The sequence below is a fragment of the Allobosea sp. P2_A10 genome (assembly GCF_056405115.1).
This window is the reverse complement of record NZ_JBFUCS010000005.1, coordinates 52686-162938: the sequence shown is the minus strand read 5'-3', so window position 1 is coordinate 162938 and position 110253 is coordinate 52686. Positions and strand designations below refer to the sequence as shown.

Below are 110253 nucleotides of genomic sequence, written 5' to 3'. Positions count from 1 at the left end.
CGAGAACGCATTCGGGCGGAAATGCTGAAGCTGCTCGTTGCTCCAGGCGCCTCCGGGGCTGTCGAGGCGATGGCGGGCGGCGGCTTGCTGATGCCGGTGCTCGGCTGCGTGCCGCGTCTGGCGCGCTTCAGGTTGGTTGCCGGTGGTGAGGGCGGCGAAAGCGTCGATCCGGCGTTCCGGCTTGCGGCGCTGGCCGTCTGCGTGACCGAGGACGCGACGCGGCTTCAGGAGCTCCTGCGGCTGTCGAACGCCGAATTCGACCGGATATCGCGGATCGTCGCTGCGCAGGAAGCGCTGTCAGGGCGCTGGGGGCAGCCGCGGATCGCGGCCCTGCGGCATCTGGCGCATCGGCTTGGTTCGGATGCGGTTGCCGGCGCGCTGGAGCTGCTGAATGCGAGCGCCCCTGCCGAACGGCAGGCCGCGATGCGCGAGCAGATTGCCGATCTCGGCGCGACGCCACGCTTTCACCCGACCGGGCGTGACGTCATCTCGCTCGGCGTACCGGTCGGGCCTGCGGTCGGGCGTGTGCTGGAGGCGGCGCGGCGAGACTGGATAGAGGCGGCCTGTCCGGCCGGAGAGTCGGAGCAGGCCGGGTTCGTGGTTCAGGCGGTGGCAACCGAAAGAGCCAGCGCCTGAGACGCCTTACGGCCACCGCACCGTCGGCGGCAGCGAGGACAGGATCGAATCGACATTGCCGCCGGTCTTGAGACCGAAGATCGTGCCACGGTCGTGGAGCAGGTTGAACTCGACATAGCGGCCACGCCGGACCTGCTGCTCGAAACGGTCGGCCTCCGTCCACGGCGTGCCCATATTGGCGCGCATGATCTGCGGGTAGACGCCCAGAAAAGCCTCGCCGACCGCCTGGGTGAAGGCGAATTCGCCTTCCGGGTCGGCCGACCAGAGATAGTCGTAGAAGATGCCGCCGATGCCGCGCGGCTCGTTGCGGTGCTTCAGGAAGAAATACTCCTCGCACCACGCCTTGAAGCGGTCGTAGTCGGCGACGGGGGCGAAGCGCTCGCAGGGTGCGCGCATGGCGGCGTGGAAGGCGATCGAATCGGGATCGTCCTGGGTTCGCCTGCGTACCAGCACGGGGGTCAGGTCCGCGCCGCCGCCGAACCAGGGCTTCGTCGTCACGACGAAGCGCGTGTTCATGTGCACGGTCGGCGCATGCGGGTTCCAGGGATGGGCGATCAGCGAGATGCCAGTGGCGTGAAAGCGCGGATCGTCTGATGCGCCGGGGATCTGGCCGGCAAATTCGGGCTGGAAGGTGCCATAGACGGTCGAGACATGGACGCCGACCTTCTCGAAGACGCGGCCTGACATCACCGACATCACGCCGCCGCCGCCCTCGGCCCCGTCATGGTTGGTGCGGCTCCACGGCGTGCGCTTGAAGCGGCCTGCCGTCGCGGCGTCGGCTTCTGGCGCGAAGGGGCCGGTCGCCTCGTCCTCGATCGCTTCGAGCGCCGCGCAGATCCGGTCGCGCAGCGTCGCGAACCACGCCTTGGCGCGGGGCTTCATGGCTTCGGCGAGGGTCATCTGCGCCTGTTTCGTGCGGTCTTCCGCCGCCGCTGCCTCGGTCATCGCTCAATCCTGATTGGGGAGGAGATAGCCGCCCAGTTGGCGCAAGGCTTCGCCCAGAACCATGGCCGCCGCAACCGCGACGTTGAGCGAGCGCAGGCCCGACTGTATCGGGATATGGATGCTGGCGTCCGCCGCCGCGTAGATTTCGGGCTGCACGCCGGCCGATTCACGCCCGACCATGACGATGTCGCCGGGACGAAAGGCGAAATCGATGTGGGGCGTAGCGCCGTCGGTCTCGGCCAGGATCAGGCGATGGCCGGCGTCGCGCCGCCAGGCGTCGAAGGCTGTAAAGCCGTCATGGCGCGTGATCGCGGCGCGTTCGAGATAGTCCATGCCCGAGCGCCGGAAATGCCGGTCGGAGACGTCGAAGGCGGCGGGCTCGACGATGTCGACGGCTATGCCGAGGCAGGCCGCCATCCGGATCATCGTGCCGGCGTTCTGCGGAATGTCGGGTTGATAGAGGGCGAGGCGCAGCGTCAACGTCGTCATGGACTGCTGTTTCATGGGCTGCTGTCATGGGATGACGGCGCTGCATGCGTCAAGGACGCTGGCCTTTGTCGCTGCCGCGCCCCATATCGGCTCGGGGTTTCGACGCCGGAATCTCGCCACCACGCCGATCCAGGAGAGCGGCCAGCCATGTTCGCCGCCCTCTTCCGCTGGCTCGAAAGCCGGATCGACGTCTTCGCGCCCTTCGACGAGAGCGTGACGCCGCCGCGCGGCGTCTTCCGCTTCATGTGGCACCACATCAAGGACGTGAAGGGCTGGATGGCCCTGATCATGCTCACCGGATTGGCCTTCAGCGGCATCGAGGCGCTGATGTATCTGATGGTCGGCTGGTTCGTGGACCTGCTGGCGACGCAGTCGCCGGAGACGATCTGGCGCGACCATGGCTGGCTTTTGACGGGCGCGGCGTTCTTGCTCGTCGTCGTTCGGCCGCTGGTGTATTTCGCCAACCACGCCATCGTCGATCAGGTCGTGGCGCCGCCGATCACCAACCAGATCCGCTGGCGCAACCACGTCTACACGCTGGGTCACGCGCTCTCCTATTTCCAGAACGATTTCGCCGGGCGGCTGTCGGCGCGTGTGATTCAGGCCGGCCAGTCGATCCGCGGCGCGACGATCGAGATCATCGACGACCTCTGGTACGCGCTGATCTTCGTCGCTGTGGCGCTTGGTTTCTTCGGCAAGACCAGTTTGTGGCTCGCACTTCCGGTCGTGGTCTGGCTTGGTGCCTATGCGGCGCTGCTGAGCTATTTCGTGCCGCGCGCCAAGACGCGCTCGGAGGCGACCTCGCTTGGCCGGTCCTCGACGACGGGGCGCATCGTCGATGCCTACACCAACATCCTGACGGTCAAGCTTTTCGCGCGCGCCGACGCCGAGCGCTCCGCCGTGCGCGAATCGCTGACGCGCTGGAACGACGCCTATCTGAACCTGTCGCGGCTGATCACCGGGGTCAGCGTCATCCTGCAGGCGATGAACAGCCTGCTCGTCGTGGTCACGGCCGCTCTGAGCTTGTGGCTCTGGAGCCGTGGCGAGATGACGCCGGGCGCGGTCGCGGCCGCGATCGGGCTCGTGCTGCGGCTGGTGCAGATGTCGACCTGGCTGATTCATCTCGTGCGCGGCGTGTTCGAGAATGTCGGCGCGGTGCAGGAGAGCATGGAGACGATCGCCAAGCCGCATGACCTGACCGATTCGCAAGGCGCGCAGCCGCTGGTCGTCGACCGGGGCGGCATCCGTTTCGAGCAGGTCCGCTTCAACTACGGCAAGACCTCGGGGCTGTTCGAGGGGCTCGACCTCGCAATCCAGCCCGGGGAGAAGATCGGGCTCGTCGGCCCGTCCGGCGCGGGCAAATCGACGCTGGTGAACCTGCTGCTGCGGCTCTATCCGCTGGAGGGCGGGCGTATCCTGATCGACGGGCAGGACATCGCCCAGGTCACGCAGGATTCGCTGCGCACCCAGATCGGCATGGTGACGCAGGATAATTCGCTGCTGCATCGCTCGATCGGCGACAATATCGCCTATGGCCGCATCGGCTCGACCGAGGCCGAGATCGCGGCGGCGGCGCGGCAGGCCTCGGCGCATGAGTTCGTGCTGGGCCTGAGCGACCAGGACGGGCGCAAGGGCTTCGATTCCCGCGTCGGCGAACGCGGCGTCAAGCTCTCGGGCGGCCAGCGCCAGCGCATCGCCATCGCCCGCGTGCTGCTGAAGGACGCGCCGATCCTGATCCTCGACGAGGCGACGTCGGCGCTCGATTCGGAGGTCGAGGCGACGATCCAGGAGCAGTTGCAGCGCCTGATGCAGGGCAAGACTGTGATAGCCATCGCGCACCGGCTCTCGACCATCGCCGCGCTCGACCGTTTGATCGTGCTCGACCAGGGGCGCATCGTCGATAGCGGCAGCCATGCCGAGCTGGTCGCGCGGGGCGGGCTCTATGGCCGGCTCTGGTCGCGCCAGTCGGGCGGATTCCTTGCCGCCGTCGATCCCGAGACGGCCCTGTCCTGAAGCGACGGCCCGCCGTGCCCGCCATGCATGCGCGAGCGTGCGTGAACAGTAGACTTCATCAAAACTGCATGCCAAAGAGCCGGCAGTGACGCGCCGCCGCATTGCAGCAGCGCAAGGGCGCTTCTATGACGGGCGCAGGACTAGAATTCGTAGCCTTCCAGGCTTGCTGAAGCGCAGAGGTTAGACCGTGGCCCAGGCGACGCAGACGACACCGACCGAAACCACCCGCCGCGACTTCCTGATGCTGGCGACCGGCGCGGCCGGCGTCGTTGGTCTCGGCGCGGTCGTGATCCCGCTGGTCAGCCAGCTTGCCCCCGATGCGCAGACCATCGCGGCCGGCGCGCCGATCGATGTCGATCTGGCGCCCGTCGCCGAGGGGCAGGGCATCAAGCTGACCTGGCGCGGCCAGATCATCTTCATCCGAAATCGGACGAAGAAAGAGATCGACGAGGCGCGCGCGGTCAACATCGCCACCTTGCGCGATCCGCAGGCCGACCAGGCCCGCGTCAAGCAGGGCCACGACCAGTATCTGGTGCTGTACGGCAAGTGCACGCATCTCGGCTGCATCCCGTCGGGCACCGCGGCCGGCGAGCCGAAGGGCGATTTCGACGGCTGGGTCTGCCCCTGCCACGGTTCGCACTACGATTCCTCGGGACGTATCCGCAAGGGTCCCGCGCCGCTCAATCTCGGCCTGCCGCCCTACGCCTTCACCTCCGACACCAAGATCAAGATCGGCTAAGCCATGCCGTTTTGTCCCGCGATCCGCGCCTGCGCGATTTTCCGTGAACATGAGACAGCCCTGAGGCATCGGTCATGAGTGGTCACAGCTCCTACATCCCCAAGACCGGCATCGAGCGCTGGCTCGACGCCCGCCTGCCGATCGTGCGGCTGGTGCATGATTCGGCGGTGTCCTATCCGGTGCCGCGCAACCTGAACTACTTCTGGACCTTCGGCGGCATCCTCGTGTTCATGCTGGTGGCGCAGATCGTCACCGGCATCATCCTGGCGATGCACTACACGCCGCTGTCGACCATGGCGTTCAACTCCGTCGAGCACATCATGCGCGACGTGAACTATGGCTGGCTGCTGCGCTATCTGCACGCCAACGGCGCCTCGATGTTCTTCGTCGCCGTCTACGTCCACATGTTCCGCGGCCTCTATTACGGCTCCTACAAGGCCCCGCGCGAGGTGCTCTGGATCCTCGGCGTGATCATCTTCCTGCTGATGATGGCGACTGCCTTCATGGGCTACGTCCTGCCCTGGGGCCAGATGTCGTTCTGGGGCGCGACCGTCATCACCAACCTGTTCTCGGCGCTGCCGGTGATCGGCGAGACGATCGTGACCTTCCTGTGGGGCGGCTATTCGGTCGATAATCCGACGCTGAACCGCTTCTTCTCGCTGCACTACCTGCTGCCGTTCATGATCTTCGGCGTGGTGATCCTGCACGTCTGGGCGCTGCATCATGTCGGGCAGAACAACCCGACCGGCGTCGAGGTGAAAAACGTCGAGAAGGACACCGTGCCGTTCACGCCCTATGCGACGATCAAGGATCTGTTCGCGATGGTGTGCTTCACCTTCGTGTTCTCGTATTTCGTGTTCTATCAGCCCAATTTCATGGGCCATGCCGACAACTACATCCCGGCCAACCCGTCGGTGACGCCGCTGCACATCGTGCCGGAATGGTACTTCCTGCCCTTCTACGCGATCCTGCGCGCCATTCCCGACAAGCTCGGCGGCGTCGCCGCCATGGGCGCGGCCATCGTGGTGCTCGCCTTCCTGCCCTGGATCGACACCTCCAAGGTCAAGTCGATGGCCTATCGTCCGGTCGCCCGCGTGCTGTTCTGGGCCTTCGTCGTGGTCTGCATCGGGCTCGGCTATCTCGGCGGCCGTCCGGCCGAGGAGCCCTATGTCACGTATTCGCAGATCCTCACCGCGCTGTATTTCGGCTTCTTCGTCGCCCTGTTCGTGATCGGGCTGTTCGAGAAGCCCTCGGCGATGCCGAGTTCGATCGCCGACTCGGTGCTGGGCGCGATGAAGGGCGGATCGGGCGCGCGCATGGCGACCGTGACGACCAGCGAACCGAACGCGAAGGGCTGACGAGATCATGACCACCATCCCGTTTCGCCTCGTCCTGACCGGGCTCAGCCTCGGCCTTTCGCTGGCGCTCGCTGCTCCGTCCGCCCAGGCGGCCGAAGGCCGCGTCATCCCGCCGGCGCAGAAATGGACCTTCTCAGGCCCGTTCGGAAAGTTCGATCGCGCCCAGCTTCAGCGCGGCTTCAAGGTGATGAAGGAGGTCTGCGCCAACTGCCATTCGGCGCAACTGCTGCGCTTCCGCAACCTGTCGCAGCCGGGCGGGCCTGAATTCACCGCAGGGCAGATCGCGGCGCTGGCTGCGACCTACCAGGTCAAGGACGGCCCCAACGAGCAGGGCGAGATGTTTGACCGGCCCGGCCGGGCGGCCGATCCGCTGCCGGCGCCGTTCCCCAACGAGCAGGCGGCGCGCGCCGCCAATGGCGGGGCCTATCCGCCGGATTTCTCGGTGCTGGCCAAGGCGCGTACCTATGAGCGCGGTTTTCCGCAGTTCATCTTCGACATCTTCAACCAGTATCAGGAGCAGGGGCCCGACTACATCCACGCCGTGCTCGGCGGCTACAAGGATCCGGCTCCTGAGGGCGTCACGCTGCAGCCTGGCCAGTATTACAACGAGTATATGCCGGGCCATCTGATCGCGATGCCGATGCCGATCCAGGACGGACAGGTCGAGTATCCCAAGGGCCCGGACGGCAAGTCGCCGGTGCCCGAGACGATCGATCAATACGGCAAGGACGTCGCCGCCTTCATGGTCTGGATGGCGGAACCGCATCTGGAGGCGCGCAAGCGCACCGGCCTTCAGGTGATGCTGTTCCTGCTGATCTTCGGCAGCCTGCTCTACTACACCAAGAAGAAGGTCTGGGCCCGGATGCCCGACGGCTCGCCGGTTCACTGAACCGGACGCGATCTGGAAAGGCCCCGGCAACGGGGCCTTTTTCATGTGCGCCGATGGCGTGCGGCGATGCGCGCGGTTTTCTTGCAAGCGTCATCGAAGGCTGATCCTGTTGCGCGCCCCATCCTGTCGCGCGTCCCACGAAGGAAACACGCATGAGCGAAGCGGTTCTCGGAATCATCGGCGGATCGGGCATCTACGACCTGCCGGGCCTGACCGATTTGCGCGAGGAGGCCATCGCAAGCCCATGGGGAGAGCCGTCGGACACGCTTCGCATCGGCTATATGGGCAAGACCAAGATTGTCTTCCTGCCTCGCCATGGCCGCGGCCACGCGATCCCGCCCTCGGAGATCAACTATCGCGCCAATATCGACGTGCTGAAGCGGGCCGGCGTCACCGATCTCGTCTCGCTCTCGGCCTGCGGCTCCTACAAGTCCGAGCTCTATCCCGGCCTGTTCGTGCTGGTCGACCAGTTCGTCGACCGGACTTCGCGGCGCGAGAGTTCGTTCTTCGGCAAGGGCTGCGTCGCCCATGTCTCGTTCGGGCATCCGGTCGGGCCCGCTTTGCAGGCGCGCCTCGCCGCTGCCGCGACGGCCGAGGATCTGGCCTTCGTGCGCGGCGGCACGCTGGTGACGATGGAAGGGCCGCAATTCTCGACCTATGCGGAATCGCTGACCTATAAGGGCCTCGGCTACGATCTGATCGGCATGACCGCGATGCCGGAGGCCAAGCTCGCCCGCGAGGCGGAGATCACCTATGCCACCGTCGGCATGGTCACTGATTTCGACTGCTGGCATCCCGAGCATGGCGCGGTCGATGTTGCGGCGGTCGTGGCGGTGCTGCACGGCAATGCCGACAAGGCGCGCCGCCTCGTCGCAAGGCTCGCTGCGGATTTCCCGGCCGAGCGCGAACCCTGCCCGGTGGGCTCCCATAATGCGCTCGATTACGCCATCATCACCGCGCCCGATTTTCGCGATCCGGCGCTGCTCGCCAGGCTCGACGCGGTCGCCGGGCGGGTCTTGGGCCAGTGATACATGAACTCAGCCCAATACTTCGATATCGTTGTTTGCCCAACCATCGATAATTTTTTGGCGCGACCGCAGGATTTGAGATTAGCTTTGCTCTCTTGCGTCGCTCTCGTGCATATTTACGACTACCTGTGCGCCGATGGATTTACACGCATATCCAAGAATAAAGATTTCTTCAAATTAGAAGCAGCCGATTGCTCTGAGCTTTGGGACTTGTACGAAGTAGCGATCGCAGCAAAGCACGTTGCCGTCTCAGTCAGCGGCTTTTCGGTAGCGCAGGTAAAGCCTCGCGCTCCTGCGGTGTGGGATGAGGCGAAATGGGATGAAGCGGTATGGGACGATGAGGCAGGCGGTGTCGATGCTGCTCGATCGAGCGGTAGCCTGAGGCTAGAGTTGGCGCTCCCGAAGGCACGCGACTACCTTCTCAGTAAATATCCAAACTTACGTCAGTCATCAGCACCATGAACCTCGCCGACACCATCCGCGCGATCCCGGATTATCCCAAGCCCGGCATCATCTTCCGCGACATCACCACGCTGCTAGGCGATGCGCGCGCCTTCAGGCGGGCCGTCGACGAGTTGGTGCAGCCCTTCGCAGGGCTGAAGATCGCCAAGATCGCGGGCATCGAGGCGCGCGGCTTCATTCTCGGCGGCGCGGTGGCGCACCAGCTTTCGGCCGGGTTCGTCCCCGTGCGCAAGAAGGGCAAGCTGCCGCATGAGACGGTCAGCGTGACCTATAGCCTCGAATACGGCACCGACGAGATCGAGGTCCACAAGGACGCCGTGACGCGCGGCGAGCGCGTGCTGCTGGTCGACGACCTGATCGCGACGGGCGGCACCGCCGAGGGCGCGGTCAAGCTCCTGACGATGCTGGGCGCCGAAGTGGTCGCGGCCTGCTTCATCGTCGACCTGCCCGACCTCGGGGGGGCCGACAAGATCAGGCGGCTCGGCGTGCCCGTGCGGACGCTGGTCTCGTTTGGCGGCCATTGAAGGCGATGAAGATCGACGGCCAGCCCTATCGGACGATCTGGCTCGCGCAGGACGGCGCCAGCGTCTGCGTGATCGACCAGACCCGACTGCCCTTCCGCTTCGAGGTCGTGACGCTGGGCTCGGCCGAACAGGCTGCCGACGCGATCAGGTCGATGATCGTGCGCGGCGCACCGCTGATCGGCGCGACGGCCGCTTATGGCGTGGCCCTGGCGATGCGCAGCGATCCATCCGACGACGCTCTTGACGCAGCGCTGGCATTGCTTGGTGCGACGCGCCCGACCGCTGTGAACCTGCATTGGGCGCTCAACCGGATGCGCGGCAGGCTTGCCGGCCTCAAGGCCCGCGTGCGCGCCCAGGCGGCCTATGCCGAGGCTGCGCTGATCTGCGACGAGGACGTCGCGCTCTGCCGGGCGATCGGCGAGCACGGCCTGCCGCTGATCCGCAAGCTCGCCGCGCGCAAGCCTGCCGGCGAGCCGGTCAACATCCTGACCCATTGCAATGCAGGCTGGCTCGCCACCGTCGACTGGGGCACCGCGCTGGCGCCGATCTACCTCGCTCATGACGCCGGCATCCCCGTTCATGTCTGGGTCGATGAGACAAGGCCGCGCAATCAGGGGGCGGCGTTGACGGCCTATGAGCTCGGTGGTCATGGCGTGCCCCATACCGTCATCGTCGACAATGCCGGCGGACATCTGATGCAGCGCGGACAGGTCGACATGGTGATCGTCGGGACCGACCGGACGACGGCGACAGGCGATGTCGCCAACAAGATCGGGACCTATCTCAAGGCGCTGGCCGCCCATGACAATGGCGTGCCGTTCTATGTCGCGCTGCCCTCGCCGACGATCGACTGGGGCCTGACGGACGGCTTTGCGATCCCGATCGAGGAGCGCTCGGCCCGTGAGGTGACGCATTTGTCGGGTTTGGACGAGGATGGCGAGGTCGCGAGCTTCCGCGTCGCAGCGCCAGGCAGCCCCGCCGCCAATCCGGCCTTCGATGTCACGCCGGCGCGGCTCGTCACCGGGCTGATCACCGAGCGCGGCGTTGCGGCCGCTTCGCGCGAAGGGCTTGCCGCCCTGTTTCCCGATCTGGCTGAGGGAGCCGCGGCATGAGCGAAGACGCGTTGCGGGCAGAGATCGTCGCCGTCGCCCAGGCGATCGACAAGGCCGGCTTCTGTCCGTCGAAATCCGGCAATGTCTCGGCGCGCTTCGACGGGGGGATGCTGATCACGCCGTCGGGCTTGCCCTATGCGCAGACGACGCCGGCCGACCTGATCCATCTCTCGCTCGACGGCGCGGTGCTGGGCGGCGCGCGCAAGCCGTCCTCGGAATGGCCGTTCCATGTCGAGATCTACAAGGCGCGGCCTGATGCGCAGGCCATCGTCCACACCCATTCGCCGCGCGCCACGGCCCTGTCGTCGACCCGGCGCGGCATCCCGGCCTTCCACTACATGATCGCGCTCTGCGGCGGCGCCGATGTGCGCTGCGCCGGCTACGCCACCTTCGGCACGCCGGAGCTTGCCGCCAATGCCGTGCGCGCGCTTGAGGGGCGAAAGGCCGTTCTGCTCGCCAATCACGGCGTCATCGCGCTCGGCGGATCGCTCGCCGGCGCGCATCAGATCGCAGCCGAGGTCGAGAACCTCGCCGGGCAGTATCTCGACATCCTGGCGGCGGGGCTGGAGCCGGTCATCCTCGACGAGGCCGAGATGGCGCGGGTCAGCGCGAAGTTCGCGGGCTATGGCAAGGTCGGCTGACGAGAACCGGCGTCAGGGCCGGCGCTCCACGAACGCGCCGCCGTCGAAGCTGAAGACCTCTTCGCCATGCTGGTTCACGCCGGTGTTGTGGTGGAAGAACAGGCCCCATTGCGGGCGCGAGGCGCTGAGGCGCGCGTCGGCGATCAGCGAATGATACGTGATGCGGTCGCCCGCGAAGACGGGCTTCAACCAGCGCAGGTTCTTGAAGCCGGGCGAGGGGCCGAGCTTCGGCGCTGCGGTACCGGGAGCGAGAGCCGCGATCTGACGCTTGCGATGCTCGACCATCGTCGCCATCCACACCGACGCGGTATGCCAGCCCGAGGCGGCAAGGCGGCCAAACGAGCTGTTCCGCGCGGCTTCCTCGTCCATATGGAAGGGCTGCGGATCGAAAGAACGCGCGAAGGCCACGATCTCGTCCGCGGTAAAGACGAAGCTGCCGAGTTCGTGGCGCTTGCCGATCTCCATCTCCTCGAAGAACGGCGCGGGCTCGTCCGGGCCGGCCGGAGTCTCGATCGGGCTCATGATCGCCGGCGGCTCGTAGCGCGCCGCATGCGCCAGCCAGTCGCCCGGCTGCGGCGCGATGCCGGAGCCGCGCCGGCCGAACATGATCCAGTTGGTCTGTTCGAGGACCGGCTCGTCGCGCTGGTTCAAAAGTTCGAAGCGGAAGCGCACCAGACCCATCTCAGGCCGCGAGCGCGAGGCCTTGGTCTCCAGCACGGTGCGGCGGGCGGCAAGCGTGTCGCCGGGCTTGACCGGGCGCAGCCATTTGACCTCTTCGATGCCCGGCGCGCCCATGCCGGCGGAATCGAGGATGAAGGTCTCCGAGACCAGCCGCATCAGCAGCGAGCAGCTGTGCCAGCCCGATGCGATCAGCGTGCTGACGAAGCTCGCCTTGGCCGCCTCGGGGTCGACATGGAAATCCTGCGCGTCGAAGCGGCGGGCATAAGCCAGCACATCGTCCTGGCTGACCGCGAGGCTGCCGGCCAAAACCGTCTCTCCGGCAATGAAGTCCTCGAAATACAGCATCGGGTCGCTGTTCAGTTGGCGAAGCGGAAATGCAACACGTCGCCGTCGGCGACGACATACTCCTTGCCTTCGAGCCGGAACTTGCCGGCCTCGCGCGCGCCAGCCTCGCCCTTGTTGGCGATGTAGTCGGGATAGGCGATCGTCTCGGCCCGGATGTAGCCCTTCTCGAAATCCGAGTGGATCACACCGGCGGCGGCGGGGCCCTTGGTGCCGGTCTCGATCGTCCAGGCGCGGGCTTCCTTGGGACCGACGGTGAAATAGGTCACGAGCTTGAGCAGGGCGTAGCCGGCGCGGATGACACGGTTGAGGCCGGGCTCGGCAAGGCCGACGGCTTCGAGATAGTCCTTCTGGTCGGCTGCCGGCAGCACCGCGATCTCGCTCTCGATCTTGGCCGAGACGACGACGGCGACGGCATTTTCCTCGGCCGCGCGCGCCTTGACCAGCTCGGAGAAGGCGTTGCCCTTGTCGGCGCTGGCCTCCTCGACATTGCAGACATAGAGCACGGGCTTGGAGGAAAGCAGGCCGAGCGTCTCGAAGGTGCGGCGCTCGTCGGCCGCGACCTGCACGAGCCGGGCGGGCTTGCCCTCGCGCAGCAGCACGAGGCAGCGCATCATCAGGTCGGCCAGTTCCTTGGCGTCCTTGTCGCCGGTCTTGGCCTTCTTCTCCAGCGGCAGCACGCGCTTTTCGAGGCTTTCGAGATCGGCCAGCATCAGCTCGGTCTCGATGATCTCGATGTCGTTGATCGGCGCGACCTTGCCCTCGACATGGGTGATGTCGCCATCCTCGAAGCAGCGCACGACATGGGCGATGGCGTCGCATTCGCGAATGTTGGCGAGGAACTGGTTGCCGAGGCCTTCGCCCTTGGAGGCGCCGCGCACGAGACCGGCGATATCGACGAAGGTCAGCCGCGTCGGGATGATCTCCTTGGAGCCGGCGATGGCGGCGAGCAGCTCAAGCCTGTCATCGGGCACCGCGACGTCGCCGACATTGGGCTCGATCGTGCAGAACGGATAATTCGCCGCCTGCGCGGCGGCCGTCTGCGTCAGCGCGTTGAAGAGGGTCGACTTGCCGACATTCGGCAGGCCGACGATACCGCATTTGAAACCCATGATGGTCTTTCAGTCTCGCAGCTGGAAATCGCCCGGCAGGGCGATGAAGGGATTGATGATCGTCAGATTGTCGATCGCGCGGCCATGCTGCATATCCTCACTGACGAAGACGCTGCAACCCAGGCGCTGCGCGGCCGACAGGAGTGTGCAGTCGAACCAGGCATATCCTGTCGCTTCGCGATACCGCCAGGCGAGGGTCAAGGTTTCGAAATCGAGAGGGGTCTCTCCCCAGAGCCGCAGTTGCTCTGCATCCGAGCGGAGTTCCTGATCCGACAGGAAAGGCAGCTTACGAAGCGCGACGTGGCAGTATTCGTTGATCACCTGAAGGTTGATCTTCGGAAGACGCCTCTCCGCCAGAGCCGACAGCCACATCTGCGCCCGCTCCCTCTTCTCCGGGAAGCGCCGGTCGCGCGTGTAAAGAATCACGTTCGTGTCGATAAAGAAGGTGGTCATCGTAAATCTCAGCCCTCGATGGGAGTCTGCCGTTCTCGTCCGTCAGATCCCAGAGTGGGCCCGCCAGAAATCGCTCCATGGCCTCCTTGGGGGAAACGGTCCGCCCGACCCGGCGCTCGATCAGTTCAGCGGTGAAGCGGGACATGCTCTTGCCTTCTTTCGCCGCCGTGACGCGGAGCCGCAAGGCGACTTCGTCAGGCAGCGTTATTGTCACGTTCTTCATGACGGTCTCCCTGCGTCTTCGTGAACACGGATATCGTGTTTCCGTGTTTCCGTGTCAATGTGGCCAAGCCCATGCCGGTCACGCGAACGTGCTTGGTCGCCCGCACTCGACCGGAGCAGAACGGTTCTGCGACCTCTTTCAATCGAACGGACTCGACCCATGCGCCTGCTGACCGCTGCCGTGATCACTCTCGGTGTCACCTTTTCCGTATCGGCCCAAGCTCAGTCCCCCCAGACGCGCCTGCGCGKCGAGATCGAGAAGGCGGAGGGCGACACGCTGATGATCAGGACCACCGACGGCGTCGACGCCAGGGTCGTGCTTGCCAGCGGCTACTCGGTCGGCGGCGTGGTCAAGGCGACGACGGCGGATGTCAGGAAGGGCGGTTATATCGGCGTCGGCGCGAGGCCGCAGGCCGACGGCTCGCTGATGGCGATCCAGGTCTTCATCTTCCCCGAGTCGATGCGCGGCACCGGCGAAGGCCACAAGCCCTGGGGCGTGCTGCCGGAGACGACGATGACGAACGCGACGGTCGCCGACACCGTCTCCCGGGTCGACGGCGCCAATCTGGTGCTGAACTATCCCGGCGGCGAGCAGAAGGTCGTGATCAATCCCGACGCCAACATCATCATGGCCGCCCCGGCGCAGGCCAGCGAGTTGGTGAAGGGCGCGCAGGTGGCGATGTCGGCGACAAAGCAGGCCGACGGCAGCTATACCGCCAACCGCGTCACGATCGCCAAGGCCGGCGCGAAGCTGCCCTACTGAGCGCAGCGTCCGATCAGTCCGGCATCTCGCCCAGCCGCTTCACGGTGGCATGGCCGCGCGCATCCATGAAAAGGTGAACCTTGTTCTGGAAGGCTGCGTCGTCATGGGCCGCGATCAGGGCGGCATTGTCGGCACAGGCCGTGCAGAGGTCCTCGACCCAGGGCTGCTCGGCCTTGCCGAAATCGTTCAGCACATAGGCGTGAACGAGTTCCTTCAGGCCGGGATGGCCGATACCCATCCTGACCCGGCGATAGTCGTTGCCGATCGCGGCCGTGGTCGAGCGCAGGCCGTTATGGCCGGCATTGCCGCCGCCGAGTTTGACGCGCAGCTTGGCCGGGGCGAGGTCGAGTTCGTCATGGAAAACGACGACGTCCTCGGGCGCTACCTTGAAGAAGCGCGCGGCCTCGCCGATCGAACGGCCGGAGTCGTTCATGTAGGTCTGCGGCTTGAGCAGGACGACCTTCCCGGTCCCGATCGTCGCCTCGCAGGCCAGGCCCTGGAAGCGGGCGCGCCACGGCGAGGCGCGGTGGGCGCCGGCGATGGTGTCGAGCGCCATGAAGCCGATATTGTGGCGGTTATGGGCATAGCGGGAGCCCGGATTTCCCAGCCCTGCGAAGATCAGCATGATGGTTCGTTCCGCCTCACAGCAAAACGGCCGGGAAACCCCGGCCGTCCGCATTCTCTCATTCCAGCAACACCTTGCCAGCAATCTGGCCGGTGACCGTGTCGATCAAGCCTTCGGCTTGGCTTCCGGAGCCGGGGCGGCGGCGGCAGCCGCAGGCGCTGCCTCGACCTCTTCGGCCATCGGGGGAACGATGGTGACGATGGTGGCGTCCGCGCCGATGGTCAGCTTGGCGCCGGCAGGGAGCTTGATGGCGCTGGCTTCGACCGCATCGCCGATCTCGAGGCCGGCAACCGACACCTCGAAGAACTCCGGGATGTGCTCGGGCTCGACCGTAATCTCAAGCGCGTGCTCGACGAGCTGCACGCCGCCGCCGCTCTTGATGCCGGGGCAGGCGTCCTGGCCGACGACGTGGATCGGGATTTCGACCGTCACGGTCTGGCCCGCCGCGACGCGCAGGAAATCGACATGGATCGGGAAATCCTTGACCGGGTCGAGCTGGTAGTCGCGCGGGATGACGCGCGTCTTCTTGCCGCCGACGCTGACTTCGAACAGCGTGGTCAGGAAATGGCCACCATAGATCAGGAGGCGGGTCTTGTTGGCGTCGAGCGCGATGGCTTCGGGAGCAGCGCCTCCACCATAGATCACGGCGGGTGTCAGGCCTTGACGACGAACTGCACGGGCGGCCCCCTTGCCGACCTGTGCGCGCGCCGAAGCCTCGATTTGCTTCACGGCGGTCATGGATCTTATTCCTTGCTTCAAATGACAAGGCCGCCTGCAGGCGGCCGTTTCGGTTCGCGCCCTTGCCTCCAAGGGTGTCAGTCAGGCGCACGCAGGCTATTAGGCGAAGTCGCCCGCAATCTCAAGCCCGGATGAGCCCGATTGTCCCGTTCAGGCCGCGGTGGCGGTGATGTCCGCCTGCTCGCGGGGCAGGGCAGGCGGCTTCTGGCCGAAATGCTGCAGCAACTGGCCGGCGACCGGGGCCGAAACGGCGCGCGAATAGAGGTAGCCCTGGCCGAGATGGCAGCCCATCGCGCGCAGGCGCTCGGCCTGGCCGATCGTCTCGACGCCTTCGGCGATGATCTTCATGCCCAGGCGGCTGGCGATGCCGATCATCGCCTCGACGATGACGCTGCTCTTCGCGCCGCTCTCGAGGCCGCCGACGAAGGAGCGGTCGACCTTGATGATGTCGACGGGGAAATCGAGCAGATGCGTCAGCGATGCGAAGCCGGTGCCGAAATCATCCAGAGCCACCAGAATGCCGCGCTCGCGCAGCGTCTCCATCGTGCGGGCGACGCCGTCCCGACGCCCGCCCATGAAGACCCGCTCGGTGATCTCGACGACGAGATGGCGAAGCGGCACCTGCGTCCGCTCGAAGGCCCGGGCGATGCGCTGGACGAGATCGCCCTTCTGGAAGTCGGCGGAGGTGACGTTCAGCCCGACATGCTGGAAATGCAGCCCTTGCCGCTGCCACTCCGCCATGTCCTGGGCGACGGCCGACAGCATCTGCCCGGTGATCCGGTAGGCCAGTTTAGGATCGAGCAACGCCTCGTGGAACTCGCCGGCGACGACGATCCGGCCATCGTCGCGCTGCAGCCGCGCCAGCGCCTCGACGCCCACGATCGCGCCGGTGTCGATGCGGATCACCGGTTGATAGTGGGCGATGATGCGGCCTTCGCTCAGGGCGTTGTCGACATTGCGAACCGTCTGCATGCGCCGGATCATCGAGGTGCGCAGCCCGTCGCGGAAGCGGACATAGCCGCCGCGCCGCGTTTCCTTGGCGTGGTAGAGAGCAAAGTCGGCGTTCTGGCGCAGGGTCACGCTGTCGCCGCCATCCTCGCCCGCCAGCACGCCGCCGATCGTGACGCTGGGAATGATGGTGTGGCCGTCATGGTCGAAGGGCGCGATCATCGCGGCCAGAATCGCGCAGGCGACCGCGCGCAGCTGCGTCGCCTGGCTGCATCCGGGCAGCAGCACGGCGAATTCGTCGCCACCGATCCGGCAGGCCAGGCCGTCGCCCGCGACCTCGGCCAGCCGTTTCCCGACAGTCTCGATCAGCGCGTCGCCGACACCATGGCCCATGGTGTCGTTGATGGTCTTGAGCTGATCGATGTCGATCAGCATCAGGCCGAGATCGGGCGTCGCTTCCGCGGTCATCTTGGCGATGGCGTCGTTGAAGTGGACGCGGTTGGGCAGACCGGTCAGCGTATCGAAATAGGCGAGCCGATGGTTGCGCGTGCGGACCGCGTCCTGCTCGATGGCGATGGCGCAGAGATGGACGCAGGCCGCGACGATCATGTGCTCGAACGCGTCGGGACCGCGTTTTTCGGTGTAGTAGAAGGCAAAGGTGCCGATGACGCGTCCGTCGCGCGCCTTGATCGGGCTCGACCAGCAGGCGCGCAGGCCTAGCGGCAGGACGAGCTCGGCATAGCCGCGCCAGAGCGGATCGGTCTCGATGTCGGTGACCTCGACCGCCTCGCCACGATGGATCGCCGTGCCGCAAGAGCCGACGCGCGGGCCGATCGGGATGCCGTCGACCAGGCTTGCGTAGCGCGGAGGCAGGCTCGGCGCCGCCAGCGGCCGCAGCCGCTGCTCATCGTCCACCGTCACTACGGAGCAGATGACGCCGGGCGCGATCGCCTCGACCTGACGGCATAGCGCGTCCATGGTGGCGAGAAGCGGCTCTCCGCGCGCGACAGCCTCGAGCGTCTCGTTCTGCAGAGGTTGCAGCCGTTCGGCGTATCCTGTCATGCTCATTGCGACGCTCACCTCATAGACGCGAGCGATGATGGCACCGTGACGTGAAATCCGCGTTGAACGGTTGCGTCGAATTGTTCGTATCGGCGGAAAACTCAGGCCGGCATCAATCCCAGCCGCTCGTCGCGGCGGCGCAGCAGATGCATCAGGGGCAGCGCCAGCAGCACCATCCAGGCCTTGCCGATGATCTGGCCGGAGAGAAAATCGAGGCTGCCGAAGGCGAGCTGGAGGAAGACGATCGAATCGATCACCAGCCCGACCAGGCTCGAGGCGATCACGGCCGTGACGAAGCGGCGCTTCTGCAACGGGGTGTAGACAGCGAAATCGGCGAGCTCGGAGAGCAGAAAGGCCGCAACCGAAGCCATGACGATCGCAGGCAGGGCGAGAAAGCCCGAGATCACTGTGCCGATCGCGATCGCGCCAAGTCCGGCATAGGGGCCAAGCCGGCGCTGCACGATGTCGCGAAGCACGAGCGCGAGCCCGATCATCAGCACCCCGCTGGGGGCCTTGATGCCTGGCCAGACCGGCACGAGGCAGGGGCCGTTGGGCACGCAGACCGTGCCGGCATTGCCGATCAGCCAGTTCGCGGCGGGGATCGTCAGGGCGAAGAGGGCAAGCGCGACTAGGCCCTCGGTGCGGCGCTGCTGGTCGATCATCATAGGTCTGGTCCGGTGTCTTCTGGATTGACGAGAAAAGCGGCGTAGCCTGTCGCACGCAGCTCGCAGGCCGGGCAATGGCCGCAGCCATAGCCCCAGCCATGTCGTGTCGTGCGGTTGCCGAGATAGCAGCTGTGGCTGTCCTCGATCACAAGGTCGAGCAGCGCCTTGCCGCCGAGCGCTTCGGCCAGCGCGAAGGTCTGGGCCTTGTCGCGCCACATCAGGGGCGTATGCAACACGAGGCGACGGTCGAGCCCGAGGCTCAAGCTCACCTGCATCGCCTTGATCGTATCGTCGCGACAGTCGGGATAGCCGGAATAATCGGTTTCGCAGACGCCGAGCACGATGTGCCTGCAATCGCGACGATAGGCGATCGCCGCCGCGTAGGACAGGAAGATCAGGTTGCGTCCGGGCACGAAGGTCGTCGGCAGGCCGGTCTTGGCGAAGGTGATCTCGCTGTCGCGGGTCAGCGCGGTCTCCGAGATCGCGCCGAGCGTCGTCAGGTCGAGCAGGTGGTCGGGGCCGAGGCGGTTCGAGTAGGTCGGCGAAAGCGCCGGCAACCTGTCGCGGATCGTCAGCCGGCAATCGAGCTCGATGCGGTGTCGCTGGCCATAGTCGAAGCCGACGGTCTCGACAGCCTCGAAGCGCTCCAGCGCCCAGGCGAGGGCTACGGTCGAATCCTGGCCACCGGAGAAGAGCACGAGAGCGCGAGCGGTCATGGCGTCTCTAGTGCAACAACCGCGCCGTCATTCCGGACGCAGCGAAGCGCAGATCCGGAATCCATCGTAGGGCGCTGCGCTCTACGATGGATTCCGGATCTGCGCTTCGCTGCGTCCGGAATGACGGCGCGTATGTGACGACAGGCATCGTGCTGTTGGGTCTCGGAATCAGTCGAACAGGCTGGAGACGCTGGTCTCGGCGGCCGTGCGCTCGATCGCTTCGCCCATCAGCTGCGCGATCGAGATGACGCGGATGTTGCGTGCGACCTTCACGGCTTCCGTCGGCATGATCGAATCGGTGATCACCAGTTCCTTGAGCTTGGAGTTGGCGATGCGCGCGACCGCGCCGCCCGAGAGCACGCCATGGGTGATGTAGGCGTAGACCTCGAGCGCGCCCTGATCGAGCAGGGCTTCGGCTGCGTTGCAGAGCGTTCCGCCGGAATCGACGATGTCGTCGAGCAGGATGCAGGAGCGGCCCTCGACCGTGCCGATGATGTTCATCACCTCGGATTCGCCTGGCCGGTCGCGGCGCTTGTCGACGATGGCGAGCGGCGCATCGATGCGCTTGGCCAGAGCCCGCGCGCGGACGACGCCGCCGACGTCGGGCGAGACGACCATGGCGTTCTTCCAGTCGAGCCGGTCCTTGATGTCGCGCGACATCAGCGGCGCGCCGAACAGGTTGTCGGTCGGTATGTCGAAGAAGCCCTGGATCTGGCCGGCATGCAGGTCGAGCGTCAGAACGCGGTCGACGCCGGCATGGGTGATCAGGTTGGAGACCAGCTTGGCCGAGATCGGCGTGCGGCCGGATGCGCGCCGATCCTGCCTGGCATATCCGAAATAGGGGATCACCGCCGTGATGCGCTTGGCCGAGGAGCGGCGCAGCGCGTCGGTGATGATCAAAAGCTCCATCAGATGGTCGTTGGTCGGGAACGAGGTCGACTGGATGATGAAGACATCCTGGCCGCGGACGTTCTCCTGGATCTCGACGAAGACCTCCATGTCGGCGAAGCGCCGGACCGAGGCTTTTGCCAGGGGCATGCCAAGATGAGTGCAGATCGCCTCGGCAAGCGGCCGGTTGGAATTGCCGGCGACGACTTTGAACGAAGAGGGCATGCCTGGGCGCACCGTTTTGGATCTGGCTGGGCATAAAACCGGGCGAGCCGGCTCAATTCGAACGGCTCTTAACAGCGTGATGACAACGAGTCGACCGTTGCACTGCAACAGGCCCGGTCAAACTCACAGTCTTTGCGCTGAGAGCCGCGAAATGAAGCGCATGATTTCGATGAACTTCGACGCCCTCGCCAAGCAAGGCGTCATTCCGGATCGGCGCTTCGCTACGCCCGGAATGACGGGGAGAGTTTGAACAGGGATTTCAAGATTTTGCGAACGCCCGATTTCCGTCGGGCGAGCCAGCAGGGATTGGCGCCGGAAACGGTCCCGACAGCGTCCCGCCTCAGGGCCGTTTGATGGTCGTGGCGTCGGCCGTCCGCGCGGCGGGCTTGGCGCTGGCTTTCTCGGCGGTCTTGGACTTGTCGCCGAGCTTGAGCGTGTCGACGGCTGGCGTCGTCACCAGGAAGGTCGCGATCGCGTCCATCGATTCGGATGCAGCCTTTGCGACGATGGTCTGGTCGATGCCGGCCCAGGGGTCGGTGCTGCCGCCGCGCCTGCCGAGGCTTTCGCCCTGAACGCGCTGGGCGCGCTTCTTGGTCTCGTCATAGACGTCCCAGACGAAGGCGAGCGCGGTCAGGCCGTCTTCCGTGGGCTGGGCGGTCAGATAGCCACGCACCCTGAAGCGGGCGGGCTTGTCGCCCGGCACGATCTCCATGCGCCGCTCTGCCGCGGCCTCTCCGAGCAGGCCGGCAAACCGGGTCGTCACGGCGTCGGGCGCCCCGGTGATGCTCTGCACCGAGACGGGTACGCCGGGCGCATCGACGCGGGGGCGTTGCGCCGTCGTGGTCTCCTGGCAGCCGGCGAGCGCGAAGGCCGCCAGCGACCCCAGGACGAGGCCGCTCAAACGTTGGATCATGACGCCTCCCGCCGGTTTTTGTGCGGCTGTGGACTGCTTCGATATTCCCTGCTGGAGCCCTTTTAGGCTCAACGGATGGCAAGGTCCAGATCGGGCAGGTTCACGGCCTCGGCAGCGCTCTGTCCGACGAGATAGGTCCGCCCCAGGCACATCGCGGTCTCGGATTCGGAGTCCATCAGGATCATATGCGCGAACATCACCATGCCCGGTTCGATTTGCCAGTCATTGGCCTCGTAGAACATCGGCCAGTCCATCCAGGACGGTGTGAACTTCGCGCCGAGCGAGTAGCCGCAGGCGTTGAGCCGGTGCTGCGACAGGCCGTGCTCGTCGAGCACGCGGGCATGGGCCGCAAAGACGTCGCCGGCCGTGCGGCCGGGCTTCAGCTCTGCCTCGCAGGCAAGCAACGCCGCCTTGGCCGCCGCGTGATAGCGCAGATGCAGGGGACGCGGTTCGCCGACCACGACGGTCCGCATGATCGCGGCGTGGTAGTGCCGGTCGACGCCGGCGAATTCGAGCGTGATCTGGTCACGGGCCGAGAGCTTGCGGCGGCCCGATTTGTAGCGGCAGAGCAGGGCGTCGGCTCCCGAGCCGATGATGAACTCGTTGGCGGGATAGTCGCCGCCGCCCGAAAAAATCGCATTGTGCTGGGCCGCGAGAATGTCGCCTTCGTCGGCGCCCGCCGCGATCGCGTCGAGCCCGGCCTTGTCGGCGGCGTCGGACAGCGCGGCGGCGCGACGGACATACGCGATCTCCTCGGCGGATTTCACGGCGCGCAGGCGTGTGACGATGGTCGAAGCGTCGACGAGGTCGCTCACGCCGGAGAAGGCCGCTTCGAGCTTGCGGCCGTTGCTTGCGACGAGACCGTAGGACTCGAACTCGACGCCGATACGCTTGCCGGCAAGACCAAGCGCTCCGGCCATCGCGAGCAGGTCGTGGGCCGGGTTGGCGTCGCGGCCATCCTTCCAGATCCGGATGTCGCTCAGGTTCGAGGTTTGCCGCGCCTGCCTGAAATCGGCCGAGCGGGTCAGCAGCGCCATCGTGCCGTCGGCTTTCACGACGAGGCACTGGAAGAAGCAGAAGCCGAAGGTGTCGTAGCCGGTCAGCCAGAACATCGATTCCTGCTGGAACAGGAACAGCGCGTCGAGTTTTTCGCGTTGCATGGCGGCAAGTAGCACGTCGCGGCGGCGGGCGAATTCGGCTGGGGTGAAATGCAGGGCCATGCGCTGAAACTCCGAAAGCGGCGGACGCTCGTCCTTAGAGGCAGATGACCCGGCGGCAAAGCGGCCGAGACCGCACCGTTCCGCGATGATTGCGGGATTTGCAATCGTGACCCATATGTCTGGGCGCACGGGCCTGCCAGCCCCGTTTCGGAGAGTCTCATGGTCACGACCAGCAATCGCTTCCTCGACGACATCGCCCGCCTCGCGACCGATGCAGCCGGCGCGGCGCAAGGGGTGCGGCGCGAGGTCGAGACTGTCGTGAAGACGCAGATCGAGCGGCTGCTGCGCGACATGGACGTCGTCACCCGCGAGGAGTTCGAGGCGGTGCGCGAGATGGCGCTGCTGGCGCGCGAGGAGAACGACAAACTGGCGGCGCGACTCGCCGCGCTCGAAGCCGGGCAGGCCAAGGCCAAGCCTTCCAGGTCTTGACCTGCCAAGTCCCGAGGCTCGCGCATCCACAGGCAAGTGCTGTGGACAGCCGCCGGCAGGGATTGAGCCGCAGGCCCGAATCCGGGGAGCGTGCAGCTGTGTTGGGCGCGTCACAGCGCCTGCGCTATCGTCGGTGAGAGAGTTGATTCGGCAGCCGGATTTTGCCTTGGCGATCCGGCGCCGGAGGTGGAGCGCAGGTGATCGCGCGCCGCAGAGTCGGGTTGCGTCCCTGCCGCTTTCCAGTCGCCGTGTTCCCGTTCTCGAACGCGCCGGACCCGTCTGCCGACGGGACCCGGCAGTTGGACCCTAGGGCATGATGGACCTTGATCTGGACGCCGAGACCGATCGGCCTTCCAATCCTCTCGATCTGATCGAACGTCTCGCCGTTCTCAACAACTGGAACTTCGATCGCGACAGCGACGACGAGCTCTCGGTCGCCGTCACCGGCGGCTGGTCGGAATATCACGTCGCGATCACATGGCTCGCCGAGGTCGAGGCGATCCACATCGCCTGCGCCTTCGACCTGAAAGTGCCCGACCGGCGGCGTGGCGAGGTTTTGCAACTCGTCAGCCTCGTCAACGAGCAGCTCTGGCTCGGCCATTTCGACCTCTGGAGCACGGAGAACGTGGTGATGTACCGCCACGCGCTGCTGCTCTCGGGCGGGGCGGAGCCGACCGACGAGCAGGCGGCGGCGCTGATCAAGGCGGCGATCGATGCCTGCGAGCGCTATTTCCAGGCCTTCCAGTTCGTCGTCTGGGCCGGCAAGACCGCGAAGGAAGGCCTCGAGGGCGCGATGCTGGAAACGGTCGGGGAGGCGTAATTGCGACGGTTGGCGTCATGGGTCGGGCTTGACCCGACCATCTCATGACGAGAAGGCTTTCCTGTGAGAGATTCTCGGGACAAGCCCGAGAATGACGCCCTGAGAGAGACGCCCCATGTCCGGTCCCCTGCCGCAATCGCTCGTCCTCATCGGCGCGGGCAAGATGGGTGGGGCGATGCTGGAGGGCTGGCTGCGCATCGGCATGAACCCGGCCGGAATCAGCCTGATCGATCCCCATCCGTCCGACGAGATGGTGGCGCTCGCGGCGGAGAGGGGCATGGGCTTGAATCCGCCGGCTGCAACGCTGCCGCCGGCCGAGGTCGTGGTGCTTGCAACCAAGCCGCAGATGCTCGACACGGCGGCTCCCGCCGTGCAGGCCTTCATCCACCCCAAAACGCTGCTGATCTCGATCCTCGCAGGCAAGACGCTGGGCGATCTGTCGGCGCGTCTGCCCAACGCCAATGCGCTGATCCGGGCGATGCCGAACCTGCCGGCCTCGGTGCAGCGTGGCGTGACCGCAGCAGCGCCGGGCCCGGGCGTCACCGCCGCGCAGCGGGCAATGACCGACGCGCTGCTCGGCAGCATCGGCAAGGTCGAATGGCTCGACGACGAGAACCTGATCGACGCGGTGACCGCCGTCTCGGGCTCGGGCCCGGGCTATGTCTTCCATCTGGTCGAGGCTCTGGCGGCGGCCGGTCTCGCCGCCGGCCTGCCTGCCGACATCGCCGAGCGACTTGCGCGTGCGACTGTCGAGGGCGCGGGCGAGTTGCTGTTCCAGTCGCCGCTGTCGCCGGCGACCCTGCGCCAGAACGTGACCTCGCCTGCCGGCACGACGGCTGCCGGCCTTGCTGTGCTGATGGCCGATGACGGGCTGACACCACTGATGACCAGGACGGTGGCTGCCGCCAAACGTCGCGCCGGTGAGCTTTCCGGCTGATCGGCCTTTCATCGGCCGCAAGCGCGTCCTAGCTTCTCAAGCATTGCTCGCAAGAGGAGATGCGCCATGGCCCGCAAGCCCGTTCCCCCGATGACCGAGCCCGCCCCTCCGGTCGATCCGCGCAAGCAGGCGGTCGAGGCGCTGATGCGTCTGGCGGCGAGCCGGCCCTGGAGCGAGATCGAACTCGGCGACATCGCAACGGAAGCGGGGCTGACGCTGGCTGCGCTGCGCAGCCTGTTTCCCTCGAAGCTCGCCATGCTCGGCGGCCTGACCCGCATCGTCGACGACGTGGTGCTGGCCGGCGCCTCCGACGATCTCGCGGGCGAGCCGGTGCGCGAGCGCCTGTTCGATCTCGTGATGCGTCGGCTCGACGCGATGGCGCCCTACAAGGACGCATTGCGCAAGATCATGCCGGTGATTCGGCGCGATCCGCTGACGCTGGCGGCGCTGAACAAGGGCGCGGTCAATTCCTGGCGCTACATGCTGGCGTCGGCCGGCATCCCCACAGAGGACGAACTCGGCGCCTTGCGCGTGCAGGGCGCGGTGCTGCTGATGGCGCGCGTCGGCGATGTCTGGCTCGGCGACGACGAGCCGGACCTGTCGCGGACCATGGCGCGGCTCGATCGTGAACTGAAGACGGCCGGGCAGATCATGGCCCGCGTCGAGGACGTGCATCGCCTGACCGCGCCGCTGCGCGGGCTGGCGCGGGCTTTGTGCTCCGGCCGCCGGCCAGGCATACGCCGGCGCGAACGCGGCGACGAGCGTGCGCGCGACGGCGAGGACTACGCCCCAGCGATCTGAGAAATGCGTGCGGAAGTCGCAACAAGCCGGACGGCATAGGCCGAAAGGCCATATCGTTAAGCGAGCCTTAGCCAATTCGCGCGAAAGTGACGAATCTCACTTTGCGCGGGGTTCGCGATGTCTCTCCTGAACAAGTTCACCTCCCTGTCGATCGGCCGCTCGTTCGGTCTGGTCGCGCTTCTGGCTGCGGTCATCGCTATCGGTGGCGTCGGCTTCACGCTGAACGAAGCGCACAAGGAGATGATCGACCTCAAGCGCGCCGAGATCAAAAACGCGGTCGAGGCGGCGACCTCGACGGTCAACAGCTATCTGGCGCGGGTCGAGAAGGGCGAGCTCAAGGACGCCGACGCCCGGAAGATGGCGATCGACGCCATCTCCGGCGCCCGCTTCGACGGCGGCAACTACTACTTCATCATCAATTACGATGGCATCAGCATCTCGCATGCCAACAAGAAGATCGAGACGACGGATATGAGCCCGCTCAAGGATGCGACGGGCAAATTCTTCGTCCAGGAGATGATCAAGGTCTCCAAAGGAGCCGGCACCGGCTTCATCGACTATGGCTGGATCAAGCCCGGCGACAAGGAGGCTTCGCTGAAGATCTCCTATGTCGTGGCCGTGCCGAAATGGCAGTGGATGATCGGATCCGGGCTTCACGTCCATGACGTCGATGCCGCCTTCACCAGCATGATCGGCGACGTCGCCAAGGTTCTCGTGCCGCTCGGTCTCGTGATGCTCGGCCTCGTGATCATGCTCAGCCGCCGCTCGTCGGGCATGCTCGCCTCGACCGCGACCTCGATGAGCAGCCTCGCCGCCGGCGACCTCCAGGCGAAGATCGCCTATCAGGAACGCACCGACGAGGTCGGCGCGATGGCGCGCGCGCTTGTCGTCTTCCGCGATGCGGCTCTGGCCAAGTCCGAGATGGAGGCCGACAAGGCCCGCGTCGAGGCGCAGGCCAATGCCCAGCGCGACGCCGCCGATGGCGAGCGTCGCCGCAACGAGAGCGAGCGCGCCGAACTCGCGCAGATGCAGGAAGGCGTCGTCATGGCGCTGGGCGCGGGCCTCGAGCATCTGTCGGAGGGCGATCTGACCTATCGCATCGACGAGCCCTTCAGCGCCGATTACGCCAAGCTCAAGGACGACTTCAACGCCGCGATCGCGAAGCTTCAGGAGACGATGCGGCAGATCGCGACCAATACTGAGAGCATGAAGGCGGGCTCCGGCGAGATCAGCCAGGCTGCCGACGACCTCGCCAGCCGCACGGAGCAGCAGGCCTCCTCGGTCGAGGAGACCGCGACCGCGCTCGACGAACTGACCGCGACCGTGCGCCAGACCGCCGAGAGCGCGCGCCTCGCCAGCCAGGCGACGAGCCAGGTCAAGACCGAGGCCGAGCAGTCGACCGCGATCGTGCGCGACGCCGTGCTGGCCATGGGCGGCATCGAGAAATCGGCCGACGAGATCTCGCAGATCGTCGGCGTTATCGACGAGATCGCCTTCCAGACCAATCTGCTCGCGCTGAACGCCAGCGTCGAGGCGGCCCGCGCCGGCGATGCCGGCAAGGGCTTCGCGGTCGTGGCGTCCGAGGTACGCGCGCTCGCCCAACGCTCGGCCGACGCCGCCAAGGAGATCAAGGGGCTGATCTCGGCCTCCAACATCGAGGTCGAGAAGGGCGTCACGCTGGTCGGCCAGACCGGCGGCGCACTGCAGCGCATGGCTGACGAGATCACGCGGGCGACCTCGCTCGTCGCCGAGATCGCCAGCGCCGCGCAGGAGCAGGCGATGGGCCTCCAGGAGGTCAACACCGCCGTCAACGGGATGGATCAGGCGACGCAGCAGAACGCCGCGATGGCCGAGGAATCCACCGCCGCCGCCCATTCGCTGACGCAGGAGGCCGATCGGCTGGCGGCGCTCGTCGCACGCTTCCAGCTTGGCGGCGATATCGGCGGATTGCGCGCGATGGCGCAGACGATGCGGGCGGCTCCCGCGCCGGCCCCGCGCGCGGCGGCGCCCCGGCCGGCTGCCGCCTATGCCGGTGGTGCCGCAACCGCGCGCAAAATCGACCATGACAAGGGCTGGTCGGAGTTTTGAGTGCGTCGTCGGAACCGGTCGCCACGATCGGCTTTGAGGACTTCCTCAAGGTCGACATCCGGGTCGGGACGGTGGTCGAGGCCGCGCCCTATCCCGAGGCGCGCAAGCCCGCGATCAAGCTGACGATCGATTTCGGCGGCACGATCGGGCTGAAGAAATCCTCGGCCCAGATCACGAAGCACTATCAGCCCGAGGAACTGGTGGGCCGGCAGGTGCTGGCGGTGGTGAATTTTCCGCCGCGTCAGATCGGCAAGTTCATGTCCGAGGTGTTGACGCTTGGCGTTCCCGATGCCTCGGGCGAGGTCGTTCTGATCGGGCCGAGCCTGGCCGTGCCCGATGGCGGGCGGCTGTTCTAGGCCGGCCAGACACCTGTCGCCAGCGTGCCGTCGCCCGACCAGACGATCTCGACGCGACCCTGAGGCTGCAGCACCGTACCATCGTCGAAATCGACGACGGGCAGGCTGGCGCGAGGGTCGCGCGGCAGATTGCCGAGCGCTTCATTGGGCAGAAACGCCACTCAACCGACCTGCCGGACTACCAGAGCAAGCTCTTTGCCGATCACTGGATCAGATCGCTCATGTGTTCATGCCAAGCCGGCTGAGCAGCGCCGCGCCGGTGCGGATGCCGTTGTAGAAGCAGTCGATCTTCATGTTCTCGTTGGGGGCGTGGTTTGCTTCGTCGGCATTGGCATAGGGCACGACGAAGGCCGGGATGCCGAGGATCTTGGTGAAGACGTAGTCGGGCAGGCTGCCGCCCATGGACGGGTATTCGAGCGGCGCCACGCCCTGCGCGGTGGTGATCGCCTCGCGCAGGATCTGCGCCCAGGGCGTATCCATCGGCACGCGTGACGGCAGCATGCCGTGGCCGTGGACGAATTCGACCTCGGGCGCGTGACGCTTCACATGCGCCTCGACCTTCGCCAGCACATCGGCGGGTGTCTGGTTGTCGACGAGGCGGATGTCGCATTTCGCGAAGGCCTCGCAGGGCAGCACGGTCTTGGAGCCGGGCCCGCCATAGCCGCCATGCAGGCCGTTGATCGTCAGCGTCGGGTGGAACATCAGCCGGTCGTAATAGGGGCGGTCGGCCGGCGCATCGAGCCGCCTCAGCCCCAACTCGTCCATCACGCCGGGAAGATCGAGCGGAAGTCTGGCGGCGGCGGCCTTTTCCAGCTCGCCCGCCGGAATGATCGCGTCGTGCAGCCCCTCGATGGTGATCTCGCCCTGCGCGTTCTTCATGGTGCCGAGCAGGTGGATCAGCGTCCAGATCGGGTTGGGCACCACGCCGCCGAAATTGCCCGAATGCACGTCGCGCTTCGCATGGCGCGCGCGCAGCTCGAAGGTCGCGATGCCGCGCACGCCATAGGTCATGGTCGGCAGGCCGGACGGATGCATGCCGCCATCGGAGGTGACGACGAAATCCGCCTTCAGCGCGTCGCGATGGGCGGCGATGAAATCGGCAATGCGCGGACTTCCAATTTCTTCCTCGCCCTCCAGCAGCACGATGACGTTGCAGGGCAGCCTGCCATGCACCTTCATATGCGTCTCGATCGCCATCAGCTGCGCGAAATGCTGGCCCTTGTTGTCGCCGATGCCGCGCGCATAGATCCGGCCGTCGCGGATCGTCGGCTCGAAGGGCGGGCTGATCCAGGCTTCGAGCGGGTCGGGCGGCTGCACGTCGTAATGGCCATAGAGCAGAACGGTCGGCGCGCCCGGCGCCTTCTCCCAGCGACCGATCACCATGGGATGCCCCGCGGTCGGCACCAGCTCCGCGTCGAGCCCGATTTCGCCAAGCATCGTGACGAGCAGCGCCGCGACCTCGCCGATGCCGATATTATGCGCCGATATGCTGGGATGGCGGACATAGTCGATGACCCGCGACAGGAAGCTCTCGCGGCTGGCGTCGATATGGTCGAAGACGGCGGCGAGCGCGGCATCAGGCTTGTCGGTCATGATCAGGCTCCCCGGGCCGTTGCGGCCGGATTCTTGGTCAGCAGCAGCGCGCCCGATTCATGGACCGCCGCCGACCAGCTCTCCGGCAGCAAGGTCGTGGCGTCGAGCTGGGTGACGATGGCCGGGCCTGCGAAGCGATCCCCGGCTCCCAGCGACGCCCGTTCATAGCCTGGCGCCTGCGCCGCGCCACCCGGTCGTTCGAGTCGCAAACTCTCGGCCGGCTGCGCACCCGTGCCGGCCGGCAGCGTCTGCTTTGCCGGCGGAGTCATGGTGCCGGCGGCCTCGATGCGCAGCGTCACCAGTTCGACCGGGGCGGTCAGCGCAAAGCCGTAGAGGCCGCGATGCGCGTCCTCGAAGGCGCGTTCGGCGGCCTCCGCCGTGCCCTGCCATGCAACCGCGATCTCGCCGCCCTGGCCGTGATAGCGGATCAGCGCCACGGACTGGCGCAATTGCCGCTCCGGCGCGACGCCTTCCGATTCCAGCCATGCGGCGGCTTGCGTTTCGAGTTCGGCGAAGATCGCGTTCGCGACGCCCGCATCGATTGCGCCCGCCTTCGGCAGGGTGCGGCTGAACTCGGCCTTGAGGCTCGCGACGAGCAGCCCGTCGGCGCAGAGCACGCCGGGTGCGGGCGGGATCATGACGCGCTCGATGCCGAGCAGATCGGCGAGCGCGCAGCCATGCAACGGACCGGCGCCGCCGAAAGGCACCAGCGTAAAGTCGCGCGGATCATGCCCGCGCTCCACCGAGACGATGCGCAGCGCGCCGACCATATGGCTGTCGATGATCTGCAAAATACCGCGCGCCGCCGCTTCGACCGACAAGCCCAGCGGCCTGGCGACCTCGTTCTCGACGACGCGGCGCGAGGCGGCGACATCGAGCGCCATGCGTCCGCCGAGCAGGCGCGCCGGCAAATGGCCGAGCACGACATGGGCGTCCGTCACGGTGGCCAGCGTGCCGCCGCGCCCATACGCGGCCGGGCCGGGTTCTGCCCCGGCGCTTTGCGGGCCGACCTGCAGCGCGCCGTTCTCGATCCGCGCGATCGAGCCGCCGCCCGCGCCGATCGTGACCATGTCGACCATCGGCAGCGGCAGCGGCCAGTCGCCGATCTGGCCCTGCTGCGTCAGGTTGATCTTGCCGTCCTTGATCAGGCAGATATCGGCGCTGGTGCCGCCGATATCGACGGTCAGGATGTCGTGGATGCCGCAGGCGGCCGCGACGTCGCGCGCGCCGACGACGCCTGCAGCGGGTCCAGACAGCGCAGTCAGTGCCGGCGCGCGGCGGATCACCGACGCGCCCGCCACGCCGCCATTGGACTGCATCAGCAGGATCGGCGCCGCAACCGCCTCGTCCTTTAGCCGCTGCTCCAGCCGTGCGACATAGGTGGAGACGCCCGGCATCACCACCGCGTTCAGCACGGTGGCAAGCGTGCGCTCATATTCGCGCACCACCGGCAGCACATCGACCGAGGCCGTGACGGCGACGCCGGGCAGCATCTCGCGGAAGATCTCGGCCACGCGCAACTCATGGGCCGGATTGGCGAAGGAATGCAGCAGGCAGATCGCCACCGCCTCGACCGCGAGTTCGCGGCAGGTCTGCGCGGCGGCGCGTACGCTGTCCTCGTCGAGCGGCGTCAGGACCAATCCACCGGGGCCGATGCGCTCGACGATTTCGAAGGTGCGCGAGGGCGGCACCGGGCGCTCCGGCTTGATCCAGGCGTAGAGGTTGGCCTTGCGCGGAATATCCTGCCGGCCGATCGAAAGCACATGGCGGAAGCCGGAGGTCGTCACCAGCGCGGCGCGGGCGCCCTTGCCCTCCAGGATCATGTTGGTTGCGACGGTGGTGCCGTGCAGTACGCGGTCGAGCTCTACCGCCTCGCGGCCTGCGTCTTCGAGCGCGAGCCTGACGCCGGCGATGAAGGCGAGCGAGGGGTCGCTCGGCACGCTCGGCGTCTTGGCGCGCCACACCTTGCCGCTCACGGCATCATGCAGCGCGACGTCGGTGAAGGTGCCGCCGATATCGACGGCGACCGAAAGGCCGGGCTCAGGAGAGGACATCGACATACTCGTTGCGATGAAAAGCGCGGGTCTCGGGGCGGTTCGTGCGCAGTATGGAGGTCGCTGCCTCGTCGACGCGCCGGCCGGCTATGGCGACGCCATAGAGCCCGGCTGCCGCCTCGATGCCGACGAAGCCGCCCATCACATCCTCCAGCACCGCTTCCGGCGGCCTGTCGAAGGGATGGCCACGGCCGCCGCCGCCGCCGGTTTCGATTCGCAGGATGTCGCCGCGCTTCAGTTTTGTACCGTCCGACAGTGGCGGGATCGTCCTCTCGTTTGCCGTGCCGGGGTTGAGGGTGACGCCGCCGACGCCACCGCTGCGGCCACCGGCAATGCCCCATGGCGGATTCTTGATGCCGTCGATGCGGACCGCGAAATTCGCCTCCTCGGCAAGGATCTCGTATTCGCGCACGATGCCGCAGCCGCCGCGATAGCGGCCGGCTCCGCCGGAATCCTGCACCACGCCATATTGGCGCAGAACGACCGGATAGCCGGCCTCGAGGAATTCGACCGGATAGTTCTCCTGTGCGACGAAATAAACCGCGTCGATGCCATCGGCAAAGGGGCGCGCGCCGTAACCGACGCCGAGCCCGTCCGACATCAGGAAGCCCTGCAGTTCTCCGGCTTCGGTGCGGAAACGGCCGCGTATGAAGGTGATGACATAGGCCGAATGCGAGGCCGGCGCGCCGCCGCCGGCTGTGTTGATCAGCCCGTTGATGCCGGCGAGCACGCGCATCATCGTCAGGCCGCGCATGCCGAGCGGGGCGGGGAATGTCGGCCAGAGCAGCGAGCCCTCACGCAGGCGTACCTCGTCGAGTGCCTGTGGCCCGCCGGCATTGCAGACCTGGCCGGGGTCGCCGCCGAGATAATAAAGCCCCAGCGCCATGCCCGGCACGCCCGGATTCATCAGGAAATTCACCGGCCCCGGCGCCTGGTCGTCGGTGCCGGTGGCGTCGAAGATGAAGCGGTCGCCCGACGCGGTCTTTTCGCGGGTGAGCGCGAAGCGGATCTTGAACGGGCCATGGCCATGCCCGTCGGAATCGATCGCATCGGTAAAGGAGTGAGTGCCGTAGTCGAAGGTCTCGGCCAGCTTCTGGCGCACCAGCGCCCGTGTCCGGTCGAGCAGCTGGCGCAGCGCGTCGGCGACGACATCCGGGCCGAAGCGCGCCACGAGTTCGCTGAAGCGCTTCACGCCGAGCGCGTTGGCCGCCATCAGCGCGCGCATGTCGCCGAGGCTCTGCTCGGGAAAGCGGGAATTGCGGTGGAAGATCGTCAGAGTAGCCTCGTTGATCACGCCAGCATCGCTCAGTTTCGTCGGCGGGACGATGATGCCTTCCTGGAAGATGTCGGTGGCGTCCGGGCTGATCGAGCCGGCGCGAATGCCGCCGATATCGGCGAAATGCGCCCAGCACATCACGAAGGCGCAGCGGCGTCCTTTGTGGAAGACCGGCGCGATCAGCACCTGATCGTTGGAATGGGAGACGGCGCCACGGCTGCCATAACAGTCATTGTACCAGTAGAGATCGCCCTCCCGCATCGTCTCCAGCGGAAAGTCGCGGATCACCGGCCCGGTCATGTCGCCGAAGACCGGCACGTTCGAGCCAACGGCCATGACGCCATCGGCATCGAAAAGGCCGGTATAGAAGTCCTTCTTCTCGCGGATGAAGGCGGAGATCGCCGTCCGCTCGATCAGCGCTTCCATCTCGGCCTGCACGGCGCGGATGGCGCCGCGGACGATTTCGAGCGTCACCGGGTCGCAGAGCGGACCCGGCGCAGTCGGGGTCGAACCGGGGCGCATTTCGTCAGTTCGAAGCATGCCTGTCCCTTTCGCTGCCGGAAGCCGATTGATCGGCGGTTGTCATGGCCGGGCGGTCTTCTCTCGCCTGCTATTCGGCTGCGGCTTGCGGAAGCCAGCCGAGCTTTGTCGAAATCTCGGCCGCCGCTTCCAGAAGGAGGCGGACGTAGAAGCTTTCGAGGTCTTCGGTCAGCCGCGATTGCGGCCCGGCGACGGAGACCGAGGCGATGACGCGGCCGGCATAGTCGTGGATCGGCGCGGCCACCGAGAAGGCGCCGAAATCGAGGTCGCCATGGCTGATATTATAGCCATCGGCGCGGATGCGATCGAGAATGGCGCCAAGGCGCCTGGGATCGACCACGGTCGATGCGGTGAAGGCCTCCAGCTCGCTTGCCAGCACGGCCTCCCGCACCTCCTTCGGCGCGAAGGCGAGCAGCAGCTTGGGGCTGCCGCCGACATGCAGCGGGCCGGGCCGGCCAAGTTCGGCATAAAGCCGGATCGGCTGCGGCGACTGGCGGATGGCGAGGCAGACCGTTCCCAAGCCCTCGCGGACATGCAGGCTGACATTCTCGCGGGTGCGCGCCGCCAGATCGTCGAGCACCGGGTTGGCCGCCTTCACCAGCGGCGACTGGTACTGCACCTGCTCGGAGAGATAGAGCGGCTTGTAGCCGAGCGAATAGGTCTTCTCGCCCGGGTCCTTCATCAGGAAGCCGCGCGCCTCAAGCGTGGTGGCCATCCGGAAGGCGAGGGTCTTGGTCGTGCCGCTGAGGCGCGCCAGCTCGGACAGGCCGATATTCTGGTTCTCGGCGACGATCTCGAGGACCTGCAGGGCGCGGTCAACGGCTGAAATGATGTAGGTCATAAGGTGATCGCATTCCGGCTCATGCGGCGTGGAGATGGCAGGCGGAGTATCTGCCCGGTGTCACCTCGACAAGGCGGGGCTCTTCCGCCCTGCAGCGGTCGAAGACATGGGGGCAGCGGTCGCAAAGCCGGCAACCGGGCGGCGGATGCAAGGCATTGCCGATCGAGCCCGAGATCGGCAGGGCGTCACGGGACTGGTCGACATCGGGCGTCGGCACGGCGGCGATCAGCGCCCTGGTGTAGGGGTGCGCCGGTCGCTGGATGATCTCCTCGGTCGGGCCCTGCTCGACGATGCGGCCGAGATACATCACGATCGTGCGCGAGCAGATGTAGCGGACCAGCGTCAGGTCGTGCGAAATCGTGAAGGAGGTCAGCGAAAGCCGCGCCTTCAGGTCCCGCAGCAGGTTGAGGATGCCGGCGCGCACGCTGACGTCCAGCATCGAGACCGGTTCGTCGGCGACGAGGAATTCAGGCCCGATGACGAGCGCGCGCGCCATCACGATGCGCTGCAACTGCCCGCCCGAGAGCTGGTGCGGCAGGCTGTCGAGATAGCGCTGCGGCTCGGCGAGGCCGACCAGTCTGAGACTTTCCGCGACGCGGTCGGCATGCTCGTCCTTCGGAACGCCCATATTGACCAGCGGCTCGGCGACGATGCGCCGGATCGGGAAGCGCGGGTTGAGCGCGTCGAACGGGTTCTGGAAGACGAGCTGCGCCTGCCGCCGGAACGTCTTCAGCCGTGGGGTCTTCATCGCGTCGAGGTGCTCGCCGCGATAGCTCAACTGCCCGCCGGTGGCCTTGGTCAGACGCAGCAGCAGCCGGCCTACCGTGGTCTTGCCGGAGCCGGATTCGCCGACGAGACCGACGCTCTCGCCCTGGTCGATGGCGAGGTCGATCCCGTCCACGGCGCGCACCAGCGGCCGCTGGCCGCGCAGCATCTGCGTCAGCGAACGGTTCACCGGAAAATGCTTCGACAGGCCGTGGGCCTCGATCAGGCGCTCCATGTCTGCGCCTCCCTGGCGCGCTCGCGCAGCACCGGCGCCTCGCCTGCGCGGTGGCACGCGACCTTGTGCCCGGTCGTGATCTCGATGATGTCGGGCGAGACCTCGCGGCATAGCGGCAAGGCGAAGGGGCAGCGCGCGGCGAAGCGGCAGCCGGGAGGAGGGTCGGAAAGATCGGGCGGCGCACCCTCGATCGGCACGAGCATGTCGATGCGCGCCTTCAGGTCGGGCGAGGCGTTCATCAGCCCCATCGTATAGGGGTGAGACGGCGCGCCGACGAGCTCCGCCGTCGTGCCGAATTCGACGATCCGGCCGCCATACATCACCGCCGTCAGCGTGCAGAGATAGGCGACGACGCTGATGTCGTGCGTCACCACGATTGCCGAGAGGCCGAGATCGCGCCCGAGCATGCGGATCGTGTCCAGCACCTGCCGCTGCACGATGACGTCGAGCGCCGTCACCGGCTCGTCGGCGATGATCAGCTTGGGGTTGAGCGCCAGCGCCAGCGCGATCGCCGCGCGCTGGCGCATGCCGCCGGAGAACTGGTGCGGGAAATCCATCAGCCGGCGCGGATCGAGCCCGACGGCGCGGAAGAGTTCCGCCGCCCGCTCATCGGAGGCAGCCTTCGAGAACCCGCCGCGCGAGCACAGCACCTCGCGCATCTGGTCGCGCAGCCGATAGACCGGATCGAGCGCATTCATCGCCGTCTGCGGCACGAAGGAGATCTCGCGCCAGAGCCGCTCGCGCCGCCGCGCCTCCGTCGAGGGTATGAGCTCCTCGCCGGCAAGTTCCACGCGCCCGCCCGCAATCCGTGCGTTGCCCGGCAGCACGCCCATGATGGCGCGGGCGAGCGTGGATTTGCCGCAGCCGGATTCGCCGACGAGGCCGAGCATGGTCGCAGCCGGCACCTCCAGATCGACGGAGTCGACAGCCTGGATCGTCGTGCCGCCGCGACGATAGGACACCGAGAGGTTCTCGATCTGGAGCAGCGCGCCCATTCAGCCCTCTCCAAGCTTGGGGAACAGCAGTTCCTCATAGCCGCGGCTGATCAGGAAGCCTGCGAGCACGACCAGAACGAGACAGATACCCGGCGGGATGAACCAGAAGAACTGCTGCCGGTCGAGCGCCTGCGAGGCGTAGGCATCCTGCAGCATCGTGCCCCAGGAGATGATGTCGGCCTCGCCAAAACCAAGAAAGCTCAGGCTCGCCTGGGTCAGGATCGCCCAACCGACCGCGATCGAGCCGTAGAGGAAGGACAGCGGCACGATATTGGGCGCGATATGCACCAGCATGATGCGCCACTCGCTGGCGCCTGTGACGCGCGCGGCCTCGATGAACTGCCTCTGCGCCAGCGTCAGCACCTGGGCGCGGATCACGCGCGCGGCGTTGGGCCAGAGCAGGATCGCGACCGCCAGGACGACATTGCGCTGGCTCGGCCCGATCAACGCCACCAGCACGATGACGAAGGGCAGGAAGGGCAGCCCGAGCACGAGATCGGCAAACCGCATCAGGCTGCGGTCGACCCAGCCGCCGAGATAGCCCGCTAGCAGGCCGACGATGCTGCCGATCGTCGCGACCGCGACCGCGGCGGTGATGCCGACGAAAAAGGAGGGCCTGACCCCCATGACCAGCTGCGAGAAGACGTCGCGCCCGAGATTGGTGGTGCCGAGCCAATGGCCTGCGCCCGGAGGCAGCGAGGCGGCGAGGCGGCCATCGTCCCGGAACAGGATCTCCGTCGGATCATAGGGAGCGATCATGTCGGCGCAGATCGCTATGATCAGGAAGATCAGATAGATAGACACCCCGATCAGGGCTGACGGGTGTCGCAGCATGTGCTGCAGCGTGCGCGCGATCAGCCCCGGCGCCTTGGGTCTGGGCTTCGCGACGGCGACATTGGCGCCTGCTTCAATGACCGCCATCGCCCACCCGCGGATCGAGCCAGCTGTAGAGCAGGTCGGCGATGAAGTTCATCACAACGAGCACGGTGGCGATGGCGAGGAAGGCCCCCTGGGCCAGCGGATAGTCGCTGCTGGCGACGGCATCGACCAGCATCCGGCCGAGTCCCGGCCAGCTGAACACGCTCTCGATCACGACATTGCCGCCGACCGACTGGCCGAAGCCCAGCGCGAACGCCGTCACCAGCGGCAGCAGGGCGTTGCGGGCCGCATGCCGCAGGATGATGGTGCGCTCCGGCAGGCCCTTCATCCGCGCCATGGTGACGAATTCCTCGCGCATGACCTCCAGCATGTTCGAGCGCATCAGCAGGACCGGCAGGCCCTGCAGATAGATCGCCAGCGTCAGCACCGGCAGCGCCAGATGGCGCAGATAGTCGAGCGAGAAGATCCGGTCCCATTCCGAGGTGTAGCGGGCGCCGGCGATATTCGCGCCGCCGGACGGAAACCAGTTCAGACCGAAGGCGAAGACCGACAGCACCAGCATGCCAAGCCAGAACTCCGGCGCGGCGCGCGTCATCAGCACGATCGGGACGGAAATCCGCTCGAACCAGGAGCCCCGATGCCAGGCCAGGAAGGCGCCGAAGATCGCGCCGAAGGCATAGGCGACGATGAGCGCGCCCAGCGTCAGAAATATCGTATTCGGCAGCACGGCAAGCACCAGACCGGCGACCGGCTGGCGCTGGCGAAACGACAGCCCGAACTCGCCCTGCGCCAGGTTGCGCATATAGATCAGGTACTGTTCCGACAGCGGCTTATCGAGGCCAAACTGCGCCATGACCTGCAGGCGCTGGTCCTCGGTGAAGGTCGGGTCGAGCTGGGCGATCGTCGGATCGCCGGGCATCAGCCGGAACAGGAAGAAGAGGATCGACGCGATCGCCCACAGCACGACGAGCATGTGGACGATGCGGCGCATAAAATAGGCCATGGCAGCTGCCTCGCGCGGTCGGCCGCTATTCGCCCTGCGTCGTTTCCTTCACGCCCTTGGGGTAGTGAAGCTTCCTGCCGACCAGGACATAGCCGGCATCCTCCAGCGCCTTCTTCGCGCCGTTGAGGTCAGGCTTCATGTCGCTGATGCCGGGCTTGGCCCAGAATTTCAGGGCTGGCGAGATGATCGAGTTCGCCGGCTCGGCATAGCCGTTCCAGGCGGCCTGGGCCATGAGCTGGCGGTTCGTCGCCATCGACAGTGCGCGCCGGAACGCCGCATCGTCGAAGGGCGGTCTGCGCTGGTTCGGCGCGAGGAAGCGGAAGCCCATATCCGTCGTCGAGACGACGTTGATCTTGGCGTTCTGCTTGGCGAAATCGGCAAGGATCGCCGGGTCGCCGCGATAGTCGGAGAGGAAATTGATCTCGCCGCGGCCGAGCATGCCGAGCGTCGCGCCGGTATTGGTGACGACGCGCAGGATCCAGCGATCGATCTTGGGCTTCTCCCAATAATCGGGATTGGCCTCCAGCACGATCTCTTCCTGCAGCTTGAAGCGCGCGACCTTGAAGGGGCCAGATCCGATCGGCAGCGGCTCCTGCACGGTTTCGGCGTTTTCCGGCTTGCTCTCCAGATTCTTGAGGATCGGCTCCCAGACATGCTTCGGGATCAGGTTGATCTTGGCCAGCGTCGAGGCCTCGAAGGCGGCGCTCGGCGCGGTCAGGGTGAAGCGCACCGTCTTATCGTCGATCGCCTTCACCGTCTTGATGCTGGCGACGAACGGCTTGTACATCGGCGACTTGTTGCCGAAATTCGGCGCCTCGAACGAAAAGACGACGTCGTCCACCGTCAGCGGCTTGCCGTCATGCCATTTCTGGCCGGCGCGGATGGTGGCGTCGATGGTGACGGGGTCGACATAGGTGATCTTCTCAGCCGCCCAGGGCGCGGGCAGGCCGTTGGCGTCGATCCGCATCAGCCGGTCCCAGATCAACTCGGTGACCCAGCTGTCGATCGCGCCGCTGATGTAGAGCGGGTTGATCGCGACCATCGCCTCGGAGGCGTTCGAGATCATGTCCTTCTGCGCGCTCATCGGCTTGACGCGCAGGAAGGTCCAGAACGAGCGCACGCCGATGCCGGGCTGGTCGATGAAGGTCGTCTCGTCCCAGACCGTCTTGTCGAAGGCGAAGACGTTCTTGGGGTGGACGAGGAAGATGTAGGGCTGATCCTTGGCGATCAGCTCCTGGGTCTTGAACACGATCTGCTGACGCTTTGTCTTGTCGAGCTCGGCCCGCTGCGCCTCGGCTTCCGCCATGTAGTCCTTGTTGATGTAGTTGACGAAGTTGTAGCCGGTAGCCGCCGTCGACGGGTTGAAGAGGTTGTAGGTCAGCTCGTCGGGGTCGCTGCGCTCGGGCCGGCCGACCATGCGCCACATCGTCATGTCCCACTTCTCGCGCGTGTTCCAGACCAGCGCCGAAAGCTGCGGGCGCGGCAGGCCGCGCACCTCGATGTCGAGCCCCAGCTGACGCCAGGATTGCGCGAGAAGCTGCGCCGCCTGGAATTCCTGCGGGTCGCTCGCCTGCGCCGCCGAGACGATAACGAGCTTGCGGATGGGGTCGCCGGGGTCGGCGGCGAAACCCGGGCGCGTCATCGAGATGGCGGCGACCGAAGCAAGAAGCGAACGACGGGTGATCCTGGCTGACTGCACGGCCGACCTCCTGAATTGATCGCCCAGCCTCGAAAATCGAGGCGCTGGAACATCGCATCGGTCAGCTAAACCGATGTTTCAAAAACTGACAAGGAGGCAGGCCGTCAATTTCCTGCGAATTCGGGGATGGTTCCAAAATTTACGCATAATGCCGCGATTTACGGCTGAAGCAGCCGATTTATGCTCAAACAATCGCCTCGGGAACCGCGTTGACGCTCCTGAAACGCCGGTTCATTGTTGTGACGGACGCCATCCTTCATGGCGTCGCAGCGGAGAAGCCTCATGGCCGTGAGCAGTGCCGAACGTCGGTTCCTCGACAAGATCACGATCGACGAGCCATGGAAGCTGGTCGAGACCTTCTCCACCATGCCGCGCTGGCTGCCCGAGGATGTCAATGCCAGCGCCGACGTCTTCGTCGACCGGCTGAAGGCGCTGGGCGTTCCAGTCGAGGTGCATGAGCCGGAAATCTATCTGTCGATCCCGCTTTCGGCCTCGGTGAAGGCGGGCGGCAAGAACTCGGGGGGCAAGAGCTTCCGCGCCAAGCCGCCATCCTCGACGCTGTCGGTGCCGGGCGGGCTCACCGCACCGCTGGTCAGGCTTGAAGCGAACCCCAAGGCGCTGCGCAGCTACAACCGCGACATCGCCACGCTCTTCGGCGGCTCGATCAAGTCGGTCGAAGAGGTCAAGGCCAGGGTCGGCGGCAAGATCGTCGTGATGTCGGGCTTCGGCAATCCGGCATTGACCTCGTTGATCGAGGAGTGGGGCGGCGTCGGTCTGATCGCGGTCAACCCGGGCATCGACATCCACTGGGGCACCTGCACCACGATCTGGGGTTCGCCCGATCTCTCCGACCTGCCGCGCAAGCCGAAGATTCCGGTCGTTGCGGTCAACAATCTCGACGGGCGCGAGTTGATGGCGCTGGCCGATGCCGGCAGCGAGGTGACGATCTTCACCGAGATGCAGGAGGGCTGGTTCAAGCAGAAGGTCCCGGTCGCCAAGATTCCCGGCGCGGGCGCGTCGAAGGATTTTGTGCTCGTCCACGGCCATTACGACAGCTGGGACGTCGGCGTCGGCGACAATGCGACAGGCGATGCGACGCTGCTCGAACTCGCGCGCGTGTTCTGGCAGAACCGGGCCGAGCTCGACCGCTCGGTCTGGCTCGCCTGGTGGCCCGGCCATTCCACCGGCCGCTATGCCGGCTCGACCTGGTTCACCGACCATTACGCGCTCGAACTCGACGCCCATTGCCTCGCCCAGATCAACTGCGACAGCCCCGGCTGCCGCTGGGCGACGAGCTACCACGAGACGAGGGCGTTTTCGGAAAGCGCTGAACTCGCCACCGGGGTGATCCGCGACATCGTTCCCGAGGCGGACATCAAGATCATGCGTCCGCCGCAGGCCGGCGACTACTCCTTCAACAATATCGGTCTGCCGAGCCTGTTCATGCTGTCCTCGACCATGCCGGAGGCGCTAAGGCACGAGAAGAACTACTACGACGTCTCCGGCTGCGGGGCGAACATCGCCTGGCACACCGAGAACGATACGATCGAGATCGCCGATCGCGACAACCTCCTCACCGACATGAAGATCTACATGCTGGCGGCGCTGCGCATCGCCAATGCCCGCGAACTGCCCTTCGCCTGGGACGCCACCTGCGACGAGTTCCTCGGCACGATCGACCGTTACGAGGCGGCCGCCAAGGGCATGGCCGATCTTGCACCGGCCCGCGAGGTCACGCAGGCCCTGAAATCCGCGCTCGCAAAGCTGGCCAGTTCGCCCGCCCCCGCTGCGAAGAAGAACGAGGCGTTGCGCGACCTGTCGCGCACGCTGGTGCCGATCAACTACACGCGCGAGCCGCGCTTCCGCCACGACCCGGCCTATACGGTTCCGCCGCTGCCGACACTTGCCGTCGCGGCCGAAATCGCGTCGATGCCGGCCGACATGCAGCGCTACGCCGCCGTCGAACTGATGCGCGGCCAGAACCGCTATGTCGCCGCCATGACCGCGGCCCGCCGCGTCGTCGAGGGAGCGATGGCATGACCGCCACCGCCTCGCAGGTCGCGGGCGGCGTCGATGGCGATCTCCTGATGGCGCATTGCGTCGAGTTCGCCAGACGGGTGAAGCTGTCGGGAACGCCGGAGGAACTGGAGAGCGTCCACTACCTGCGGCGCTGCCTCGATTCCTATGGCTGCCGGACGGAACTGCTGTCGCACGATGGCTATATCAGCCTGCCGGGCGCCGCTCACGTCGAAGCGCTCGGGCGCGACCTCACCTGCATCACGCACTCATTCTCGTTGAATTCGCCGCCCGGCGGACTCACCGCGTCGCTCGTCGATCTCGGCGGCGGCAGCGAAGCTGAATTCGCCGCCAACGACTGCAAGGGCAGGATCGCTCTGGTGGACGGCATCGCCAGCCCGGCGGTGGCGGCACGGGCCAAGGCTGCCGGAGCCGCCGGCCTGCTGCATGTCAGCCATCACGAGCATGTCCATGAGATGTGCATCTCGCCGGTCTGGGGCAATCCGTCCGGCGCGACGATCGGCTCAATGCCCACAGCGGTGGTCTGCACCATCACGGCGGCCGATGGCGCCGCCCTGCGCAAGGCGCTGGCGATAGCGGCGCTGGAGGTGACGCTTCACGCCGTCGTCGATACGCGCTGGCGCAAGATCCCGCTCCTCGTTGCCGATATCGATGCAGCGGCAGGAGAGGACGCACCTTTCGTGCTGATGTCGGGCCATCACGACACCTGGTATTATGGCGTGATGGACAATGGCAGCGCCAACGCCACCATGCTGGAGACTGCGCGCGTTCTCGTCGGGCGGAAATCGGAACTGCGGCGCAATGTCCGGATCTGCTTCTGGTCGGGCCATTCGCATGGCCGTTATTCCGGCTCGGCCTGGTACGCCGATCTCAACTGGCGCGACCTCGACCGACGTTGCGCTGCCCATGTGAACGTCGATTCGACCGGTGGCGTCGGCGCCACCGTCTGTGGCGAGAATGGCGTGGTCGCCGCGCTGGCCGGGCTCGCCCGCGATGCGACGGAAGCCGAGGCCGGGCAGAAACATCTCGGCAAGCGACCCTCGCGTTCCAGCGACCAATCCTTCTGGGGCATCGGCATCCCCTCCATCTACGGCACGATCAGCCACCAATCGGCGGGCCAGGAGAAAATGCGCCACGCGCTCGGCTGGTGGTGGCATACGCCGGAGGACCTGCTCGACAAGATCAACCGGGATTTCCTCATTCGCGACACGCGTATCGTGCTGCATACGATGTGGCGGCTGGCGACCGATCCGGTCCTGCCGATCGATCCGGCGGAGGAGCTTGACGCGCTGGCGCGGGAACTCGCGGCGATCAGGCCGCTCGACGCCGATTTTCTCGGTCCGGTGGAGACCGCGCTCGCCAGGACCCGCGCCGCGTTCGATGTCCTCGCCGAAAACCGGCCGACCGACGAGGTCGGCTGCGCCAAGCGTAATACTGCGCTGATAGGCGCCTGCCGGGCGCTGGTCCCTGTCGACTACACGCGGGGCGACCGCTTCGACCATGATGCGGCGCTGCCGCAAAATGCCTGGCCCGTGCTCGACGGCTTCCGCGCGCTCGCGGCCGCACCCCCGGGCTCAGACGCGTCCCGGTTCGCGATGGTCGGGGCGCTCCGCGCGAGGAACCGGCTGCTGAGCGCGCTCGAAGAGACCGAGGCGGCAGTCAAGGCGGGTTGAACCTGTTTGGGCCCAACACCGCCCGTTGACTGCTCCTTGCCGGCCCTTGCCACGACGGTTTCGCGAGGGCGTAGCCCATGCCGCTCGATCCTTCGTGGTCAGGACGCGCTTGCCGGCCAGCGTCAGGCTGTCGTCCCGACAAGCTTGTCCTGCGTCCTCGTGTCGAAATCGCCGGCGTCGTGACGCTCGTGCAACTGGCTCGAGGGCTCGCCTGAGGTACGGTTGACCATTCGGCCGCGGGCCACTGCGGGCCGGGCGAAGAGCTGGTCGGCCCAGCGGACGACGTTCTTGTAGTCCTGCACGGCGAGGAACTCGGCCGCGCCGTACTGCCAACCCTTCACCAGCCCGCCATACCAGGGCCAGATCGCCATATCGGCAATGGTGTAGTCCTTGCCGGAGATGAATTCGTTGTCGGCAAGACGCCGGTCGAGCACGTCGAGCTGGCGCTTCACCTCCATGGCGTAGCGGTTGATCGGGTATTCGAGCTTGGTCGGTGCGTAGGCGTAGAAATGGCCGAAGCCGCCGCCGAGGAAGGGCGCCGAGCCCATCTGCCAGAACAGCCAGGACAGCGTCTCGGCCCGCGCCGCCGGCTCCGTCGGCAGGAAGGCGCCGAACTTCTCGGCGAGATGCATCAGGATCGCGCCGGATTCGAAGATGCGGATGGGTTTTGGCCCGCTGCGGTCCATCATTGCCGGAATCTTGGAGTTGGGATTGATCTCGACAAAACCGGACCCGAACTGATCGCCATCGCCGATCTTGATCAGCCAGGCGTCGTATTCGGCGCCGCTATGGCCAAGCGCCAGCAGCTCCTCCAGCATGACCGTGACCTTGATGCCATTCGGCGTGCCCAGCGAATAAAGCTGCAGCGGATGCTTGCCGATGGGCAGCTCCTTGTCCTGGGTCGCGCCGGCGATCGGCCGGTTGATGTTGGCGAATCTGCCGCCGCTGGCCTTGTCCCAGGTCCAGATTTTGGGCGGGACGTATTCAGTGCTGTCGGTCATGATCGTGCTCCGGAGGGACGGTTAGGCTGCGGGCGGGAAATTCGACGGGAAGAGCGCGCGTTTGGCCTCTTCGTCGCGAACCTGCTTGAACGGATGGTCCTTGCCGACCTCGCGCGCACGGGCCACGGCCGGTCGCGCCTCGACCATGTCGAACAGGCGCTTGAGGTTGGGGAACGGCGCCAGCGGATCCTCGGCCCCCTTGAGTACGCGCGAGGCGCGGTCGAGCCAGCCCCAGGCGGATATGTCGGCGATCGTGTATGTCTCGCCTACAATATAGGTCCGCCCCTCAAGGTGGTCTTCAAGGACCTGATAGTGGCGCTCGGCCTCGCGGCGGTAGCGGTTCACCGCATAGTCGAGACCCTCGGGGGCGGCGAACTGGAAATGCACGGCCTGTCCCGAGAACGGACCGAGGCCCGACGCGATGAACAAAAGCCATGAGAGCAACTCCGGCCTGTCGTCGGCCTTACCGAGAAACCGCCCGGTCTTCTCCGCGAGGTAGATCAGGATGGCCGTCGAATCGAAGACCCGCGCCTCGCGGCCGCCTGGCCCTTCCGTATCCACGATCGCGGGCACCTTGCCGTTGGGATTGACCGCCCGGAACGAGGCTGCGTGCTGTTCGCCCTTGCTGGTGTCGACGGCGATCGCCTCATAGGGCAGGCCGGTTTCCTCCAGGAACAATGCGACCTTCGCCGGGTTCGGCGTCGGATGGAAATAGAAGCGGATCATCGCGATTTCCTTTGTGTCGGGGCTTGATCGGCCATGCCGTGGCCGCGGGCTCCGGGCGAAATGGCGGCCGCGGTGAAGGCCTCGGCATCGGCCATGGCCTAGTGGCCTGCGGTGCGAAGTGCCGCCAGGATTGCCTCGGGCTCCAGGCGATTGCGATAATCGACGTCGAGAAAGGCGAGCGCGACCCGCCCATCCTTGCCGATGACATAGGTTGCCGGAACCGGAAGCTCCCAGCTCTCATCGCCATTGATCGTCGGCAGCGCCTTGCCGTTCGAGCGCAGCGCATCGCGCAGTTCGTCTGGCAAGGCGTAGACGAGCGCGTAGGAACGCGCGACGGCGTTGCCGACGTCGCTGAGCACGTCGAACGTCAGCGCGTTCTTCTCCACCGTGCTGAGCGAAGCGTCGGGACTCTGGGGTGAAACAGCGAGCAGACGCGCGCCTGTCTCGGCAATCTCCGGCAGGATCGCCTGGTAGGCGCGGAGCTGGATATTGCAATAGGGACACCAGCCGCCGCGGTAGAAGGTCAGCACGACCGGCCCCGATTGCAGCAGGTCGCCGAGCAGGACGCGGCCGCCGCTGGCGTTGGGCAGGTCGAAGCCCGGGGCGTTCGCACCCAGCCCGATTGCCTCTTCTCGGGCGAATGATGCACGGAGCTCTTCGATTTTGGCCTCGTACAAGGCAGGACGACCTGCCGGCGCGATCCGCATGAACTCGGCCTTGAACGCCGCGAGTTCCTGTTCGAGGCTCATGAGCGAAGTCCCTTCCGCCGCCGCAGCACCCGAAGAGGACGCCGACTTGTATTTTAGTTCGATTGTTCTAAAATACATGAGGCGCCTTCAAAGGCAAGATGCTCTCGGCAGGGATCGGGATGGGCAGGCCAAGGGAATTCGACGAGGGAGCCGTGCTCGATGCGGCGGTCCAGTGCTTCTGGAGCCGCGGCTACGAGGCGACATCGATCCGCGACCTGATAGCGAACACCGGCGTGACCGGAGCCAGCCTCTACAATGCGTTCGGCGACAAGCGCGCCTTCTATCAGCGTGCGCTCGACCATTACGTCGAGCGCAGCATCGGCGAGCGTATCGGGCGCTGTGAGAGCATGGAGCCTCGCGCGGCGATCGAGGCATTCCTCGGCGAGATTGTGAGACGATCGCTTGAAGACACCGAAAACAAGGGTTGCATGCTGGTGAATGCGGCGCTCGACGTCGCGCCTGACGATCCGATGTTCCGGGACGTCGTGGCTGGCGTCCTTTTGCGCATGGAGGCCTTCTTCCTGCGCCATGTCAGGCAGGGTCAGGCGGATGGCTCGATCACCTTGTCGCAGACGGCCGATGATCTGGCGCGGCACCTGCTCGGCGTGCTGATGGGCGTTCGCGTCCTCGCGCGGGTGCGGCCGGACCGGGCCCTGCTCGAAGGGGTGGTCAGGCCTGCGCTGGCGTTTTTGGCCGCGGATAAGGCTCCGGCGGCGGCGGAGCCTATCGCGCAGTAGCCAACCAACCCATGTCCGGTATCAGGCAGCGGCGCCGGTCCCGTGCTTGACGCCCCGCCACGGCCTAAACCGGCAACCTCACCGTCGCCCGCAATCCCCCCAGGGCTGAATCCGCCAGGATGATGTCTCCGCCATGGGCGCGGGCGATGTCGCGGGCGATGGCGAGGCCCAGCCCCGTGCCGCCTGAATCGACGTTGCGGGCCTCGTCCAGCCGGAAGAACGGGCGAAACACCTCCTCGCGCTGTTCGGGCGCGATGCCCGGGCCGTCATCATCGACCATGACGATGAGGTAGCGCGCGTCATGCGTGGCGCGGATCGCGATGCGGTCGCCATAGCGGGCGGCATTCGAGACGAGGTTGGTCAGCAGGCGGCGGAAGGCATCGGGCCGGATCACGACGAGCGGGTCGCCAACGACTTCCAGTTCGGTCTGGTGGCCCTGCCGCTCGGCATCGGCCTTCAGCTCCTCCAGCAGAGCGCGGATGTCGGTCTCGACCGCCGCTTCACCGGCATCACCGCGCGCGAAGGCGAGGTAGTCCTCCAGCATGCGGCTCATCTCGTCGACGTCCTTCTCGAGCGCATCGATCTCGGACGAGCGCTCCAGCAAGGCGAGCGAGAGCTTGAAGCGGGTCAGGATCGTGCGCAGATCGTGGCTGACGCCGTTGAGCATCGTCGTGCGCTCGCCGATGGCGCGCTCGACGCGGCGCTTCATCTCGATGAAGGCGTTGCCGGCGCGCCGGACCTCGCGCGCGCCGCGCGGCCGGAACTCGGCGTCGCGGCCTTTGCCGAAGGCCTCGGCCGCGTCGGCGAGCTTGAGGATCGGGCGGATCTGGTTGCGCAGGAACAGCACGGCGATCGTCAGCAGGATCATGGATGTGCCCAGCATCCAGAGCAGGAAGATGTGGCTGTTGGAGGCATAGGCCTGGTTGCGCCGCGTCAGCACGCGCATCACGTCCTTACCGAGCTTGATGCGGATCTCGATCAGGCTGGAGCGGCCGACCGTGTCGAGCCAGAACGGCCGCGCCACCTGCTGGCTGAGCTCGGTCGAGAGCGCGTTGTCGAGGATCGAGAAAAACGGCTTGGGTCCAGGCGCCGGCAGGTCGGAATCAGGCAGGATATCGACGTCCATGCCGAGCCGTTCGGCTGCGATCCGGGAGAGGACGCTGGCGTCGGCGTCCTGTGGATAGCTTTCATAAACGTCGATCACGGCTGCGATGTCGGCCGAGACGGCGGACGACAGGCGCTGCGTCACCGTCTGCCAGTGCCTTTCCATGAAGACATAGGCGATGACCGATTGCAGCAGCACCACCGGCGCGATCACGATGACCAGCGCACGGGGATAAAGCCCCTTGGGCATGTAGCGCGCCACCGCCTGCAGCGGCCGGCCGACGAATTTCAGGACGGGCCTGAGCGCGCGGTTGAGGCGCGAGCGCCATTGCGCGGCGGCGGAGACCGCCCGGCCCAGGCCCGCGCCGGCGAACCGGCCGAGCCGGCCTTTCCGGTCGACGGGCTGGAGCGGCGTCATGCGCGATCCGTGACGAGGCGGTAGCCGACGCCGCGCACGGTCTGGAGATAGAGCGGGTCGGCCGGGTCGCGCTCGATCTTGCGGCGCAGGCGGTTCATCTGGACGTCGACGGTACGGTCGTTGCCGGCGGTGCCCTGCGCCGCAAGCTGCTCGCGCGGCACGACTTCGCTTGGGCTTGTCGCCAGCGCGGTCAGGATCTCGCGCTCGCGCTCGGTGAGGCGGATCGCCTCCTCGCCCTTGCGCAGTTCGCCGCGCGCCAGCCCGTAGATGAACGGGCCGAAGCGCACGAAATCGGGCCGCGTGCCCGATTGCGCGGCGTCGACCAGCACGGTGCGCTTCAGGATGTTGCCGAGCCTTAGCAGCAATTCGCGCGGCTCGAACGGTTTTGCGAGATAGTCGTCGACGCCGATTTCGAGGCCGTTGATGCGGTCCTTGGAGTCGGCGCGCGCGGTCAGCATCAGGATCGGCAGGGCTGAATCGACACGGAAGCGCCTGGCGAAATCAAAGCCGTTCTCGCCGGGCATCATGATGTCGAGCACGAGCGCATCGAAGACGAGCTGGCCCAGCCGCGTATCAGCCTCGGCGGCGTTGGCGGCGGTGGTGACGCGGTAGCCGTTGTCGCCAAGAAAGCGCGCCAGCAGGTCGCGCAGGCGGCGGTCGTCATCGACCACGAGGATGTGTGGGGCTTCGTCGGGAAGCGGCTTGCGCAAGGCAGCGGCGGCCATCGGCTGATCGATCCCTGTCCCTAGCGTCGCCTGTATGGCCGAGGCATTGACCCTGGCGCGGCATGGCGACGGCGATGTGTCGCCCGCCGCCAGCCCCGATCAAGGCTCAGCGCGTGGCGAGGAAGGCTTGCACCTTGTGGCGTTCGGCGGCGTCGATCAACCCTTTGAGGTAGCGCGCGATGGTCTCGCCCGATTCGGCGCCGACGTCGCCGAGCGCCGCATTGATGCGTTTTGCCTGCAGCTGCACGAGTCTCAACGCCAGCTCCTGGCCGGCCGCGGTGGTGTGGAGATGGCGCTGGCGCTTGTCCTGCACGCCGGTGCGCTGCTCGACGAAGCCGGTCTCGACCAGTTCCTTCAGCACGCGGTTGAGGCTCTGCTTGGTGATCTGCAGGATGTCGAGCAGTTCGGCGATGGTCAGGCCCGGCCGGCGCTGGACGAAATGCAGGACGCGGTGATGGGCCCGGCCGAAGCCGTAATCGGCGAGGATGCGGTCGGGATCGCCGACGAAATCGCGATAGGCGAAGAACAAAAGCTCGATCAGATCATGCGGCACAGCGTCCGTCGCCGCGGCCAGCCGCGTCGTGTCGATCTGCCCTGCGTGCATGTCCGCCACGAAATTCATCTCCGTATACGTCAGTGATGTTGACATATCTCAGACGCAAGATTACCGGTCAAGCGCGCTTGGCGACGGAATATGTCGCAATTGACCGTCGCTGCGCATTATTCGGTCCAGGCTTGCGCCGCAAGCGCCGCTATGGCGGTGTTGAGGGCTTAGAACGACGTCCAAGGAAAGACGTCCAAGGAGAAGCACCATGTCAGTCATTCCTTTCGACCAGCGCGACGGCGTCATCTGGTTCGACGGCAAGCTCGTGCCGTGGAAGGACGCCAAGGTGCACGTACTCACCCATGGCCTGCACTACGGCTCCTGCGTGTTCGAGGGCGAGCGCTCCTATGACGGCGTCATCTACAAGGGCACCGAGCACTCGAAGCGCTTTCACAAATCGGCGGAGATCATGGATTTCACGATCCCCTGGTCGGTCGAGGAGCTCGACGCCGCCAAGGCGCTGTGCCTGAAGGAGAACGGCCTGAAGGACGCCTATATCCGCCCGGTCGCCTGGCGCGGCTCGGAGATGATGGCGGTCTCGGGCATCAACAACACGATCCACACCGCGATCGCGGTCTGGGAATGGCCGTCGATGTTCGACATGGCGCAGAAGCTGAAGGGCGTGCGCCTCGATGTCGCCGAGTATCGCAGGCCCGATCCGGCCTGCGCGCCGGTCCATGCGAAGGCTGCGGGTCTCTACATGATCTGCTCGCTCTCCAAGCACAAGGCGGAGCGGGCCGGCTATGCCGACGCGATGATGCTCGATTGGGAAGGCAACGTCGCCGAGTGCACCGGCGCCAACATCTTCTTCATCAAGGACGGCGTGATCCACACCCCGCTCGCCGACCGCTTCCTCAACGGCCTGACCCGCCAGTCGGTGATCGAGCAGTGCAGGAAGCGCGGCTTCGAGGTGATCGAGCGCCGGATCAGGCCCGAGGAGCTCGAAGGCTTCGCCGAATGCTTCATCACCGGCTCCGCCGCCGAGGTGACGCTTGTCTCCGAAATCGGCCCCTATTCCTTCATCACCGGCAATATGGGCCGGGTGATCATGGAGGATTACTCCGACGCGGTGCGTCCGGGGAAGAAGGCGGCCTGAGCACCAGCCTCGATCTCAATCGTCATGCTCGCCCTTGTGGCGAGCATGACATCTTCGTCACAGCGCCCGACCACGGAAGACGTGGATGGTGGGGGCAGGCCCGACCATGACGGATGTGGCCAGCGCTACTTCCCGACCCTGACCTCGCTGCGCCAGAGCACCAGCCAGTCGTCGCCGGGCAGCAGGCCACGGCAGGTCGGCATGTCCTCGTAGCCCGTCAGCACAAAATCCTTGCCGGTCCAGGCATAAACGCCGAGGCTGCCGCAATCGCCGGGGCCGCGCCCTTTCTCATTGAATTCGAGCTTGCCCGTCTCGGGGCTGTATTCGGCGTTGATCAGCCGGTTTCCGGTCGGCTTTCCGGGTCTCTGGAAAGCGAGCTTGCGCGCCTTGCCGGCATCCGCGCCGGGCATGATCCAGAAGCCGGTTGCGTAGTTGTAGGCTCCGCCGAAGCAGGACAGCATGACGAGGTTTTCGCTGCGGCTGAGCGCTACGGCGCGGTCCATCTCCCGCAAGGATTCGGTGTCCTCGCAGTCCGGGTCGGTTTTCGCCACGCGGGCGCGCAGGGCTGTTGTCATTGCCTTGACGCGGGCCGGCGTCAGGGCCGGCAGACCGGCCGTCGGCATCGTCGTCACGACCGGCAGCGGCTTCGCCTGCGGAGCTTGGGTCGCGGGATTCGCGCCCTTGCGGATCAGTGCGTCGGCCGTCCCCAGCCGGCCCTGCTGTTCGTCGATCCAGAGCAAGGCGGCGACAGCCCCCGAGAGCGAGGCGTCGTAGCGTATCTTGGCCATGGTGGCCTGCACGGCTGTCGCCTTGCGCGCCGCCTCGATCAGCGTCAGCGTCTGCTCGGCGGAGAAAGTGACCCTGGCCGTTTCGAGGTCGACGATCGTGGCCGCCGGCGTCTGGCCGGATGCCGGGAAGGGCTGGCTGTCGATACTGATGGCGACGGGAGGAGCTTCCCTCAGCGTGTCGGCCCTCAGGATCAGGCTCAGGCTGGGTTCGGCGGCCGCTCCCGCCTTGCGCTCCAGCCTCAGCATCCCGGCGAAGCTCGCGCCCTCGGCCGGCATGGACTGGGCCACGCAGCTTCCGAGGTTGTCGCAACCCGCGATCCATTCGCGGAAGAGCTTGCTTGCCGGCTCGGCTGCCGGGGCGGGCGTGCAGGCGAGAGCGGCGAGGCAAAGCGCGATGGCCGAACCTTGCGCGGAGGATCGTCGGCTCATGGCACGGTCTTCTGCGTGCCGCGATAGGTCACCGGCCAGTCATCGGGCGGAATCTGCCGGCATTCGCCCATTTCCGAACGCTCAAGGATGGCAAAACCCGAGCCGGTCCAGCTATAGGCGCCCTGAACGCCGCAATCCCCGATGCCGCGCGCCTTGTCGAAATAACCGAGCCGGCCGGTTGCCGGATCGTAGTCGGCGTTGACCAGCACGTTGTCGGCGAGCTCGTCGAAGCCAGCCTTGCTGGCCTTGGCGATGCCGCTTCCGGGCACGATCCAGAAGTATGTCGAGAGGTTGTAGGCACCGCGCGAGCAGGCGAGACCGACAAGGCGCAGGCCGGCGTCGAGCGGCCAGACCTGATCCATCCCGGCGAGATCGTCCTCGCAGGAATCGGGATTGCGGCGGTTGACCTGCCGGCGCAGCGCCGTGGTCAGCGCTTTACCGGCGGCAGCGGCGATCGCGGGCGCTTTCGTCACGGTCGCCGGCACGCTCGGCAGCGGCAGCGCGGCGGGGACGGCCGTGCCCGGGCCCTTGCGGATCAGCGCCGATGTCGTGTTGAGCCGTCCCTGCTGCTCGTCGATCCAGAGCATCGCGGCGACCGAGCCGGCAAGCGAGATGTCGAGGCTCTTGCCGGCGATCGCCACCGTCAGTTTCGTCGCCTTTCGGGCGGCGGCGATCAGGGCCTCAGCGTCTGCGGGCGGCAGCGCGATCGTCGCGTCGGCCCCATCGGCGATGGTCGCCGCAAAGCGCCTGCCGGCCGCGGGAAACGCCGCTCCGTCGAGCGCGAGCGCGATGTCCAGCGGAGCCTTCAGGGTCTCGGCGCGAATCCGGATCGCCAGTGCGAGAGCGCCGGCCGGCCCGGCCGGGCGCGTCAGCCTGAGGTAAGCGACATCGTCGCCGCCCTCGGCTGGCAGCGACAGCGCCGTGCAGCTCTTCACGTTGTCGCAAGCCGCAAGCCAGTCGCGGAAACCCTTGCTGTCGGCTTTGGCCGCACTGACGAATGCCATCACCAGCGCCGGGCCGAGCAGGACACCCTGCAGTGCGCGCATCGCGTTCCTCCTCCGCATGGGCTATTTCATGACCCTGATCTCGCTGCGGAACAGCGTCGTCCACTCGTCCGGCGGAAGGCCCCGGCAGACCTCCATGGCGCTCAGCCTCGTCACCACGAAGGCCGATCCGGTCCAGGCATAGCCGCCCGCGCTGCCGCAATCGCCGACGCCACGATCCTTGCCGTAATAGCTGATCTCCGTCGTGCGGGGGTCGAAATCCGTGTTGACCAGGACGTTGTCCTTCCGGCCCGGAAAGCTGGCAGGCCTGGCGTTCGCGCCGGAATTGCCGCCTGCGATCCAGTAACCCGTCGCGGAATTATAGGCGCCGAGGCCGCAATGCAGGGCGATCAGCCTGTGGGTCGCGTCGAGCGGAAAGACCCTGTCCTCGTTGGTGTTGACGCTCTCAAGATCGCCGCAAGGCTCTGCTTTGACCCGTGCGCGCAACGCCGTCGTCAGCGCCCTGGCCGCCTTCGCGTCGATCTTGGGCAGCGTGTCGGTCGCCCGCACGCCAATCACCGGCTTTTTCGGCTCCGGCGGCACGCTTGTCGCGGGTGCGCCGCCCTTGCGGATGAGGGCATCGACGGTGCCGAGCCGGCCCTGCCGCTCGTCGATCAGGAGCAGCGCCGCGACCGCGCCCGCGAGCGAGATGGTGAAGCGCTTGTCGTCGAAGCGGAGCTCCAGTTTTTCCGCCTTGCGTGCGGAGGCGATCAGCGCCGCGATGTCGTCGCTCGACAGCTCGATCTCGCCGGTTTCGTCGCCCCAGGAGGTGCCGTCGAACCGGCGTCCGGCTGTCGGGAAGGGCGTGCCGTCCAGGCTCAGTTCAGCTGCGTATCTTCTCTCGAATTTGGCGTCGTCGCGCAGGTTGATGACGAGCTTGGGCGCTGCATTCGGGCCGGCTTTGCGTTCGAGCCGGAGATAGGCCATCTGCGTTGGCGCAGCCTCGCCCGGCAGCGACATCGCCACGCACAGGTTGAGATTGTCGCAGCCGGCGACCCAGTCGCGAAAGACCTTGTTGCTCAACTCGGCCGCGTGAGCGGGCAAGCCGGAGACCAGCGCCAATACTGGAAGCAGGCCGGCCCAGCGTCTCACCGCGCTACTCCCAGCGTTGCGCCGCGGCGTCGTCGCTCGCCTTGGCCTCGACCCAGCCGCCGGTCGAGCCGTCGAGCCGATGCTCGCGCTTCCAGAACGGTGCGCGCGCCTTGAGATAATCCATCAGGAATTCGGCCGCCTCAAAAGCGGCGCGGCGATGGGCGGAGGCCGCGATGACGAGGACGATCTGCTCGCCCGGCTTCACCTTGCCATAGCGGTGGATCGCAACCAGCCCCGACAGCGGCCAGCGCGCGGCGGCCTCGGTAGCGACGCGGCCGATCTCGACCTCGGCCATGCCGGGATAATGCTCCAGCTCGAGCGCGGCGAGCGTGCCGCCCTCGTCGCGGCACAAGCCTGCGAAGGTCACGACCGCGCCGATGTCGCGCCGTCCCAAGGTCAGCGCCGCGACCTCTGCGGCGAGGTCGAAATCGTCGCGCTGGATGCGGATGACGGGGGTCATCAGGTGCTCAGCCGCCAGTCATCGGCGGGAAGAAGGCGATTTCGCGGGCGCCTGCGATGCTGGCGTCCGGCTTGACATGCATGTGGTCGATTGCGGCGCGGACGATCTTTTCGTTGTGGAACGCGGCCTCGTAACCCTCGTCGCGGGTCTTCAGCCACGCCACGAGATCGGCGATGGTCGCGGTGCCGGGCGGTGGCGTGACGCTCTCCTCGGCAAGGCCGACGCGCTCGCGGACCCAGGCGAAATAGACCAGCTTCAGCGTGCGGGTCTCGATCGTGACGTCGCTCGCAGTCGCGGTCGTCATGGCGCGCGCATGTCCTCTTCGACGAGGTGGCGGATGCCGGCGTTGAAATAGTCCCAGCCCGTGTAGATCGTCAGCCCGGCCGCGATCCAGAGCATGACGATGCCGATCTGCGTGTTGCCGGGCAGCACCTTGTCGCCGGCCGGGCCCGCGACAAGGAAGCCGAGCGCCAGCAATTGCGCCGTCGTCTTCCATTTCGCCACCTTCGAGACCGGCACGGAGACTTTCAGCTCGGCCAGGAACTCGCGCAGTCCCGAGACCAGGATTTCGCGGCACAGGATGACGATCGCGGCCCAGACCGCCCAGCCCTTGATGGTCTCGGTGTGGACCAGCATCAGCAGCAGGGCGCAGACGAGCAGCTTGTCGGCGATCGGATCGAGCATACGGCCGATCGCCGATTGCTGGCTCCAGGCCCGGGCGATCCAGCCGTCGAGATAGTCGGTGACGGCGGCGACGACATAGACCGCGAGCGCGATCCAGCGAACCCAGTCGTCGCGCGGCCAGAACAACAGGCCGACCAGGGCCGGAATCGCGAGGATCCGGCCGTAGGTCAGGAGGTTCGGCAGGGACCAAGGGCCGCGCCGACGGATCGAATCTGGAAATATCGTCACGACGGATACCAGAACAGCGTGGTTGCGACAGCGTCAACACGCAAAGCCGCGAAGTCCGCCCATACGCTCATGCATTTGCGGCAGTCATGCGTCCGCGGCGGTCATGCGTCGTGAAAGATCATGCATCGTGAAAGATCATGCGTCGTGAAAATAGTCATGCACCGCCTTGGCGGTGGCGGCGTTGACGCCGGGCGTCCCCATCAGATCGTCGAGCTTGGCGCGCTGGATCGCCTTCACCGTGCCGAAATGCAGCAGCAGCGCCCGCTTCCGCGACGGGCCGATGCCGGGAATCTCGTCGAGCGGGTTCTTCATCGTGTCCTTCTTGCGCCTTGCCCGGTGCGTGCCGATGGCGAAGCGGTGGGCCTCGTCGCGCAGGCGCTGGACAAAATACAGCGCCGGGTCGCGCGGCTGCAGCTTGAAGGGTTCGTGTCCCGCCATGTGGAAGGTCTCGCGCATGGCGTTGCGGTCGACGCCCTTGGCGATGGCGACGAGGGGCACGTCGCCCGCGCCGCATTCGGCCATGATCCTGCGCGCCGCCTCGAACTGGCCCTTGCCGCCGTCGACGATGACGAGGTCGGGCCGGGAGGGAAAGGCTGAGTCGTCGTCCTGCTGCCGTGCGCTCGTCCCACCCGAGCCCTCATCCTGAGGAGAAGCCGCAGGCTTCGTCTCGAAGGATGGTCCAGCGCGCTCTGGAGCATCCTTCGAGACGGCCGCTGACGCGGCCTCCTCAGGATGAGGGCTGAGAGTCGGATCGGTCTTTAAGTCGGCGCCACCGCTCTCCTTCGCCAGCCTTGCGAATCGCCGCTGCAGGACCTCGCGCATCATGCCGAAATCGTCGCCGGCTATCGTGTCCGTGGAGATGTTGAAGGTGCGGTAGTGGCTCTTCATGAAGCCGTCCTTGCCGGCCACGACCATGCCGCCGACGGCGTTGGTGCCCATGATGTGCGAATTGTCGTAGACCTCGACGCGCCTTGGCGCCTTCGCCAGTCCGAAGGCCGCGCCCAGCGCCGCCAGCAGCGATTGCTGGCCGGCATTGTCGGCGAGTTTTCGCGACAGCGCCTCGCGGGCGTTTTTCCGAGCATGCTCGACGAGGTCGGTCTTCTCGCCGCGCTTGGGAGCGGCGACCTCGACCTTGCGACCGGCCCGCGCCGAGAGCGCCGCCGCGATCAGCTCGATCTCCTCGACGTCATGGGAGAGCAGCACGAGACGCGGCGGCGGCTTGTCGTCGTAGAACTGCGTCACCACCGAGGCGAGCACTTCGGCGGGCGTCAGAGAGCGGTCGGCGCGGGGAAACAGCGCCCGGTTGCCCCAGTTCTGGTGATTGCGAAAAAAGAAGATCTCGACGCAGAACTGCCCGGCCTGCTCGTCGATGGCGAAGACATCCGCCTCCTCGACGCCTTGCGTGTTGATATCCTGACCCGCAGCGACGGCCGAGAGCGCCGCGAGCCGGTCGCGATAGCGCGCCGCCTTCTCGAATTCGAGCTCTTCGGCCGCCTCCTGCATGCGCTGCGACAGCAATTTCTTCACGCCCGACGAGCGCCCGGCGAGGAAGTCGCGCGCCTGGCCGGCGAGCGCCTGATAGTCGGGAATACTGATCTCGCCGGTGCAGGGGCCGGCGCAGCGCTTGATCTGGAAGAGCAGGCAGGGCCGGGTGCGGTTCTCGTAGAACGAGTCGGTGCAGGAGCGCAGCAGGAAGGCCTTCTGCAGCGCGTCGATGGTGCGCGTCACCGCCCAGACCGAGGCAAAAGGGCCGTAATAGTCGCCCTTGCGCTGGCGCGAGCCGCGATGCTTGGCGATCTGCGGCGCGTCGTGGTCGCCGCTGAGCAGGATGTAAGGGAACGACTTGTCGTCGCGCAGCAGCACGTTGTAGCGCGGCCTCAGCTGCTTGATCAGGTTGGATTCGAGCAGCAGCGCCTCGGTCTCGGTGCCGGTGGTGACGAACTCCATGTTCGCCGTCTCGGCGATCATCCGCGCGACGGCGTTGGTGTGGGCCATGCCGCGCGCATAGGCCGTGACCCGGTTCTTCAGGTTCTTCGCCTTGCCAACATAGAGCACCTCGCCGGCGCGATCGAACATGCGGTAGACGCCGGGCTTGCCGGGCAGGTGCTTGGCGAAACCGGCGATGATCTCGATGCCATGCTTGAGGGCGCCGGGCGCGGTCTCGCCGAGATCGAGCACGGGAGCGGGGAGGGCGTCCTCCTCGTCCTCGATCTCGTCGGGGGTGGGGGCGTCGGTGGGCAGTTCGCGAGTCATCGCTTCCATGTAGGACGAGACATGCGTTTCGTCATGTCAGGAACGTCGTTCGCGTCGCCCGGAATGCAGAGCTGACATGCTGACCGCCGGCTCACCCGGTCCCATATTCAGTGCGCGAATCGCAAGTTCACCTTGATCAAGGATCAGCATCCATGACTGCGACAGACAGCGTGCGCATCGTTCTGGCCTCCCGCCCAACGGGACGTCCGACACCGGGCGATTTCCGGGTCGAGCACGCCGCGATCCCTGTGCCGTCCGACGGGCAGGTGCTGCTGAAGATCCTCTATCTCTCGCTCGACCCCTATATGCGCGGGCGGATGAGCGCGGCGAAGTCCTATGCCGCCTCGACCGAGATCGGCGCCGTCATGGAGGGCGGCACGGTCGGCGAGGTTCTGGAAAGCCGCCATCCCGATTTCAAGCCGGGCGACGTCGTGCTCTCGCATTCCGGCTGGCAGACTCATGCGGTGGCGGACGGCAAGACGCTGCGCAAACTCGATCCGGCCTCCGCCCCCGTCACCACCGCGCTGGGCGTGCTCGGCATGCCCGGCTTCACCGCCTATGCCGGGCTCCTGACGATCGGCCAGCCGAAGCCGGGCGAGACCGTGGTCGTGGCGGCGGCGAGCGGGCCGGTGGGTTCGGCCGTCGGGCAGATCGCCCGGATCAAGGGCGCGCGGGCCGTCGGCATCGCGGGCGGGCCGGAGAAATGCGCTTTCGTGCGCGACCAGTTCGGCTTCGACGCCGTCATCGATCACAACGTTCCCGACCTCGCGGCGCAACTTGCCGCGGCCTGCCCGGATGGCATCGGGGTCTATTTCGAGAATGTCGGCGGCAAGGTCTGGGACGCGGTCTTTCCGCTGCTCAACAGCTTTGCCCGCATCCCGGTCTGCGGGCTCGTCGCGCAATACAACAGCACCGGCGAGTTCGAAGGGCCAGACAGGTTCCCGGTGGTGATGCGGCAAGTTCTCTCGAAGAGCCTGCTGATCCGCGGCTTCATCCAGAGCGAGTTCACGGCCCAGCGCCCGAGCTTCTACAGTGACATGGCGGGCTGGATCACTGAGGGCGCGGTCAGATACAAGGAGGACATCGTCGCGGGGCTGGAGAACGCACCCGACGCTTTCATCGGCCTGCTGGAGGGGCGCAACTTCGGCAAGCTGGTGGTGAAGGTCTCAGGCTGAGGCCGACCAGGGATCGATCACGGGCCGGCCCGCCGCGACGAATGGAGCAATGTCCCGCGTCGCCACGGTGAGGCCATGCGCCATGGCAATCGCCGCGATGTAGCCGTCGGCGGTCGCGATGGCTTGCCCGATCGCACGGCAGTGCGCTCGCAGTCGAGCGTAGGCCTCCGCAGCCGGCGTGTCGAAAAGCAGAATACGCCCCTCGAAGAACGGCAAAATCAAAGTCCGCAGGTTTTCTTCGAGCGCGCTCTTGCGGCGTCCATCCGGGAGGATCGCAATTCCCAACAGCAGTTCGGCAACGGTGATCGTCGAAAGATAGAGGGTGCCGGCGGCTTGTGCATCGAGCCAAACCTTGACGTTGCCATCTCCGCCCGGTCTCGACGCCTCCGAGACGACGTTCGTGTCCAGCAGGATCACTCGAAACTCATCGGCTCGGAGATCGACTTGTCGCGCAGGCCTTCGGTTTCGAAGCCCCCGGTTTCCCGACCGATCTGGGCGAGCAACGAGCCGAGCTTGACGCGCTCCGGCGGATTGACGGCCGCATCGAGAATGTGCCGGATTTCCGCTTCCGTGCTGCGGCCATGACGCGCCGCCTGGACCTTGAGCGCCCGGTGCGTTTCGTCGGAGAGCTGCCTGACTGTGACTGACGGCATCGTGAGCTCCTCATCATCATTGAAAGCAATGCTATCATAATGACAGCATTGCTTTCAATCTGAATGGCGGCAGATGTGAGCCGCCCCTTGACCCTTCTCGCATCCTGCGTTCATCACCCTGCACCCGCACATCGGACGCATCCGCCCATGCCCGTCTTCGTCCTCCCCTTTCCGGTGATCGATCCGGTCGCGCTGTCGCTCGGGCCGCTCTCGGTCAAATGGTATGGGCTTGCCTATGTCGTCGGATTGATCGGCGGCTGGTGGTATGCGCGAAAGCTTGTCTCGGCCGATGGGCTCTGGGCGGGCCGGGCGAAGCCCAAGGCCGAAGAGCTCGACGACATGCTGCTGTTCGTGGCGCTTGGCGTCGTGCTCGGCGGGCGGCTCGGCTTCGTGCTGTTTTATGATCTTGCCCGCTATCTCGCCCGGCCGCAGGACATCATCGCGATCTGGCAGGGTGGCATGTCCTTCCATGGCGGGCTGATCGGGGCGACGCTGGGCCTGTGGCTGTTCGCGCGGCGTCGGGGGTATCCGGCGCTCGCCATGTTCGATCTCGCCGCCGCCGTGGTGCCGATCGGGCTGTTTCTCGGCCGCATCGCCAATTTCATCAATGCCGAGCTTTGGGGCCGGCCCGCGCCGGGCGTGGCGTGGGCGATGGTGTTCCCCAATGCCGGGCCGCTGCCGCGCCATCCGAGCCAGCTCTACGAAGCCTTTGCCGAAGGGCTCGTGCTCTTCGTCCTGCTGGCGCTGGTGGTGCGGGCGGGCGGCTTGCGGCGTCCGGGTCTCGTCGCCGGACTGTTCGGCATGGCCTATGCGGTTGCGCGTATCGTCTGCGAGTTCTTCCGCGAACCCGATCCGCAGCTCGGCTTCCTGTTCGGTGGCAATGTCGATGCGCTCTCGGGCGGCATCACCATGGGCATGCTGCTCTCGCTGCCGCTGTTTGCCGCCGGCCTCGTCCTGTTCCTGCGGTCGAGGCGAGCCGCGGCGTGACCACGCTGAAGGCGGAACTCGCCGGGTTGATCCGGGACGAGGGGCCGCTCTCGATCTCGCGCTACATGGCGCTCTGCCTCGGCCATCCCCGCCATGGCTACTATATAAGCCGCGATCCGTTCGGAGCGCAGGGCGATTTCACCACCGCGCCCGAGATCAGCCAGATGTTCGGCGAACTGATCGGGGTCTGGGCGGCGAGCGTCTGGCAGGCGATGGGCGCGCCGGCTTCCGTCAGATTGGTCGAACTCGGGCCGGGGCGGGGCACGCTGATGGCGGATGCGCTGCGAGCGGCGAAGGTCTTGCCCGCGTTTCGGGAGGCCGTGAGCGTGCATCTGGTCGAGACCAGCCCAACATTGCGCGAGATGCAGGCGAAGATCCTTGCCGGCGTTGCCGAGCCGGTCTGGCACGAGATGATTGGCGATGCGCTGGACGGCCCGGTCATCGTCCTCGCCAACGAGTTTCTCGACGCGCTGCCGCTCGATCAGTTCGTGATGACGCCGGAGGGTTGGCGCGAACGGCTGGTGGGGCTTGGTGACGATGGCGAATTGACCTTCGGCCTTGCCGGAGCGGCCGATCCCGCTCTGCGGTTCGATGCGCCGCAAGGCGCGGTCTTCGAGCAGCCGACGGTTGCGCTCGAGTTGGTCTCGACGCTTGCCCGCCACCTCGCGCAGTCAGGCGGGGCAGCGCTGCTGATCGACTACGGCTCGGCGCGATCAGGCTTCGGCGATACGTTGCAGGCGATGCAGCGTCACGCCTTCGTCGATCCGCTGGCCGATCCCGGCGAGGCGGACCTGACCGTCCATGTCGATTTCCACCGGATGGCGCAGGCGGGGCTCGACGCCGGTGCAGCCGCGCATGGTCCCGTAACGCAAGCTGCCTTCCTGCTCGCGCTGGGTCTGGCCGAGCGGGCGCAGGCGCTGGCCACGCGGGCGACGCCGACCCAGGCGCAAACCCTGCGATCCGCCTTCGACCGGCTGACCGACCCGGCCGCGACCGGGATGGGCGAATTGTTCAAGGTTGTCGCGCTATCGCATCCGGGCTTGCCAGGCTTGCCCGGATTTGACCTTCATCGGCTGCCAGAGCAGGGCTGAGACCACCGACCGGACGATTGTCATGTTCATCACCGCTCCCGATCTTTCCGCCGAACCCGGCATCCGCCACGCCTTCTTTACGCGCGAGGGCGGCGTCTCCCGTGGCATATACGCTGCGCTGAACGGTGGCCTCGGATCGTCCGACGATCCTGCGGCGATCAGGGAGAACCGCGCGCGCATGGCCGGTCATCTCAAGGTCGAGCCGACGCATCTGGTCAGCATCCATCAGGTTCATTCGCCCGATGCCGAGGTGGTGACGGGCCCGTGGCTTGGAGACAAGCCCAAAGCCGACGCGATGGTCAGCGCGGCGTCGGGCGTGGCGCTGGGCATTTCCACCGCCGATTGCGGGCCGATCCTGTTCGTCGACAGCGAGGCGCGCGTGATCGGCGCGGCCCATTCCGGCTGGAAGGGCGCCTTCACCGGGGTCGTGGCCTCGACCGTCACCGCGATGGAAAAGCTCGGCGCGCGGCGCGAGCGCATTCTCGCCGTACTCGGGCCGACGATCAGCGCCAAAGCCTATGAGGTCGGGCCGGAATTCGTCGAGCGCTTCAAGGCGGAGAACGCGACCTATGCGCGCTTCTTCACCGCGTCCGAGCGGCCGGCGCATGCGATGTTCGACCTGCCGGCTTTCATCGGCCTGCGCGCGCAGGAGGCGGGGATCGGGCGCTTCGTCGATCTCGGCCTTTGCACCTATGGCGACGAGCAGCGCTTTTTCAGCTATCGCCGCACGACGCACCGGGCGGAGCCCGATTACGGCCGGCTGATCTCGGCGATCGTGCTGGAGTGAGGCTTTTCAGACGAGGTGTCGGGGGATGTCTCGCCGCTGATGCAGAACGCGGACGATCGTGACGGTTGCGTCCGGCGTCGTAAAGAAGACCGCGTGCGAGCCGACGTTTAGACGCCGGTAGACACCGCGCGGCAGCGATATCGTCGAGCCGAGATTTGGATCGGCCAGGAGCCGTTCGAAAACCGCGTGAATGTCACGCACATAGCGCTCCGCCTGATCGATCCCCCATTTGCGTGCGGAGTAAAGCAGGATGTCGTGAAGGTCGCGGCTCGCGCGCCGCCGGACGACCAGTCGTCTCATTCCGCCGCATTGCGGCTTTTGGTTTCCAGCTCGTACTCCCGTCGCGCCTTGGCAACCAGCGTATCGATATCGAAATTCTCGACATCATCGCTCTCCTCGCCTTCGGTCAACGCTGCCTGCAGGGCTTCGACCTCGATGGCGTGCTCTTCGAGAAGTCGCAAGCCGGCGCGGACGACCTCGCTCGCCGATCCATACGTTCCCTTGGCGAGCTGCCTGTCGATGAAGCGGATGAAATGATCGCTGAGAACGATCGAGGTACTTTTGCCCATCCAAGCCTCCACAGAGTACCCATAGATCGTACAGGCGCGTTGCTGTTATGTCACTCATCAGGACGTCGCGCTTGCCGTGCACGGATCGGCATGTCCCGATGCATCCCAGTCAGTCAGAATCCTCATCGAGTGCCCGAGATGCCCCGCCAGATCGACTACTACTTCACCCTGCTCTCGCCCTGGACCTATCTCGGCCACGCGACCTTCATCGAGATGGCGCAACGGCATGGCTGCACGGTCTCCTACAAGCCGACGCCGCTGCGCATGGTCTTCGACGAGACCGGCGGGCTGCCCCTGCCCAAGCGACACCCCGTCAGKCAGCGCTACCGCATCCTCGAACTGCAGCGCTGGCGCGAGAAGCGCGACCTGCCGCTGGTGATCTATCCCCGGCATTTCCCGTTCGACGTCTCGCTCGCCGACCGGGTCGCGATCGCGATCGCGCAGGCCGGCGGCGATCCGTCGGGCTTCGTCGGCGAAGTGCTGGCGGGCGTCTGGGCGCGCGACGAGGATCTGTCGCAGCGCGATCTGATCTCGAACCTTGCCGATGCAGCCGGCTTCAACGGCGCGGCGCTGCTGGAGAGCGCCGGGAGCGAGGCGGTGGTCCAGCTCTATGCCGCGACGATCAACACCGCGATCGAGGCCGGTGTCTTCGGCGCTCCCAGCTATGTGCTGGATGGCGAGGTGTTCTGGGGCCAGGACAGGCTTGACCTGCTCGAGGATGCGCTGGCGAGCGGCCGGGCGGCCTTTCGTAACGACGCGCAAGCATGATGCCGAAAAGCGGCGTCCGGTTTTCGGACGACATCATGCCTTGCTGCAAGGCCTGATCAGCCGACGATGTCGGGCGTGCGCCAGCCGAGATGCTGGCCGGCGTCGACCGCTATCATCTGCCCGGTCACAGAGCGCGCCTGCGCCAGATAGAGTACGGCTTCGGCGATCTCGGCCACGTCGACCTTATGACCGAGCAGGGTCGCCGCGGCTTCCGCCTCCATCGCGCCTGCGCCGTCATGCGGGTTGGGCAGGGTCGGGCCGGGGCCGACGGCATTGACCCTGATGCGCGGCGCCAGGGCCTGCGCCATGGTCTTGGTCGCCGTCAGCAGAGCGGCCTTGGTCAGGGTGTAGGAATAATATTGCGGCGTCAGTTTCCAGACGCGCTGGTCGATGATGTTGACGATCGCCCCGTCGCGACCGGCCGGCAGGCGGTTGGCCATCGCGCCAGCCAGCACCGAGGGCGCGCGCAGGTTGACCGAAAACTGGCGGTTCCAGACTGCGACGTCGAGATTGAGGATATCGTCGACCGTGAAGGTCGAGGCGTTGTTGACGAGCAGCGTCACCGGGCCGAGCGTGGCTTCCGCTTCGGGCACGATGCGATCGACCGCCGCGGGATCGGCAAGGTCGGCGACGACGACGCAGGCGCGCCCGCCACGGCTTGCGAGGTCGGCGGCAAGCTCGTCTGCCTCCTCGCGGGCGCTCCCGCAATGGATCGCGATCGCATAGCCGGCACGGCCGAGTCTTTCGACGATGGCACGGCCGATCCGGCGGCCACCGCCCGTGACGAGCGCGACCTCGGTCATGGCGCTATCCTCCATCGCGCCGATCCGATCCGGCGGCGGTCGAGCGTCGCTGCAGCCGGCGCTCCCAATGCTTGGCGACGCGCAGATAGCGATAGAAGGCGAAGTTCATTGCGGTCATGAAGCCGTAGATGCCGCGCAGCGCATGGCGGCGGCCGATATAGGCCTTGATGAAGTTGGCGGGAAACTCCGCCATCAGCCGGAAGGCAGAGAGCGTTGCGCCGCGCCCGTCGAGATCGTCGGCCTGGGCGTCGCTGTAGCTGTTGAGCTTGTCCATCTGCTCGCCGAGCGAGCGTACGGAATAGTGATGCACGATGCCCTTCAGCCGCGCGATGCGGGCATCGGGCGCGAGATCGACGCGGTCATGCACCGGCGAGGGCGAATAGCGCCCTTTCAATCGGCTGTAGAGCCTGACCGGAGCCAACGCATAGGCGAAGCGGTGGGGCGCGCCTTCGCCGGGAAAGATCTCGGCGATGCGCAGCTTGTAGGCGTCCGCCGCCGGCGCGCCGTTGGCGAAGAGTGCGGCGATCTCGGCTGACAGTCCCGCCGGCACGACCTCGTCGGCATCGATGTTGAGCAGCCAGTCGTGGCGGCATTGCTCCTCGGCGAAACGCTTCTGCGGCCCGTAGCCCGGCCATGGATTGAAGATAACGCGCGCGCCGAGGCGCTCGGCGATTGTCTGCGTGCCGTCGGTCGAGCCGGAATCGACGACGACGATGTCGTCGCTCAGGGAACGGACCGCCTCGATCGTCCGCGCGATCCGGTCGGCCTCGTCGCGCGTGATGATGAAAATCGATAGAGGCGGCACAAGCGGCGTCTCGTCATTGGACTGGTCGTTTCCGGCTTAAGCACGCGTCGCCAAGACCCGCAAGCGGGCAGGCGTCGGGAAGGATTTGAGACCTCTGGAACCTTACGACAGGTGCCGCGTTAGTCGGTTGGCACGGAGAAGGCGGGCAACGTTTTATTAGTATTCGATTTACCATTCAGCGTCCTTTAACAATCATTAATATGGATTCACGCTTTAGCCTTAGTCATCCCGATTCGTGCCGCATTTCCGCCGTGGTCTCCACGGCAGATGTGCTTCTGCCGCAACAGACAAAGGCTCGCCGTGGTCTTATATGTTGGCCATCGAATTCACCCGTCGGGGCAAATCCCGGCAACAGCGACGACCAGGAGTCCACTATGAAGAAGTATCTGCTTTCGAGCGTCGCGGCGTTGGGCCTCGTCGCTGCCGGCGCCGCCTCTGCCGCCGACCTGCCGTCCCGCAAGGGCCCCGTCGTCGCCCCGATCTACGCGCCGATCTTCACCTGGACCGGCTTCTACGTCGGCGCCAATGTCGGCTACGGCTTCGGCCAGGTCGATTCCACGAATCTGGGCGTCATCGGCAAGTACGATGATCCCGACGGCATCATCGGCGGTGGCCAGATCGGCTACAACTACCAGCTCGGCCAGATCGTCCTCGGCATCGAGACCGATTTCCAGGGCGCCGACCTGAAGTCGCAGAGCGCTCTCATCGCTTCGGGCGTCCGCGCCTCGAACGAGTTGAACTATTTTGGCACGGTTCGTGGCCGCGTCGGCTACGCGTTGGACCGGTTCCTGCCCTATGTCACCGGCGGCTTCGCCTATGGCAACGTGAAGAACAAGATCAGCACGCCGGTCGGCTCGTTCAGCAACGACAACACCCAGTACGGCTGGACGGTCGGCGGCGGTCTCGAATACGCCTTCACCAACAACTGGACTGCGAAGGTCGAGTATCTCTACACCGATCTGAGCAAGGAATCGATCAACGTCCCCGGCGGCACCTTCAACCAGAAGGTCGAGACCAAGTTCTCGGTCGTCCGCGCCGGCCTGAACTACAAGTTCTAGTCGCTTTCCCCTCGCGGGGATTTGAAGAACCCGGTGGCTTCGGCCACCGGGTTTTTTGTTGTTCCGAGGTTTTTCAGGACGCCGTCATTCCGGATCGACGCGGCTTCGCCGCTTGTCCGGAACGACGGCGCAGCGCGGCGGCCCGTCCTCAGCCCTTGAAGCGCGTTGCTTCGAAGGCCGGCACCTTCGCGGCGAAGGCGTCGAGCCAGGCGACGAGATTGGGATGGCCGGCGCGCCATTTGCCCTCGAAGCGCAGATCGAGATAGCCGAGCGCGCAGGCCAGCGCGATTTCGCCGATCCGGGGTTTGCCGGTGAAGGCTGGCGGCGCGAGTTCAAGCGCGATCAGCGCGCGTTCGACCTTGCTCGCCTGATTGGCGACCCAGTTCGCGTTGCGGTTTTCTTCCGGCCGCATGCGGACCTCGTAGACCTGCAGCAGCGCTGCATCGGCGAGGCCGTCGGCCAGCGCCTGCAGGCGCAGTTGCGCGAAGCGGCCCTCACCGGCCGGAAAAAGCTGTCCGCCGCCGGCGAGATGATCGAGATATTCGACGATGACGCGCGAATCGAACAGCGTCGTGCCGTCCTCCAGCACCAGGGTCGGGATCTTGCCGAGCGGGTTCTGCTGGCGCAGCGGCTCGGTGGGGTCGTTCGTATCGGCTGCGACGATCTCGATCCTCTCCATCAGGCCGAGTTCGAGCGCGGCGATCTTGACCTTGCGGCCGAAGGGGGAGGCGGGCGAGGAGCGCAAGGTCAGCATCGGGACATCCTGAGTCGAGAACGGATCTTTGAGAGAAGCAGAGCTTCAGCCGTCCGGGCGGATCGGCTCGCAAAGGTAGCGTGGCTTCGGGCCCTGCGCGAGGCGTTCGGTCAAAGCGGGCAGCAGAATCGCGGCCTCGCCGGCGAGCGTCCAGGGCGGGTTGACGATCAGCATGCCGGTCGCGCTCAGGCCGCCGGCGGCTTCGGGTCTGTCGACGTCGATTTCGAGCCGCAGCAGCTTGCCGATGCCGGCCGCCATGATCGCGCTCAGGAGATTGGCGACGGCGAGGCGGTCCTTGACCGGATACCACAGCGCATAGATGCCGCCGGGCCATTTGCGGTGGGCGGCGATCAACTCGGCCTCGAGCGTGGCGAACTCGTCCTTCTCCTCGAAGGGCGGGTCGATCAGCACGAGGCCGCGTCGCTCCTTGGGCGGGACATTGCCGCGTAGCGCGTTCCAGCCGTCGATCGCCAGCGCCTTGCAGCGCGAATCGCGGCCGAGCACGGCGGCGAGCTTCTTGTGGGTCTGCGAATGGAGTTCGGCGGCGATCAGCCGGTCCTCGGCGCGCATCGCCTGCCGGCAGAGCCAGGGCGAGCCGGGATAGGCATCGGGGCCGAAAAGCGCGCGCGCGCCCGAGAGCGCATCGCGCCAGGGCTTCAGCAAAACCTCGACCGGCGGGGCCAGCGGCGAGCGGTCGATGCGCGCGACGCCATCCTTCCATTCATGCGTCCGCAGCGCCTCCTCCGAGCCGAGATCGTAGCGGCCGGCGCCGGCATGGGTGTCGACGACGCGATAGGCTGCGTCCTTGGCGTTGAGATGGGTCAGGATGCGCGTGAGAATCACATGCTTCAGGACGTCGGCGAAGTTTCCGGCGTGGAAGCCGTGGCGGTAGTTCATCGTCCGCTCTTACGCGGGTTTTCGAGCGGTGTCAGTCATCCCATCCGAGCCCTCCTCAGGATGAGGGCTGAGGGGCATGGATGACGGTGCTAACGCGGCGCGACCACGGTGATGTCGCGCGTGCGGCAGCCGGAGCGATCGACCTCCTGGCAGGTCTGGAAATTGCGCAGGCCCTTGCTGAGGCAGATGCGGACCTCCTGCAGCACGCCGCGCTTGCAGGCGACCGACATCATGTCGGTGCGCAGGCCGGGATTGGCCGACACGAAAGCGCGCTCGAGGTCGATCGCGGTCCATGTCTGGTCGCGCTCGGCCTTGGCCAGTTGCGGCGGGATCGCGACCTTGTCGCGGGCGCGGCGGACATCGGCGAAATAGTCGGTCGGGCTCGATCCAGAGCAGGTGCCGTGCTTGCGCCATTCGTAGCGGGCGAGGTCCTCGGTCGGGAAAACGCCGCGCGTCTGTTCCAGGGCGATGCGCGAGGGCGTGCGCCCGGCCGGGCCGCAATCGCTGGGATAGCCGCGCTCGTTTTGGGGCCAGAGGCCGTGGACGACGAAGCGCAGGCCCGCTCCTTGCGCACATTGCTCGCGGTTGCGGCCATTGCCGCCGTCGAGTTCGCAGAAGCCCGGCGACCAAGACAACGCGAGCACGTAGAAGTCGAATTCACCGGGCGTGCCGCCGCGATCATAGCGGCCCTGCGCCAGCGCGGCCTGCGACAGGACGATGCCTGCGAAGAGCGCGAAAGCGACTTTCAGCAGGGCCATGACTTTCAGCACGGACATGACCTTCAGCAGGACCATGACTTTCAGCGAGGCCAGGATCTTCAGTGATGGCATGACGCCGGCCGCGTTAGGGCCGGGCCATCTTGCAGTCGGGCGCGTAGGAGCGGTGGCGGTCGAGCCCGCTGACGCACCAGTTGACGTTCCAGGTGTAGCCGAACAGGCCGAGATTCTCGCGCACCGAATAATCGACGCGGTGGATGCTGCCGTCGTTCAGCGCCATGCGGGCGGTGCAGAAGCGGCGCGGGATGAAATCGTCGCCGAGCGGGCGAAAGCCGATCGGCCTGACCCGGTCATAGGTGACGGCCTGCAGCGGGCCCCAGAACTTGGCCTCGCGCGAATTGAACCAGTTCGTGATCTCGCCGAGCACGGCGGCGTCCTCGCAGGCCGGCAGGTTGCCGTACATCGCGATGATGCGGTTTTCGGCGCGGTCGGCCGGGTTGACCCTGCGGCCCGAGGCCTCGGCGGAGAAAGCCGCCGTCAGGCAGGCGAGGGAGACAAGGGCGGTTCGCAGCAAAGCGCGGCGCATTGGGGCAAAGCCTCGTGAAGTAAAAGGATCCGATGTCGCACGATGGCTGGCTGAGGAGTCGGGGTCAAGGCGGATCGGTCCTGTGGAAGTGCAGCCGAGGCCGACAAATTTTCTACTAAGGCATGACAATGCAATTGAACGCGAAACGATTAAGTTCAACCATAGAGAGCAGAGAGAGCGCATGATCGACACGAACTGACAGACGATGGTCTCAGGCCGTTGGATATCGTCCGGCGGAACAGGCAACTTGGGGCGGTTGCGGATGGATCTTGGCGGGGTCATTGGCGATGGCGAGTTTGTCCTTCGTCTCGTGCATATCGTGGAGGAGCGGCTGAGGGGCGGCTTCTGGATTTGCGACCTGCCATCCCGCGAGACCTTTTGGTCCGATGGAATGTTCGATCTGCTCGATGTCGACAGGACAAAGTTCGTTCCTGTTCTCGGTGCCGTAAACGCCCGCGTCCATGTCGATGACCGGCTGTCGCCGTCCGAACTCGAGACGATCGTGTCGAGCGGCGCGATCGTCGATCGAGAGCTGCGAGTCATTACGGATAGCGGCAGGCTACGCTGGGTCTCTAAACATATCGAGTTCGTGAATAACGCGCGAGGCGTACCGGTTCGCATGATCGGTATCCTGTTCGACATCACGCACGAGGTGGAACTGAGACAGGCCGTGGCGACGCATCGTCAACGCTTCAACGTGTTGGCGGACGCTGCGACGTTATTCGTTTGGAGCACGGGAGCGGATGGCTACAGCGAACGCAACCCCGGCTTGGCGGCGATCACCGGCCTGCCGGAGCAATCCACCGAGGGCTGGAACTGGGCCGGGGGCATCCATCCCGATGATCGCGAAAGCGTGGTCCAGTCCTGGAGGGCGTCCTTGGAAAGCGGTAAGCCCTACGAACAGGAATTGCGGCTTCTCAAGCGCGATGGAGGGTATCTGTGGGTGCTGGCGCGCGCCTCGCCTGTCCGAAGCGCCAACGGCTTCATCCTCGAATGGATCGGCGCTGCCATCGACATCCATGCCCGCAAGGAGTGGGCCGTGGATCCCGACAACGCTATGGGCGTCACAGGCTCACAGATTCGCGGTGCGCGCGGCATCCTGAACTGGTCAGTCAATCGCTTGGGAAGCGAGGCCAGCGTGCCGTCATCGTCGATTCGCCGCCTTGAGGAATTCGACGGCGTGACGAAGGGCGAGGTGCTCCTGCTGGAGCCGATCAAGACCTGCCTACAGCGAGCCGGGATCGAGTTCATTTTTCCGCCCACCGGAAAGCCTGGCGTGCGCCCTGCCTGATGAGGCCTGATTCGCCCGTCGCCGGCGGGCGCTACATTTCGACGTCTGTGTCGCCTCATATTTTGCTGTCAATGACGGCAGTTGCCCATTGGTGAGGCAGCAAAAATCGACCTGTTGCGGGAAGCAAAACCATACCCGCGCAAAAGCTGCGCGAGATTTGGGCGCGAGCGTTAACGATCCGGAAAAATTGGTTAACAGCCGTTTAGCATGTTTTGCCCACCATGGTTCCGGCATCAGAAGCATGGAGGGACCGATGCACGGCACTTCAAATGGGAACAAGCCCGACCAGGCCCGCGTCATGCCGCCGTCGGCCGATGCTCTCGATCTGCTGTTGCAGCAGCTGAGAAGTTGCGCGGAAGGCATGCGCAACGAGACAGCGCCGGAGCCGCCGACGATGGGACCGTCCGAACTGGAGACGAGCTCCTATGTGGCCGAACTCTGCGAAGGCTTGATGATGCTGCCTGGCATGGTGAGGCTGCCGCGGTTGAGCTACCTGCTAATGCTGACCCATGCGCTTGCCAGCGAGTATTGCGCTCTGCCGCAGACACAGGCCAAGCTGGCCGCAGGTTGAGCGCACGACCGGAGACCGGCGATGACCGCGAATTTCGACGATCCGAACGCCCGAATCGCGGATGCCGCCGATTTGCGCGGCCATTTCGGCGCGGTCAATCCGCTGGCCGAGCGCAAGGTGATCGACCGGCTCGACCAGTTCTGCCGCGATTTCATCGCGCTCTCGCCCTTCCTCGTGCTGGCGAGCGCCGACGGCTCGGGGCGCGCCGACGCCAGCCCGCGCGGCGATGCGCCGGGCTTCGTGCGCGTGCTCGACGACAGGACGCTGCTGATTCCCGACCGGCGCGGCAACAACCGGGTCGACAGCTTCGGCAACATCCTCTCGGCGGCCGGCGTCGGGCTGATCTTCATGGTGCCGGGCATCGCCGAGACGCTGCGCGTCAACGGCCGGGCGCGGCTGACGCGCGATTCCGGCCTGCTCGAACCCTCGACGGTGCAGGAGCGGACGCCGACGACCGGCCTTCTGGTCGAGGTCGAGGAGGCCTTCTTCCATTGCGGCAAGGCGCTGATCCGCTCGAAGCTGTGGGATCCGGCCGCCCAGGTCCAGCGCGGCGTCTTCCCGACGCTCGGCCGCATCGTCGCCGAGCAGACCAAGGCGATCGGCGTCGCCGAAGCCGAGGCCACCATGGAAGAGGGTTATCGCACGCGGCTTTACTGAGTGTCGTGCCTTTCGCGGGTCAGGCCACAGCGGCAATGCGGCCGGCGCGCCGCTCCAGCACCAGCAGCGCCAGTCCGGCCACGACGATCATCGTGGACCCCAGCAGCATCGCCGGCGTCGGCCAGTCGTTGAAGACGAGCCAGCCGAAGATCAGCGCCCAGACGATCAGCGTGTACTGGTAGGGCACCACGACCGACGCCTCCGCCAGCTTGAGCGAGCGCGTGACGCACAGATGCGCGGCCATGGCGACGATGCCGAGCAGCGCCAGCAGGCCGAAATCGAGCACCGTGGGCGTCACCCAGCCGAAGGGCAGCAGCGCCAGCCCGACGATAAGCGTGCCGAAAGTCTGCAGGCCGACGAGGGTGACGTCGGGCGTTCCGCGCAGATAGCGCCCGGCGATCATCAGCGCCGCCAGCAGCATGCTGCCGAGGATGGCGGCCAGAGCCGGCATCGAGAGCGCCGCACCGCTCGGCGACAGTGTCACCACCACCCCGGCGAAGCCCGCCAGCACCGCGAGCCAGCGGCCGGTTGAGACCTTTTCGCCCAGCAGCAGCGCCGCCAGCAGCACGACCCAGACCGGCGCCGCCATCCACAGGGTCATCGTGTCGGCGAGCGGCAGATAGGACACGGCGAGATAAAACAGCGCCGATTCGCACGCGCCCATGGCGACGCGCAGCCATTGCAGGCCGGGGCGCTGCGGCCGCAGCGTGCGCTGGAGCCCCTGCGCGACGATGAAGGGCGACAACACGACCAGCGCCGCGGCGCTGCGGATCAGCAGCAGCTGGCCGACCGTATAGGTCGCGACCAGCCATTTCCCCATCACGTCGTTGAGCGAAAACATCAGGATGCCGAGCAGCATCATGCCGATGCCGGCGAGCTGGGCGTTGCGGGGCGTCATCGGCGTGGTCGGCTGGGGCTCTCGTGCGGGGCGGCCTCTGTGGCGCAGACGCCGCCCGGGCGCAATCCTGCGGCGCAGCATCGTGGGTACGCGCGAATTCAACCGCTCAGCCCTCATCCTGAGGAGCGCTTCCGCAGGATGAGGGCTGTCGGGAGTGTCCAGATAGGCTCTTAGATCCCGAAAAACGTAGGTCATCCCGGGCGACCGCAGGGAGACCCGGGATCCATTCCGGAACCTTTGCCGGAGATGGTCCGGAATGGGTCCCGGGTCTTCGCTTCGCTACGCCCGGGACGACGGGGAGGGAACGATCAGAATTGGCGTTACCTATATTTTCGTATTGACTTAATTAAGTGAATGACGAATTATCACTGTATGGATCGTTTCGTCGCCCTCGCCGAGCCCACCCGCCGCCGCATCGTCGAGATGCTGGGGCAGGGCGCTTTGGCGGCCGGCGAGATCACGGCGCGATTCAGCATGAGCGCTCCGGCGATCTCGCAGCATCTCAAGGTGCTGAAGGAGGCCGGGCTGGTCACGGTCGAGGTCAGCGGCCAGCGCCGCATCTATCGGCTCGATCGCGCGGGTTTCGACGAGTTCGACGCCTGGGTGCGCAAGGTCCGCGGCTTCTGGGGGCCGAAACTCGACGATCTCGAAGCTGAACTGGCGAAAGCCGAACAGGAAGATGGAGAGCGTGATGCAAACGACGACGCATGAATACGGCACGGTTCTGGAAAGCGGCGCGGTGCGCTTCGAGCGGCTGCTGCCGGGGCCGATCGAGCGGGTCTGGGCCTATCTGGTCGAGGGCGAAAAGCGCGCGACCTGGTTTTGCGGCGGCGACGCCGAGCCGCGCGATGGGGGCCATGTCGCGCTGTTCTTCAAGCATTCGCTGATCACGAAGGAGCAGCCGCCCGAGGGCGCGCGCAAGATGAACGACGAGGGCGCGATGATGGGTGGCACCATCACCGCCTGGGAGCCGCCGCACCGCTTCGCCTTCAACTGGGTCGGCATGGGCGACCCGGATTCCGACGTCGAATTCCTGCTCTCGCAGGCCGGCGACAAGGTGAAGCTCGTGCTGACCCATCGCAGGCTCGCCACCAAGGACCGCATGGCGATGGTCTCCAGCGGCTGGCACCTGCATCTCGACCTGCTCGCCGACCAGCTCACGGGCCGCGAGCCCGGCGGCTTCTGGTCGGTGCATGAGCGGCTGCAGGCGGAATATGCGGAGATGCAGAAGGGGGCGGCGGTTTAAGTCGCCGCAGCTTTGCGACTGGAGAGCCCGGCGTAGTCCGGGCTTTTCTCATTTTCGACAGTCGCTTTTTTTAAAGACCGCATTCAGTCCAAAGTCGATGAATTGCATTTGAACGGATAGGTTGCCTCCGGCAGCTAACTAAAGCACTGCGATCAACGACTTCGATTTCGGTCGAGGGCACGCTGTGATCTAATAACAGTGCAGCTTCGATTCGCTTGCCGGGGGGCGGAAATTGCCAATCACCATAACAGAGACTCAAAAGAAAAAACTGTTGGGAACGATTAGGCAGATTTTGCCCGACATTAAAATACAGAATAATTACCTCATATTGCGCGATGTTTTTAAGAATTTTGAAAGTATCGACGATGTTATCAGTATAGATTCGCCGCAAAGAAAGATTTTGACAGCTACGATTAGCGATAAGCCTCTTAGCAAATTCTTTTCATTTTGGATCGTTAAAGAATTCTGGGACCGAGAATATGATGAAGATGTAGGCTTGGTATCGCTAAAAGATCTGTCTGATATAGCGACATTTGAGCAAATCGCGACAGAGATGGTCAATGACTTTCTTGCGCTTCCTCATTCTTACAAATTGCTGTACCCCCTCCCAGAAGCAATTCATGCTTTACTGAGGAAGGATCTTCAAGAGTTTCAGTTTGGTGATTCCGTAAGACTTACCAGATGGTCGCCAAAATTAGCGGGTAACTACTCCGAGGTTTACCGCCACGAGGGAGAGTTGACAAAAAATACAATTATTCTTCCTGACATTAAAGCCGTTGATCGTAACGAGGCGGGAGTTGTTCTGGAAGTAGATATGAGCGGTTATTTTGATTTTTATAATGAACTTAATAGCGCTCATGACGCGAGCGGCATTGTGAGGTCGTTCCTTGGTTTGTGTTTCGCCAATAAAATTGTTAAGCATACAAAATACGATGAAAAAAAATCTTCAAGTATCATATTTAGATATAAGTATGAGCTGTCTGCATTGAATTATGATGGTTTTTCGTTGATAGGTGGCACGGTTTATTCAGCTATAGGCAATCTATTTGTAAATATATCTGTTTCTGGGAATGATAAATTATATAATCTTTCTATGAACAGAATGCGAAATGCTTTGCGCTCTAAGACTTCAGAGAAAATTCTTCTGGCATCTCGATGGTTATTCGATAGCTTAACCGGCGATAATGATTTATTGTCATTTATTCAAGCAACTATATGTATAGAAATTCTTCTTGGAGATCAGAAGCACGCCGATCAATTATCTATTGGTGACATACTTAGCAACCGGTGTGCATATATGATTGGAAGAAATGAAATAGAAAGGGAGATTATACTTAAAGATTTTAAGAATATATACTCTGTCAGATCTGAAATTGTCCATAGAGGAAAGGCGCGGTTGCTGAGTGAGGATATCGAACAGTTTAATAAGTTGATGAGCTATGCAGGACGAGTAATAGTCAAAGAAATCGACCTTCTTTCGGAGCCAATTGCATCTTAGAATTATGCCGTTGACCCAAGCAGGCACATGATTTCGGCTGTACAAGTTAGAAGCGGCCGTCAACTTGATGTTCGGAGCTCGTCCAATTCGAGCCTCAAGGGCCCAATATCCACTGCTCGCTCCCACCTTATCCCCGGCCCCACCGCCCCATGCCTATTCTCCCCCCGCTCCGCCCGACCAAGGGGGCTGTCGCGAGGCGTCGTGCGGCCGGGCGGGGTTGCGGTGTTCATGGTGGCGGGCCGTCGCGGGTTTGCCGTCATGGAGGTGCCGATCGTCCGCCACGCCGAAGAGGCAGGCGCGGGCCCTGTGCCGGGCTCTAAGACGGACGACGGACCCCCAGAGAACCGCGCGCGGGACGGTCGGGGCGGCCTTTGACGCTGCTCGACATCGACTCGACTTCGACATCGGCTCGCAGCCGTCGACTGCGACGCCCCGAACGTCCCGCGCATCCCCTCGGGATACGCATCCGGAAGACCCGAAACCCTCGCGGCGCTGAGCCGGCGGGGTTTTTGGTGCGCGCTTCCTTCTCCCCCCGGGGGAGAAGGAAGGTCGGGCCTCAAAGGCTCGCCGCCGCCCTTGCCGCCTGGTCGTACTGGCCCGAGAGCGAGCGCATCGCGGCGGCGATCTCCGAGAGGCGTCTGGGGTCGATGCCGGTGCCGAGCACGGACTTGACCAGCAGTTGCTCACGGACCTGGGCGTAGCGCTTGCAGGCGTCCTCGCCGGCAGGCGTGACCTGAACCGTCTTCTCCTTGCCCTTGCGGCCGCCCTTGAGCAGCTTCAGGCGCTCCAGCTTCTTCAGCGAATAGTTCACCAGATGCGTGTCCTCGATGTTGAGGACGAGGCAGATGTCGGCCAGCCGCTTGGGCTTTGCGCGGTGGTTGACGTTGTGCAGCACCAGCACGTCGAGCGGCGACAGGTCGGGCACGCCGGCGACCGCCATGCAGCGCACGGCCCAGCGATGAAAGGCGTGCACCGTCATCGTCAGCGCGAACTCGAACTCCGACAGCGCCGGCATCGCGCCGGAGGCGAGATGGCCGGAGGAGACGATCGGGCCGAGGTCGTCGAGAGGGGGAGAGTTTGACATGTCGCAAGCCGGAATGGGCGTAGGGAACCCCTCTCCCTGCGGGAGAGGGGTTCCTCGCGCTTTTCCTTCAGCCGGAAATGCTCACATCTTCTTGTAGGCGTCGACGATCGCCTGGCCGTCGGCGCCGGCCTTCTTCAGCCAGTCGGCGGTGAGCTGGTCGCCGACCTTCTTGAAGCCGGCGGCGAGTTCGGCGCTGGGCGGCAGCACCTTCATGCCCTTGGCCTTGAGCTGGTCGAGATACCAGCCGGACTTGTCTTCCCACATCTTCCAGCCGCGGGTTTCGGCGGTGGCGGCGGCCTTCAGGATCGCCTCCTGCGTCGGCTTGTCGAGCGCCTCGAAGGCGGCCTTGTTGACGAAGGTGGCGTCCTTGGGGATCCAGGCTTGGGTGTCGTAGAAGTGGTCGAGCGACTCCCAGACCTTGCTGTCATAGCCGGTGCCGCCCGACGACATGAAGGAGTTGACCACGCCGGTCGCCAGCGCCTGCGGCAGTTCGGCGGCCTGGATCGTCACCGACTGCATGCCGAGCAACTCGCCCAGCCGCGCCGTGCCGACGTTGTAGGCGCGCCATTTCAGGCCCTTCATGTCCTCGATCTTGGCGATGTCCTTCTTGGCGTAGATGCCCTGCGGGGCCCACGGCACCATGAACAGCAGCTTGATGCCCTGGGCGTCGAGCTTCTTCTCGGTCGCGGCCTTGGAGGCCTTGTAGAGCTTCAGCGCCTCGGGGAAGCTCGCGGCGAGGAAGGGCACGGTGTCGATGCCGAAGACCGGGTCCTCGTTCTCGTGGATCGACATCAGCACTTCGCCCATCTGGGCCTGGCCGCTCTGCACGGCGCGCTTGATCTCGGGCGCCTTGAACAGGGACGCGCCGGCATGGACCGTGATCTGGAGCTTGCCTGATGTCGCGGCTTCGACGTCCTTGGCGAAAAGGACGAGGTTCTCGCTGTGGGGATTGTCGGCGGGATAGGCCGCCGGCAGGTTCCACTTGGTCTGCGCCGAGGCCGGGGCCGACAGCGCCAGCGCGCTGATGCCGAAAGCGAAGGCGGCCGTGGTCAGATGTCTGCGGTTGATCATGTCTTGTCCCTCTCTGTTGTCTGTCTTGCTGTGTTGTTGGTCTGCTTGGTCTTGCGGTCAGTCCGGGAAGGCGAGTTTCGGCAGATAGAGCACGATCTGCGGGAAGGTCGTGATGATGATGACGGCGACGTTCAGCAGAATGAAGAACGGAAACGCCGCTTTCGCAATCGTCATCGTATCCTTGCCGCTCATGTTCTGCAGCACGAACAGGTTGAACCCGACCGGCGGGGTGATCTGCGCCATCTCGACATGGATGACGAGGTAGACGCCAAACCAGACCAGATCGAAGCCGGCTTCCTTGACCATCGGCAGCACGATCACCGCCGTCAGCACGATCATCGAGATGCCGTCGATCAGGCAGCCGAGGATGATGTACATGCAGGTCAGCGCCAGCACGAGCATGTGCGGCGAGAGCTCCTTGCCCTTGACCCATTCGGCCAGCGCGGCGGGGATGCCGGTATAGGCCATCGCCGCCGTGCAGAAGGCCGCGCCCGCCAGGATCAGCATGATCATGCAGGTGAGCCGCGTCGCGCTCATGATGCTTTCGAAGAGCGTCGTCCAGCTCAGCGTGCCGCTCCACCACGCCAGCAGCAGCGCGCCGGTGACGCCCCAGGCTGCGCATTCGGTTGCCGTCGCGAAGCCGAGCACGAGCGAGAAGAAGACCAGCGCGATCAGGACGAGGCAGGGCATCAGCTTGGCCGACTGCCGGACCTTTTCCATGAACGGCATGTAGGGGTCGCGCGGTGGCGTCTTGTCGGGGTTCAGCCAGGACCAGATGATGACGTAGCCCATATAAAGCGCCATCACGAGCGCGCCGGGCAGGAAGCCGCCGAGGAAGACCTGCAGCACCGAGACGTTGGCGGTGACCGCATAGACCACCATCGGGATCGACGGCGGGATCAGAAGGCCAAGCGTGCCGGAGCCCGCCAGCGTGCCGAGGCTGAGACGCTCGTCATAGCCGCGCTTCTTGAGCTCCGGCAGGGCGATCTTGCCGATCGTCGCGACAGTCGCGGCCGAGGAGCCGGAGACCGCCGCGAAGATGCCGCATCCGATGATGTTGGTGTGGATCAGCCGGCCGGGCAGCCATTGCAGCCAGGGCGAGAGGCCCTTGAACATCTGCTCGGACAGACGCGTCCGGAACAGGATCTCGCCCATCCAGATGAACAGCGGCAGGGCCGCCAGCGTCCACGAGGCCGAGGCGCTCCAGACCGTGGTGGCGAGCACCTGGCCGATCGGGACATTGGTCACGAGCGTCATGGCGAGCAGGCCGACGAGACCCAGGCCGACCGCGATCCAGACGCCCGAGGCGAGGATCAGGACGAGGAAGCCGAGCAGGACGATGGAGAGTTCGGGCAGAGCCATGGTCAGACGCCCCCGCCCTGCGCGATGCGCTCGATCAGCTCTTCGGTGGTTTTTGGCGGCACCGGCTCAAAGGTCGGCCGGCCACGGCGCAGCACGATGATGAACTCGTCGAGAACGGCGATCAGCAGGACGCCAAGGCCGATGACCATGCCGAGCTGCGGTATCCAGAGCGGAACCGCGACGACGCCGGTCGACATGTCGAAGAAACGCCAGGAATCGAAGGCGAGCTTGCCCGACTGGAACAGGAAATAGGCGACGAAGGCACTGGCGACCGTGAGCGAGAATAGTTCGGCCGCGCGCTTCCTGGCCCCGTGAAGCCGTTCGATCAGCAGGCCGACGCGGATCATCTCACCGCGCTTGAAGGTATGAGCCAGCCCGAGAAAGGCCATCGCCACCAGCGACCACGCGGTGAAGTCGTCGCCCGATGGAACGTTGAAATTGATCTCGCGGCCGACCGAGAGCAGCATCATCAAAACGAAGATCGCGACGAGGAAGAGCCCGGCCGCATAGGCGGCGGCGAGATAGAGCAGATCGAGCATGCGGCGGATCATCGGCCGCGCCCCGTGGGCCGGGCGCGCCGCGCGTCGCCGATTGCCAGGACTGATCCCGTCATCGCATCCTCCGCTTTCAGGACCGTCCGGCCCCTCAGCCATGTTCCGGTCACAATCGCAACACTAACCGCCGAAATCGGCTTGTCAACGTTTCATCGACAATTTATCGATGAAACGTCAGCGACCGCATCGGCCCGCTGTCCGAAGGCAAGGGGGCGTGACGATCATGGCTGCGCATTGGGACTTCTGGATCGATCGTGGCGGCACCTTCACCGACGTGATCGGCCGCGAACCGACAGGCAAGCTTCACGCCAGAAAGCTTCTCTCGGAAAATCCGGGCGCCTATCGCGATGCGGCCGTGCAGGGCATTCGCGACCATCTCGGCCTCAAAATCGGCGAGCCGATCCCGGCCGGGCTCGTCGGCGAGGTCCGCATGGGCACGACGGTCGCGACCAACGCGCTGCTGGAGCGCAAGGGCGACCGCACGCTGCTCGTCACCACCAAAGGCTTCCGCGACGCGCTGCGCATCGGCTACCAGGCGCGGCCCGATATCTTCGCCAAGGAGATCATCAAGCCCGAGCAGCTCTACGACGCCGTGGTCGAGGTCGCCGAGCGCGTGCTGGCCGATGGCGAAGTCGAGATCGCACCCGACGAGACCACGATCCGCGCCGATCTCCAGACGCAGTTCGACGCCGGTTTTCGCGCGGTGGCGATCGTGTTCATGCATGCCTATCGCTATCCGGCCCATGAGCAGGTCGCGGCCAGGATCGCCCGCGAGATCGGCTTTCCGCAGGTCTCGGTCAGCCACGAGGTTTCGCCGCTGATCAAGCTGGTCGGGCGCGGCGACACCGCCGTGGTCGACGCCTACCTTTCGCCGATCCTCGGGCGCTATGTCGCGCAGGTCTCGGAAGAACTCGACATCGCCCGCACCGGTGCGCGGCTGATGTTCATGATGTCGTCGGGGGGCCTCACCGCCGCCGAGCTGTTCCAGGGCAAGGACGCGATCCTGTCCGGCCCCGCCGGAGGAGTCGTCGGGCTGGCCGAGACCGGGCGCTCGGCCGGCTTCGACAAGGTCATCGGCTTCGACATGGGCGGCACCTCGACCGATGTCGCGCATTTCGACGGCGAATACGAGCGCGCCTTCGAGACCGAGGTGGCGGGCGTCAGGATGCGCGCGCCGATGATGCTGATCCATACGGTCGCGGCCGGGGGGGGCTCGATCCTGCACTATGACGGCGCGCGCTTCCGGGTCGGCCCGGATTCTGCCGGCGCCAATCCCGGCCCGGCCGCTTATCGCCGTGGCGGCCCGCTCGCCGTGACCGACGCCAACGTCATGGTCGGCAAGCTGATCCCGGCCTATTTCCCGCCGATCTTCGGCGAAACCCGCGACCAGCCGCTCGATGTCGAGACGGTGCGCGCGAAATTCGCCACGCTGGCGGCCGAGGTCGGCGACGGGCGCTCGGCCGAGGAGGTCGCCGACGGCTTCATCCAGATCGCTGTCGCCAACATGGCCGAGGCGATCAAGAAGATTTCGGTCCAGCGCGGCTACGACATCACCCGCTATGCGCTGAACTCCTTCGGCGGCGCCGGCGGGCAGCATGCCTGCCTCGTCGCCGACGCGCTCGGCATCAAGACCGTGCTGCTGCATCCATTCTCGGGGCTGCTCTCGGCCTATGGCATGGGGCTCGCCGAAATCCGCTCGACGCGTACGGCGGCGCTCGACGTAACCCTCGATGCGCAGGCCAAGGCCGCCATCGACGGCGTCGCCGCAGGACTCGCCGCCGAAACGCGCAGGGAGTTGACCGGGCAGGGCGTGCCGGACAGCGAGATCGCGGTCTTCGTCCGCGCCCATGTCCGCTATGCCGGCACCGACACCGCGATTGCGGTCGCTGCCGGTTCGCGCGCCGAGATGCAGGCCGCCTTCCAGGCCGCGCACAAGGCGCGCTTCGGTTTCATGGACGAAACCAAGGCGCTGGTCGTCGAAGCTGTCGAGGTCGAGGCGGTCGGCGGCGGGGCGAAGTTCGAGGAGGCTTCCGCCGGCGAGCATGGCGGCGAGCCCGAGGTCGCCGAGCGCACGCGCTTCTTCGCCAAGGGTGGGTGGCATGATGCGGCGGTGGTGCGGCGCGCGGGCATCAGGCCCGGCCAGTCGATCGCCGGTCCGGCGATCATCATCGAGCCGAACCAGACCGTCGTGGTCGAGGAGGGCTGGAGCGCGAAACTTACGCCCAAGGACCATCTCGTCCTGATGCGGGTCAAGGCGCTGGTCCAGAACGCGGCGATCGGGACGAAGGCCGATCCGGTGATGCTCGAGATCTTCAACAACCTGTTCATGTCGATCGCCGAGCAGATGGGCGTGACGCTGCAGAACACGGCCTATTCGGTGAATATCAAGGAGCGGCTGGATTTCTCCTGCGCGGTGTTCGATCCCAAGGCCTCGCTCGTCGCGAATGCTCCGCATATGCCGGTGCATCTCGGCTCGATGGACAAATCCGTCGAGACCGTGATCGCCAACAACCCGGTAATCAAACCGGGCGACGTCTACTGCCTGAACGCGCCCTATAATGGCGGCACGCATCTGCCCGACATCACCGTCTGCACGCCGGTCTTCGACAGCGAAGACAGGGAGATCCTGTTCTGGGTCGCGAGCCGCGGCCACCACGCCGATGTCGGCGGCACCGCGCCGGGCTCGATGTCGCCGCTCGCCACCGTGATCGAGGAGGAGGGCGTCTATATCGACAACTTCAAGATCGTCGATCAGGGCCGCTTCCGCGAGGAGGAACTCGTCAAAATCCTGACCGGAGCGCGCTATCCGGTGCGCAACGTCGTCCAGAACGTCAACGACCTCAAGGCGCAGATCGCCGCCAACGAGAAGGGCGTCGCCGAACTCAGGAAGATGATCGGCTCCTTCGGGCTCGATGTCGTCCAGGCCTATATGGGCCATGTCCAGGACAATGCGGCCGAGAGCGTCGCGCGGCTTTTGACCAAGCTGCACGACGCCGAATTCACCTATCCGATGGACCAGGGCTGCGCGATCAAGGTCAGGATCACGATCGACCGCGAGAGGCGCGAGGCGACGGTGGATTTCACTGGCACATCGCCGCAGCGGCCCGACAATTTCAACGCGCCCGCCCCGGTGACGCGGGCCGCCGTGCTCTACGTCTTCCGCGTCATGGTCGACGACATGATCCCGATGAACGCCGGGTGCCTGCGGCCGATCAGGATCATCATCCCCGATGGCTCGATGCTCAGTCCGCGTTATCCCGCCGCCGTCGTCGCCGGCAATGTCGAGGTCAGCCAAGCCGTCACGAACACGCTGTTTGGAGCGCTGGAGGCGATGTCGGCCTCGCAGGGCACGATGAACAACCTGACCTTCGGCAACGACCAGTACCAGTATTACGAGACGATCTGCTCGGGTTCGCCGGCGGGGCCGGGCTTCAACGGCACGTCGGGCGTTCATGTCCACATGACGAATTCGCGCCTGACCGATCCGGAAATCCTGGAGACGCGTTTTCCCGTGGTGCTCGAGGATTTCCACATCCGGCCGGGCTCGGGCGGCAGGGGCGAGTGGTCGGCCGGCGACGGCACCTCGCGCACCATCCGCTTCCTGAAGACGATGGACTGCGCGATCCTCGCCTCGCATCGCAAGGTTCGGCCCTTCGGCGTGAAGGGCGGCGAGCCGGGGCAACTCGGCAAGACGACGGTGAGGCGGCTGTCTGGCGCGGTCGAGGAGCTGAAGCCGTCGGACCAGACGCTGCTTCAGGCCGGCGAGGCGGTGACGGTGATCACGCCGACGGCGGGCGGGTATGGAAAGGCGAGGGGATAAGGCTTAGCTCCAGTCTCCAACACGGAGACTTGCCATGCCCCAGACCTGGATGATCACTGGCGCCAATCGCGGCATCGGCCTTGCCATCACGATGGAACTGCTGCGGCGGGGTGACCATGTCGTCGCCGCCGCGCGCAATCCCTGGGGCGGGGCGCTGGCGGAACTCGCAGCCGAGCATCCAGCCGCGCTCGTTCCGGTGGAACTCGACGTCACCTCTGATGAGAGCGTCGCGGCGGCCAAGGCCGCGCTTGCCGGAAAGCCTATCGACGTGCTGCTCAACAATGCCGGCCTTTACGGTCCGCGCGACCGGCAATCGGCCTTCGACATGGATTTCGACGCATGGCGCGAGGTCTTCGAGGTCAATGTCTACGCGCCGCTGCGGGTGGCGCAGGCTTTCCTGCCGAATGTCGAGGCAAGCCCCGGCCGCAAGATCGCGACCATCACCAGCCGGATGGGCTCGATCGGCCAGAATCCGTCGGGCTCGATCGCCTATCGCTCGTCGAAAACGGCGGTGAACATGACCATGGTGCTGTTCGGCAACGCGGTCCGCGAGCGCAACGTCAGCGTGCTGCTGTTCCATCCCGGCTGGGTCCAGACCGACATGGGCGGTGGCGCGGCCGACATCGCGCCAAACGAGAGCGCGTCTGGCCTGATCGCCACCATCGATTCGTCCGGCATGGCGCAGACCAACAGCTTCCGGAACTGGAAGGGCGAGACGATCGTGTGGTGACCACAGCCTGCTGCCATATCGTGTCCAGGCGCCGGCCTAGCGTGCCGGAACCATCAGGCGAGCAGGAGACGGGCATGGCAGCGCAAGCTTTTCGCATCGCTCCGCTGACGCCCGGGCGCTGGCCCGATATCGAGGATCTCTTCGGGCCACAGGGTCCCTGCTATGGCTGCTGGTGCAACCATTTCCGCATGCCGCAGAAGCAGCGCATGCCCCTGCTCGGGGAGGGCGCGCGACGGCTGTTTGAGGAGCGCGTCGCGAAAGGCCCGCCGCCGGGCGTGCTCGCCTATGACGGCGACACGCCCGTCGGCTGGCTTCAGGTCGGCCCGCGCGCCGATATCCCCGAATGGAACAACCCGCGCCGGGCCTCGACGCCGCTGCCCGATGCGCCGGCCGACGACGAGCGCAACTGGGCGGCGTCCTGCTTCTTCGTGCGCAGGGGCTTTCGCGGCAAGGGCGTGACGGCGGCGCTCCTCGACGGCGCGATCGGTTTCGCCCGCGACAGGCGCGCTGCGCTGATCGAGGCCGCCCCGATGGACCACGAATTCAAGCGCAGTCCTGAAGGACTCTATGTCGGCCCCGAGCGGGTGTTCCTGCGGGCCGGCTTCATCGAGGTGGCGCGGCAGAAGCCGGGCCGGCCGCTGCTGCGCCTCGTGCTGTGAGCGCTGCCGCCCTGCGATGGATGCGGATGGACCAGAGCGTGCCGGTGGCCTAATCCTCGCGGCCCCAGATCGTCGAGGAAGCCCATCATGATCCGCATCACGCTTGCCGGCTGCACCGGCTGGGTCGGCAAGGCGCTCGTCGCCGCGATCACGGCCGCGCCCGACCTCGAACTCGTCGCCGGCGTCTCGCGCAATGCCGCCGGACGCGATCTCGGCGAGGCGGCCGGACAGCCGGCCAATGGCCTGCCAGTCTTCGCGACCATGGCCGAAGCCTTGTTCGTGCCGTCCGACGTCGTGATCGACTACACCAAGCCCGACAGCGTGAAGGGCAACGTCCTGGCCGCGATCGCCGGCGGGCGTCATGTCGTCGTCGGCGCGTCTGGCATGACCGGCGAAGACTATGCCGAGATCGACGAGGCGGCGAAGGCTGCCGGCGTGGGCGTGCTGGCCGCCGGCAATTTCTCGATCACCGCGACGCTGCTGCGGCGCTTTGCCCGCGAGGCGGTGAAATACGTCCCCGATGTCGAGATCATCGACTACGCCTCGCCCTCCAAGCCCGACACGCCGTCGGGCACCGGGCGCGAACTCGCCGAGACGCTCGGGGCCGAGCGCATGGCCGCGACCTCAAAGCCCGTCTCCGAACTCGGTGGCGTCAGGGAGACGCGTGGCGGGGCGATCGGCGCGCCGCATGCCGTGCAGGTACATTCCGTGCGGATGCCCGGCTTCGTCCTCTCCTGCGAGGCGGTGTTCGGCCTGCCCGACGAGCGGCTGGTGATCCGCCATGACGCCGGCACCTCGGCTGCGCCTTATGTCGGCGGCACCTTGCTGGCGGCGCGGCGGGTGTCCGACCAGACCGGCCTCAGGCGGGGCCTCGACAGCCTGATGGCGTGACGCGGCGCTTGCCTCGAAGCTGCGACTCGCGGCTTGGTGCGGCATGATGTTCATGCTTCTCCCCCGCCGATGAACTGGTCGCCGCAGCAGGACGCCGCCCTGTCGGCGGTTGCGCGCTGGCTTCAGTCGGGCGAGCCGCAGCTCTTCCGGCTGTTCGGCTATGCCGGCACCGGCAAGACCACGCTGGCGCGCCATATCGCCGAGGCCGTCGACGGCGATGTCGTGTTTGCCGCCTTCACCGGCAAGGCGGCTTTGGTGCTGCGCAACAAGGGCTGCACTGGGGCGCAGACGATCCATTCGCTGATCTACCGCTCGCGCGGCGTCGAGGAGGAGAGCCCGACCTTCGTGCTCAACCGCGAGAGCCTCGCCGCCAAGGCCAAGCTGATCATCATCGACGAATGCTCGATGGTCGACGAGGACCTTGGCAAGGATCTGCTCTCCTTCGGCACGCCAGTGCTGGTGCTGGGCGATCCGGCGCAGCTGCCGCCGGTCAAGGGCGGCGGTTTCTTTACCGAAGCCGAGCCCGACATCATGCTGACGGAGGTGCACCGGCAGGCCGCGGACAACCCGATCGTGCGGATGTCGATGATCGTGCGCGAGGGCGGCAGGCTCGATGTCGGCGATTACGGTCTGAGCCGGGTGATCCGGCGCTCGGAGGTCAATCCGGAACTGGTGATGGGCTGCGACCAGGTTCTGGTCGGGATGAACAAGACGCGGCGCAACTACAATGCCCGCATCCGGCAATTGATGGGCCATACCGCGACGGTGCCGGTGGCCGGCGAGAAGCTGGTCTGCCTGCGCAACGACAAGAGCAAGGGCCTGCTCAATGGCGGCTCCTGGATCGTGCAGGAGCTCAAGACCTCGAAGAAGGGCCTCGTCACCATGCGGGTGACGCCGGAGGACGACACGACGGCCAAGGCGGTCAAGGTTTCCGTGCTGCCGAACTTCTTCGACGGGACCGAGGACGAGGTGCCCTGGGAACTGCGCCGCCATACCGACGAATTCACTTTCGGCTACGCCTTGACCGTCCACAAGGCGCAAGGCTCGCAGTGGAACGACATCGTGCTGTTCGACGAGGCCTTCGCCTTTCGCGAGCACCGGGCGAGGTGGCTTTATACGGGGCTGACGCGGGCCGCCGAGACGATCACGGTGGTGATGTAGGGGGCGGGTTGGTCTCGGCGGGTCTGCTACGGGTCGGAAGCGAACGTTGCATTCACCGAGCAGCTCTAGTTTGGTGGCCCTCATACTCGACCATCGCATGAGGGCTAACTTTTGAATTGGCGCAACGTCCTCGGGATAATCGCATTCGCGGTCGTAGTCGTGCTGATCACCCTACTCATTTTGAACCCAACGAGCCTTGTAGCGCTCTTCATGGCTATCGGGATGCTGGCCGATCCCAAGAGTGCACTGTGACGGCAACGGGTCGGAAAGGGTCATTCGCTGGCGGGCTTCCCTATGTCGAAATCGACGCTGATGTGCTTTGCCCTGATATATCCAGCAACGCCGTAGCTAGTGTCAATCTGGAGTTCAAGATCATCGACGGATGCAAGATGACCGACCCATGGCAGTCGATCACTACGCAATGGAGCTCTGACGATGCGAAGGGCCAAGATAATATTGTCGTCGTTAAACCCCACCAATTCACAATCAACGACGTCCTTGATATTGAACCGCGCGACAAAGTCGCCTCTCGTTACGTATACGTTCTCGCTAAATTTCAAATCACGTATCAGTTTTTGCCAAAAATGGACAGTCAGAGTGCTTGTGCCTTTGCGTTTCAGATCGAGACCGAGCACGTATCCATCATGAAAAAGTGGGACTTCTCCGCAATAGCGGACCAATTCTGGGCCTCCGGGTACGTCGGCTATCAGCGTCGTCCAGGTGTCAGTCTCGCTCAACTCCGCCTCCAAAGACCGCTTGATCGAGTACACCGGCAAATGCGGACGGCCATTGCAAGGCGTGAGCGCAACGGGTCGCAATCGGACAGGCAGTGGGCTGCTTAAGGACCTCTGGGCGGGCCAACGATGACCTCGCATCCATTCAAGCCGCTCCACAGCCAGAAGCCAAAGCATCCAACGATGAACATGATCGGGTAGCCGACCCATTTCCGCTCGCGGGGTGTAAATTCTTGATTGCCGACTTCACTGGTCATCTTGACTGGTTGGAAATTCGGCTCCCAGCCCACTTTCGCAAAGACCAGCCCGACGACATCGAGACCCAAAGTGCCCCAGCCGAGAAAGACGAAGAATATCGCGCCGCCATAGGTGGCCCATGGGTTCCCGCCCGCGAAGAACGGATCTGAGGGATTGCATCCGCTCTTTACGACGAGGACTGCCGCAGCCAGAGCCGCGACAAGCGTTCCGAAAACGATCATATGTCGTAACCGCCTTGCCCCAGGCATACAGGCTCCACCGGTGCGATCGCTAATTCTCGTCCGTAGGGCTATCAGGCGGCAATGAATGTCGAGTTATTGCATTCGTTGGAAAGCGACACGATGTCCGCAATGGGTCGCGGCCGGACGTCACCGCATCTAGTCAATTGAACTGCGCGTGTCGCGCTCCGCCTCCTCTGTTGAGGAAAAGAGCCCTGACCTACCTTCGCCCGCATCGGTCCACCAGGAGTACAAACCGTTCTCGTCGTTCTCGTGCCGGAGCACCGCGTGTTCGTATCGGTAGAGGCCATCCGAGCGCTGAAACAGCCAGAAAAAACGCAAACCGTCCGCGCTTACGGTTTGTTTGACGAGTGTCTCGGAGTTATCTCGAATAAACGCCTCTCGCAGCCCGAGCAACGCACGGGCGGCCCGTACCACCCGTGTGGGTTTAGGCGACAGGCACATCATCTCAGTTTCAATCCGCGATAGATGGGCGGCAATCTCCGCCTCGAATACCGTAGAGTTCCGGATGAGCGGGAGAAGGTCGGGCACATAGCTGTCGTATTCGTCGTCGGGCAATTCCGCGTCGAACCCGATTGGGTTCCATATGTGGCGCAGGACCTGCCTCATATGCTGCGAAAGGCTGTTGTCGGAGGACTTCGTTGGTTCATCGCTCATAATCAGCTTATTTGACCGTGATCTGTGATGTCCGCAACGGGTCGAAAGCGACTGCGCGGCAATTCCGCCACTTGCCGCGCCCGTCCTCACAGCGCCTGCGACGTGGTTCCCTTGGCCACGATCGGGCCGGTCGGGCGGCCGGTTGGCGAGCCTGTCGCGTTTTCGATCGTGATCTCGAAGAGCTGGTCCTTGCCCAATGGCAACTGGTCGAGCTTCAGCCGAGTCGAGCGGGCGCTCTGGATGACGCCGACCGAGCGCGGGCCGACCGCGCGGTCCCACAATGTCCAGATCTCGAGCGCCTTGCCCTCGGGCACATGGATGTTCTGCAAGGGCACCATCTCGACGCGGCCGTCGGCGAATGTGTTGACGACGGCGGCGGCAATGCTCGCTTCGGTGAGCAGCACCGCGACCATGACCGGCTGGCGCTTGGCCCGGTCGAGCGCGCCGACGAGGCCGATCGCGAGCACGATCGCAGCCAAGGCGCCCGCGAGCGCCGCGCCGCGCCAGACAAACAGACTGTTCCACCATTCGACGAGGCGGCCCGGAGTGGCGGGAGACGGTCGTGGCGTCTGCCGGGACGGCATGGCCGTCGCCTCAGCCGCCTTGGCGCGCGCCGCGGTCCGGGCGATGCCGGCGATGTCACCCTCGATACGCGGCCAGAGACCGGGCGTCGGTGCGATGGGGGTGGCCGTTGCGTCGATCGCAGCCAGATGCGCGCGCCAGATCTCGACCGAGGCTGCGAGCTCGCGATCGGTCTCGAGCCGATGCACGAGAGCAACGAGATCGGACCCTTCCACCAGGCCGAGCACATATTCGCCGGCGAGCGCATCACGCTCATTGGGCGTCAGCGGCATGTCGGGAGAGGGGCTCATCCGAGGCACTCCTTGAGCGTGATCAGGGAACGCCGGATCCAGGATTTGACTGTTCCGATCGGCATTTTCAGCCTTCCCGCGATTTCGCCATGTGTCAGGCCCTGGACGAAGGCCAGAAGCACGATCCCGCGTTTCTCTTGCGGAAGCGTTTCCAGGCAGGCGCGCAACGCCTTGGCATCCGACAGCTTCAGCATGACCGTCTCGGGATCGTCCTCTTCGCTCGCCATTTCCTCGGCGACAGGTTCGTCACGTGTTTCCGTGCGCTTCTCGTCCCGCAGGATGGAAAGCGAACGGTTGCGCAGGATCGCGTAGATCCAGGTCAGGCCGCCGCCGCGCTCGGGATCGAACCGCGCCGCATGCCGCCAGATCAGGACGAAGGCGTCCTGCACGGCCTCCTCGGCCAGTGCACGACGCTTCAACAAACGCTGCGCCACACCAAGCATACGCGCCGACTCGGCATCGTAGATGCGCTTGAGCGCCAATTTATCGCCGGCGGCACAATCGAGCAGTGCGATTTCGATCTGCTTGGCCTTTGCCGGCGCCGTGGCGTCGCTCGCCATACTGGTCTCCATTGCTGGCGAAACCTCCTCGCGGACGTTTGCCAGCCTGTTGTTACACGCTTCCAATATCATCGGATGCACAGCAATTTTTTATTTTTTACGACGCATCCGCAAGCTTCGTCGCGTCGTTATCCCCCCGAGTGCCGCGGCGGCGACGCCGTCGAAAAGCACCGCACGAGATTAACCGGAGGATAACGGTATGAACTGCAACACCCGCATCGCGCTGATCGCCTCGACCATTCTGGGCGCCTCGCTCGCCGCCCCTCTCGCCGCCCAGGCCGGCACGCTGGCCGCGCTCAGCGGCGACGACACCCTGACGATGATCGACACCGGCACCCTGAAGGCGGGCAAGTCGATGAAGGTCTCCGGCGTCTCCGGCAAGATCGCCGGCATCGACGTGCGCCCCGCCGACGGCATGCTCTACGCGCTGACGGTCGACGGCACGATCTACACCGTCGACAAGGACGGCAAGGCCACGATGAAGTCCAAGATGGACAAGGTTCTGGCCGCCTCGACCCTGGCGACCGTCGATTTCAACCCGGTCGCCGACAGGCTGCGCGTGATCGGCGCCGATGGCACGAACTATCGCGTCAATGTCGATGACGGCAAGGTCGTGGTCGATGGCTCGCTGAAGTTCGCCGACACCGACATGCACAAGGGCGAGAAGCCCAACATCGTCGCCGGCGCCTACACCAATTCCGTCAAGGGCACGAAGGAGACCGCGCTCTTCGACATCGACGCCACGATCGGCGGGCTGATCAAGCAGGCTCCGCCGAATGACGGCGTGCTGGGCGCGGTCGGCAAGCTCGGCGTGACGGCAAAGGCATTGGCCTTCGATATCGAGACGGCTGCCGACGGGACGAATACCGGCTGGCTTCTGGCTGATGGCGCCCTGCACAAGGTCGACCTCGCCACCGGCAAGGCCTCGATGGTGGGAAAGATTACCGGGATGAGCGCGCCGGTGCGTGATGTCGCGGCGCTTCCGGCGTCGTAATCCAGGCTTGATCTGACCCACCTTTCGGGAGGGCCGCCGCCTCGCAAGAGGCGGCGGCCCTTTTTCCGTTCATGTCCGATTTGTAACTTTCTGTGCCGCTCCGGCTCGGGCTAGTCTTCGCGCAGCACCAGCGTATCCGGAGTCTTGGCCACCCTTGCGTCCCTTCACGCGGTGTGGTCGGGACGGATTGCAATCGGAGAGCCGCAGATGGCGAACCCTCCCGATCCGCGCGATGGCAGCGTCGGGCTCCAGCGCTTCGGCCTCGGCGTCAGGCTGGGGCAGCCGCAGTCGCTGCGCGAGGGTGCGCGCGATCTGCTGGTGGCGGAGGTCGAGCGGCGGGCAGTGGCGCAGCCGGCCAATCCGCCTTTTTCGGGCGCGGCCGAGATCGGCTCGGCGCTCTATGCTTTCGAGGACAGGCAGCGGACGGAGCGCGAGGCGCGTCGTGTCGCGTTGCAGGGGCAGGCGGCGCCGAGTGCGGGCATGCAGGGCGCCGCGGCACAGCCGCAGAACCAGATGACGCAGCCGGCCGCGCCCGCCAATGAGCCGCCGCTGCCCTTCAAGACCTATCGCGAGGAGGTTCTGGCGCGGGTCAATCTCGCGCTGGAAGCCGAGACCGGCTTCGGCGAGCGGCTGGTGCAGTTCTGGTCGAACCACTTCTGCATCGGTGCGACCAAGAGCAACATGACCCGCGTCATGGCCGGGGCCTTTGAGCGCGAGGCGATCCGCCCGCATGTGCTGGGCCGCTTCGAGGACATGCTGATCGCGGCCGAGAGCCATCCGGCGATGCTGGATTTCCTCGACAACCGGCTCTCGATCGGCCCGGCTTCGCCGGCCGGCAAACGGCGCGGACGCGGTCTGAACGAAAACCTCGCCCGCGAAATCCTCGAACTGCATACGCTTGGTGTGTCCGGCGGGTATGGCCAGGCCGACGTCACAAATCTCGCGCGCATCATCACCGGCTGGACCGTGGTCGGGCGCGAGGGCGTGCTCGGCTTTCCCGGCTCCTTCGCCTTCAACGCCAACCTGCACGAGCCCGGCCCGCAGCCGCTGCTCGGCAAGAGCTACGATCTGCCGGGCAAGGCGAAAGGGCTGGCGGCGCTGCGCGACCTGGCGCATCATCCCGCGACCGCCGATTTCATCGCGCTGAAGCTGGTACGGCATTTCGTGGCGGACATGCCGCCGTCCGCGCTGGTCGCGGATCTCGCAAGTGTTTTCCGCAAGACGGAAGGCGATCTCGCCGCCGTCTCGCGGGCGCTGCTGACCTCCGACCAGAGCTGGAACGCGCCCGCGACCAAAATGCGCTCGCCGCAGGAATTCCTGATCGCGGCCTATCGCGCGGCCGGCCACAAGCCGAATTTCGGCCAGATCATCGGCCCGCTCGGCGTGATGGGCCAGCCCTTCTGGCAGCCGGGCGGCCCCAATGGCTATCCCGACAGCAACGATGCCTGGGCTTCGGCCGAAGGCATCAAGACGCGCATCGACGTGGCCGCCGGCTGGGGCCGGCAGGCGGCCGGCAGCGTGCCCGATCCGCGCGCGCTGGCCGAGGAGATTCTCGGGCCGGCAATGTCGGCCGAGACGCGGCAGGCAGTGGCGCGCGCCGAGAGCAAGCCGCAGGCGCTGGCGCTGCTGCTGATGTCGCCCGAATTCCAGCGGAGGTGATGCCCCATGACTGATCACCGCAAGGCGGAGATCGACGACGATTGCGAGGCGATGACACCGTCGCGCCGTGCTGTCCTCGGGGTGGCGGGCGCGCTCTTCGCCTGGTCATTCGTGCCGAAATTCGCCTATGCGGCGGCCGGCAGCCGCGATCCGCGCTTCCTGCTGGTCGTATTGCGCGGCGCGCTCGACGGGCTCTCGGCCGTGCCGCCGATCGGCGATCCCGACTATGCGGGTTTGCGCGAGGGCATCGCGCTGACGAAGGATGGGCCGGATGCCGCGCTGCCGCTGGACGGCTTCTTCTACCTCCATCCGGCCATGCCCAATCTGGCGCGGCTCTATGCGTCGGGGCAGGCGTCGATCGTCCACGCTGCTGCGACCGGCTATCGCGAGCGCTCGCATTTCGATGGGCAGGACGTGCTCGAGAGCGGGCAGAACGGGCCGGGTCATACCGGGAGCGGCTGGCTCAACCGGCTGATCGCGAGCCTGCCGCCAGGCGAGGGCGTATCGCGGCGCGGTGTGCTGGGCGTCGGCGTCGTGCCGCCGCTGGTGGTGCGGGGTGAGGCTCCGGTGCTGGGCTGGGCGCCGCCGCGCATGGCGCGCGCCGGCTCCGATCTGGTGCAGCGCCTGTCGGATCTCTATGGCCAGCGCGATCCGGGGCTGGCGCTTGCCCTGAAGCAGGCGATCGAGACCGAGGGCATCGCGACGCGGCGCGGCATGAGCGCGGAGGCGCGCGGCGGCCAGGGGCCCGACAGCGCGGAGGGCATGCGGCGCATCGCCGAAGGCGCGGCCGGGCTGGTCGGCGCCGATGACGGCCCGCGCATCGCCGCGCTCGCCTTCGAGGGCTGGGACACCCACGCCAATGAGGGCGGCGCGAGGGGCCGGCTGGCGCAGTTGCTCGGCGGTCTCGACGGCGCGCTCGCCGCCTTCGAGACAGGGCTAGCGCCGGTCTGGAAGGATACGGTGGTGATGGTCGTGACGGAGTTCGGCCGGACGGCGCAGGTCAACGGCACTGTCGGCACCGATCACGGCACCGGCACCGTCGCCTTCCTGGTGGGAGGCGCGGTCAAGGGCGGGCGGATCATCGCCGACTGGCCGGGCCTCAAGCCCGAACAACTCCACGAGAAGCGCGATCTCAGGCCGACGACGGACATCCGCAGCGTCGCCAAGGGTGTGGTGTCCGAGCTGTTTGGGTTGTCGGGGCCGGTGCTGGCGGAAAAGGTTTTTCCAGGCACGACCGGGCTTGGGCCGATGCAGGGGCTGGTGGGGTAAACCCTTCTCCCCTCGGGGGAGAAGGTGGCAGCGCGAAGCGCTGACGGATGAGGGAAGAGCCTCGCCCGAAACAAGAAAAGGGCCGCATGCGCGACCCTTCCCTCATCCGCCTCACTTCGTTCGGCACCTTCTCCCCCGAGGGGAGAAGGAAACTCAAGCCCACGCCCTCTGCTTCAGCTTCTCCTCGAAGGCCGCGATCTTGGGCGCCTTCTCCATGGTCAGGCCGATGTCGTCGAGGCCGTTGATCAGGCAGTGCTTGCGGAAGGGGTCGATCTCGAAGGTGACTTTGCCGCCGTCTGGGCCGGTGATCTCCTGGCTGGCCAGATCGACCGTCAGCGTCGCGTTCGAGCCGCGGTCGGCGTCGTCGAACAGCTTCTCCAGATCCTCGGCCGAGACCACGATCGGCAGAATGCCGTTCTTGAAGCAGTTATTGTAGAAGATGTCGGCGAAGGACGTCGAAATCACGCAGCGTATGCCAAAATCGAGCAGCGCCCAGGGCGCATGCTCGCGCGACGAACCACAGCCGAAATTGGCGCCGGCGACCAGAATCTCCGATTTGCGATACGMGGGCTGGTTCAGCACGAAGTCCGGGTTTTCCGAGCCGTCCTCGTTGTAGCGCATCTCCGCGAACAGCGCGGTGCCCAAGCCCGTGCGCTTGATCGTCTTGAGGAACTGCTTGGGGATGATCATGTCGGTGTCGACATTGATCACCTTCAGCGGCGCGGGCGTCGAGGTCAGGGTGGTGAAGGGCTGCATGGCGGAAACTCCGATCGGTCTTTTCTGCTAGGATATCGTGGTGCGAAGGGCAACGCGCCTCAGAACTGCGCGGTCAGGAGCTTGAAGCTGGCGAAGGCGAAGAAGGCCGCGAGACAGGCCTCGGCCCGCCGGCGGATGCGGCGATAGCCGGTAATCATCGCCGGCGTCGAGAACAGCACGGCGTAGATCTGGTTGATCGACAGCGAGATCAGCATGCAGCCGAGGACGATCGCATAAACCACCACCGCCGGCGTGTCGGGCCGCAGGCCGAGCGCGATGATCGCGGTCCAGCTCAGGATCGCCTTGGGATTGGTGAGATGCATCAGATAGCCGCGCAGGACGATGCGGTGTCCGGCGACGGCGGCTTTCGGCGGCGGCATCTCGGCCTGCATCGCCGAGCGGGCCGAGCGCCAGGCCAGGAACAGCAGGTAGACCCCGCCGACGATCTTGATGGCATAGAGCGCCCCGGGATGGGCCACGATCACGGCGGAGACGCCGAGTGCGGCGAGAATGCCCCAGGTGAGGGAGCCGGCGGTGACGCCGAGCGCCAGCGTCCGGCCCGCCCGCCGGCCATGCTCCATCGCCGTGGCCATCACGGCGAGGTTGCTGGGGCCGGGGCTGGCGATCGCGAGCACGAACGCGGAATAGACCAGCGCAAGGTCGGGCCAATGGCGGATGAGTTCGTCGATCATTGCCCAAGATCCGCCTGTGTTTCGATCGCGTCCATATCCTCGTCGGAAAAGCCGAAATGGTGGCCGATCTCGTGGACCAGCACATGGGTGACGATGTGGCCGAGGCTCTCGTCGTTCTCGGCCCAGTAGTCGAGGATCGGGCGGCGATAGAGATGGATGGTGTTGGGCATCTGGCCGGTCTGCGGCGCATAGCCCTGCTGGGGCAGACCGACGCCCGAAAACAGCCCGAGGATGTCGAAAGGGCTCTCGGCCTCCAGCTCCTTCAGCACATCGTCCTCGGGAAATTCGGTCACGTTGAAGATCACGTCGGCGCATAAGGCGCGGAATTCATCCGGCAGTCGGTCGAACGCGGTCTGCGCCATGACCTCGAATTCGGCGACGGAGGGGGCCTTCGCCTCGTCCCAGGTAAACGTCGCGCCGGCATGCGACGAGGCGGAGGACTGTGACGACGCCGAGGACTCGGCGCTGGCCGTCGCCGTCGCGCTGATCCGCGGGACGCTGCCCATCACCAGATCTTCAGCTGATGGCCGAGCCAGAAGGCCAGCGCGATGACGCCGAGCAGCGACAGCGAGCGGCCGATGCGCCGGCCCAGGATCTCGATCCTGTCGTCGGGCGGCGCATCCTTGCCGGCGAAATGGTCGGCGGCGCGCGCCATCGACGAGCCGAGAAAGCTCTCGCTGTCGCGCTTGACGCGGTCGAGCGCATCCTTTGCCTCGGCGGCGCGGGCGGCTTCGCGGGGGTCGTTCATTTCACGACGCCCGGAGCAGCCCAACCCATCAGCAGGCCCTTGACGCTGAGATCTTCGTCGATGTCCGGCCAGTGAATTCCGTAGCCGGCACCGGCAAGTTGCCAGTTGGCGCGCTCCGCCGGGGTCGCGTTCAGAAGGCGCGGATACCAACGGATCGGCACGGACAGCTCTCTGCCATCCGTCAGATCGACAGTGAGCCGGTCGTTGGTGCAGCGCACGGATTGCACGCGCGCTTCAATCAGAAGCTCTTCCGCAGTGCTCATGCCAAACCTCCAGGCAACGGTCGCGATTGTTTCGGACGAGGCGCTCGATGTCACGAAGCTCATGCCGCGAAAAGCCGATCTGGCTCGCCAGCCGGAACGGTTCGAGCCAGAATTTAGCCGTTTCCATATCACGGTCGACATGAACATGTGCTGGCTCGCGACAGTCATGACTCACGAAATAGACACGGTACGGGCCAAATTTCAGAATCGTCGGCACCGGCGTCGCTCGTTCTTCAGCCGCGACGCCGATCCCTTTGCCTCAGCCCAGCGTCCTGACGTCGACGAACCGGCCCGCCAGCGCGGCGGCGGCAGCCATCGTCGGCGAGACCAGATGCGTGCGGCCCTTGAAACCCTGGCGACCCTCGAAATTGCGGTTCGAGGTCGAGGCGGCGCGCTGGCCGGGCTTCAACTGGTCGGGGTTCATCGCCAGACACATCGAGCAGCCGGGCTCGCGCCATTCGAAGCCCGCCGCGAGGAAGATCTTGTCCAGCCCCTCCTCCTCGGCCTGCTGCTTCACCAGCCCGGAGCCGGGAACGATCATCGCGTAGTCGAGCGAGGTCGCGATGGTCTTGCCCTCGACGATCCTGGCGACGGCGCGCAGGTCTTCGATGCGGCCATTGGTGCAGGAGCCGATCCAGATCACGTCGAGCGGGATGTCGGTCATCTTCGTGCCGGCGGTCAGGCCCATATAGTCGAGCGCGCGCTGCTTTGAGGTGCGCTTGGTCTCATCAGTGATCAAGGCGGGGTCGGGCACGCTTCCCGCGACCGAAATCACGTCCTCGGGGCTCGTACCCCAGGAGACGATCGGCGGCAGGTTGTTGGCGTCGAGCCTGACGATGCGGTCGAAATGCGCGCCCTCGTCGGTCCGCAGCGTCTCCCAGTAGCGCATGGCGGCATCCCAGGCCGCGCCCTTGGGCGCCTTGGGCCGGCCGTCGAGATAGGCATAGGCCTTCTCGTCGGGCGCGACCATGCCGGCGCGGGCGCCGCCCTCGATCGACATGTTGCACAGCGTCATGCGGCCCTCCATCGAGAGCGCGCGAATGGCGTCGCCGGCATATTCGATGACCGAGCCGGTGCCGCCGGCCGTGCCGGTTTCGCCGATGATCGCGAGCGTGATGTCCTTGGCGGTGACGCCCTTCGCGAGCGTGCCGTCCACCTGGACGAGCATGTTCTTCGCTTTCTTCTGGATCAGCGTCTGGGTTGCGAGCACATGCTCGACCTCCGAGGTGCCGATGCCATGGGCGAGTGCTCCAAAAGCGCCATGCGTCGAGGTGTGGCTGTCGCCGCAGACGATGGTGGTTCCGGGCAGGGTAAAGCCCTGTTCGGGGCCGATGATGTGGACGATGCCCTGGCGGATATCGAGCTCGTCGAAATATTCGATGCCGAAATCCCTGGCGTTCTTCGCCAGCGCCTCGACCTGGATGCGGCTTTCCTCCTCCGCGATGCCTTTGGAGCGGTCGGTGGTGGGGATGTTGTGGTCGACGACGGCGAGCGTCTTTTCCGGCGCATGGACCTTGCGGCCGGTCATGCGCAGGCCCTCGAAGGCCTGCGGGCTCGTGACCTCGTGGACGAGATGGCGGTCGATATAAAGCAGGCAGGTGCCGTCTTCCTGCCGGTCGACGATATGGTCGTCGAAGATTTTGTCGTAGAGCGTGCGCGGAGTGCTGGGCGATGTCATGGCAAGGGTTCCGTGTGAACGGCTAAAATTTGTCCGGACATACTGGGATGTCGAACAGGGACGACGTCAATCTGTCATCGCCTGGCGCCGGTGACGGCCAGCGTCAGGCGCGGCTAAGGCCTGCGGCGATCGAGGCCGTAAAAACGTCCGAAGAAGCGCCAGGGCAGGCGGGCATGGTCGTGCAAAGCCGCAAATCCCTGCGTCGTTGGCATGCGGCGCAGGTTCACCTCGCGGCGAACGATGCGGCGGCTGCCGTCAGCGACATGTCGGGCTCTGGTCATAACGCGGTTCTAACAGTTCCAGACTGCGTCGGCAACGAAGCCGACGCCGGGCAGGGCAGCAGAAAACGAAGGGCGGAAAGGGGCTGTCCAGCGCCCGTTCTGCGCGCGTGCGTCGCGCCGTGCCGGCTGCTATGCAGTGCTTGTGAAGGCGGCGCGGGCTTGCGCTGGCAACGGACGGGTGACGAGATGCTGCGGTTCTTTCCCTTCATGGTGGTGGCGGCTCTCGCCTACGCCATCGCCATTTCCGCCATGGGCCTGCCGCTCGGGCGCGAACTCGTTGGCTTTACACTGCCGTCGGGCGCGCGCTTCACCCTGACCGTCAGCGAACTCCTGCTGGCGATCGCGACGATCGTCCTGTTCTTCGAGGTCATGAACGCCGCCAGCGCGAAATCGAACTCGATCCTCAATCACGGGCTTTCGATGCTGGTGTTCATCGCCTGCTTCGTCGGCTTCCTGCTGATACCGGGCTTTGGCACCGGCACCTTCCTGATCATCACGCTGATGTGCCTGGTCGATGTCGTCGCGGGTTACTCGATCAGCATCCTGACGGCGCGCCGGGACATGACCTTCGGCAATCAGGAGTAGGCAGGCTGTTGCCGGCCAGGGTTTTTGCCGCGCCTGCGTCTGCGTCACCCCGGACAAGCCGCGCAGGGGCGCTGATCCGGGATCCATCATAAGATTCGATGGCGCTCTACGGTGGGTCCCCGATCTCCGCTTGGCTGCGTCGGGGATGACGGCGCGCTTTATGACGAATGCCGAAGCCAATAAAAAACGCGGCCCCGAAGGACCGCGTCTGAAACTCCCTCGCGGCTGAAGCCGAAAGCTTATTTGCCGGCGGTCTTGGCGGCCTTGGGCGGACGGGCTTCGACGCGCTCGGCGATGCGGGCCGACTTGCCGCGACGATCGCGCAGGTAATACAGCTTGGCGCGGCGGACCTTGCCCTTGCGGATGACCTTGATCGAATCGAGGTTGGGCGAAAACAGCGGGAAGACGCGCTCGACGCCCTCGCCATAGCTGATCTTGCGGACGGTGAAGCTCTGGTTCAGGCCGCCGCCATTGCGGGCGATGCAGACGCCTTCATAGGCCTGGACACGGCTGCGCTCGCCTTCCTTGACCTTGACGTTGACCTGTACGGTGTCGCCGGGCTGGAAATGCGGGATTTCCTTGCCTGCGCTGAGCTTTGCGACCTGCTCGGCGTCGAGTTGTTCGATGATGTTCACGGGGGTATCTCCAAATCGCCGTTGTCGCGCTTGGTCGCGCGGGCGTTACGGCACGCTGTTTTCAGTTGAGTGCCCGGGCCTTACATGAGGATCGCGGCTTTGTCGAGCGCCTGCGCCGGCAGAACGAGGCTTGGCCTGCGTTCTTGCGACAGGCATATGGTCGGCCCAAGAATACCAGCATCAGCCCAGGGTCGAAACCATGCCTGAAATCTCCCCAAAAATCGCCCTCGTCACCGGCGCCGCGCGCGGCATCGGGCTCGCCACTGTAAAACTCTTCCTCTCCGAGGGCTGGCATGTCGCGCTGCTCGACATCGAGGGTGAAGTGCTGGCGCAGGCCGTGGCGGAGATCGCGCGGCCCGACGCGACGCTGGCGCTGACCTGCGACGTGTCCGACCCCGCCGCGATCACGGCCGCCTTCGCCGCGCTGATGCAGCGCTTCGGGCGGCTCGACGCGCTGGTCAACAATGCCGGCACCGCCGTATTCAAGCCGCTGCTGGAGACCACCCTTGAGGAGTGGAACCGGGTCATGGCGGTGAACCTGACCGGGCCGTTCCTGCTGGCGCAGGGCGCGGCCCCCCTGATGGCCGACAATGGCGGCGGCGCGATCGTCAACATCACCTCGATCTCGGGCCTGCGCGCCTCGACGCTGCGGGTCGCCTACGGCACCTCGAAGGCGGCGCTGGCCCATCTCACCAAGCAGCAGGCGGCGGAACTCGCCAGCTTGAGCATCCGCGTCAACGCGGTCGCGCCCGGCCCGGTCGACACCGCCATGGCCAAGGCGGTGCACTCGGCCGAGATCCGAGCCGACTACCGCGACGCCATCCCGCTCGCCCGCTACGGGCTGGAGGAGGAACTGGCGCAGGCGATCGTCTTCCTGTGCAGCGACAAGGCGAGCTACATCACCGGGCAGGTGCTGGCGGTCGATGGCGGGTTCGATGCGGTCGGGATTGGGCTGGCGACGCTGCGGGGTGAGCGAAGGAACAGGTAGGTCTGTTTTCGACGCATGATGACTGATAGAGCGAGGCGCGGGCTGCCATTCGACTCGCCGAGACGTTAGCGCCTCATGCCCCCCTTCGAAGGCGAGCGTCAGTCGCCTCCGATTGTCTGCCTGCGCACACTTCTCTAACAATCGCCAACGACCACAGAGACAGAGTCTGCCCCTTTCAAGTGGTCATCGCCTGGCCAACAGAAACACTCGGCGACATGCGACATGAAGAAGGTGAGCTTTTGACAATGCGCGATGCCGCTATCGCGTTCCTTGAGAGCCTTCAGCGCTACGAACTCGCGATGCTGATGCGCGAGTGCACCATTGAAGTCGTCGATTTGGAGAGTTCCGGTTATTTCGGGCGAGTGCGTACTCGCGAAGTCGTATTCTGGGCTCCTCCGCCGGTGGACGAGGCGTTGAATGGCCTGCCCGATTTCGATCGGAAGCGTTTGGTCGAGGCTGTAGCAACGGTGGAGACGAGCCTGGCGCCTGGCGAAGATATCATCGTGAAGCGCAGCACGGACCGCAAGTGCTCTGCATCGGCTGAGATACTCAGCGATCTCATCATCCACCGCGCCATGATGAAATCGGTGGCAACCGGAGGCGCTCGTATCCAAGAGGTTGACGACTACTATAAAGCTAGAGAGTTCAGGCTGAAGAGCTCGATCTCACCAGAATTGTCGTATGACAATCCCTATCCGAGCCTTTGGGATTGGTACAGCCACTGGAGCCAAGAGCTTCCCCATTACTCACAGCGTCGGCAAGCTGTGGATCGCCTCTTCGGGCGCGTTATCGAAGCTATAGCGCGTCGACCCAAAATAACGGTGCCGCAGCGTGACGAAACTGGATGGGAACGTGTCGACCGCGCGTTGAGCAAAGCACGGCAAATGCTCGAACGCGCTACGGCTGAAGAAGATTTTCAGGCCATAGGATTGTTATGTCGCGAAGTCACGATCTCTCTCGCGCAAGCAGTCTACGACCCTGTGGGGCACCCATCAGTGGACGGGATCGTCATTGGGCCTGCAGATGCAAACCGAATGCTCGATGCATTCTTCGCTGTTGAGTTTCACGGCTCCAGCGAAAAAGAGGTCCGAGCTCATGCAAGGGCTTCACTCGCATTATCGCTAAATCTTCAGCATAGGCGCACAGCTACCCGAACTCTTGCGGCTCTGTGCCTTGAGGCAACATCCTCAACGGTCGCTGTGGTGTCGATCACCGCCCGCGACGCAGCCACTGCGCCGTCCACTCCCGATCCCTAGCCGGCTCGCCCTCCCGCCGCCTTCCGTACCACCGCGCACAATCCCCCTTGCGCCCCGCCGCCAACGGCGCGAACCTCCCTTCAACGACCCTCTTCGACGGCCGCCCGACCCTGTCGGGCCTGAGCGACCGCCGCCACTCCGGCGTGGGCAGTTTCCATGCGCGTTCGCCGGTCTTCAAGCCGCGTCGGAGCCCGAGGCCTGAGGCCTCTCGTCCCCTTCGCGGCAGCACCCGAAGGAGGAAGCCATGGCTGCGACATCCCGGATCGAAGGAACCGCGAACGGCGTCAGAGGCAGGGGGCCGCGATGCATCGCGATCGTCGGCCCCTTCCAGAGCGGCAAGACCACGCTGCTCGAAAGCATCGTCGAACGCTGCGGCGGCCTCTCGCGCGCAGGGTCGGTCAGGGGCGGCAATAGCGTCGGCGACGCCGCGCCGGAGGCCCGCGCGCACCAGATGAGCACCGAGCCGAACGTGGCGTCGGTCGAGTTTTTGGGCGAGCGCTTCCAGTTCATCGACTGCCCCGGCTCCGTCGAATTCCTGCACGAGATGCGCCATGTCCTGCCGGTGGTGGACGCCGCGATCGTGGTCTGCGAGGCCGATGACAGGAAGGCGCCGGCGCTCGAACTCGTGCTGCGCGAACTGGAGGAAGCCGACATCCCGCGCTTCCTGTTCCTGAACAAGATCGACACCGCTGCGCGCCGCGTGCGCGACACGCTCGGCATCCTGCAGCGGGCGTCGCGCACGCCGCTGCTGCTGCGCCAGATCCCGATCTGGCAGAAGGGCATCGCGGTCGGCTTCATCGACCTCGCGCTGGAGCGCGCCTTCATCTACCGCGAGCACGCGCCCAGCGAGATCGTGCCGCTCGGCGGCGACGAGGCCGGCCGCGAGAAGGAGGCCCGCTTCTCGATGCTAGAGCGCCTCTCCGACCATGACGACGCGCTGATGGAGGATCTGTTGGGCGATATGGAGCCGCCGCGCGACCGCATCTTCGACGATCTCGCGCGCGAATTGCAGGACCGCCATGTCGTGCCGGTGCTGATCGGTTCAGCCGAGCGCGGCAACGGCGTGACGCGGTTGCTCAAGGCACTCCGGCATGAGGCGCCGGGCCTCGCCGAATCGCGCGGACGCATCGGCGTCGTCGCCGAGGGCGCTCCGCTCGCGCAGGTGATGAAGACCTGGCATTCCAGCCATGGCGGCAAGCTCTCGCTGTCCCGCGTGCTGCGCGGACGCCTGGCCGAGGGCGACATCGTCACATCCTCGGCCGGCGTCGAGGCGCGGATCGCCGGCGTGCTCTCGCTGCAGGGCGCGGAGCAGACCCGCAAGCCTACGGCCGAAGAAGGCGAGATCGCCGCCTTCGCGCGGCTCGACGGCGTTGCGACCGGCGACGCTTTGGCGCTTGGCAAGGCGCGCGCCGGCCTCGTCACGTCGATTGCGCCGCCCGAAGCCGTGCATGCGCTCGCGCTCTGCGTGAAGGACCGCAAGGACGATGTCCGCCTCGCCTCGGCGCTGACGCGGTTGACCGAGGAGGATGGCGCGCTCTCGGTCGCCCATCTGCCGGAACTCGGCGAGATCAGGCTCTCGGGCCAGGGCGAGATGCATCTGCGCGTGACGCTGGAGCGGCTTGCGGGCCGCTATGGCGTTGCGGTCGAGGCCCGCCCGCCGCAGATCGGCCATCGCGAAAGCATCCGGGCCAGGGCCAGCGCGCGCGGGCGGCACCGCAAGCAGAGCGGCGGCCATGGCCAGTATGGCGATGTCGTGCTGGAGGTGGCGGCGCTGCCGCGCGGGGAGGGCATCCGCTTCGTCGACAGGATCGTCGGCGGGGCCGTTCCCCGGCAGTACATCTCATCGGTCGAGGCCGGAATCCGCGATTTCTGCCAGAGCGGGCAGCTCGGCTTTCCGCTGGTCGACATCGAGGTGACGCTCACGGACGGCACCTACCATACCGTCGATTCCTCAGACATGGCCTTTCGCCAGGCGGCGCGGATCGCGATGGCCGAGGCCGTGCCGCAGGCAAAGCCGGTGCTGCTGGAGCCGGTCCTGATGGTCGAGGTGCTGATCCCTTCCGACGCGATGTCGCGGGCGTCGGCGATCGTCTCGAGCCGGCGCGGGCAGATCCTCGGCTATGATTCGCGGCCGGGCTGGCGCGGCTGGGACCAGATCAACGCGCTGATCCCGGAAGCGGAGATGGGCGGGCTGATCGTCGAACTGCGCTCCGCCACGGCCGGCGTCGGCACGTTCAGCGCGCGCTTCGACCATCTCGCCGAGCTGGCCGGCAGGCCGGCCGAGGCCATCGTCACCGCCCATGCGCAGGGGCTGGCCCTGGCCCAGAATCGGTAGAGGTGGCGTCACGCGAAAGGTTCATATATAAACCTTTTGTCGCATCCGATCGGGCGGGCGCTTGCGCCCGCCCGATCTGTTCCGCACTGTAGCGCTACGAAAAAGCATCGGCACACCCGCGCAAGCGGGTGAAAGCCGGCGGGACGGGAGGAACGTCATGACCACGACCAACGCCGCTTCGGCGAAGCCGGACCCGCGCCCATGGCTGGCGCATTATCCGGCCGCCGTGCCGCCGGAGCTCGACCCGGCCAAGGTCGGCACGCTCGCCGATCTGATCCGCATGGCCTGCACGACCTATGCGACGCGGCCGGCTTTCGAATCCTTCGGCAAGACGATCAGCTTCGCCGAGACCGGCCGCGCCGCGCAGGCCTTCGCGGCCTGGCTGCAGGCGCAGGGCTTCCAGAAGGGCGATCGCATCGCGCTGATGATGCCCAATATCCTGGCCTATCCGGCCACGATCTTCGGCGCGCTGATCGGCGGCTTCACCGTGGTCAACGTCAACCCGCTCTATACGGCGCGCGAGTTGACGCATCAGCTCAACGATTCCGGCGCGCGCGCTCTCGTGGTGATCGAGAACTTCGCCCATGTCGTCGAGGAGGCGAAGCCCAACCTGAAGCTGGAGGCGATCGTCATCGCCACCGCCGGCGACCTGATGGGGTTCAAGGGCACAATCGTCAATTTCGTCGCGCGCAAGATCAAGAAGGTGGTGAAGCCGTTCAACCTGCCAGGCTCGTTCGCGCTCAAGACCATCCTGGCTGGACCGTCCGCGATGGCGCCGGTGACGGTGACGCTGGATGACGTCGCCTTCCTGCAATATACCGGTGGGACGACCGGCGTCGCCAAGGGCGCGACGCTGACGCATCGCAACGTATCGTCCAATGTCGAGCAATGCGTGCTCTGGCTCGGCTGGGCGCTGGAGCCGCCGCTGGGGCGTTCCGACTATCAGCACGTCATGGTCACGGCGCTGCCGCTCTACCATATCTTCGCGCTGACCTGCTGCTGCATGTTCATGCTGCGCATCGGCGCCAAAGGGCTGCTGATCGCCAATCCGCGCGACATCGCCGGCTTCGTCAAGACGCTGAAATCGAGCCGGATCACGCTCTTCTCCGGCGTCAACACGCTCTACAATGCGCTTGCCAACCATCCGGAGATGAAGGACGTCGACGTCTCCGAACTGCGTTTCGCGGTCGCCGGCGGCATGGCGACGCAGGCCGCCGTCGCCAAGCGCTGGAAGGACGTGACGGGCAAGCCGATCGTCGAGGGCTACGGCCTGTCGGAAACCTCGCCGGTGGCCTCGATCAACCGGCCCGATATCTCCGAATTCTCCGGCACGATCGGCTATCCGCTGCCCTCGACCGATTTCGCCATCCGCGACGCGGAAGGGCATGACATGCCCGTCGGCGAACCCGGCGAGATCTGCATTCGCGGCCCGCAGGTCATGGCCGGCTACTGGAACCGCCCCGACGAGACCGAGAAGGTGATGACGCAGGACGGCTTCTTCCGCTCGGGCGATGTCGGCGTGCTCCTGCCCGACGGGCAGGTCAAGATCGTCGACCGGATGAAGGACATGGTCCTGGTCTCGGGCTTCAACGTCTATCCCAACGAGGTCGAGGATGTTCTGGCGGCCCATCCCGGCGTGCTGGAGGCAGCCGTGATCGGCCTGCCCGACGAGCATTCCGGCGAGGCCGTCACCGCTTTCGTGGTCAGGAAGGACGATAGCCTGACGGCTGAGTCGCTGCGCACCTTCTGCAAGGACAGTCTGACGGGCTACAAGGTGCCCAAACAGATCATCTTCCGCGACGCTCTGCCCAAGACGAATGTCGGCAAGGTGCTGCGCCGCGCGCTGCGCGAGGAGGTGGCCGCGCAGAAATGAGAGACGGCGCGGCTTGCCGCATCCCAGGGGCGTGGCTAGCCTGCCGCTGGCGTGCGTCGGCTTGCGATGCCGCATGCCCCGCTCGCCGATTTGAAAGTTGCCCTTGCCGCGCCGACTGCCCGAACTGCCGCTGCTGCGCCGCCTGAAGCCGGGACTCTACGTCCATGACGAGGAGGCGCTGAATGCGGAGCCGGCGCTCGATCTTCTCGATGAGGCGATCACGCCGATCGATGCCTTCTTCATCCGCAACAACGGCGACCTGCCGCAGACCGGCGCGGCGGAGGCCTGGCGGCTGACGATCGACGGCGAGGTCGAGACGCCGCAAGTCTGGTCGATCGCGGAGCTCAAGTCGCGGTTTGAGATCGTGACCGAGACGGCGGTGCTGGAATGCGCCGGCAATGGTCGTTCGCAGTTCTCGCCGGCGACCGACGGCTTGCCCTGGCGGCTCGGCGCGGCCGGCTGCGCGCGCTGGACGGGCGTGCGGCTGCGGGACGTGCTGGAGGCCTCGGGAGTCAGGCCCGGCGCTGTCTATACCGGGCAATACGCGCCCGATCGTCAGATCGCGAACCCGGCCAAGCCGGCGCTGTCGCGCGGTCTGCCGATCGCGAAGGCGCTTTCGCCGGAGACGCTGATCGCCTTCGCGATGAATGGCGAGGCGCTTCCAGTGCTGCATGGCGGCCCGCTGCGGATCGTTGCGCCGGGTTTCCCCGGCTCGGCCTGGCAGAAATGGCTCGACCGGATCGAGCTGCGCGCGAGCGAGCATGACGGCGAGAAGATGCGCGGGACCGACTACCGCATGCCGGTCTCGGCCGTGAGGCCGGGCGAAGCCATCGATTCTGCGCGGTTTGCCGTGATCACCGACATGCCGGTGAAATCGCTGATCACGACGCCGACGCAAGGGTTCTCCGTGGCTGCGGGCGGGACGCTGAGCGTCGCTGGCTTCGCCTGGAGCGGGGCGGTGCCGGTCGAGGCCGTCAGCGCCTCCTGCGATGGCGGGGCGAACTGGATCGAAGCCATGCTCGGGCCGGGCGAGGGCGCTTTCGCATGGCGGCGCTTCACGGCACGTTTCGCCATCGCTCAGGCCGGGCCGCTGATGGTGATGGCGCAGGCGCGCGACGCGGTGGGCAACGCCCAGCCCATGGAAATCGAATGGAACCCGCGCGGCTATTGCAACAACCAGGTGCAGCGGGTGAGCGGGGCTGCGAGATGACGCCGCTCACGCCGCGATCAACGCGCGGTCGTCGGCGCTCTCGGCCGTCACTGCCAGAACCTCACCGGCAGCCACGTCGCGCCTGAAGCGCACCAGCGTGAAATCCTCGGCGCGGCCGGTGTTGCCGCGTTCCGTCAACACCGATAGTGGCCGGGCGATGCGGGCGTCGAGATGGAGTCGATGCGCCGCGCCGGCTGCCTCGCGCAGACGCCCGGCTCGCTCCGCGACGATCTCGCCGGCAAGCTGGGGCATGCGCGCGGCCGGCGTGCCGGGGCGCGGCGAATAGGGGAAGACGTGGACGAAGCTCAGACCGCATTCGCCGACGAGATCGAGCGAGCGTTGGAACATCGCCTCGTCCTCGGTCGGGAAACCGGCGATCAGGTCGGCCCCGAAGACGATGTCGGGCCGCAAGGTCCGCATTTCGTCGCAGAAGCGGATGGCGTCGTCGCGGCCATGCCGGCGCTTCATCCGCTTGAGGATGAGATCGTCGCCGGCCTGCAGCGAGAGATGCAGATGCGGCATCAGGCGGCTTTCCGTCGCGATCATCTCGCGCAGGGCGTCGTCGACCTCGACCGCGTCGATCGAGGACAGGCGCAGGCGGGGTAGCTCCGGCAGCTCGCGCAGGATCGCCGCGACGAGCAGACCGAGCGTCGGGGCGTCCTCCAGATCGCGGCCGTAGCTGGTCAGATCGACGCCGGTCAGCACGATCTCGCGCGCGCCGGCCTCCACCAGGTTACGGCACTGGGCGACGACATCGCCGATGCGTAATGAACGCGAATTGCCGCGCCCGAACGGAATGACGCAGAAGGTGCAGCGGTGATCGCAGCCGTTCTGGACCTGGACGAAGCCGCGCGTGTGGTTCGCCGAGCGGACGGAAGGAACCGGCGAAAGCGCCGTCTGCGCCATGATGTCGGCGACTGAGAGCTTCTCGCTCGGCGTCAAATCGGCGCCGCCCAGGCTATTGGAGCGGGCAAGCGCCGCCCAGCTTTCGGGGCGCATCTTCTCGCCATTGCCGAGTACGCGCGCGACCTCCGGCATCGCGGCGAAGGCCGCGGGTTCGATCTGCGCGGCGCAGCCGGTGACGATCACCGGCCGGTCGGGCTGCGCGCGCTTGAGCCTGCGGATCGTCTGGCGGGCTTGCCGCGTCGCCTCGGAGGTGACGGCGCAGCTGTTGACGATGGCGAGGTTGCTCAAGCCCGCGGCCTGCGCATGGGCGCGGATCGCCTCGCTCTCGACGATGTTCAGCCGGCAGCCGAAGGTCGCGACCTCCAGCGCCATCAGGCCGCGTTCTCGAACAGAGCCGGCTCCAGCACGCCTTCCCATTCGTATTCGACCGGGCCGGTCATCAGGACATGGTCGTCGCGCTCGCGCCATTCGATGATCAGGTCGCCGCCGGGCAGGCTGACGGTTGCCTTGCGGGCCGACAGCTCGCGCCTGACGGCCGCGACCAGCGCCGCGCAGGCGCCGGAACCGCAGGCCTGCGTTATGCCGGCTCCGCGCTCCCAGACGCGCAGCACGATATGGTCGGGCGCGGTCACGGCGGCGAGTTCGATGTTGGCGCGGTCGGGAAAGACTGGGTGGTTTTCCAGCAGGCGACCGATCTGCTCCAGATTGAAGCGATAGGGATCGTCGACGAAGAAGACGGCATGGGGATTGCCCATGTTGACGGCGCAGGGCGTGTGCAGGATCGGATCGTCGATCGGGCCGATCTGAAGCTCGAAGCGGGCGGTGTCGTGGAACGGCTCGGCCAGCGGAATCTCGTCCCAGGCGAGCCGGGGCTTGCCCATATCGACGGTGAAGACGAGGTCGCTGTCGCGCACCGCAGGCAGGATCCCGGCCTTTGTCTGGAGCGTCAGCACCGTCTTTGACGGATCGCCCATTGCGGGGTCGGCCATCATCGCCCATGCGACGCAGCGCGTGCCGTTGCCGCAGGCTCCGGCCTCGGAGCCGTCGGTATTGTAGATGCGGACATAGGCGTCGGTGCCGGGCGTCGTCGCGTCGTGCAGCACCATGAGCTGGTCGAAGCGGGCGCGGGGTTCGGCCGCGATCGCGCGGGCGTCGGATTCCGTCACCCGCAGCTTCGTGCCGCGCAGGTCGAGCACGGTGATCTGGTTGCCCAGACCGTTCATCTTCAGGAACCGGCGCTGTGCGAGGGCGTTCATTGCGTCATAGGTCCATAAACTGCGTGGCGTATGCCGGAAGCGACGCGAAAAAGCCACCCTTCGCCGTTCCTGCTTCAAGGTGGACATTCTATGCTGCGCTGCAAGGGCGCGAATCGTTCCTTTTGGTCAGGGCCAATGATGATGCGGCATTCGAGGCTTGGTGTTCTGGCGTTCGCCGCACTGTTCGGCGTGCTTTCCCCGGCGGTCGCGCAAACGCGCGTCGCGCCGCCGACGGCGGTCGAATCCGCTCCGCTCGCGCCGCCGCCCGGCGCACCCGCGCCAGCGCAGGTTCAGTCGGCACCAGTGCCGCCGCAACCCGTCGAGCCGCCCGGCGCCGTGCCGCAACCCGTGCAGCCGCCACCGGCCGTGCTGGGGCCGGTGACGCCGCAGCCGGTGCAGCCCGCGCCGACGCCGAATGTCCCGCTCGAACCCCAGCCGGTGCAGCCGCCGCCGACCCTGCCGCCGCCTGGGCAGCAGTTGCCGGTTCCGCCGGTGACGCCGCAGCAGCAGGCCGGAGTTCCAAATCCAAACGCGACGCTCGCCGGCAAGCCGGGCGACCAGAGCGACGTCGATCCCGTCCTGCTCGTCGCCAAGCCGGTGCTGTCGCTGTCGGGGCAATCGACCTGGGACCAGGGCTTCCAGCGTTTGGGCGAGAGCTTCCGCATCCTGCGCGAGGAGGCGGCGAAAGCCGGCCTGCCGATCGCGGGGCGGCCGCTGACGCTGTTTACCGAGACAGACGATAACGGCTTCCGTTTCGAGGCTATGCTGCCGGTCGCGCAGGCGCCCGAGGGCCAGCGCAATTCGACCTTCGGGAGTGGCGTCAAGCCGGGCCTGTCACCG

At 65.8% G+C, this 110253-nt stretch carries 114 protein-coding genes and 1 pseudogene (2 of these 115 running past the window's edge); 48 read left to right on the top strand and 67 right to left on the bottom strand.

Translation table 11 applies throughout. The features are described 5' to 3' along the window. Window positions 1-636 carry the 3' portion of a CCA tRNA nucleotidyltransferase gene (locus AC1DZY_RS09790; RefSeq protein WP_476819916.1) on the top strand. 564 nt of this gene lie to the left of the window's left edge, so 636 of the gene's 1200 nt are visible here — the last part of the coding sequence; its start codon lies beyond the left edge, outside the window; its stop codon occupies window positions 634-636. Window positions 637-642: 6 nt separating this feature from the next. Here the strand turns inward: AC1DZY_RS09790 and hemF are convergent, their stop codons facing one another. Both hemF and AC1DZY_RS09780 read right to left on the bottom strand, forming a co-directional pair. Beyond that, window positions 643-1536, bottom strand: a complete 894-nt coding sequence (hemF, locus tag AC1DZY_RS09785; protein WP_476820033.1) for an oxygen-dependent coproporphyrinogen oxidase — start codon at window positions 1534-1536, stop codon at window positions 643-645. A gap of 48 nt (window positions 1537-1584) precedes the next feature. Next, complete coding sequence (locus AC1DZY_RS09780) at window positions 1585-2085, bottom strand: tRNA (cytidine(34)-2'-O)-methyltransferase (RefSeq protein WP_476819915.1); 501 nt, start codon at window positions 2083-2085, stop codon at window positions 1585-1587. Between the two features lie 132 nt (window positions 2086-2217). On the opposite strand from AC1DZY_RS09780, the gene AC1DZY_RS09775 reads away from it, so the two are divergent. The 9 genes from AC1DZY_RS09775 (at window position 2218) to AC1DZY_RS09735 (ending at window position 10836) form a co-directional block, all read left to right on the top strand. Continuing rightward, window positions 2218-4083: an ABC transporter ATP-binding protein gene (locus AC1DZY_RS09775; RefSeq protein WP_476819914.1), complete on the top strand. Its 1866-nt coding sequence runs from the start codon at window positions 2218-2220 to the stop codon at window positions 4081-4083. A gap of 187 nt (window positions 4084-4270) precedes the next feature. Continuing rightward, window positions 4271-4822 (top strand): ubiquinol-cytochrome c reductase iron-sulfur subunit, encoded by a 552-nt coding sequence (gene petA / locus AC1DZY_RS09770; protein ID WP_476819913.1) that lies wholly within the window; start codon window positions 4271-4273, stop codon window positions 4820-4822. Window positions 4823-4896: 74 nt separating this feature from the next. Beyond that, window positions 4897-6180: a cytochrome b gene (locus AC1DZY_RS09765; RefSeq protein ID WP_476819912.1), complete on the top strand. Its 1284-nt coding sequence runs from the start codon at window positions 4897-4899 to the stop codon at window positions 6178-6180. A gap of 7 nt (window positions 6181-6187) precedes the next feature. Then, window positions 6188-7069: a cytochrome c1 gene (locus tag AC1DZY_RS09760; RefSeq protein ID WP_476819911.1), complete on the top strand. Its 882-nt coding sequence runs from the start codon at window positions 6188-6190 to the stop codon at window positions 7067-7069. A gap of 152 nt (window positions 7070-7221) precedes the next feature. Beyond that, window positions 7222-8097, top strand: coding sequence for an S-methyl-5'-thioadenosine phosphorylase (locus tag AC1DZY_RS09755; RefSeq protein WP_476819910.1), 876 nt, complete (start codon window positions 7222-7224; stop codon window positions 8095-8097). A gap of 3 nt (window positions 8098-8100) precedes the next feature. Beyond that, a complete protein-coding gene (locus tag AC1DZY_RS09750) occupies window positions 8101-8559 on the top strand; it encodes a hypothetical protein (RefSeq protein WP_476819909.1) in 459 nt (152 codons plus the stop codon). Then, window positions 8556-9083, top strand: coding sequence for an adenine phosphoribosyltransferase (locus AC1DZY_RS09745; protein ID WP_476819908.1), 528 nt, complete (start codon window positions 8556-8558; stop codon window positions 9081-9083). Before AC1DZY_RS09750 ends, AC1DZY_RS09745 begins: the two co-directional genes overlap by 4 nt. Window positions 9084-9088: 5 nt before the next feature. Next, complete coding sequence (gene mtnA, locus AC1DZY_RS09740) at window positions 9089-10195, top strand: S-methyl-5-thioribose-1-phosphate isomerase (RefSeq protein ID WP_476819907.1); 1107 nt, start codon at window positions 9089-9091, stop codon at window positions 10193-10195. Then, window positions 10192-10836, top strand: coding sequence for a class II aldolase/adducin family protein (locus AC1DZY_RS09735; RefSeq protein ID WP_476819906.1), 645 nt, complete (start codon window positions 10192-10194; stop codon window positions 10834-10836). The genes mtnA and AC1DZY_RS09735 overlap by 4 nt, the downstream gene beginning before the upstream one ends. Before the next feature lie 12 nt (window positions 10837-10848). On the opposite strand, the gene AC1DZY_RS09730 is transcribed toward AC1DZY_RS09735, so the two are convergent. The 4 genes and pseudogenes from AC1DZY_RS09730 to AC1DZY_RS09715 form a co-directional block, all read right to left on the bottom strand. Next, window positions 10849-11862, bottom strand: a complete 1014-nt coding sequence (locus tag AC1DZY_RS09730) for a MaoC family dehydratase (RefSeq protein WP_476819905.1) — start codon at window positions 11860-11862, stop codon at window positions 10849-10851. Between the two features lie 11 nt (window positions 11863-11873). After that, a complete protein-coding gene (gene ychF, locus AC1DZY_RS09725; RefSeq protein ID WP_476819904.1) occupies window positions 11874-12971 on the bottom strand; it encodes a redox-regulated ATPase YchF in 1098 nt (365 codons plus the stop codon). Window positions 12972-12980: 9 nt separating this feature from the next. Beyond that, complete coding sequence (locus AC1DZY_RS09720; protein ID WP_476819903.1) at window positions 12981-13424, bottom strand: PIN domain-containing protein; 444 nt, start codon at window positions 13422-13424, stop codon at window positions 12981-12983. A 124-nt stretch (window positions 13425-13548) separates the two neighbouring features. Further along, window positions 13549-13647, bottom strand: a pseudogene (locus tag AC1DZY_RS09715) (ribbon-helix-helix domain-containing protein); the annotation flags it as partial. A gap of 159 nt (window positions 13648-13806) precedes the next feature. Between AC1DZY_RS09715 and AC1DZY_RS09710 the strand changes: the two are divergent. Then, window positions 13807-14409, top strand: a complete 603-nt coding sequence (locus tag AC1DZY_RS09710) for a single stranded DNA-binding domain-containing protein (protein ID WP_476819902.1) — start codon at window positions 13807-13809, stop codon at window positions 14407-14409. Window positions 14410-14422: 13 nt separating this feature from the next. On the opposite strand, the gene pth is transcribed toward AC1DZY_RS09710, so the two are convergent. From pth to AC1DZY_RS09670, 8 genes are all read right to left on the bottom strand, one after another. Further along, window positions 14423-15034: an aminoacyl-tRNA hydrolase gene (pth, locus tag AC1DZY_RS09705; protein WP_476819901.1), complete on the bottom strand. Its 612-nt coding sequence runs from the start codon at window positions 15032-15034 to the stop codon at window positions 14423-14425. A gap of 105 nt (window positions 15035-15139) precedes the next feature. Beyond that, window positions 15140-15772 carry a 50S ribosomal protein L25/general stress protein Ctc gene (locus tag AC1DZY_RS09700; RefSeq protein WP_476819900.1) on the bottom strand — a complete coding sequence of 211 codons (633 nt, stop codon included), beginning with the start codon at window positions 15770-15772 and terminating at the stop codon, window positions 15140-15142. Window positions 15773-15922: 150 nt separating this feature from the next. Next, the gene (locus tag AC1DZY_RS09695; protein ID WP_476819899.1) at window positions 15923-17788 is read right to left on the bottom strand and encodes a putative bifunctional diguanylate cyclase/phosphodiesterase; all 1866 of its coding nucleotides are present in this window, start codon (window positions 17786-17788) and stop codon (window positions 15923-15925) included. Between the two features lie 95 nt (window positions 17789-17883). Further along, window positions 17884-18447, bottom strand: a complete 564-nt coding sequence (locus AC1DZY_RS09690) for a VUT family protein (protein ID WP_476819898.1) — start codon at window positions 18445-18447, stop codon at window positions 17884-17886. Continuing rightward, window positions 18444-19163 carry a 7-cyano-7-deazaguanine synthase QueC gene (gene queC, locus AC1DZY_RS09685; RefSeq protein ID WP_476819897.1) on the bottom strand — a complete coding sequence of 240 codons (720 nt, stop codon included), beginning with the start codon at window positions 19161-19163 and terminating at the stop codon, window positions 18444-18446. The genes AC1DZY_RS09690 and queC overlap by 4 nt, the downstream gene beginning before the upstream one ends. A gap of 168 nt (window positions 19164-19331) precedes the next feature. Further along, window positions 19332-20276, bottom strand: coding sequence for a ribose-phosphate pyrophosphokinase (locus AC1DZY_RS09680; protein WP_476819896.1), 945 nt, complete (start codon window positions 20274-20276; stop codon window positions 19332-19334). A gap of 340 nt (window positions 20277-20616) precedes the next feature. After that, complete coding sequence (locus tag AC1DZY_RS09675) at window positions 20617-21189, bottom strand: hypothetical protein (RefSeq protein ID WP_476819895.1); 573 nt, start codon at window positions 21187-21189, stop codon at window positions 20617-20619. Window positions 21190-21257: 68 nt separating this feature from the next. Next, entirely contained in the window at window positions 21258-22409 is a 1152-nt protein-coding gene (locus AC1DZY_RS09670; RefSeq protein WP_476819894.1) for a M24 family metallopeptidase, read from the bottom strand. A 159-nt stretch (window positions 22410-22568) separates the two neighbouring features. Between AC1DZY_RS09670 and AC1DZY_RS09665 the strand changes: the two genes are divergently transcribed. The 6 genes from AC1DZY_RS09665 (at window position 22569) to AC1DZY_RS09640 (ending at window position 27840) form a co-directional block, all read left to right on the top strand. Continuing rightward, complete coding sequence (locus AC1DZY_RS09665; protein WP_476819893.1) at window positions 22569-22838, top strand: accessory factor UbiK family protein; 270 nt, start codon at window positions 22569-22571, stop codon at window positions 22836-22838. A 313-nt stretch (window positions 22839-23151) separates the two neighbouring features. Then, window positions 23152-23658 (top strand): type III secretion system chaperone family protein, encoded by a 507-nt coding sequence (locus AC1DZY_RS09660; protein ID WP_476819892.1) that lies wholly within the window; start codon window positions 23152-23154, stop codon window positions 23656-23658. Between the two features lie 115 nt (window positions 23659-23773). Further along, entirely contained in the window at window positions 23774-24595 is an 822-nt protein-coding gene (gene proC, locus AC1DZY_RS09655) for a pyrroline-5-carboxylate reductase (protein WP_476819891.1), read from the top strand. A gap of 66 nt (window positions 24596-24661) precedes the next feature. Continuing rightward, window positions 24662-25396, top strand: coding sequence for a TetR/AcrR family transcriptional regulator (locus tag AC1DZY_RS09650; protein WP_476819890.1), 735 nt, complete (start codon window positions 24662-24664; stop codon window positions 25394-25396). A gap of 117 nt (window positions 25397-25513) precedes the next feature. After that, window positions 25514-27484, top strand: a complete 1971-nt coding sequence (locus AC1DZY_RS09645; protein ID WP_476819889.1) for a methyl-accepting chemotaxis protein — start codon at window positions 25514-25516, stop codon at window positions 27482-27484. Beyond that, a complete protein-coding gene (locus AC1DZY_RS09640; RefSeq protein WP_476819888.1) occupies window positions 27481-27840 on the top strand; it encodes a tRNA-binding protein in 360 nt (119 codons plus the stop codon). Before AC1DZY_RS09645 ends, AC1DZY_RS09640 begins: the two co-directional genes overlap by 4 nt. Here the strand turns inward: AC1DZY_RS09640 and AC1DZY_RS09635 are convergent. The 10 genes from AC1DZY_RS09635 to AC1DZY_RS09590 all read right to left on the bottom strand — a co-directional run bounded on the left by AC1DZY_RS09635 (window position 27837) and on the right by AC1DZY_RS09590 (window position 39720). Next, the gene (locus tag AC1DZY_RS09635; RefSeq protein WP_476819887.1) at window positions 27837-28001 is read right to left on the bottom strand and encodes a pyridoxamine 5'-phosphate oxidase family protein; all 165 of its coding nucleotides are present in this window, start codon (window positions 27999-28001) and stop codon (window positions 27837-27839) included. The two genes, AC1DZY_RS09640 and AC1DZY_RS09635, sit on opposite strands and share 4 nt — an antisense overlap. A gap of 58 nt (window positions 28002-28059) precedes the next feature. Further along, complete coding sequence (locus AC1DZY_RS09630; protein WP_476819886.1) at window positions 28060-29433, bottom strand: M20/M25/M40 family metallo-hydrolase; 1374 nt, start codon at window positions 29431-29433, stop codon at window positions 28060-28062. A 2-nt stretch (window positions 29434-29435) separates the two neighbouring features. Next, window positions 29436-31487 (bottom strand): hydantoinase/oxoprolinase family protein, encoded by a 2052-nt coding sequence (locus AC1DZY_RS09625; RefSeq protein ID WP_476819885.1) that lies wholly within the window; start codon window positions 31485-31487, stop codon window positions 29436-29438. After that, complete coding sequence (locus tag AC1DZY_RS09620) at window positions 31474-33303, bottom strand: hydantoinase B/oxoprolinase family protein (protein ID WP_476819884.1); 1830 nt, start codon at window positions 33301-33303, stop codon at window positions 31474-31476. The genes AC1DZY_RS09625 and AC1DZY_RS09620 overlap by 14 nt, the downstream gene beginning before the upstream one ends. A 70-nt stretch (window positions 33304-33373) precedes the next feature. Further along, the gene (locus tag AC1DZY_RS09615) at window positions 33374-34144 is read right to left on the bottom strand and encodes an IclR family transcriptional regulator (protein WP_476819883.1); all 771 of its coding nucleotides are present in this window, start codon (window positions 34142-34144) and stop codon (window positions 33374-33376) included. A gap of 19 nt (window positions 34145-34163) precedes the next feature. Next, window positions 34164-35144 carry an ABC transporter ATP-binding protein gene (locus AC1DZY_RS09610; protein WP_476819882.1) on the bottom strand — a complete coding sequence of 327 codons (981 nt, stop codon included), beginning with the start codon at window positions 35142-35144 and terminating at the stop codon, window positions 34164-34166. After that, window positions 35132-36139 carry an ABC transporter ATP-binding protein gene (locus AC1DZY_RS09605; RefSeq protein ID WP_476819881.1) on the bottom strand — a complete coding sequence of 336 codons (1008 nt, stop codon included), beginning with the start codon at window positions 36137-36139 and terminating at the stop codon, window positions 35132-35134. Before AC1DZY_RS09605 ends, AC1DZY_RS09610 begins: the two co-directional genes overlap by 13 nt. Beyond that, window positions 36140-37060: an ABC transporter permease gene (locus tag AC1DZY_RS09600; protein ID WP_476819880.1), complete on the bottom strand. Its 921-nt coding sequence runs from the start codon at window positions 37058-37060 to the stop codon at window positions 36140-36142. It lies immediately after the preceding gene. Further along, window positions 37047-38021 carry an ABC transporter permease gene (locus AC1DZY_RS09595; protein ID WP_476819879.1) on the bottom strand — a complete coding sequence of 325 codons (975 nt, stop codon included), beginning with the start codon at window positions 38019-38021 and terminating at the stop codon, window positions 37047-37049. The genes AC1DZY_RS09600 and AC1DZY_RS09595 overlap by 14 nt, the downstream gene beginning before the upstream one ends. 25 nt (window positions 38022-38046) lie before the next feature. Continuing rightward, window positions 38047-39720 carry an ABC transporter substrate-binding protein gene (locus AC1DZY_RS09590; protein ID WP_476819878.1) on the bottom strand — a complete coding sequence of 558 codons (1674 nt, stop codon included), beginning with the start codon at window positions 39718-39720 and terminating at the stop codon, window positions 38047-38049. A gap of 282 nt (window positions 39721-40002) precedes the next feature. Between AC1DZY_RS09590 and AC1DZY_RS09585 the strand changes: the two genes are divergently transcribed. Next, the gene (locus AC1DZY_RS09585) at window positions 40003-41760 is read left to right on the top strand and encodes a M28 family metallopeptidase (RefSeq protein ID WP_476819877.1); all 1758 of its coding nucleotides are present in this window, start codon (window positions 40003-40005) and stop codon (window positions 41758-41760) included. After that, entirely contained in the window at window positions 41757-43430 is a 1674-nt protein-coding gene (locus AC1DZY_RS09580; RefSeq protein ID WP_476819876.1) for a M28 family metallopeptidase, read from the top strand. The genes AC1DZY_RS09585 and AC1DZY_RS09580 overlap by 4 nt, the downstream gene beginning before the upstream one ends. Before the next feature lie 122 nt (window positions 43431-43552). Here the strand turns inward: AC1DZY_RS09580 and yghU are convergent, their stop codons facing one another. From yghU to AC1DZY_RS09565, 3 genes are all read right to left on the bottom strand, one after another. Continuing rightward, window positions 43553-44431 carry a glutathione-dependent disulfide-bond oxidoreductase gene (yghU, locus tag AC1DZY_RS09575; protein WP_476819875.1) on the bottom strand — a complete coding sequence of 293 codons (879 nt, stop codon included), beginning with the start codon at window positions 44429-44431 and terminating at the stop codon, window positions 43553-43555. A 21-nt stretch (window positions 44432-44452) separates the two neighbouring features. Beyond that, window positions 44453-45157: a glutathione S-transferase family protein gene (locus tag AC1DZY_RS09570; RefSeq protein WP_476819874.1), complete on the bottom strand. Its 705-nt coding sequence runs from the start codon at window positions 45155-45157 to the stop codon at window positions 44453-44455. A gap of 98 nt (window positions 45158-45255) precedes the next feature. Continuing rightward, window positions 45256-45906: a peroxiredoxin-like family protein gene (locus tag AC1DZY_RS09565; protein ID WP_476819873.1), complete on the bottom strand. Its 651-nt coding sequence runs from the start codon at window positions 45904-45906 to the stop codon at window positions 45256-45258. 119 nt (window positions 45907-46025) lie between these two features. Here AC1DZY_RS09565 and AC1DZY_RS09560 point away from each other — a divergent pair, with 119 nt between their 5' ends. Next, window positions 46026-46643: a TetR/AcrR family transcriptional regulator gene (locus AC1DZY_RS09560; protein WP_476819872.1), complete on the top strand. Its 618-nt coding sequence runs from the start codon at window positions 46026-46028 to the stop codon at window positions 46641-46643. Between the two features lie 64 nt (window positions 46644-46707). Here the strand turns inward: AC1DZY_RS09560 and AC1DZY_RS09555 are convergent, their stop codons facing one another. The 3 genes from AC1DZY_RS09555 to AC1DZY_RS09545 form a co-directional block, all read right to left on the bottom strand. Further along, window positions 46708-48165: an ATP-binding protein gene (locus AC1DZY_RS09555; RefSeq protein ID WP_476819871.1), complete on the bottom strand. Its 1458-nt coding sequence runs from the start codon at window positions 48163-48165 to the stop codon at window positions 46708-46710. Next, on the bottom strand, window positions 48162-48890 hold the full coding sequence (locus AC1DZY_RS09550) for a response regulator (RefSeq protein WP_476819870.1): 729 nt from the start codon (window positions 48888-48890) through the stop codon (window positions 48162-48164). The genes AC1DZY_RS09555 and AC1DZY_RS09550 overlap by 4 nt, the downstream gene beginning before the upstream one ends. 106 nt (window positions 48891-48996) lie before the next feature. After that, the gene (locus AC1DZY_RS09545; RefSeq protein ID WP_476820032.1) at window positions 48997-49494 is read right to left on the bottom strand and encodes a MarR family winged helix-turn-helix transcriptional regulator; all 498 of its coding nucleotides are present in this window, start codon (window positions 49492-49494) and stop codon (window positions 48997-48999) included. A gap of 208 nt (window positions 49495-49702) precedes the next feature. Here AC1DZY_RS09545 and AC1DZY_RS09540 point away from each other — a divergent pair, with 208 nt between their 5' ends. Beyond that, a complete protein-coding gene (locus tag AC1DZY_RS09540) occupies window positions 49703-50590 on the top strand; it encodes a branched-chain amino acid aminotransferase (RefSeq protein ID WP_476819869.1) in 888 nt (295 codons plus the stop codon). A 125-nt stretch (window positions 50591-50715) separates the two neighbouring features. On the opposite strand, the gene AC1DZY_RS09535 is transcribed toward AC1DZY_RS09540, so the two are convergent. From AC1DZY_RS09535 to uvrC, 7 genes are all read right to left on the bottom strand, one after another. Beyond that, a complete protein-coding gene (locus AC1DZY_RS09535; RefSeq protein ID WP_476819868.1) occupies window positions 50716-51807 on the bottom strand; it encodes a DUF1176 domain-containing protein in 1092 nt (363 codons plus the stop codon). After that, window positions 51804-52853: a DUF1176 domain-containing protein gene (locus AC1DZY_RS09530; RefSeq protein ID WP_476819867.1), complete on the bottom strand. Its 1050-nt coding sequence runs from the start codon at window positions 52851-52853 to the stop codon at window positions 51804-51806. Before AC1DZY_RS09530 ends, AC1DZY_RS09535 begins: the two co-directional genes overlap by 4 nt. Before the next feature lie 21 nt (window positions 52854-52874). Beyond that, window positions 52875-53942: a DUF1176 domain-containing protein gene (locus AC1DZY_RS09525; RefSeq protein WP_476819866.1), complete on the bottom strand. Its 1068-nt coding sequence runs from the start codon at window positions 53940-53942 to the stop codon at window positions 52875-52877. Between the two features lie 4 nt (window positions 53943-53946). Next, entirely contained in the window at window positions 53947-54402 is a 456-nt protein-coding gene (locus AC1DZY_RS09520) for a molybdenum cofactor biosynthesis protein MoaE (protein ID WP_476819865.1), read from the bottom strand. Between the two features lie 7 nt (window positions 54403-54409). Continuing rightward, window positions 54410-54661: a molybdopterin converting factor subunit 1 gene (moaD, locus tag AC1DZY_RS09515; protein ID WP_476820031.1), complete on the bottom strand. Its 252-nt coding sequence runs from the start codon at window positions 54659-54661 to the stop codon at window positions 54410-54412. A 41-nt stretch (window positions 54662-54702) separates the two neighbouring features. Beyond that, window positions 54703-55314: a CDP-diacylglycerol--glycerol-3-phosphate 3-phosphatidyltransferase gene (gene pgsA, locus AC1DZY_RS09510; RefSeq protein WP_476819864.1), complete on the bottom strand. Its 612-nt coding sequence runs from the start codon at window positions 55312-55314 to the stop codon at window positions 54703-54705. A 135-nt stretch (window positions 55315-55449) separates the two neighbouring features. Further along, a complete protein-coding gene (uvrC, locus tag AC1DZY_RS09505) occupies window positions 55450-57576 on the bottom strand; it encodes an excinuclease ABC subunit UvrC (protein WP_476819863.1) in 2127 nt (708 codons plus the stop codon). 143 nt (window positions 57577-57719) lie between these two features. Between uvrC and AC1DZY_RS09500 the strand changes: the two genes are divergently transcribed. After that, window positions 57720-58742, top strand: a complete 1023-nt coding sequence (locus AC1DZY_RS09500) for an NADP-dependent oxidoreductase (protein WP_476819862.1) — start codon at window positions 57720-57722, stop codon at window positions 58740-58742. Here the strand turns inward: AC1DZY_RS09500 and AC1DZY_RS09495 are convergent. After that, window positions 58734-59159, bottom strand: a complete 426-nt coding sequence (locus AC1DZY_RS09495) for a PIN domain-containing protein (RefSeq protein WP_476819861.1) — start codon at window positions 59157-59159, stop codon at window positions 58734-58736. The two genes, AC1DZY_RS09500 and AC1DZY_RS09495, sit on opposite strands and share 9 nt — an antisense overlap. Continuing rightward, window positions 59156-59395 (bottom strand): FitA-like ribbon-helix-helix domain-containing protein, encoded by a 240-nt coding sequence (locus AC1DZY_RS09490; RefSeq protein WP_476819860.1) that lies wholly within the window; start codon window positions 59393-59395, stop codon window positions 59156-59158. Before AC1DZY_RS09490 ends, AC1DZY_RS09495 begins: the two co-directional genes overlap by 4 nt. A gap of 147 nt (window positions 59396-59542) precedes the next feature. Between AC1DZY_RS09490 and lgt the strand changes: the two genes are divergently transcribed. Genes lgt through pgeF form a run of 3 tightly spaced genes read left to right on the top strand, consistent with a single transcriptional unit; the run spans window position 59543 to window position 62260 of the window. Beyond that, window positions 59543-60382 (top strand): prolipoprotein diacylglyceryl transferase, encoded by an 840-nt coding sequence (gene lgt / locus AC1DZY_RS09485; protein ID WP_476819859.1) that lies wholly within the window; start codon window positions 59543-59545, stop codon window positions 60380-60382. Then, window positions 60379-61473 carry a class I SAM-dependent methyltransferase gene (locus AC1DZY_RS09480; protein WP_476819858.1) on the top strand — a complete coding sequence of 365 codons (1095 nt, stop codon included), beginning with the start codon at window positions 60379-60381 and terminating at the stop codon, window positions 61471-61473. Before lgt ends, AC1DZY_RS09480 begins: the two co-directional genes overlap by 4 nt. A 22-nt stretch (window positions 61474-61495) precedes the next feature. Beyond that, the gene (gene pgeF, locus AC1DZY_RS09475) at window positions 61496-62260 is read left to right on the top strand and encodes a peptidoglycan editing factor PgeF (RefSeq protein WP_476819857.1); all 765 of its coding nucleotides are present in this window, start codon (window positions 61496-61498) and stop codon (window positions 62258-62260) included. Window positions 62261-62266: 6 nt separating this feature from the next. Here the strand turns inward: pgeF and AC1DZY_RS09470 are convergent, their stop codons facing one another. Together AC1DZY_RS09470 and AC1DZY_RS09465 are read right to left on the bottom strand one after the other, a co-directional pair. Further along, window positions 62267-62560 (bottom strand): type II toxin-antitoxin system RelE/ParE family toxin, encoded by a 294-nt coding sequence (locus AC1DZY_RS09470; protein ID WP_476819856.1) that lies wholly within the window; start codon window positions 62558-62560, stop codon window positions 62267-62269. Continuing rightward, window positions 62557-62829: a type II toxin-antitoxin system ParD family antitoxin gene (locus AC1DZY_RS09465; protein ID WP_476819855.1), complete on the bottom strand. Its 273-nt coding sequence runs from the start codon at window positions 62827-62829 to the stop codon at window positions 62557-62559. Before AC1DZY_RS09465 ends, AC1DZY_RS09470 begins: the two co-directional genes overlap by 4 nt. Window positions 62830-62967: 138 nt before the next feature. On the opposite strand from AC1DZY_RS09465, the gene AC1DZY_RS09460 reads away from it, so the two are divergent. After that, window positions 62968-63597 (top strand): DsbA family protein, encoded by a 630-nt coding sequence (locus AC1DZY_RS09460; RefSeq protein ID WP_476819854.1) that lies wholly within the window; start codon window positions 62968-62970, stop codon window positions 63595-63597. 56 nt (window positions 63598-63653) lie between these two features. Here AC1DZY_RS09460 and AC1DZY_RS09455 read toward each other — a convergent pair whose 3' ends face one another. Further along, window positions 63654-64400: an SDR family oxidoreductase gene (locus AC1DZY_RS09455; RefSeq protein WP_476819853.1), complete on the bottom strand. Its 747-nt coding sequence runs from the start codon at window positions 64398-64400 to the stop codon at window positions 63654-63656. 4 nt (window positions 64401-64404) lie between these two features. Beyond that, window positions 64405-65205, bottom strand: coding sequence for a glycosyltransferase family 2 protein (locus AC1DZY_RS09450; RefSeq protein ID WP_476819852.1), 801 nt, complete (start codon window positions 65203-65205; stop codon window positions 64405-64407). Between the two features lie 374 nt (window positions 65206-65579). Here AC1DZY_RS09450 and AC1DZY_RS09445 point away from each other — a divergent pair, with 374 nt between their 5' ends. Next, complete coding sequence (locus AC1DZY_RS09445) at window positions 65580-66263, top strand: outer membrane protein (RefSeq protein ID WP_476819851.1); 684 nt, start codon at window positions 65580-65582, stop codon at window positions 66261-66263. 148 nt (window positions 66264-66411) lie between these two features. Here the strand turns inward: AC1DZY_RS09445 and AC1DZY_RS09440 are convergent, their stop codons facing one another. The 4 genes from AC1DZY_RS09440 to AC1DZY_RS09425 form a co-directional block, all read right to left on the bottom strand. Continuing rightward, the gene (locus AC1DZY_RS09440; protein WP_476819850.1) at window positions 66412-67017 is read right to left on the bottom strand and encodes a glutathione S-transferase family protein; all 606 of its coding nucleotides are present in this window, start codon (window positions 67015-67017) and stop codon (window positions 66412-66414) included. A gap of 45 nt (window positions 67018-67062) precedes the next feature. Beyond that, on the bottom strand, window positions 67063-67914 hold the full coding sequence (locus AC1DZY_RS09435; protein ID WP_476819849.1) for a 23S rRNA (adenine(2030)-N(6))-methyltransferase RlmJ: 852 nt from the start codon (window positions 67912-67914) through the stop codon (window positions 67063-67065). An 89-nt stretch (window positions 67915-68003) separates the two neighbouring features. Then, a complete protein-coding gene (locus AC1DZY_RS09430) occupies window positions 68004-68672 on the bottom strand; it encodes a ribonuclease T2 family protein (RefSeq protein ID WP_476820030.1) in 669 nt (222 codons plus the stop codon). An 85-nt stretch (window positions 68673-68757) separates the two neighbouring features. Then, complete coding sequence (locus AC1DZY_RS09425; protein WP_476819848.1) at window positions 68758-69216, bottom strand: hypothetical protein; 459 nt, start codon at window positions 69214-69216, stop codon at window positions 68758-68760. Window positions 69217-69478: 262 nt separating this feature from the next. On the opposite strand from AC1DZY_RS09425, the gene AC1DZY_RS09420 reads away from it, so the two are divergent. The 3 genes from AC1DZY_RS09420 to AC1DZY_RS09410 all read left to right on the top strand — a co-directional run bounded on the left by AC1DZY_RS09420 (window position 69479) and on the right by AC1DZY_RS09410 (window position 71735). Continuing rightward, complete coding sequence (locus tag AC1DZY_RS09420; RefSeq protein ID WP_476819847.1) at window positions 69479-70507, top strand: PAS domain-containing protein; 1029 nt, start codon at window positions 69479-69481, stop codon at window positions 70505-70507. A gap of 241 nt (window positions 70508-70748) precedes the next feature. Then, on the top strand, window positions 70749-71078 hold the full coding sequence (locus AC1DZY_RS09415; RefSeq protein ID WP_476819846.1) for a hypothetical protein: 330 nt from the start codon (window positions 70749-70751) through the stop codon (window positions 71076-71078). A 21-nt stretch (window positions 71079-71099) separates the two neighbouring features. After that, a complete protein-coding gene (locus AC1DZY_RS09410) occupies window positions 71100-71735 on the top strand; it encodes a pyridoxamine 5'-phosphate oxidase family protein (RefSeq protein WP_476819845.1) in 636 nt (211 codons plus the stop codon). A gap of 19 nt (window positions 71736-71754) precedes the next feature. On the opposite strand, the gene AC1DZY_RS09405 is transcribed toward AC1DZY_RS09410, so the two are convergent. Continuing rightward, on the bottom strand, window positions 71755-72633 hold the full coding sequence (locus tag AC1DZY_RS09405) for a DMT family transporter (protein WP_476819844.1): 879 nt from the start codon (window positions 72631-72633) through the stop codon (window positions 71755-71757). A gap of 372 nt (window positions 72634-73005) precedes the next feature. Here AC1DZY_RS09405 and AC1DZY_RS09400 point away from each other — a divergent pair, with 372 nt between their 5' ends. From AC1DZY_RS09400 to AC1DZY_RS09390, 3 genes are all read left to right on the top strand, one after another. Beyond that, the gene (locus AC1DZY_RS09400; RefSeq protein ID WP_476819843.1) at window positions 73006-73344 is read left to right on the top strand and encodes a metalloregulator ArsR/SmtB family transcription factor; all 339 of its coding nucleotides are present in this window, start codon (window positions 73006-73008) and stop codon (window positions 73342-73344) included. Continuing rightward, entirely contained in the window at window positions 73325-73879 is a 555-nt protein-coding gene (locus AC1DZY_RS09395) for an SRPBCC family protein (protein ID WP_476819842.1), read from the top strand. The genes AC1DZY_RS09400 and AC1DZY_RS09395 overlap by 20 nt, the downstream gene beginning before the upstream one ends. A 232-nt stretch (window positions 73880-74111) precedes the next feature. Beyond that, window positions 74112-75377: a hypothetical protein gene (locus tag AC1DZY_RS09390; protein ID WP_476819841.1), complete on the top strand. Its 1266-nt coding sequence runs from the start codon at window positions 74112-74114 to the stop codon at window positions 75375-75377. A gap of 556 nt (window positions 75378-75933) precedes the next feature. Here the strand turns inward: AC1DZY_RS09390 and AC1DZY_RS09385 are convergent. The 4 genes from AC1DZY_RS09385 to AC1DZY_RS09370 form a co-directional block, all read right to left on the bottom strand. Then, window positions 75934-76461 (bottom strand): winged helix DNA-binding protein, encoded by a 528-nt coding sequence (locus AC1DZY_RS09385; RefSeq protein WP_476819840.1) that lies wholly within the window; start codon window positions 76459-76461, stop codon window positions 75934-75936. 81 nt (window positions 76462-76542) lie between these two features. Beyond that, on the bottom strand, window positions 76543-77532 hold the full coding sequence (locus tag AC1DZY_RS09380; protein WP_476819839.1) for a TRAP transporter substrate-binding protein: 990 nt from the start codon (window positions 77530-77532) through the stop codon (window positions 76543-76545). A 57-nt stretch (window positions 77533-77589) separates the two neighbouring features. Continuing rightward, complete coding sequence (locus AC1DZY_RS09375) at window positions 77590-78894, bottom strand: TRAP transporter large permease (RefSeq protein WP_476819838.1); 1305 nt, start codon at window positions 78892-78894, stop codon at window positions 77590-77592. 2 nt (window positions 78895-78896) lie between these two features. Continuing rightward, window positions 78897-79445, bottom strand: coding sequence for a TRAP transporter small permease (locus AC1DZY_RS09370; protein WP_476819837.1), 549 nt, complete (start codon window positions 79443-79445; stop codon window positions 78897-78899). Window positions 79446-79671: 226 nt separating this feature from the next. On the opposite strand from AC1DZY_RS09370, the gene AC1DZY_RS09365 reads away from it, so the two are divergent. The 5 genes from AC1DZY_RS09365 to AC1DZY_RS09345 all read left to right on the top strand — a co-directional run bounded on the left by AC1DZY_RS09365 (window position 79672) and on the right by AC1DZY_RS09345 (window position 86709). After that, complete coding sequence (locus AC1DZY_RS09365; RefSeq protein ID WP_476820029.1) at window positions 79672-83268, top strand: hydantoinase B/oxoprolinase family protein; 3597 nt, start codon at window positions 79672-79674, stop codon at window positions 83266-83268. Window positions 83269-83302: 34 nt separating this feature from the next. Beyond that, window positions 83303-83998, top strand: coding sequence for an SDR family oxidoreductase (locus tag AC1DZY_RS09360; protein ID WP_476819836.1), 696 nt, complete (start codon window positions 83303-83305; stop codon window positions 83996-83998). 74 nt (window positions 83999-84072) lie between these two features. Further along, window positions 84073-84657, top strand: a complete 585-nt coding sequence (locus AC1DZY_RS09355; RefSeq protein ID WP_476819835.1) for a GNAT family N-acetyltransferase — start codon at window positions 84073-84075, stop codon at window positions 84655-84657. An 87-nt stretch (window positions 84658-84744) separates the two neighbouring features. After that, window positions 84745-85548 (top strand): 4-hydroxy-tetrahydrodipicolinate reductase, encoded by an 804-nt coding sequence (gene dapB / locus AC1DZY_RS09350; protein WP_476819834.1) that lies wholly within the window; start codon window positions 84745-84747, stop codon window positions 85546-85548. Window positions 85549-85617: 69 nt separating this feature from the next. Beyond that, entirely contained in the window at window positions 85618-86709 is a 1092-nt protein-coding gene (locus AC1DZY_RS09345) for an ATP-dependent DNA helicase (protein ID WP_476819833.1), read from the top strand. A 272-nt stretch (window positions 86710-86981) separates the two neighbouring features. Here the strand turns inward: AC1DZY_RS09345 and AC1DZY_RS09340 are convergent, their stop codons facing one another. The 5 genes from AC1DZY_RS09340 to AC1DZY_RS09320 form a co-directional block, all read right to left on the bottom strand. Then, window positions 86982-87446 carry a hypothetical protein gene (locus AC1DZY_RS09340; RefSeq protein ID WP_476819832.1) on the bottom strand — a complete coding sequence of 155 codons (465 nt, stop codon included), beginning with the start codon at window positions 87444-87446 and terminating at the stop codon, window positions 86982-86984. Window positions 87447-87547: 101 nt separating this feature from the next. Continuing rightward, window positions 87548-87922 carry a hypothetical protein gene (locus AC1DZY_RS09335; RefSeq protein ID WP_476819831.1) on the bottom strand — a complete coding sequence of 125 codons (375 nt, stop codon included), beginning with the start codon at window positions 87920-87922 and terminating at the stop codon, window positions 87548-87550. A 156-nt stretch (window positions 87923-88078) separates the two neighbouring features. Then, window positions 88079-88597, bottom strand: coding sequence for a hypothetical protein (locus AC1DZY_RS09330; protein ID WP_476819830.1), 519 nt, complete (start codon window positions 88595-88597; stop codon window positions 88079-88081). A gap of 86 nt (window positions 88598-88683) precedes the next feature. Next, window positions 88684-89469, bottom strand: a complete 786-nt coding sequence (locus tag AC1DZY_RS09325) for an anti-sigma factor (RefSeq protein WP_476819829.1) — start codon at window positions 89467-89469, stop codon at window positions 88684-88686. Beyond that, window positions 89466-90029, bottom strand: a complete 564-nt coding sequence (locus AC1DZY_RS09320) for a sigma-70 family RNA polymerase sigma factor (RefSeq protein ID WP_476819828.1) — start codon at window positions 90027-90029, stop codon at window positions 89466-89468. The genes AC1DZY_RS09325 and AC1DZY_RS09320 overlap by 4 nt, the downstream gene beginning before the upstream one ends. 199 nt (window positions 90030-90228) lie before the next feature. On the opposite strand from AC1DZY_RS09320, the gene AC1DZY_RS09315 reads away from it, so the two are divergent. From AC1DZY_RS09315 to AC1DZY_RS09305, 3 genes are all read left to right on the top strand, one after another. Next, window positions 90229-91023 carry a DUF4394 domain-containing protein gene (locus AC1DZY_RS09315; protein WP_476819827.1) on the top strand — a complete coding sequence of 265 codons (795 nt, stop codon included), beginning with the start codon at window positions 90229-90231 and terminating at the stop codon, window positions 91021-91023. 207 nt (window positions 91024-91230) lie between these two features. Next, window positions 91231-92682 carry a DUF1800 domain-containing protein gene (locus tag AC1DZY_RS09310; protein ID WP_476819826.1) on the top strand — a complete coding sequence of 484 codons (1452 nt, stop codon included), beginning with the start codon at window positions 91231-91233 and terminating at the stop codon, window positions 92680-92682. Between the two features lie 6 nt (window positions 92683-92688). Continuing rightward, on the top strand, window positions 92689-93951 hold the full coding sequence (locus AC1DZY_RS09305; protein ID WP_476819825.1) for a DUF1501 domain-containing protein: 1263 nt from the start codon (window positions 92689-92691) through the stop codon (window positions 93949-93951). A gap of 153 nt (window positions 93952-94104) precedes the next feature. Here the strand turns inward: AC1DZY_RS09305 and leuD are convergent, their stop codons facing one another. From leuD to leuC, 7 genes are all read right to left on the bottom strand, one after another. Then, on the bottom strand, window positions 94105-94707 hold the full coding sequence (gene leuD / locus AC1DZY_RS09300; RefSeq protein WP_476819824.1) for a 3-isopropylmalate dehydratase small subunit: 603 nt from the start codon (window positions 94705-94707) through the stop codon (window positions 94105-94107). 59 nt (window positions 94708-94766) lie between these two features. Next, window positions 94767-95399, bottom strand: a complete 633-nt coding sequence (locus AC1DZY_RS09295) for a LysE family translocator (protein WP_476819823.1) — start codon at window positions 95397-95399, stop codon at window positions 94767-94769. After that, complete coding sequence (locus AC1DZY_RS09290; RefSeq protein ID WP_476820028.1) at window positions 95396-95761, bottom strand: metallopeptidase family protein; 366 nt, start codon at window positions 95759-95761, stop codon at window positions 95396-95398. The genes AC1DZY_RS09295 and AC1DZY_RS09290 overlap by 4 nt, the downstream gene beginning before the upstream one ends. A gap of 143 nt (window positions 95762-95904) precedes the next feature. Next, a complete protein-coding gene (locus tag AC1DZY_RS09285) occupies window positions 95905-96147 on the bottom strand; it encodes a hypothetical protein (protein ID WP_476819822.1) in 243 nt (80 codons plus the stop codon). After that, complete coding sequence (locus AC1DZY_RS09280) at window positions 96144-96410, bottom strand: DUF2442 domain-containing protein (protein WP_476819821.1); 267 nt, start codon at window positions 96408-96410, stop codon at window positions 96144-96146. Before AC1DZY_RS09280 ends, AC1DZY_RS09285 begins: the two co-directional genes overlap by 4 nt. Further along, entirely contained in the window at window positions 96382-96585 is a 204-nt protein-coding gene (locus AC1DZY_RS09275) for a DUF4160 domain-containing protein (RefSeq protein WP_476820027.1), read from the bottom strand. Before AC1DZY_RS09275 ends, AC1DZY_RS09280 begins: the two co-directional genes overlap by 29 nt. An 84-nt stretch (window positions 96586-96669) precedes the next feature. Continuing rightward, window positions 96670-98088, bottom strand: a complete 1419-nt coding sequence (gene leuC, locus AC1DZY_RS09270) for a 3-isopropylmalate dehydratase large subunit (RefSeq protein WP_476819820.1) — start codon at window positions 98086-98088, stop codon at window positions 96670-96672. Between the two features lie 467 nt (window positions 98089-98555). Here leuC and AC1DZY_RS09265 point away from each other — a divergent pair, with 467 nt between their 5' ends. After that, window positions 98556-98954 (top strand): hypothetical protein, encoded by a 399-nt coding sequence (locus AC1DZY_RS09265; protein ID WP_476819819.1) that lies wholly within the window; start codon window positions 98556-98558, stop codon window positions 98952-98954. Window positions 98955-99193: 239 nt separating this feature from the next. Here the strand turns inward: AC1DZY_RS09265 and rplS are convergent, their stop codons facing one another. Next, complete coding sequence (gene rplS / locus AC1DZY_RS09260) at window positions 99194-99589, bottom strand: 50S ribosomal protein L19 (RefSeq protein WP_476819818.1); 396 nt, start codon at window positions 99587-99589, stop codon at window positions 99194-99196. 199 nt (window positions 99590-99788) lie between these two features. Here rplS and AC1DZY_RS09255 point away from each other — a divergent pair, with 199 nt between their 5' ends. The 5 genes from AC1DZY_RS09255 (at window position 99789) to AC1DZY_RS09235 (ending at window position 107251) form a co-directional block, all read left to right on the top strand. Then, complete coding sequence (locus AC1DZY_RS09255) at window positions 99789-100577, top strand: SDR family NAD(P)-dependent oxidoreductase (RefSeq protein ID WP_476819817.1); 789 nt, start codon at window positions 99789-99791, stop codon at window positions 100575-100577. A 179-nt stretch (window positions 100578-100756) separates the two neighbouring features. Beyond that, window positions 100757-101833: a hypothetical protein gene (locus AC1DZY_RS09250; protein ID WP_476819816.1), complete on the top strand. Its 1077-nt coding sequence runs from the start codon at window positions 100757-100759 to the stop codon at window positions 101831-101833. 244 nt (window positions 101834-102077) lie between these two features. Beyond that, window positions 102078-104168: an elongation factor G gene (locus tag AC1DZY_RS09245; protein WP_476819815.1), complete on the top strand. Its 2091-nt coding sequence runs from the start codon at window positions 102078-102080 to the stop codon at window positions 104166-104168. Between the two features lie 157 nt (window positions 104169-104325). Continuing rightward, the gene (locus tag AC1DZY_RS09240; protein ID WP_476819814.1) at window positions 104326-106041 is read left to right on the top strand and encodes an AMP-binding protein; all 1716 of its coding nucleotides are present in this window, start codon (window positions 104326-104328) and stop codon (window positions 106039-106041) included. 103 nt (window positions 106042-106144) lie between these two features. Further along, the gene (locus AC1DZY_RS09235; RefSeq protein ID WP_476819813.1) at window positions 106145-107251 is read left to right on the top strand and encodes a sulfite oxidase; all 1107 of its coding nucleotides are present in this window, start codon (window positions 106145-106147) and stop codon (window positions 107249-107251) included. 6 nt (window positions 107252-107257) lie between these two features. Here the strand turns inward: AC1DZY_RS09235 and mtaB are convergent, their stop codons facing one another. Next, a complete protein-coding gene (gene mtaB, locus AC1DZY_RS09230) occupies window positions 107258-108529 on the bottom strand; it encodes a tRNA (N(6)-L-threonylcarbamoyladenosine(37)-C(2))-methylthiotransferase MtaB (RefSeq protein ID WP_476819812.1) in 1272 nt (423 codons plus the stop codon). Beyond that, window positions 108529-109413, bottom strand: a complete 885-nt coding sequence (gene dapF, locus AC1DZY_RS09225; RefSeq protein ID WP_476819811.1) for a diaminopimelate epimerase — start codon at window positions 109411-109413, stop codon at window positions 108529-108531. The genes mtaB and dapF overlap by 1 nt, the downstream gene beginning before the upstream one ends. 135 nt (window positions 109414-109548) lie before the next feature. On the opposite strand from dapF, the gene AC1DZY_RS09220 reads away from it, so the two are divergent. After that, window positions 109549-110253: the 5' portion of a GyrI-like domain-containing protein gene (locus AC1DZY_RS09220; RefSeq protein ID WP_476819810.1), read on the top strand. Its footprint extends 192 nt past the window's final position; 705 of the gene's 897 nt are visible here — the first part of the coding sequence; its start codon is at window positions 109549-109551; the stop codon falls past the right edge of the window.

Coding starts and splice junctions, on each gene's coding strand:
- hemF (WP_476820033.1), bottom strand. CDS start 1,536: ATGACCCTCGCCGAAGCCATGAAGCCCCGCGCCAAGGCGTGGTTCGCG.
- AC1DZY_RS09780 (WP_476819915.1), bottom strand. CDS start 2,085: ATGAAACAGCAGTCCATGACGACGTTGACGCTGCGCCTCGCCCTCTAT.
- AC1DZY_RS09775 (WP_476819914.1), top strand. CDS start 2,218: ATGTTCGCCGCCCTCTTCCGCTGGCTCGAAAGCCGGATCGACGTCTTC.
- AC1DZY_RS09765 (WP_476819912.1), top strand. CDS start 4,897: ATGAGTGGTCACAGCTCCTACATCCCCAAGACCGGCATCGAGCGCTGG.
- AC1DZY_RS09760 (WP_476819911.1), top strand. CDS start 6,188: ATGACCACCATCCCGTTTCGCCTCGTCCTGACCGGGCTCAGCCTCGGC.
- AC1DZY_RS09755 (WP_476819910.1), top strand. CDS start 7,222: ATGAGCGAAGCGGTTCTCGGAATCATCGGCGGATCGGGCATCTACGAC.
- AC1DZY_RS09750 (WP_476819909.1), top strand. CDS start 8,101: ATGAACTCAGCCCAATACTTCGATATCGTTGTTTGCCCAACCATCGAT.
- AC1DZY_RS09745 (WP_476819908.1), top strand. CDS start 8,556: ATGAACCTCGCCGACACCATCCGCGCGATCCCGGATTATCCCAAGCCC.
- mtnA (WP_476819907.1), top strand. CDS start 9,089: ATGAAGATCGACGGCCAGCCCTATCGGACGATCTGGCTCGCGCAGGAC.
- AC1DZY_RS09735 (WP_476819906.1), top strand. CDS start 10,192: ATGAGCGAAGACGCGTTGCGGGCAGAGATCGTCGCCGTCGCCCAGGCG.
- AC1DZY_RS09730 (WP_476819905.1), bottom strand. CDS start 11,862: ATGCTGTATTTCGAGGACTTCATTGCCGGAGAGACGGTTTTGGCCGGC.
- ychF (WP_476819904.1), bottom strand. CDS start 12,971: ATGGGTTTCAAATGCGGTATCGTCGGCCTGCCGAATGTCGGCAAGTCG.
- AC1DZY_RS09720 (WP_476819903.1), bottom strand. CDS start 13,424: ATGACCACCTTCTTTATCGACACGAACGTGATTCTTTACACGCGCGAC.
- pth (WP_476819901.1), bottom strand. CDS start 15,034: ATGCTGATCTTCGCAGGGCTGGGAAATCCGGGCTCCCGCTATGCCCAT.
- AC1DZY_RS09700 (WP_476819900.1), bottom strand. CDS start 15,772: ATGACCGCCGTGAAGCAAATCGAGGCTTCGGCGCGCGCACAGGTCGGC.
- AC1DZY_RS09695 (WP_476819899.1), bottom strand. CDS start 17,788: ATGAGCATGACAGGATACGCCGAACGGCTGCAACCTCTGCAGAACGAG.
- AC1DZY_RS09690 (WP_476819898.1), bottom strand. CDS start 18,447: ATGATGATCGACCAGCAGCGCCGCACCGAGGGCCTAGTCGCGCTTGCC.
- queC (WP_476819897.1), bottom strand. CDS start 19,163: ATGACCGCTCGCGCTCTCGTGCTCTTCTCCGGTGGCCAGGATTCGACC.
- AC1DZY_RS09680 (WP_476819896.1), bottom strand. CDS start 20,276: ATGCCCTCTTCGTTCAAAGTCGTCGCCGGCAATTCCAACCGGCCGCTT.
- AC1DZY_RS09675 (WP_476819895.1), bottom strand. CDS start 21,189: ATGATCCAACGTTTGAGCGGCCTCGTCCTGGGGTCGCTGGCGGCCTTC.
- AC1DZY_RS09670 (WP_476819894.1), bottom strand. CDS start 22,409: ATGGCCCTGCATTTCACCCCAGCCGAATTCGCCCGCCGCCGCGACGTG.
- AC1DZY_RS09665 (WP_476819893.1), top strand. CDS start 22,569: ATGGTCACGACCAGCAATCGCTTCCTCGACGACATCGCCCGCCTCGCG.
- AC1DZY_RS09660 (WP_476819892.1), top strand. CDS start 23,152: ATGATGGACCTTGATCTGGACGCCGAGACCGATCGGCCTTCCAATCCT.
- proC (WP_476819891.1), top strand. CDS start 23,774: ATGTCCGGTCCCCTGCCGCAATCGCTCGTCCTCATCGGCGCGGGCAAG.
- AC1DZY_RS09650 (WP_476819890.1), top strand. CDS start 24,662: ATGGCCCGCAAGCCCGTTCCCCCGATGACCGAGCCCGCCCCTCCGGTC.
- AC1DZY_RS09645 (WP_476819889.1), top strand. CDS start 25,514: ATGTCTCTCCTGAACAAGTTCACCTCCCTGTCGATCGGCCGCTCGTTC.
- AC1DZY_RS09630 (WP_476819886.1), bottom strand. CDS start 29,433: ATGACCGACAAGCCTGATGCCGCGCTCGCCGCCGTCTTCGACCATATC.
- AC1DZY_RS09625 (WP_476819885.1), bottom strand. CDS start 31,487: ATGTCCTCTCCTGAGCCCGGCCTTTCGGTCGCCGTCGATATCGGCGGC.
- AC1DZY_RS09620 (WP_476819884.1), bottom strand. CDS start 33,303: ATGCTTCGAACTGACGAAATGCGCCCCGGTTCGACCCCGACTGCGCCG.
- AC1DZY_RS09615 (WP_476819883.1), bottom strand. CDS start 34,144: ATGACCTACATCATTTCAGCCGTTGACCGCGCCCTGCAGGTCCTCGAG.
- AC1DZY_RS09610 (WP_476819882.1), bottom strand. CDS start 35,144: ATGGAGCGCCTGATCGAGGCCCACGGCCTGTCGAAGCATTTTCCGGTG.
- AC1DZY_RS09605 (WP_476819881.1), bottom strand. CDS start 36,139: ATGGGCGCGCTGCTCCAGATCGAGAACCTCTCGGTGTCCTATCGTCGC.
- AC1DZY_RS09600 (WP_476819880.1), bottom strand. CDS start 37,060: ATGGCGGTCATTGAAGCAGGCGCCAATGTCGCCGTCGCGAAGCCCAGA.
- AC1DZY_RS09595 (WP_476819879.1), bottom strand. CDS start 38,021: ATGGCCTATTTTATGCGCCGCATCGTCCACATGCTCGTCGTGCTGTGG.
- AC1DZY_RS09585 (WP_476819877.1), top strand. CDS start 40,003: ATGGCCGTGAGCAGTGCCGAACGTCGGTTCCTCGACAAGATCACGATC.
- AC1DZY_RS09580 (WP_476819876.1), top strand. CDS start 41,757: ATGACCGCCACCGCCTCGCAGGTCGCGGGCGGCGTCGATGGCGATCTC.
- yghU (WP_476819875.1), bottom strand. CDS start 44,431: ATGACCGACAGCACTGAATACGTCCCGCCCAAAATCTGGACCTGGGAC.
- AC1DZY_RS09570 (WP_476819874.1), bottom strand. CDS start 45,157: ATGATCCGCTTCTATTTCCATCCGACGCCGAACCCGGCGAAGGTCGCA.
- AC1DZY_RS09565 (WP_476819873.1), bottom strand. CDS start 45,906: ATGAGCCTCGAACAGGAACTCGCGGCGTTCAAGGCCGAGTTCATGCGG.
- AC1DZY_RS09560 (WP_476819872.1), top strand. CDS start 46,026: ATGGGCAGGCCAAGGGAATTCGACGAGGGAGCCGTGCTCGATGCGGCG.
- AC1DZY_RS09555 (WP_476819871.1), bottom strand. CDS start 48,165: ATGACGCCGCTCCAGCCCGTCGACCGGAAAGGCCGGCTCGGCCGGTTC.
- AC1DZY_RS09550 (WP_476819870.1), bottom strand. CDS start 48,890: ATGGCCGCCGCTGCCTTGCGCAAGCCGCTTCCCGACGAAGCCCCACAC.
- AC1DZY_RS09545 (WP_476820032.1), bottom strand. CDS start 49,494: ATGCACGCAGGGCAGATCGACACGACGCGGCTGGCCGCGGCGACGGAC.
- AC1DZY_RS09540 (WP_476819869.1), top strand. CDS start 49,703: ATGTCAGTCATTCCTTTCGACCAGCGCGACGGCGTCATCTGGTTCGAC.
- AC1DZY_RS09535 (WP_476819868.1), bottom strand. CDS start 51,807: ATGAGCCGACGATCCTCCGCGCAAGGTTCGGCCATCGCGCTTTGCCTC.
- AC1DZY_RS09530 (WP_476819867.1), bottom strand. CDS start 52,853: ATGCGCGCACTGCAGGGTGTCCTGCTCGGCCCGGCGCTGGTGATGGCA.
- AC1DZY_RS09520 (WP_476819865.1), bottom strand. CDS start 54,402: ATGACCCCCGTCATCCGCATCCAGCGCGACGATTTCGACCTCGCCGCA.
- uvrC (WP_476819863.1), bottom strand. CDS start 57,576: ATGGAAGCGATGACTCGCGAACTGCCCACCGACGCCCCCACCCCCGAC.
- AC1DZY_RS09500 (WP_476819862.1), top strand. CDS start 57,720: ATGACTGCGACAGACAGCGTGCGCATCGTTCTGGCCTCCCGCCCAACG.
- AC1DZY_RS09490 (WP_476819860.1), bottom strand. CDS start 59,395: ATGCCGTCAGTCACAGTCAGGCAGCTCTCCGACGAAACGCACCGGGCG.
- lgt (WP_476819859.1), top strand. CDS start 59,543: ATGCCCGTCTTCGTCCTCCCCTTTCCGGTGATCGATCCGGTCGCGCTG.
- pgeF (WP_476819857.1), top strand. CDS start 61,496: ATGTTCATCACCGCTCCCGATCTTTCCGCCGAACCCGGCATCCGCCAC.
- AC1DZY_RS09470 (WP_476819856.1), bottom strand. CDS start 62,560: ATGAGACGACTGGTCGTCCGGCGGCGCGCGAGCCGCGACCTTCACGAC.
- AC1DZY_RS09465 (WP_476819855.1), bottom strand. CDS start 62,829: ATGGGCAAAAGTACCTCGATCGTTCTCAGCGATCATTTCATCCGCTTC.
- AC1DZY_RS09455 (WP_476819853.1), bottom strand. CDS start 64,400: ATGACCGAGGTCGCGCTCGTCACGGGCGGTGGCCGCCGGATCGGCCGT.
- AC1DZY_RS09445 (WP_476819851.1), top strand. CDS start 65,580: ATGAAGAAGTATCTGCTTTCGAGCGTCGCGGCGTTGGGCCTCGTCGCT.
- AC1DZY_RS09440 (WP_476819850.1), bottom strand. CDS start 67,017: ATGCTGACCTTGCGCTCCTCGCCCGCCTCCCCCTTCGGCCGCAAGGTC.
- AC1DZY_RS09435 (WP_476819849.1), bottom strand. CDS start 67,914: ATGAACTACCGCCACGGCTTCCACGCCGGAAACTTCGCCGACGTCCTG.
- AC1DZY_RS09430 (WP_476820030.1), bottom strand. CDS start 68,672: ATGGCCCTGCTGAAAGTCGCTTTCGCGCTCTTCGCAGGCATCGTCCTG.
- AC1DZY_RS09425 (WP_476819848.1), bottom strand. CDS start 69,216: ATGCGCCGCGCTTTGCTGCGAACCGCCCTTGTCTCCCTCGCCTGCCTG.
- AC1DZY_RS09420 (WP_476819847.1), top strand. CDS start 69,479: ATGGATCTTGGCGGGGTCATTGGCGATGGCGAGTTTGTCCTTCGTCTC.
- AC1DZY_RS09415 (WP_476819846.1), top strand. CDS start 70,749: ATGGAGGGACCGATGCACGGCACTTCAAATGGGAACAAGCCCGACCAG.
- AC1DZY_RS09410 (WP_476819845.1), top strand. CDS start 71,100: ATGACCGCGAATTTCGACGATCCGAACGCCCGAATCGCGGATGCCGCC.
- AC1DZY_RS09405 (WP_476819844.1), bottom strand. CDS start 72,633: ATGACGCCCCGCAACGCCCAGCTCGCCGGCATCGGCATGATGCTGCTC.
- AC1DZY_RS09400 (WP_476819843.1), top strand. CDS start 73,006: ATGGATCGTTTCGTCGCCCTCGCCGAGCCCACCCGCCGCCGCATCGTC.
- AC1DZY_RS09395 (WP_476819842.1), top strand. CDS start 73,325: ATGCAAACGACGACGCATGAATACGGCACGGTTCTGGAAAGCGGCGCG.
- AC1DZY_RS09385 (WP_476819840.1), bottom strand. CDS start 76,461: ATGTCAAACTCTCCCCCTCTCGACGACCTCGGCCCGATCGTCTCCTCC.
- AC1DZY_RS09380 (WP_476819839.1), bottom strand. CDS start 77,532: ATGATCAACCGCAGACATCTGACCACGGCCGCCTTCGCTTTCGGCATC.
- AC1DZY_RS09375 (WP_476819838.1), bottom strand. CDS start 78,894: ATGGCTCTGCCCGAACTCTCCATCGTCCTGCTCGGCTTCCTCGTCCTG.
- AC1DZY_RS09370 (WP_476819837.1), bottom strand. CDS start 79,445: ATGATCCGCCGCATGCTCGATCTGCTCTATCTCGCCGCCGCCTATGCG.
- AC1DZY_RS09365 (WP_476820029.1), top strand. CDS start 79,672: ATGGCTGCGCATTGGGACTTCTGGATCGATCGTGGCGGCACCTTCACC.
- AC1DZY_RS09360 (WP_476819836.1), top strand. CDS start 83,303: ATGCCCCAGACCTGGATGATCACTGGCGCCAATCGCGGCATCGGCCTT.
- AC1DZY_RS09355 (WP_476819835.1), top strand. CDS start 84,073: ATGGCAGCGCAAGCTTTTCGCATCGCTCCGCTGACGCCCGGGCGCTGG.
- dapB (WP_476819834.1), top strand. CDS start 84,745: ATGATCCGCATCACGCTTGCCGGCTGCACCGGCTGGGTCGGCAAGGCG.
- AC1DZY_RS09345 (WP_476819833.1), top strand. CDS start 85,618: ATGAACTGGTCGCCGCAGCAGGACGCCGCCCTGTCGGCGGTTGCGCGC.
- AC1DZY_RS09335 (WP_476819831.1), bottom strand. CDS start 87,922: ATGATCGTTTTCGGAACGCTTGTCGCGGCTCTGGCTGCGGCAGTCCTC.
- AC1DZY_RS09330 (WP_476819830.1), bottom strand. CDS start 88,597: ATGAGCGATGAACCAACGAAGTCCTCCGACAACAGCCTTTCGCAGCAT.
- AC1DZY_RS09325 (WP_476819829.1), bottom strand. CDS start 89,469: ATGAGCCCCTCTCCCGACATGCCGCTGACGCCCAATGAGCGTGATGCG.
- AC1DZY_RS09320 (WP_476819828.1), bottom strand. CDS start 90,029: ATGGCGAGCGACGCCACGGCGCCGGCAAAGGCCAAGCAGATCGAAATC.
- AC1DZY_RS09315 (WP_476819827.1), top strand. CDS start 90,229: ATGAACTGCAACACCCGCATCGCGCTGATCGCCTCGACCATTCTGGGC.
- AC1DZY_RS09310 (WP_476819826.1), top strand. CDS start 91,231: ATGGCGAACCCTCCCGATCCGCGCGATGGCAGCGTCGGGCTCCAGCGC.
- AC1DZY_RS09305 (WP_476819825.1), top strand. CDS start 92,689: ATGACTGATCACCGCAAGGCGGAGATCGACGACGATTGCGAGGCGATG.
- AC1DZY_RS09295 (WP_476819823.1), bottom strand. CDS start 95,399: ATGATCGACGAACTCATCCGCCATTGGCCCGACCTTGCGCTGGTCTAT.
- AC1DZY_RS09290 (WP_476820028.1), bottom strand. CDS start 95,761: ATGGCGCAGACCGCGTTCGACCGACTGCCGGATGAATTCCGCGCCTTA.
- AC1DZY_RS09285 (WP_476819822.1), bottom strand. CDS start 96,147: ATGAACGACCCCCGCGAAGCCGCCCGCGCCGCCGAGGCAAAGGATGCG.
- AC1DZY_RS09280 (WP_476819821.1), bottom strand. CDS start 96,410: ATGAGCACTGCGGAAGAGCTTCTGATTGAAGCGCGCGTGCAATCCGTG.
- leuC (WP_476819820.1), bottom strand. CDS start 98,088: ATGACATCGCCCAGCACTCCGCGCACGCTCTACGACAAAATCTTCGAC.
- AC1DZY_RS09265 (WP_476819819.1), top strand. CDS start 98,556: ATGCTGCGGTTCTTTCCCTTCATGGTGGTGGCGGCTCTCGCCTACGCC.
- AC1DZY_RS09255 (WP_476819817.1), top strand. CDS start 99,789: ATGCCTGAAATCTCCCCAAAAATCGCCCTCGTCACCGGCGCCGCGCGC.
- AC1DZY_RS09245 (WP_476819815.1), top strand. CDS start 102,078: ATGGCTGCGACATCCCGGATCGAAGGAACCGCGAACGGCGTCAGAGGC.
- AC1DZY_RS09240 (WP_476819814.1), top strand. CDS start 104,326: ATGACCACGACCAACGCCGCTTCGGCGAAGCCGGACCCGCGCCCATGG.
- mtaB (WP_476819812.1), bottom strand. CDS start 108,529: ATGGCGCTGGAGGTCGCGACCTTCGGCTGCCGGCTGAACATCGTCGAG.
- dapF (WP_476819811.1), bottom strand. CDS start 109,413: ATGAACGCCCTCGCACAGCGCCGGTTCCTGAAGATGAACGGTCTGGGC.